Raw genomic sequence first — 115,343 nt, 5'->3', positions numbered from 1 at the left:
AGTTGAAGGAGAGGTCAGCCCCAAAAGTATCAGGCTTTTCTTTAGCAAAGCGCCTTATTCCCTTAGTAAAGGACAGCTACAGATTATCAAAGAAGCTGACAAACTCTTTTTTGTACAAATAACATTCTATGAAGAAAATAAAAGAGAGACTTTTAAGGAGGAAATAGAGAGTTATAAGGAAGTATTTCCGTTTTGGACAGTCTTTCCTCATAGTTTCTATGGAGCTCCTCGCTGGAATCAAGGCTACCAAGAGCATTATAGAGACACTTTTTTAGAATATTGGGACTCCTTATCCCCCGAAGCACAACAGGAATATATGGATAAATACCATTGCCCTGAGGAATGGCGAATTTGGCACAAAGAAAGAGAGATAAATTTTAAACCATAAATAAAATGAGGCAGAAATTTACACTTATCACTTTAGGTGTCCGCGACTTTAAGAAAACTCTTGCCTTTTATGAGAACTTAGGCTGGCAGAAGTCAGACAAAAGTATGGAGGAGTATGCTCTTTTCCCTTTGGGAGGAATTGTATTAGGATTATATCCTTTACAAGAACTCTCCGAAGATACTACACTACCTTATCAGTCAAGTGCATTTGCAGGAATAACAATTAGTTATAATGCCAAATCGGAAGGGGAAGTAGATGCTGTTTTATCCAAGGTCAGTGAGTTAGGAGCTACTATTGTCAAGCCAGCTCAAAAAGTATTTTGGGGTGGATATAGCGGCTATTTCAAGGACTTGGACGGCTACCTTTTTGAAGTTGCTTATAATCCTTTTTGGGAGTTTGACGAGAATGACAATTTAAAATTATAATTCAAAATGACAGAAACGGAACAAACCCTACGCCAGCGTTTCACGGCTTTCTTACAAGCGATGTACAACTGGGAAACAGAAGCCAACAGAGTGGATGAAGAAGAAGTGGAGAAAAAGAAAACCCTCTCTTGGGAAGACTTTTGCAAAAAGCAAACCGAGCTTCGTATCCCTATTTATAAGGAATACATCACCGAACGCGAACGCAAAAACGGTGGTGCTGAATACACCAGTCACTTGTTTCCTCCTAACTACGACCCTTCTAAAGAAAGCATTACCGAAGTGCAAATCACGGGTAAAAAAGCCTCTATCTTTACCAATAGGCTCTATGCAGGAATGAATTACAAGCGCGAGTACAAATACAAACTCGTAGAAGATCGCTGGCTATTAGATACTATCAAAGAACAGTATTTGCCTGAGAACAGAGACCCTGAAAAATGGAAAAGTGTGATTATATAAGTATTTATTTTATTATCAAGAACTTATAAAAAGTCACCAACTTGGTGACTTTTTAGAGATGCCGCTAGGCATCGCCTCTTATGTTACTACACTTTGCCAAAGTTTTAATTGCTCGTCGTGCTACGACCTTTGGCAAAGTTGATTTCTCTAAAATAATTGATTTACTCGCAATCTATTTTTGTTTGACTATAATATTCAAAATGACAAGAATTAAATTAACTTTTATCGTTTATGGCGATATGTTTGATATAGATGAGTTTTCCAAAATCATAAATATATCCCCTACCGAATTTGCTTACAAAGGTGATAAACTAAAATTTAGGATAAGTACAGATACTTTTTGGAAATATTCATTTAAAGATATTATATCTCTTTTTGTAGAAGATAGTTTAAAGCCTCTTAAAAAAATTGTAACCCCAAGAATTGAGGAGATATCTTCATTTATACAGAAAAACAATTTAAAATCTATAATGCGTTTTAAAGTTGAAACAAATAAAGAACCTGCTCCAGCAATAGCTTTTGAAAACAATACTATCAATTTGCTAAGCAAACTAAATAGCTCTATTGATTTAGATTTGTATATCTATGATTGATATAAGTCACCAATTAACAAAATGAACACATCAAGTTATAACACCAAGTTTGGCACTCTTGCTTTCTCTCAAAAAGTGGGAGACGAGTATTTTTGGGAGGCTTCATTCCAGTGGAAAAGTGATTTCTACAAAGAAACTTTACAGCTGCCTTTTTCTGTGTTTAGCAATAGTGAAACCATCACACCTGATACTATTGCTTTTATTGAACAGATTCTTACCAGTGCAGATAAGTTGGTTGCGAAAGCACTTTCTTATTTTCAAGAACAACTGCTGATATGCTCAGAAGGCTTTCATCTTTTGGAAGAAGAAAAACAATTGCTCAGTGTTCCCTTGCAGGAAGTCCCTTTTGAAAGTCCGCAATTCCTGTTCTATGACAACAAAGAGTGGATATTGCATTTCGCCGAAGGTGGTTTCAGCTTTTGCGAACCTTATGGAGTTTCTTTTCATTTTAAAGACGAAGAACCTATCCTAATAGAAAACTTAGAAGACGCTGAAGAAATATAATTAACTTAGATTATTTAATAAATAAAAAAGTATGAACAGAATTACAGAAACAGAACAAAAACATTCCTTTGAACTTCCTGCTTTTTACAAGGAAATCCTCAACAGTTTTGATTTATATTGCCTTTATCAGTACAAAGGTAAAGATTTGGATATTAAAAATCGTAACCTCCTTTTTGAAAAGCTGAGCAGAGACTATCAAGCGTGGCAATTACTACAATATCTTGATGAACCTAATACTGAAAATACTTTTGTTTTTGGTAGTCTAGGTGATGACTCCAGACTATACTTCAACCTCTCCAATGGGTCAGTTTGGGACTATTGGCTTGACGATAAATCTACTCACAAAATAGCTAATAGCTTTGATGAATTACTTTCAGAAGCTACTTTGGAAGAAAAAGAATAAACCTAACTTGCTAATTATACTATGAAATATTTTAAAACCGAATGCAAGAACCTTTTCCTATCACCCAAACGACTGTTTTACGTTTTGGTGTTCCCTTTGGTTATCTTTGGGTTCTTTGCAGCTATTTTCTACAAAGGCGTGCCTCGCGACCTGCCTATGGCGTATATCAATTACGACCAAAGTCAGCTGTCCGAGAACCTTTTGCGTATGCTCGATGCTACCCCAAACATCGACCTGAAAACCCAACTCACCGATGAACAGGAAGCCCAACGACTTATCCAGCAACAGCAGATAATGGGCTTTATCGTTATCCCTGCCGATTTTCAGCAGAAACTATTCAAAGGCGAAAATCAATCGGTGATTTGTTATACCAATAATCAGTTTATGCTGGGGGCAAGTCTTATCCAAAAGGATTTTCAAACTACTGTAGGAATGTTCTCTGCGGGACTGGTAATGAAGAAGAAAATGCAAAAAGGACAACAAACCGAGAAGGTACGCGCTGAGGCTCAAACCGTAAAAGTAGATGACCACGGTTTGTACAATCCTTATTCTAATTATGCCTATTACCTGCTTACAGCACTCTTGCCGATGATGCTCCAAATGATTGTGATGATGGTAACGGTATATGTATTAGGAATAGAATTCCGTTATCGTCGGGGGAAACAATGGCTCAAAAAGGCTGGTGGCAGTCCGCTAAAAGCCTTGATAGGCAAACTTCTGCCTTATACTTTAGTGCTCTTCTTTGTCGCGTGGTGGATGAACTATCTCCTCTTCGGGCTTATAGGCGCTCCCCTCCACATCCCGATGTTCAATGTAGTGCTGATTACCTTTGCTTTAGTGATTGTATATCAGATTATAGGCATTATGTTTGTTTCTCTCTTGCCTAATTTCAGGTCGGCACTCACTGTAGGTAGTGGTTTTACAGCGATTGCCTTCTCGTTTGCGGCTTATACTTTCCCTATGGAAGGTCTGCCTCGCAGCATACAGTATTTAGCGCAAATCTTCCCTTATGCTCATTTTATGAAATACTATGTAAATCGCGCTATCAAAGGGATACCTGTGGAAATGACGTGGCAACCCCTTTTAGCCTTATTGCTCTTTGGCTTATTGCTGATAGTTGCCTACCCTATATTTGTAAAGAAAATAAAATCAGGAGGATATGAAACAATTTAGAAGTTATATATATCAAAGTTCAGCCGACTTCACCCGTGCAATGCTCTGGGAAGCCAAATATATATTCCGCGACAAAGCGGTGTTCTTTTCGTTTGTGATAGTAGCAGTGGTAGTCTCTTTCTTGTACACCTACCTATATTCCGAAGAAACGCTACAAAAACTCCCTATTGGAGTGGTTGATGAGGATAATACAGCGCAAAGTCGTCAGCTATTGCGTATGATAGATGCCAATAGCGGTGTGGCTATCTACAGCAGTTATCTCAACCTCAGCGAAGCAGAAAAGGCTTTTCAGCGTGAGCAAATACGCGGTATCGTAACCATCCCTAATGGTTTTGCACGCGATCTACAACGCGGAGAACAACCCTCTATATCCGTCTATGCGGATGCTTCGTATATGCTCTATTACAAGCAAGTGCTCACTGCAGCTAAACTCTCAGCGGTCTACCTCAATGCAGGCGTTGAGATGAAACGCTCGTCGGCACAAGGCAAGCTCCCTACCCAAGCACGTGAGGAAGCTATGCCTGTAAGTGCTAAAGTAGTGAGTTTATACAACCCTTCATCGGGCTATGCCACTTTCTTAATTCCCATAGTTCTGGTGATTATTTTCCAAACCACCATTCTCACAGCAGTAGGCATTTTAGGAGGTACAATGCGCGAGGGTAACAAACTACGCAAAATATACCCCAATTCACATAGCTTCTGGGGAGCACTACCCATTGTAATGGGGAAAGCTACTACCTATTTAGGCTTTTCAATGGTGATATTGCTCATTATCTTAGGCATTATAATGCCATTGTTTGGCATTCCAGTGCGCAGTTCAATGCTCAGCACCTTGGTATTTATGATACCCTTTATCCTTTCGATAGTGTTTATGGGGCTTTGCTTGCTCAACTTTCTACGCCGCCGTGAAGATGCGATTATGCTCATTATGTACACCTCGTTGCCTTCGGTAATGCTCACCGGCTTTTCGTGGCCCTCAATAGCAATGCCACAGTGGCTAAATATCTTCTCGTATATCGTGCCTACTACCTTAGGGGCAAAAGGATTTATTTCCATTACCCAAATGGGGGCTCATCTCACTACCATTATGCCTTATTGGCTGGGAATGTGGGGACTCTGTTTAGTGTATTTAGTATTAGCTACTTTCACCTTAAAAAGAGTTTTGAATAAGTAAGAGATAAAAAAAGCTGCCTGAGCACAATGTTCAGACAGCTTTTTTTAATATTTTCTGTTTATTATTTCCAAAAGGAGAAAGCCATTAGTGATATAAAAATAATACATAATATATTCAGTACAAAACCAGCCTTCACCATATCCTTCTGAAGCACTTTTCCGGTACCATAAGCAATGGCATTAGGCGGAGTTGCAACGGGCAACATAAAGGCACAAGATGCTCCTAAACCTATGATGAGTGAAAGCCCTAACGGATCAAGTCCCATATTTTCGGCTACCGAAATGAAGATAGGCACTAAAAGTGCTGCACTAGCGGTATTGCTAGTAAACTCGGTGAGGAAGATGATAAAAGTAGCGACCACAACTCCAATGACAAAGTAACTACTATCAGAAATGAGGAATTGCACCGAATCTACCAATGCCTTGCTCGCTCCCGATTGAGTGAGGATTACACTTAATGAAAGTCCGCCACCGAAGAGCATTAGCACGCCCCAATCGGTGTTTTCTTGTATTTGTTTCCATTCGGCAACGCCAAACAAACACACAAACACGGCAGCAATCATTGCTACCACAGCATCAAAATCTTTTATTTTTTCGATATGCAAGAAAGAAGTAATCACCTCATTGATTATGTCGCCAAATATCCAGCAAAGGGCTGTAATTAAAAAGATGAGAATAGTGAGATACTGTTTAGTGTTCAGTTTTTCAGTCATTGTTTCACTCTCTATCTTGATATTCAGTTTAGGGCGAAATACCACATACATAGCTCCAATCATCAGAGGGAACAAACCTAAAACTGTAGGCATTCCATAGCGCAACCATTGGGCGAAAGTGATGTTCAATTGAGAAGCTACAATCGCATTAGGAGGGCTACCCACCAAAGTACCCATACCCCCTATACTCGCACTATAAGCCACCCCTAATATCACAAAGGCATAAGTGCCTTTATTGCTCTCATAGTCGATATTTTTGAGCAAGCCAATAGCCAAAGGGATAATCATCGCTGCTGTAGCTGTATTGCTGATACCCATAGAGAGCACAGCTGTAACTAAAAACAGCAAGAATACCGCTAATAGGAAATTACCTCTCGCCAAAGAAATCACCTTATGGGCAATATATTGGTCGAGTTTTTGGACACTTAAGGCTGTAGCAATGGCAAAACCACCAAAAAACAAGAAGATTGTGGGGTTTGCAAAAGCCTGTAGTGCACTTTTGGTACTCTCTAAGCCTAAAAGTATTGCCAATACAGGCACTAACAGTGCTGTAACAGTGATATGTAAGGCTTCAGTAAGCCATAAAATGGCTACAAAAGCAAGTAGTGCCAAGCCTTTTTTAGTAGGTTCTTCATAAGGAAGAAACCAATAAAGCAAGACTCCTATCACCAATGCGATGGCTATAACAACAGAACTTTTGATGTTTTTGGTTAGCATATCAATTAGGTTTTAATTATTTAAAGCGGTATTACGATTTTAGTTTTATCGCATATTCCTCTTCCGAGACAATCACAATTCCCTTTTGTAACAAGAGATTGTTTGGCAAACTTATCTGTTCACCTTCTTCGGTTTTCAAAAGGGTATAAAAAGACTTGATATCTATTATTTTAGCCTCAATAGGATAATCTTTATCTAAAATCTTGATAGTATCACCTATTCTAAAAGGAGAAGAGAAAAACACAATAATACCTGCTGTAATATTGCTGAGTATAGACCATTGAGCAAAGAAAGCTACCCCTATTACCGTAAGAATTGAAGTAACGAACAAGAAGAGTTGTTCGGTTTTTATTCCCCAAATAGAGACAATAGTAAGGATAGCCAATGCATAGATAAAATAATCTATATACTTTTTAACCAAACGTGTACGGCTCACGCCTAAACCTGCTCTTTTGCCAAACTTTTCGATAATAGAGTTCACCAAATAGCGCAAGGCAGTGAAAACCACCAATGCAATGGCGGTAGCGATGATTTGGTATATGTAATTTTGTATATAGGTCATTTCTATTTCGCTATATTCACAGCACGAGTTTCACGGATTACCGTTACTTTCACTTGACCTGGGTAGGTCATATCGGTTTGGATTTTTTGTGATAAGTTGAATGATAGTTCTGCGGCTTTATCGTCGGTTACTTTTTCGCTTTCTACGATTACGCGCAACTCACGACCTGCTTGAATAGCATAGGCTTTTTTCACACCTTGGAAAGTGAAGGCTGCATCTTCGAGGTCTTTGAGGCGTTGGATGTACGAATCGAGTACTTGGCGACGTGCTCCAGGACGTGCTCCACTAATCGCATCGCATACTTGTACGATAGGTGAAAGGAGAGAAGTCATTTCAATTTCATCGTGGTGCGCCCCAATAGCGTTGCACACTTCGGGTTTTTCACCATATTTCTCTGCCCATTCCATACCGAGGAGCGCGTGAGGGGTTTCGGTTTCCACTTGTGGCACTTTACCGATATCGTGCAAGAGTCCGGCGCGTTTAGCGAGTTTAGGATTTAAGCCTAATTCGGCTGCCATTACCCCGCAGAGTTTGGCTACCTCACGTGAGTGTTGCAAGAGGTTTTGACCATAAGAAGAACGGTATTTCATACGACCTACACATTTCACCAATTCGGGGTGTAATCCGTGGATACCGAGGTCGATTACGGTGCGTTTGCCTATTTCAACGATTTCTTCTTCTATTTGTTTGGTAGTTTTTTCAACCACTTCCTCAATACGTGCAGGGTGGATACGCCCATCGGTTACGAGTTTGTGCAATGACAAACGAGCAATTTCGCGGCGTACTGAATCGAAGCAAGAGAGGATAATTGCTTCGGGGGTATCATCTACAATGATTTCGACCCCAGTAGCGGCTTCAAGGGCACGGATGTTGCGACCTTCACGACCGATGATGCGACCTTTCACTTCATCGGATTCGAGGTTGAATACTGATACACAGTTGTCTACTGCTTCCTCAGTGCCTATACGCTGAATGGTGTTGATAATGATTTTGCGCGCTTCTTGATGAGCGGTGAGTTTCGCTTCCTCAATGGTATTTTGGATATAAGCCATTGCATCGGCTTGCGCCTCACTGCGAAGAGAGTCGGTGAGTTGTTTTTTAGCTTCCTCGGCGGAGAGTCCAGAGATAACTTCGAGTTGTTGCACTTGGCTTTTGTGCAAACGTTCGATTTCTTCTTGTTTTTTGTCGAGAGTTTGGAGGCGGAAATCAGCTTCTTCAGTTTTCTTTTCCAATTCGTCTTTAAGGCGTTTGTTTTGAGCTAACTCATTGGATACTTGAGACTCTTTATCACGAATACGTTTTTCAGCCTCTGCCATTTTTTTATCTTTGGCAGCGATTGTTTTTTCGTGTTCGGCTTTTAGTTCGAGGAACTTTTCTTTAGCTTGGAAGATTTTGTCTTTTTTAATGTTTTCGCCTTCAACTTTAGCATTTTTTAGAAGAACGTCGGCTTCATTCTGAGCGTTGAGAATAATTTTAGAGGCGTTCTTCTTTTCCAGCACTTTGGCGATAGCAAACCCTATGGCAAGGGCGATAATAAAAACTGCAATACTTATAATAACTGTACTATCCATCTTGTTGATTTAAAAAAATAAAATATTAATATAAAAAAATGCCTATATTGATTAATGTGTTTCACGTAAAACTCTGAAAAACAGGTTTAGGGATACTCAGTAGGTCAAGTATCCGGCAACTGAAGACCGGCGCGCTTTAGCTACTGTAACTCACCCTTTTGTGAAATGTTAATGTTGAGTTTACCGAAAGGACAATCAATATAGGCAGTAAGTTTTCTATGTAAATGAACGTGCTTTTACCCTATTTGGTTTAGGGTATTATATACCTTTTCTAAGGTATTTTTGAGGGTTTCATCTTCTTGTGTTTCATTGAGGCGGGTTTGTTCTATTTGCCTTGCCAAAGTGATAGCGCACATAGCTAACCCATCTTGTTTATCGCGCAATTGATAAACGGTTTCAAACTCTTGAATCATATCGTTTATTCTTTTAGCGGCTTTTCTAAATCCCTCTTCTTGAGCGGGGGCAATGGTAAGGGGGTATAGCCTATCGGCTACTGAAAGTTTGATTTTCAATTCGTCCTGTTCCATTGCTATTGTTTTGTGAGCTGAACAATACACGCGTCGATTTCACGGATGAGTGCATTGATTTTCAGTTTAGTTTCTCTCTTGTGTTCTTTACTGCCTAATATACGGTTAGCGATGGCGAGTGTTTCGTTTTTTTCTTTTAGTGTAGTGATGGTGCTTTGAAGTGCTGTTTTTTCACTACGAAGTTCCTCAATGGTTTGCTTTAGCTTGTCATTTTCTTCCCTAAGATTTTGAAATTGGGCTTGTAGGGCAATAGCTTTTTCATCTAATAAGGCTACCAATTGTTTTAAATCACTCATCAAATAGCGAACTTTGTATATTTGGGGCAAAAATACAATATGTTTTTATAAAAAGCAATTTTTTAGTAAATAAATATTTTTTGAATAGATAAGAGATAAGAGGTAAGAGGTAATACAATAAAGGCTGTCCTAAAAATAGAACAGCCTTTTATTTTTGATTTTCAAGAAATTACCAACCTGGGTTTTGTTGCCAATTGGCTCTACCTTGTTCATATCGGATGTTTTCGGGGTCGATTGGCCAAGTGAGTTTATAGGCACTAGCTGCTGGAACATTCATTTGATAATATTGGTTAGCTGGGTCAGTTTTAATAGTGTTGATATTTTGAGGAGTACCGCGTACAATATCTAATCCCCAACGTTTGATATCAATCATACGGAATCCTTCGAAGGCGAGTTCTCGGTTTCGTTCGTTTTGGATTTCAGTCCAAAGGTCGGTATAGGTAACGCTACCTATACCTCGTGCAGTGCGCAATCTATCTAAGTAGATTTTAGCATTGGTTTGATCGCCTTTTTTATAAGCGGCTTCGGCGGCTATAAGGTACATTTCGGCGATTCGGAATACTTTTGGTTTGTGCATATAGGTAGGTGATGCATAGGGTGATGATTTAAGCTGCGCATTATCGGGATATTTATATACCAAATAGATATTATCATATTTGTTTTGACCATTATTGACAAACAATTTTTTGATATACACATTTTTTCTAAAGTCGGCGTTATCAAATAGGTCGACGAAAGTTTGTGTAGGGATAACGCTTGGGGTATAGGCGCTAACTCTTCGTGTTCTCCAGTTTAATTCGGCGGCTATGTAATATCTACCGTTATCGGTTGAAGGGAGTTCGATAGAGGAGGCGTTTACTCCTGATGAATACGCTGCATAGAGTTGTGTAATGCTTTCGTCTTCTTTATCAATTTCCCAGATGTCTTTCAATTCGTTTTCAGTGGTGCTCAAGGCATAGCGTGAGGTGATGATGCTTGTAGCAGTAGTGTAAGCAGCTGCCCAATCGCCTTTATAGAGTAGTACACGAGCTTTAAGGGCTGCGACTGCATCTTTAGAGAAGGTGGTCATTCCTGCTCTTCCTGTTACATCGTTCAATCGTTCTTCGGCGCGTGCTATATCGGCTAAAATGAAATTATAAGTTTCTTTCACAGAGCTGCGTTGGGGCATATTATTGATTGTTTCTCCGGTTAGCAGAGGTAATCCGTAAGGAGAACTTTCATCATAAGCTGGGCAGTAGTGAGTTACCAAATAGGTGTAATAATAAGCACGCCCTAAGTACAATTCGCCGAGATTATGTTTTATTTGTTTTGAATCATTGTTGTAATTATCCTGAGGGATGGGTATTGATGGGATTTGTTCAAGGGCTATATTTATATTTTGAATAGCGCTAAAATAACTTTGCCATATAGAGGCGGTAGTAGCGTTAGTAGATACGAACTCCGACCAGTTTTGCAGGTTGATAAATAGGTCGGACACGCCTTCTCTTTGTGCCATATTGAGGAAATCTACTTGTATATCGCTGCTGTACATAGCTTTTCCGTACACATTATCACGTAGGGTGTTATACATACCATTCACCCAATACTGAGCGTCCTGCACTGTTAGGGCAGAATTTTTCTCACTGAGTTCTTTAAAGGGCTCTTGATCCAGATTGAAACAACTGTTTAGAAAAAGAGGGACTACAGCCAAAGTGAGTATTTTATATATTTTTTTCATTTGCTTATATTTTTAAAAATTAAGTTCGATTCCTAAGGTAAATTGGCGAGAAGGAGGGTTACCACCTAATGCGATTGCGTTAGCAAATTCAGGGTCAGCTCCTGTATATTTGGTAAGTGTAAAGATATTGCGAGCCATTGCATAGAGGCGTACTCCTTGGAAGAATTTCACTTGGTCTATGACTTCTTTAGGTAATCGATAGCTAAGAGAGATGCTTTTCATACGCATAAATGAGGCGTCTTCTAAGAGTCGAGAATCTAAACTACGCACGAAATATTCGGAGTCAATTTTAGGATAATCGGTTATATCGCCAGGTTGTTTCCAATAGTTTAGTATTTTTCTACTGATATTATAAATGCCGAAATTACCTGGGTTTTCGGTATAACTAATGTCGTTATTCATCATATATCTACCCAATGAGAATGAGAATGCCATATCCAATGAGAAGGTTTTATAGGTGATATTCCAACCGAAACCTCCATTGATAGGAGCCTGCATTTTTTTACCTGTAGTTTGTACGAGTTTGCTTGAATCATAGGCTGTGGTTACATTGTTGTCATCGGTTACTTGCTCCATACGGTCGGTACCTGGCACATAGTATTCGAGTACTCCAGTGTTAGGATTTATGCCTTTGCGTATAGCGGCTGCCCATTCAAGTGGTCGTCCTAATTTATAGGCTACTCCTGTGTAAGAGCTTACGTCGGATATTTTATTACCAAATAGGGAGGTTACTTCTTGTTTATTGTAGTTTACATTGAAATAAGGACGGATGCTCAGGTCTTCATTTTTACTTCTATACACTACTGATGAGAAAGTAAAGTCAATTCCGCGGTTACGCATACCTCCTGCATTGTCAAAGAATTGATTTTGACCTGTAGTAGTATTTAAGGCACGGCTAGAGAGCATATCGTACGTTTCGCGGTCATAATATTCTATATTGAATGAGGTGCCTCTATCGATTACGATATTGAGTCCAACGGTAGTTTTTCGTTGTTCTTCCCAGTGTAAATTAGGGTTTCCTAATTTTTTCATTTGATAGGCGGTTCCTCCTTCGTATATTTCATCGGCGTTGATGGTAGTTATGTGGTTATAACCGCTTGCCCCTGCGTTACCTGAGAGTCCTGTACTAAAGCGCAAATTGAGGTCGGTGAGCCATTTCACTTCTTTTAAGAAGTTTTCTTGTTTGAGTTTCCACATTGCTCCTACTGCCCAGAAATTACCATAGTGGTTGTTTTTACCGAAGGCTGAGGAACCATCACGGCGCATAGATAGATCCAAGAAGTATCGGTTATTGAAAGAGTATTCCAATCGTCCGAAGAAAGAGTTGAATGTACTGATGGATTTATCATCATCTATGTAGGGAGTTTTTTTACCGTGAGCGAGCATTGTAAGACCTTCGGAGGGTTGTCCGCTGGTTCTTACAGTAAGTTGGGTAATTTTATTTTCAATAGATTCTTGTCCTAATAAGGTGTTAAAACTATGTTTTTTACCTAACAAGAAGCGATATTCTATAGTATTTGTGATACTTTTTCTAAGGCTTCGAGTAGTTGAGAGTCCTGAATAGGGATTAGTTTCGGATAGGAATCTATAGTCTATAAATGAGGGGAGTTCTTTTTGTTCTAATTCACTATAGGAATATTGTACTCCGCCTTGTGTTTTGAATATCAAATTTTTGATAGGTTCAATAGTGAGGTATCCTGTAGGGAGGAAATCGTCACCAAAAGAGTTATTAGGGTGTGTATCAGCATAGTACTGAGGGTGATAGAACCCATCGGAACGCCTTGTAATTCCTTTGATATAGTTTTTTCTTGTACCATCGGGGTTGGTAGGTGTATATAGAGGTAGGGCAGTAACACGAGGGCTTCCTAATGAGTTACCTCCTTCGCGTTCGTTATGACCTACTGCAAATGAGAGTCCTGTTTTGAGCCATTTGGTAATGCGTGTATCAATACTACCATTTAGGGTATAACGTTTGTAATCGATAGGAGGAGCTGTTGATCCTTCTTGTTTGAAATATCCTAAAGAGAGGTAATAAGACGTGTTTTCAGTACCTCCTGAAACTGACACATCTGTACGAGTGAGTGGTACAAAATCGCGGAAGAATATTTTATCCCAGCGAGTGTTATAAGGATTGTCTGTTAATATTTTATTAGCGGCGGCTTCAGCTATAGCTCTTGTATTGCCTGTCATTCCTGCTGCATTGATAACGCTTCTTGGATCTCTTTCAATCCAAAAGTCCATATATTCGCGTGGAGTCATCATATCATCAAAGAATTTACGGCTAGCATTGGTAAGTGCTGAGAAACCGAGTTGGTGGCTGATAGTTACGTTTGTACGCTCATTATTACGTCCTTTTTTGGTGGTGATGAGTATCACTCCATTGGCAGCACGTGCTCCATAGATAGAAGTAGAAGCTGCGTCTTTAAGCACTGTAATACTCTCGATATCATTAGGGTTGAAGTCACTCATCACACTACTACTTACAGCTACTCCATCCATTATATATAGAGGAGTTTGATTTTGATGACCTCCTAAGGCTCCTTGGAAGTTGTTATATCCGTGGATAAGGATATCACTATTGCTACCAGGACGACCTGAATTGCTGGTTACTACTACCCCTGCCAAGCGCCCTTGTAAGGCATCGGATACACTGGCTACAGGTGCTGCACTCACATCCTTGCCTTGCACTTGTGCTACTTGTGCGACAGTACGGCTGGCGAGTTTAGGAGCACCATAACCGGTAACCACCATCTCTTCTAGCTCTTGCACATCGTCTTTAAGAACAATATCCACTCGCTTAGTGCTTGCAGTGATTTTCTTTTCAACAGTTTTCATTCCCAAAAATGAATATTGCAGTACATCACCTACTTTGGTTTGAATCTCGTACTTTCCATCCATATTGGTAGCAGCACCGCGCTGGGTGCCTTTAATCAATACTAATACGCCTAATAAAGGCTCGCCTTTTTCATCTTTTACAGTACCTATAACTTCTATATTCTGCGCGACCATCGCAAAGGAAGCTGTTAAGAAGAAAATCCACGTATAAAATAAATTTAGCTTCATCTTTCTGTTTTTAAACGTTTTTAGGGCGCAAAGATAATAACAATTCGCATATTTGCAAATAAATAACGATAGGATTTTATTGCTTTTTTCATTTTTGCAAAAAGTTGTAAGCATTGGTAACAAGGTTGTAACGGAATAGCAATAGTAAAAAGAGGGATAATAGCTATCTACTAATTTGGTAATTTGCTAATTACGCCGTACCTTTGCCGCCTGAAACTTAAAAACAAAACACTATGGACTTTCTGCAATTAGCACAGAATCGTTATACTACAAAACATTACAGCAATAAACGCATCAGCGATAGTGATATCGCTAAACTCAAAGAGATATTACGTCTCGCTCCTTCATCTATCAATTCTCAACCTTGGCAATTTGTTTTTATAAGCGATGAAGCTACTAAGGAAGCTTTCGCCAAAGCGTCGTTCATCAATGAGGAACGCGTGAAGCAAGCCAGCCATTTAGTGGTGTTTATGGCAAATAGTGCCTTACCTTCATTTGAGAAAAAACTCGCTAAAGCTGCTACCGAAACAGGACTCAACTTCTATCACAAAGTGCAGAAACCTAAAGGTGATGTAGGGCTCTATGCGTGGATGAACAACCAAGTGTATATCTCTTTAGGATTTTTCCTGAGCGCTTGTGCTTCTATGGGTATTGATAGCACCCCTATGGAAGGTATTATCAACACTGAGTACGACAAACTTTTAAATGAACCTCAATACACTACGCTTTTTGCTGTGGCAATAGGCTACCGCGACCCCGAGGACAGCAATCAGTTGCACTTGCACCCTAAATCGCGCTTGCCTTTAGAAGACGTAGTAAAGGATTTTAAATTATGATGCAAAAACGCGACATACGCGCTCTTACTAAGGAAGAACTCCGCACTTTTTTTGAGAGTAATGGCGACAAGGCTTTTCGCGGCAACCAAGTGTACGAATGGTTGTGGCAGAAAGGCGTGCATACTTTCGAGGCAATGACCTCACTGCCAAAAGCTACACGCGAGATGCTCGCTGAACACTTCAGTATCAACCACATCAAAGTAGATGTGATGCAACGCAGTAACGATGGTACCATCAAAAACGCTGTGCGCCTGCACGATGGTTTGCTGGTAGAATCGGTGTTAATTCCTACCGATACCCGCACGACAGCCTGCGTATCGAGTCAGGTGGGGTGTAGTCTCAACTGTTCGTTTTGTGCGACAGCGCGCTTAAAACGTATGCGCAATCTCCTGCCCGATGAGATATTCGACCAAGTGAAGGTAATCGATGAGCAGAGTCGCGCTTTCTTTGGTCGTCCGCTTTCTAACATAGTGTTTATGGGAATGGGCGAACCGCTGATGAACTACAACAATGTACTGAAGGCTATCGACAAGATTACTTCACCTGAAGGCTTAGGAATGTCGCCTAAACGCATTACATTATCCACTTCGGGTATACCCAAATTGATAAAAAAGATGGCTGATGATGAGGTAAAATTCAAATTGGCAGTATCTTTGCATTCAGCCATTGGTAGTGTGCGCACGGGTATTATGCCTTTCAATGAACAATTCCCGTTAGAAGAACTACGTGACGCTTTGGCATATTGGTATCAAAAAACTAAAAACCGCATCACCTACGAGTATGTGGTGTGGAAGGGTATCAACGACCAGAAAAAGGATGTAGAGGCGCTGATAAAATTCTGTAAGTTTGCTCCTTCTAAAGTGAATCTCATTGAGTACAACCCCATAGACGACGGTGATTTTCAACAAGCCGACCCTAAAGCACTTGAACTTTACCAAACGATGCTTGAAGCAGCAGGCATCACTGTTACCGTTCGCCACTCACGCGGTAAAGATATCGATGCTGCCTGCGGACAATTAGCGAATAAGAAAGTGAAGAGTGAAAAATGAAAAGTGAAGAGTGGTATAACATTTGTGTTGCATCACTTATTGTCATAAGAATCTATCACATATCCAGCTACGCCAACTCACTAACTTTACCTGTTACCTAAAACCTGAACATGGAAGTATTTTTAATAAAAGCGGCTCAATTAATTCTGAGTCTTTCAATTTTAGTAGTCCTACACGAATTAGGACATTTTATCCCTGCTAAACTCTTCAAAACAAGAGTAGAAAAGTTTTTCCTTTTCTTTGATGTGAAGTTTTCCCTCTTCAAAAAGAAGATAGGTGAAACTGTATACGGCATAGGGTGGCTACCACTAGGCGGCTACGTGAAAATTGCTGGTATGATTGATGAGAGTATGGACAAAGAGCAAATGGCACAACCTCCACAGCCGTGGGAGTTCCGCTCTAAACCTGCGTGGCAACGCCTTATCATTATGATAGGCGGGGTAACCGTGAATTTGCTCTTAGGATTCTTTATTTACTCAATGATTCTCTTCGCTTGGGGGCAAGATTACCTCAAACCCGAAGGTGTGAAAGATGGTTTTGCCGTTACTCGCACTATGCGTGCTTATGGTTTCCAAAATGGTGACATTGTAACTGCTATTGATGGCAAGCCTTTGGAGAACGTGTTGGAAGCTAGCAAACACATTTTGTTGCGCGACCCCAAACAGATTACAGTACAAGGCATTGACGGCAATACACGCACCCTTTCTCTCCCTGAAAATATAGGTAAAACCCTTTATTTACGCGGTGAAACTACTCCTTTTAGCATCAAAACAAAAGCTATTATCGATACTGTTATCCCAGAATCACCAGCAGCTAAAGCAGGCTTGCAAAAAGGCGACAAATTAGTAAATATTGGCGGAGAACCTATCTACTACTTTTCGGACGTACCTCCTGCCCTTACAATGGCTCCTGTGGGAACTCCCGTGAGTGTGATGATAGAACGTGACGGAGTAGCCAAAGAACTAAAAATAGTTCTCGGTGAAGAGAAAAAAATGGGAGTTTCGGCAGGACAACGAGAAGGCGAAGTACAGCTTTCACATAAAAACTACTCTTTAGGAGCTGCCTTAAGTCACGGAACTGCTTATGGTTACAATGTGTTGCGCGACTATGTTTCGCAATTTAAATTTGTATTCACTAAAAAAGGAGCAAGTGAAGTAGGAGGTTTTGGCTCTATAGGCAAACTTTTCCAAGATAATTGGAACTGGCTTTCTTTCTGGCAAATCACTGCCTTCCTTTCTATTGCTTTAGCCTTTATGAATATCTTGCCTATACCTGCTTTAGACGGCGGACACGTGGTATTCCTCCTCTATGAAATGGTAACAGGCAGAGCGCCTAATCAAAAAGTATTAGAATACGCTCAAATGGTAGGATTTGTAATCCTCATTGCTATCTTGCTATATGCCAATGGTAGCGACTTGTATAGAGCAATATTTAACAAGTAAATGAAACACATCTACTTCATCATATTATTCTTGAGTTTGGGGGCTCTGCAAGCGCAGAGCCTTGAAAAGGTGCGCGCTGCCTATATTACGGCTTCCGATAGTAAAGAGAACGCCGCAGCTTTTGCTGAGCTGATAGCCAATGCTCCTACCACCGATGTGGTGCTAAGTGCCTATAAAGGGGCAAGCAAAATGATATTAGCAAAATTTGGAGGGGGTAGAGTAGCCTTGCTCAAAGAGGGCAAACCGCTGTTAGAAAACGCCCTCAAACAGCAACCTCAAAATGCTGAACTCCACCTCATCCGCCTCAGTGTACAAGAACACTTGCCTAAAGTAGTACCCTATCGCAACAACATCACTGCCGATAAGGATTTTATACTCGCACACTACGCTCAACAATCTCCTGAACTACAAAAACATATAGCAGGATTTGTAAAGAAGTCGAAAGTGTTTAACGATGAAGAGAAAAAGAAGTTAAATTTGCAATAAACTCATAAAAATATGGAACTTACTATAAATATCAATGCACAACCATCTAAAATAGATGCTTTTCTAAATTTTATAAAATCTCTTGATTTTATAGAAGTTACTAATATTAAAAAGAGTGAAGAAACTTTAAATCCACAACAGAAAAAGTTTAAGAAAAAACTTTTTAATGCTTTGAATGAGCTAAATGAAGCAAGAGAGGGTAAAGTAAAATTAGGTAATTTAGACGATTTACTCAATGAAATATAGGTTTGGATATATACCTTCTTTTGCAAAGGAATTAAAGGCTTTATGTAAAAAACACAAAAGTTTAAAGAAGGATTTTGAGGCATTAAAAGAAGAAATTGAAACAAATCCTAATATAGGAGTATCATTAGGTGAAGGATTGAGAAAAATACGACTAAACATAAGCAGTAAAAACAAAGGAAAAAGTGGTGGAGCAAGAGTAATTACTCACGAAATATTAGTAGAAATAGACTGTCAAGAAACTATGTCGGTGGCGTTCATTTCTATTTATGACAAATCAGAATATGATACAGTTGATTTGAATATTGTTAAAAAATTAGTTGAAGAATATCGTGGAGAAGAATAAAATTTGCGTTTTAATTCCTACTTATAACAATGCTAAAACCCTCGCTCGCGTGATTGATGGGGTGTTGCGCTATACCTCTCATATTATCATAGTGAATGATGGCGCAACCGATGCTACTCCCGATATACTCGCTCGTTACCCCCAACTCACTATTATTCATCTTCCTAAGAACAAAGGCAAAGGCAATGCCCTGCGCATAGGCTTTAACAAAGCCCGTGATTTAGGCTACGACTACGCCCTTACCATTGACTCCGACGGACAACATTACCCCGAAGATATCCCCGTATTTATAGCCGCTATAGAAGCTGAAAATGAACCTACTCTGCTAGTAGGTAGCCGCAATATGTCCCAAGATGGCGTACCTAAGAAAAGTAGCTTCGGACATAAATTTTCTAACTTCTGGTTTCACCTCGAAACGGGGGTGAATCTCCCCGACACACAATCGGGATATAGGTTATATCCTTTGCATCACATTCCTAAGAAATATTATACCGAAAAGTTTGAATTTGAGATAGAAATATTAGTGCGCAGCAGTTGGAATGGGGTACAACTAAAAAATGTACCTATACAAGTGTTGTACGACCCCGAAGAACGCGTTTCTCATTTTCGACCTTTCCGCGACTTTATGCGTATCAGCTTGCTCAACAGCGTGTTGGTACTCATCGCGCTTTTCTACATCAAGCCGCGTAATTTCTTTAGAGATGCCAAAAAAAAGAGCCTTAAACGCTTTATCAAAGAAGATATATTAGAAAGCAACAGCAGCGACAGCGTGAAAGCTGGTTCAGTAGCATTAGGTGTATTCTTTGGCATTGCGCCTTTTTGGGGTTTTCAAACCATACTTACTATCACTTTGGCAGTATTCTTCAATTTGAATAAAACTCTGGCTTTTATCTGCTCTAACGTGAGTATCCCCCCGATGATACCTGTGCTTATTTTTTCTTCTCTTAAAATAGGTACTTTTTTTGTGGGAGGCACAATTCTGCCGCAAGGCGACCTCACAGCAATGGAATATATCCAAAACAATTTGTTACAATATTTAGTAGGGAGTTTTACTTTGGCAATTAGCGCCTCATTGTTGTTAGGGTTGCTCACTTATGGATTGTTGAAATTGAGAAAAAGATAATTTTTTACAAAAGGCAACTGATGCTTATTCCTCATTTATCCCTTATCCTTTACATTTTTAGACCCTACAGAACCTTACTTATACTTTCTTTGCCCAGCCAATGCACGTTGGGAGCTTGTACTGAGAATAAAAGAACTCAAAAAGAAAGTGACAAAATAATTCAAAATAAAATAAATGATAGCAAAAGAATATATCCCTATTTATATTGTATTAATAGTTCTTACACTTTTTTATATAAAGGATAAAAGAAAGAAGAAAAATGATGACAACCCAATGAATATAGCAAGGGTCTTTGATTCATTTATACTAATAATAATACTTTTGGTATTAATTATATTATCTATTTTTAATTAATAGGCAATATTCCAGATGGGTAATGTTCCAAATAGGTGCAAAAAATACAGCGAAAATTAATTTTATGATGAATATACAAAGAGAAAATGGAATTGATGAAGTGAATTGTGCTTTCAGAATGCTGAATATGGGGCTTGACCAATTTATTGAGATACAACATTCAATGGTGAGTTTAGATTTAGACTTTGAGGTGAATGAGGAGCATAGAAACATTATTATAGATATGAATCACAAAGAAGATGTCAATACAATTATTCAGCTTTGTAAAAAATTCAATATTAAAAAAGGAAATATATATTGTTCTATCATATCATCTTATGACAATGGAGGTTTTAGACTGCCTTCATATATTATCTATTTGATAAAAGAAATGCAGGAAATAGAATTGGATTTTTCATTTGTGGTATGTTGATAATGAATTAAATATGCTAAACGTGTTTAAACACAAAATTACTAATTTTCGGGAACTTTTATTTTATTTAAAAAGTTTAAAACAACTTCATAAACTTTGCATATTGGAATATGTATAGAATGAGTTTATTGACGTTAATAGAATATTTGTAGTTTATTTATTAAGTTCGATTCTCACATAATTCGTAATTTATTTATGGTCAACATGACCTAATTTCATAGAAAATAAGTATTTATAAAAAAACTAAAAAAGAGATTTATGAGCATTAGATTGTATAAGAATATTTTATTGTTCTTATTTTTATGGGTTAATACATCGGCTTGCATTTCTGCTGATACAACAAAAACTGTGGAGAGTAAGACAATAGGAAATGGAGTGATAATCACTGAGGCAAAAGGATGGTTAGAGACTGTTTACGCTAAATGGAAACCTATAGCTGGAGCTGATGGTTATAATGTTTATGTGAAAGGTGGGCAACATGCTGATTATAGCAAGGTTGATGCCGAGTTGATACGCTTATATAATGGCTATGTACGAGTTGATATTCCAGGATTAAAAGCTGGTACTTATTCTCTGAAAATCGTAGCTGTAAAAGTTGGGAAAGAAACCGAATCAGGTGAGGTAACAGGGCTGAAAGTCTTGAATTATCTACGTGAGGGCTTTGCTCATAAGAATTATTCGGGTGTAGGTGCTTATAATGATGATGGTACATTGAAGTCTGGTGCGGTTGTTATTTATGTAAATAAAGACAATGCTAAAACAGTCAGTGCTCGTTTAGGTAAGGCTACGTTCACAGGTCTTCAGGCTATTCTCAACGCTTATCAGAAAGGTAATATCACCACACCATTGTCTGTTAGAATCTTAGGTTTGCTTAGAAATAGTGATACTGATGCTTTTGGAAGCAGTACAGAAGGTATACAGATTAAGGGAAAGCAGGCAGATAGTGAGATGAATATTACCATTGAAGGAATTGGTGAGGATGCTAGTATCTATGGTTTTGGCTTTTTAGTAAGGAATGCTAAGAGTGTTGAATTTCGCAATTTAGGTATCATGCGAGCTATGGACGATGGTGTGTCACTTGACACAAATAATTCTAATATATGGGTTCATCACATGGATTTATTCTACGGAAAGGCGAGCGGTGGAGATCATATTAAGGGAGATGGTTCTATTGATGTGAAGACTGATTCAAAGTTTGTCACAATAGACAACTGTCATTTCTGGGACACAGGAAAGACAAGTATGTGTGGTATGAATAAAGAAACAGGTCCTAATTATATCACTTATCACCACAACTGGTTTGATCATAGTGACTCTCGTCATGCACGTGTTCGTACGATTAGCGTTCATTTATGGAATAACTACTATGATGGTTGTGCAAAATATGGAATTGGTGCAACGATGGGTTGCAGTGTTTTCTCAGAAAATAACTATTTTCGTGCTACAAAGAATCCTATCTTGATATCAAAGCAGGGAAGTGATGAAAAAGGTGCTGGCAAATTCTCTGGTGAGCCTGGAGGTATGGTGAAAGAGTATGGGAGTTTATTTACAGAGAAGGGATCAGAGAATGCTTATACTCCAATTAGCTATGCAGATAATAATAGCAGCTTTGATTTTTATCATGCTATTTCACGTAATGAAAAAGTACCAGCCTCTGTTAAAACGCTTTATGGTGGAAATACCTATAACAACTTTGATACAAATACTGCACTAATGTATTCGTATAACCCAGATGCAACCTCTCTTGTTCCTTCTCAAGTCACGGGATTCTATGGAGCAGGACGTTTGAATCATGGCTCTTTGCAGTTTAAATTTAACAATGCTATCGAAGATACGAATTCTACTCCTATACCAGCATTGGAAGCACTTATTGATGCTTATTCGGGTAAGTAGTTTGGTAAAGAGCTATATGTTTGTAGCTTGAAAAGTATACTTTGATAAGAGGTTGTAAGGGTATGTTTTACATTTATTTTTCGTCAACCTTGTAGTCTTGGGTGTATATAATAAACGTATTTAAACGTTTTTTTTAGAAACTTGGAGATAAACCCTAATAGGAGCATTCGATTTCAAGTTACATCAAGAAAATAAACATCTGGTTGCACTCCTTTATTAAAGCTAAATCTTTTTTTCTACACTTAAAAAGCTAATAATCCAATGAATTATTGTATCTTTGCCCAAAGTTCCTGAATTTTGGTGTTCTTTTTTTTCCAAATGAACAAAAAAAAGCATCTCAACGCAATAAAATGTAATAATCACTATAACAGGTTGTTACAAAATCACTGAGATACTTTGGAAAGCCTTTCCAGCAAAGGATTTTCAGAGTTGGACAAAGTTAGGTCTCTAAATCATTACCTATTACCATTTTGACTGAATTAATTGTAATAGACTATATTTCAGTGTTTTGCGTTTGTTTTCATATTGTGAGATAACTCCGTTTATTCTAATTTTGTAACCAAATAAACAGAGTGATGAAACAGAACAGAAAATCAACGTTTAAGGTGCTCTTTTACCTCAAAAAGAACGCACCCAAGAAGAATGGCAAGGTCGCTATTATGTGCAGAATTACCATTGATGGCAAACAAGCACAGTTTAGCACTAAGCAGGAAGTACTCCCTGATAAATGGGACTTAAAGTTCGGACGTGTCTCTGGTAAAGCTGATGAGGCACTAAAGATAAACCTCAAATTAGATGAGGTTCGTACCCGTTTGCAATCGCTTTATGATGAACTGATAAAGCACGATAATTTTGTAACTGCTGACAAACTCAAAAATACCTTTTTGGGCTTTGATGTAACGGAAGAAACGCTACTCTCTTTCTACAAAAAGTTTTTGAAAGACTTTACCAAGATGTATGAAAAAGGCACTCGAGCACTCAGCACACTTAAATCATATCGCCTTGTTTATAACCATCTTAGAAACTTCATCTCCTACAAATACAAGCGTAAGGATATCACTTTTAGAGAGCTTACAGAGGAGTTTATCAATGATTTTGATTATTACCTGAGAATAAATATCGGCATAGTCTTGACGTATATTTTGCCGCTTAAAAAGATGACTTCAATGGCAGTGGATCAAGAGTTGATATACAAAGACCCTTTTAGGAATTTCCACATTACAATGCAGGAGACTGATAGAGGCTATTTAGTCAGGGAAGAAATTGAGAAGCTCATCGCTTACGAGCCTAAGAATAAGCGTATTGAACTCACTCGTGATATGTTTGTTTTTAGTTGCTTTACAGGTTTTGCTTTCGTAGATGTACAACAGCTTAAAAAGACCCATATACAAACCTTTTTTGATGGGAATATGTGGATTATCAAACGCAGACAAAAGACTAATACTGCCTCTAATGTGCGTTTGTTAGAAGTCGCTCAAAATATTATCAAAAAGTATGAGGGACTGACTAAAGATGATTATTTATTTCCAAGAATCTGCAATGCTACCTGTAATACCCATTTGAAAACCATTATGGCTGATTGTGGGAGTGTAAAGCATAAACCTATATCTTTTCACTGGGCAAGACATACCTTTGGGACACTTTTTGTAACAGAAGGTATCCCATTGGAGAGTGTTAGCAAGATGATGGGACACAAAGATTTGCGTACTACCCAGATTTATGCCAAGATAACGAACAATAAAATCAGTAAGGATGTAGATCTAATCGTCCAGAAATTCGACCAATTCGCACAGATGACACAGCAAGTATAAATATTTATAGAACTTAATAGCTATTTTAAGCCATAGAGAGCATTTCTCTGTGGCTTTTTATTTTCTATGATATTAATTATAACAGTCTTATTTTTAGAAATAACCGCTTATAGAATTGCGCTCGCGAGAGCAAAGTTACCTACGTGTTTTGATTCGGCACAAGGTCAAGCCTTCGGTTGTACTAAAAAAATCTCCACCATTACTTCGCGCGGTCGCTGCGCTTCGCTTGTTTAGGTAGTATTTTTTCAGTCCAAACCTTGTGCCGCTAAAACCCTACGGTCGGCTTGCTCTCGTAAACGTCAAGTTCCATAAGCGGCTTTTTTTGCCAAAAAAAATATGCGGAGAGAGGGCATAGATAAGTACGTACCAACTAACGTATGTTCGTACGCACTTACGTACGTTAGTACGTTCATATGCTCGTTCGTAAGTACATACGTTCACACGCACGTATGTTAGTTCGTATGTACGTATATTAGTACGATTGTACATACATACATTCGCACACACTTACATACGTTGGTACGTACGAGCGTTCTAACGTTACAACGTTGTAACGTTAGAACAGATTAATATCTATAAATCAATAAGTTAATAAAACAAAAGACACTCAAAACACAATGTTTTGCAGCATAAAGCAAAAATCTTGTTTTTAGGGTAAAAATACCCTTCAAAATATGTAGATGAGTGCGCTGTGGCGCAGTTTGTAGGCTAACCTAAATATAGCCCGAAGGGCTATGTTTTACGATCACCCGATGGTAACAAGTTGTGTTTTGAGCAGCTTAAAACCTTTTCAGCTGCTCAAAACTACTTGTGTGCAAGGGAGCGCAGAATGTAGCACTCCGAAGTCGTAGGAAAAGGCTCTTAACGTTTATATTGTATCCCAATTCTTAAAGAAGAACTTAGTGGATTGGGAACTTTTGAAGTATTAAAAAGATAAGAAAAATCTAATTGAATGCTATTAAGGCTAAAGCCCGTGCCTATAGTTAGGTATTTGCGATAACCTTTAAGTTCACTTTCTGTGAAATAACCTGTGCGTAGGAAGAAAGTATTTTCAAAATTATACGATACTCCAAAGGATAGAGAAACCTCTTGGAGTTCCTCTGTAATACCACCTTGTGCATCTGTAAAAGAGCTAAATATGCCCTCTAAGAAAGTCTTATGCTGCTCACTTCTGTCCTTTTGAGGGGAGGGTACTAAGAGTTTATTCGCTTCAATGAGCAGTGATAAAGCATTGCTTTGATCAATATGTAAATGATAGCCACCTCCTATTCTTAGGTTAGTAGGAATGAAGAACTCTTGTCCGAGTTTATCGTATTTTACCTTTTGTCCTAAATTAGAGAGTTGAAACCCTAAAGTATAACTCCCGATATAATCACTGATAAGATGTTCTTTTGAGGTGTAATAACCACAGATGTCAAAGGCAATCCCATTGGCAACACTACGGTCATCGGTCGGGAGCTGTAAGGCAGAGCGTATGTAGCGGGCCGTAACCCCCATAGCAAAGTGCTCACTGAGCAGTAGGTTATAAGAAAGGTCAAAAGCAAACTCTGTGGGGCGGTAATTGCCCAAACTCAAGGTTTGATTGCCATAGTTCTGATTGAGCTCTACTTTTCCTACACTAAAATAAGTAAATGAGCAACCCAAAGCACTACGCCTATATTTTTTGTAATAAGTTATATTACCTAAGAAAATATCTTTGGCAATTGAGCTCAGATAAGGCGTGTAAGTAGCAGCTATGGCAGATGTGTTTTCTGCAAATAGATACTTAGATGAGTTCCACTTCTGAGAAAAAGCATCAGCTGAAGAAGCAACGCCTATATCCCCTATCCCAGAGGCGATAGGGTCGGTGGAAATAAGCAAAAAAGGAAAGGCAGTAGTAATAGCAGGACTCTCTTGAGAGAACCCTGCAGTGATATAGAGAATACATAGGGGTATAAAAATATACTTAATCATACCTTACCATTTTTTGTATATTTGTATTCCTTCAGATGTTTTTTTGTTTCCTGGTAGGGTATATCGCATTAAGATTTTATAATCCCCTTTTCTTATAGATTTAAAATCAGATCTTAGAAAATGATTTGCTCCATTCAGTTGTGATATTCCTCTATCTGACGCTAAGCTGACTATTTGATTTTCTATGTCTTTATAATCATTCATATAAGCAAAAGATATATCATATATGTATGGGAAAAACTCTAATACAAATGGTGTTATTGTATTATTTCGTACACTTGTAAGATAATAATTATCAATAGATATAGCTTTTTTAGGCACAAGCCCATATTCTTGCACATCGCGGTTTTTGATGGTAAATCTACCATCAATAGGCAACTGTGAGTAGAGTATTGGGTTTATATCTTCCCGGAAATAAGCATCGTCTAAGGTAGCTTCTACACTGATAAGGGCTTGATTTCCTGTGTAAGCGGTCTCTACTAAATCCATCTCTTCAAAAGGCTCACCTTTTTTAATCATATTTTTAAGAGATTTTACTCTTGGAGATATATTTTCAAATTGGTGATCATCTACCTTGACAGCTGCAATTTTCTCAGAAAAAGTTCTATGTTTGCTACTTGCAAAAGCATAGATCAGACGATTGATTTCTCCTTCTTTAGATAGCTCTTCAGCTTTGTTTTGAGCAATCTCATAATCATTGCCTTCTTGAGTTTCTTTAATATTGATGTTCTCTGGCTCTTGTTCTTTTTGTTGTGGCTCTTTCTTACCTTTCTGATAGCTTATAATACTCATTTGATAGGCTTGTGAGGTTTTAATCTCTGGCATTGTATAGCTAATTTCATTAGTGGTAGAATCGTAGACAAATGAGGTTTTTTGTGCTTTGTTGCTATCGCTCTGGGTAATGTGCACCTCTGTCTCCCAATTAGGAATATCAAATAGATAATCCTGACCGCGTTTGAGCTTGATATAGCCTTTATCATATTCCTCTTTGAAGAAATATTTTTGGTCTACCACAGGGTAAGCATACTCAATGTTCTGCAAAGGAATATGGTTAGGGGCATCGCCTGTGGTGAAGGTTCTTACTTCTATTTCCTTTACTATTTGTCCATTCTCCATTATAGGGCGGAAGATGCCATTTTCTTGTTTTTGAAAACTCACTTCTACCTTTGCTTTGTAAGATTTATTAGGAGGGAGTATGTCAGTAGACACAAAATTGGCACGGTCTTTAGCACGAGACCACTCTATACCCCCAGCAACTGCTTGTCCTTTATCATCGACTACCTCAAACTTTTCTAAGATGATTTTGTAGGTTGTCTTACCATTGTCATCAGGTATCACAATAGGCTCATTGACTTTCATTGAGAAGGTAGCTTGTGGAGTAGTAAATACATCTACCTTTTCGGAGTTGTTCTTAGGGCTTACATCAGTGATAATTTTCATTCCATCCATCACAGAGCTATTAGCAAATTCACATTGTTCTCCAAGAGTTACCTTAAAGTTAAAACGCCCTTTGATAAGTCCCCCCAAGATGTTCATATTCCCAGCTACATACCCACGCATCCAAAAAGGATTAGGAAGTTTTGCTTGCATCAACACTGCTGCTGAGCCTTGAATAATTGGCACTTTCATACGAACAAAAAGCAACTTGATGCGTACTCCTAACTCCCCTTGCAAGTAAGCATAAGACTGACCATTGGCATACCAACCATTGATACCAACTTGCTTACCTGTATTTTTACAAGCAGCTTCTCCATAATCCTTGAGCATTAGGTCAAATCCAACCCCTGCTTTAAAATTGGCATAGAAAATAAGGAATGCTAAATCACCTGTATCTATACTTAGGTTGGATCCGAATGCTATACCACCTGCATTAGCAAGGGTATTCTCATCACGCATATAGTTGAGTTCATTTATATCTCTACCAAGTATTTGTGCTACTTCTACAGGAGGTGGAGGTGAGCCTGGTAGTTGTGTGCCAGCCATAAAGTAAGAACCTGTTTTTAGTGAAATGCTCCCTACTCCTAATTTTATACCTGCTCTGTCATCAGGTGTCCCAATATAGAGATACCAATCTTTAGGGTCTTTGTGGAACACTGCCCAAGCAGCACGACCATTTTCCCCCAATCCAGCTATAAAACCACCATTGATATAAGTGTCCAAAGTACCGTGAGTACTGTTGTTTTCAATATCAAACTGAATTGCTGCTTTGAATTGTATCACAGCACTATTGTCATTTGAAGAAGGAACAGCCGTCTCTGCCATTGGTAAGAAACGCCTTTGGAAACTACTTTGGTTATCGGGGTTGGTCTCTAAACGCAAGAAAGCAGCTTTGCTCTCTAATGATTTATTGACTTTTGACACTAGATTAGAGACTTGGTCTAAGCCTGGTATCTCGGCTAACACATTTCCCTTGCCATAGATAGAAGCGTAATCCAAGCCCCCTCGCTGGTTAAAACGCATTTCAAAAGCAGCTTCTCCATTGAATACTTTATCAGAACCTATAGCAAAGCTCACTAAGGCTTTTAACCCTAAACCAGCTTTGGGGTCAGGCTCATAGGTAAGTCCTGTAGGAGAGAACTCAGAGGGAGAAGCAAAGTCGGCACGCCTCATTTTATAGTAAGCACCCCCACCAAAACCATTGATAAGATAGCCTGTGGAGAGTTTGGCACTCGCATCAAAATACCAATACCTAAACTCTTTTCTTCCAAAAATAGCTTTAGCTTTCACATCAAAACCTCCATTAACAGAAACTTGTAAATCCGCATTAAATCCATTGCCATAAACAGGATGATTCTCTAAAAGGTCTAACTGTCCCCTCATAGTAAACCCACTGAATTTGGTGTCTATTTTGATTGCTGATACATCCAAGCCTTTGAACTGCCATTGGGTGCGAGCACTTTCAGAAGAGAGTTCTCCCAAAATACCTACCTTAGCCTCAGCAGCAAACTCACTTTTGTCCATTAGGTTTAGGGCTAAGTCAAAGTAGAGATTTGCTTGCTTATCATTGGCTTTCACCTCAAAACGTTTGATGCTTACAGGGAAATTGCCAAAGGAGATGTCGCCTTTGTAGCTCATATTTCCTACTTGTATCATTGGAGATACAGTCTGCAAGGTTAGGTTCTCGAAGGTAATACCCTTAAAGTCTAGGGTTTTCTTAGCGAGTGTATTCGTTGTAGCGTCGTTGTGGCTTCTATTGGCGGCAAAGTCAATGCGTCCGTGTAGGTTGGCTTTCGGTAGGAAATGCCCTTCGGCTACGCGGAGTTCTACACTACTATTCTCAAAAAGTTGGGCTTTGGCTTTCCATATATCAAAGGCAATGGTGTCCTTGGTCTGCACTACGAGCTTATAGTCGCCTTCGGAAATCAGCCCTTCATAGTTTAGCCCTAACTTCTTACCGTTGTTTTCCTTTTGCATCTTGGTTACAGGCAGCACGATCTCACCTCTGAGTTGTGCTTTTACAAAGCGATTGGTTTCTATCTGCACCGATAGATAGTCTAAGGAGTACGCCCAGGCGTTTTCCTTGTCGGTAATTCCTTCATTGAGGGTAAATACATTTTCAGCGAAGAAGTCGCCTGAAAGCCCGTACTTATCGATGATCAAGCCTGATGCGCCTACCCGTACACGCTCGTTTTTAGCGGCTTTTTCTGAGGTTTTAAACTCCACAGGTAGTCCTATCTCAAACTTATCAACATAGATGCCTTTCCATAGGTCTTCTGAGGGGAGTAGTAGTCCTTTCTTTTGGTAGGAATTGGGGAACTTTACAGCATCATCGTTTTTGAGGTCACTCAGGTCAAGGACGGCGTCTTTTACCAAGAATTGGAAGTTGCCTTCGTAGTTCTGTCCGTTTTGCTTTTTTGCCAGCACAAAAGGCTCTAAGGAGACTTTTACCACTATGTCATTCCACGAGGCAGCTTCTATATTAAAAAGCCCACGTACGCGGTTGGGGGCACTCATCTGTCGCCCATTGGAAAGGGTTACCATAGTGCTTTCTTTTGCCTCATTGACTGTAGCATTTTCAAGGGGCAGAATAAGGTTACGAGAGAACTCTACAGCCCCTGAGAGTTTTAGTTTTTTGAAGCCATCGCAGTCTATCTCGACGTAAGTGAGGTCTTCAGTTTTTCCTGTGGACATATCAAAGCCGCCGTAAAGGCTGAGTTGCCAAGTGTCCTTATTGATGGGAATAGAGACATCCCCCAGCAGTGCGAGCTTTGCCTCTCCGATAATACCGCCTTGCTTGGAGAGTTTTATATTAGTTGCTCCGAAGAATAGTGATATGGGGCGACCATCATCTCCTTTTTGGGGTATATCCACCTTTGCAAATACTTCTACCTCAGTATATCCTTCGTGGAAAACAGCCTTGCTGATACCAATGGCATACGTAGCATTGTCGCCATCTCTGCGGGTTTTGATACCCACAGGTAGTGATGCCAGCTCCTTCATTGAGATGCGATTTGCCCAAAGTTCTTCCTTCTCAATGGTTTGCATAGTGCTAACGCCCTTTGCTTTTAGGGTGTCTATAGCCTTTGTGGGCTGGGAAAAGGCTACTACAGAGAGTAGAAAGAAGTATGTAAAAAGGTGGGTTTTCATAGGATTTTATATTGAATTATTTTTGCAAATATATGAATTATTCTTTTTCAAAGATGTGTAAACTATTATCTAAATAATGCAGATATATTCTATTTTGACATATTTTAAATTATTTAATTGAGGTGTCAAAGTATTTTCATATATTTGCACTCTGAAAATTAATGTATTATGGAATTATTCAAAGGACAAAGCCTCTTAGAGTTTACTGAACGCTTTAAAACAGACTTAGTAATAATGGAAAGAATTTCCCTACATTACACAAAGTAATACACCAAGTAAAATCTTGGATAAGAGGTATATATTCTTGGGTTTCAGAGTTTAATATAGACCGCTATTTAACTGAGTATAGTTTTAGAATCAATCGCTCACAGAGCAAAGAGACTATCTTTAACAGTTTAATAAAAAGAATGCTTGAAAGAGAACCTATTTTCCAACCTCTGTTAATATGCCATTAACTTGACACCTCAAAAATCTTATTCCTCTTTTTCATAAATATACAAACTTCCCCCACTATCTGATACAAACATCTTGTTCTCGTAAAATTCTATTTTTTCAACCATATAAGTGCCTAATAGGTCAATCCACATACGTTTTCCTGTTTGTGCGTCAAGGGCACTAATGGCATAGTACCCACCTTCTAAGCGCACACCGTGAAAGACATACCCCTCGTGAAATTTAGGAGAGTCCATAATAGCATTATACTCTTTACCTTGATATACAGCATTTTCAATACGAATAAACTTCAATAGTTTTCCTTTTTCAATATCTACCTCCATATAGTGGTAACCATAACAGCCATAAGCCTTGTCGCCTACAATAGATAACTCCATTAATCCTGCAGGAAGTTGTAGAGAATAAATAATATCACCTGTTTGTAGGTCTATCCGCAAAATAAACATCTGTGTTAGCACAATCACAGAATCTTTATAATGATAAACTTCTCTTATTTTTCCTTCTTCCTCTGTACCATCCCATTCAGTATACTGTGTCAATTTTGATAGGTCTTTTTGCCAAAGAAGAGTGAAATCTGTTTTTGAGTAATTGTAAATAAATGTTTCTTTTTTTGTAAGTATGTAGTCCTCTGTATTTAATTTTATAAAACCTTTTATTTCATTTTTACATTTTCCAACCTCTTTTCCTATTACTAAATCATATATACAGTTGTTATCTATTTCTGATAAATTATAATATAAATTATCATATATGTTTGGAGTATCAGAGGTAATATCAGATAATAAAACATCCAATATTATTGATTTGTTATCATCTAATTTTTGTATTCTTGTAAAATCTTCATCATAGGATGAATAGCATAGATTATCTCCAACAAGGCAAGATCGGTTTATCCAATTTTGTTTTGAAGTAAAAATGACTTCTTTTAGATGATTTTCAACTTTAATTTTGCCTTCAAGTGATTTTTGGACATATTTAACATATTTTTCATTTATATAAAAACTACTAATGCCTTTCTTTATTTCAATCTTTTTATACATAACTATTCTACTATTTCAAATATTTGGTTTGAGGTGTCAAAGTATTTTCATATATTTGCACTCTGAAAATTAATGTATTATGGAATTATTCAAAGGACAAAGCCTCTTAGAGTTTACTGAACGCTTTAAAACAGACTTAGTAATAATGGAAAGAATTTCCCTACATTACACAAAGTAATACACCAAGTAAAATCTTGGATAAGAGGTATATATTCTTGGGTTTCAGAGTTTAATATAGACCGCTATTTAGCTGAGTATAGTTTTAGAATCAATCGCTCACAGAGCAAAGAGACTATCTTTAACAGTTTAATAAAAAGAATGCTTGAAAGAGAACCTATTTTCCAACCTCTGTTAATATGCCATTAACTTGACACCTCAAAAATCTTATTCCTCTTTTTCATAAATATACAAACTTCCCCCACTATCTGATACAAACATCTTGTTCTCGTAAAATTCTATTTTTTCAACCATATAAGTGCCTAATAGGTCAATCCACATACGTTTTCCTGTTTGTGCGTCAAGGGCACTAATGGCATAGTACCCACCTTCTAAGCGCACACCGTGAAAGACATACCCCTCGTGAAATTTAGGAGAGTCCATAATAGCATTATACTCTTTACCTTGATATACAGCATTTTCAATACGCACAAAATTCAATAGTTTTCCTTTTTCAATATCTACCTCCATATAGTGGTAACCATAACAGCCATAAGCCTTGTCGCCTACAATAGATAACTCCATTAATCCTGCAGGAAGTTGTAGAGAATAAATAATATCACCTGTTTGTAGGTCTATCCGCAAAATAAACATCTGTGTTAGCACAATCACAGAATCTTGATATTCATATACTTCTCTTATTTTTCCTTTTTCCTCTGTACCATCCCATTCAGTATACTGTGTCTGTTCCGATAGGTCTTTTTGCCAAAGAAGAGTGAAATCTGTTTTTGAGTATACATATATATATATATATTATTGTTTGTAATAATGTAGTTATCTGTGCCTAGTTTAGGATAACCAATAATAGTTTTTTTAATTATTTTGACAATGTTTCCAGAAAGCAAATCGTATATATATACGTGATTATTATCACAATAATAATTTTTATTTTTCTTATAATAATTATCAACTAGATCATATAAGATTTCATCTATTTGATTTTTATTTTTTGATTTTAAATTAACCAAAAAGGTAGAATCTTCATCTCTTGAAATATAAATTAAATTGTCTCCATAGATACTATAATAATTTACTTTTTTTTCTTCTGAAATGAAGATAATCTCAGACTCATCCTCAATACTACAAACATATAATCTATATTCTTCTGATTTCAAAGTATAGCATAGGTACTTTGAAGTTAAATATAATCCTATTTTATCTTTATCAGTATTAATTTTTTTATACATAAATTATTCTACTATTTCAAATATTTGGTTTGAGGTGTCAAGGTATTTTCATATATTTGCACTCTGAAAATTAATGTATTATGGAATTATTCAAAGGACAAAGCCTCTTAGAGTTTACTGAACGCTTTAAAACAGACTTAGTAATAATGGAAAGAATTTTCCTACATTACACAAAGTAATACACCAAGTAAAATCTTGGATAAGAGGTATATATTCTTGGGTTTCAGAGTTTAATATAGACCGCTATTTAGCTGAGTATAGTTTTAGAATCAATCGCTCACAGAGCAAAGAGACTATCTTTAACAGTTTAATAAAAAGAATGCTTGAAAGAGAACCTATTTTCCAACCTCTGTTAATATGCCATTAACTTGACACCTCAAAATATTTAAATAATAAAAATCTTATTCCTCTTTTTCATAAATATGTAGGTAACCTCCTGTATCTGACACAAACATTTTATCCTCATAAAACTGAATTTCATCAGCTTTTTCATAAGTATCTACTTTGTGTATCCATTCATAATCTCCTGTTTCTGGATTAATAGCAATGATAAAGCTATCTCCAGCATCGTACACCAAGTACCATAAAAAACCATTGTGGTATACTACCCTATGCCCAGCAGGCCAGTAGCTCCTATCTCCATACTCAAAATCAGGTAAACGATCGTGAATCCATCCATAGCCACTCTCTTCTCCTGTATCTAAATTTATCTTATACAAAGAAAGGCTGGTACACACATAACCTATATTGCCAACAATCTCCATTGTGCGAGCATAACTATCTGTTTTCCAAATTAAAGAACCATCAACTTGTTTTAAGCAAACAGTGCCAAACGTAGTTACTACAATAAAAGTGTCTTTATAGGCATATATTTCTTGTATTTGTAATTGATTATTTTCACTGTCTTCCTCATTATTGAAAAAATCTCGCATCTCTTTTTGCCAAAGAAGAGTGAAATCTTTATATAAAAATAGAAAATCCTCTGTTGAGCAGATTAAATCATTTGATTCTGTAAATAACCTAATTGTCCCGCTTGTATCTTTTATTTTTCTAACAATTTGATAATTATCCAAACGGATTATATGTAACTCTAAACTAAAGTCCGTGATAAATTTCCTTATAATTATATACTTACTATTGGCTATATAATAATAAGTATTACTACAATTATAAAAAGAAGGTACTTTTGATAGCGTATCAACATTAACCCCTTTTAAATGCTCATCAACAACAAGATCATTTATAGCATATAATCCACCTCCATAGTTATCGCCCAACTTTGCAATCAGATGAAATGTATGTATATCGTAAACATACAAAGGACTACAATCATCCTCTAAAATAAATAGCTTATCTTTGTATATCTCAAAATAATGAGCTTTTATTCTCTTTCTTTTTGTGAACATAACTATTCAACTATTTCAAATATTTTATTGAAAACTTTATCATCTTCTAATTTCTTTAGAAGAAATTCAATTCTATTTCCTTTATTGATAAATTTTGCTTCATTTTTAAAGAGTTTTTTTACTTGATCTAACGAAATGTTTCCTAACTCCTCAATTGCTTTTCCATCAGCTTTCTTTAATGCTTGTAAAACCCCATTTTTCAAAGTTGTCATATCAGCTATATTAGCAGTTTTTCTGAAAATCCACTGTATATCGCCAAGATTATTCATTTTTTGTAGGTCTTTTAAGAATTGATTTTTGATAGTCTCAGGGTAGAATTTTCCCCAGTTTTTTAATTCCAAGTTCTTAATAAACCTCTGTCCTTTTTCAAAAAACTCTACTTGAATATCGTAAATACGCGTTAAATTATTTGATAAGTTACTAACCTCAAACTTCAACACTTTACCTTGGTCTAAAAGTTTTTCAGCATATTCTAACTGAAACTTACCTCCTGCAAACTTTTTACCATAAGTAGCCATATCTTCTACTACTTTGTCAAAACCAGGTACTTCTGCTAACTTCTCTAACTTTTTGGCATCAAATCCTTTAAGAAAGTTTTCAACATATTCAAGGGTTTTAGCATTGTACTTATTGCTACTTTTTAGACTTGATATGACAAAATAAATCTACACATCTTCTTTTTCATAAATATGTAGGTAACCTCCTGTATCTAACACAAACATTTTATCCTCATAAAACTGAATTTCATCAGCTTTTTCATAAGTATCTACTTTGTGTATCCATTCATAATCTCCTGTTTCTGGATTAATAGCAATGATAAAGCTATCTCCAGCATCGTACACCAAGTACCATAAAAAACCATTGTGGTATACTACCCTATGCCCAGCAGGCCAGTAGCTCCTATCTCCATACTCAAAATCAGGTAAACGATCGTGAATCCATCCATAGCCACTCTCTTCTCCTGTATCTAAATTTATCTTATACAAAGAAAGGCTGGTACACACATAACCTATATTGCCAACAATCTCCATTGTGCGAGCATAACTATCTGTTTTCCAAAACAGTGAACCATCAACTTGTTTTAAGCAAACAGTGCCAAACGTAGTTACTACAATAAAAGTGTTTTTATAGGCATATATTTCTTGTATTTGTAATTGATTATTTTCACTGTCTTCCTCATTATTGAAAAAATCTCGCATCTCTTTTTGCCAAAGAAGAGTGAAATCAGTTTTTATATATATGTATATATATGTTTGTAGGTATTTACCTGTAACGATATGATTATCTGTATTTAATTTGACAAATCCTTTTATTTCATTTTTACATTTTCCAACCTCTTTTCCTATTACTAAATCATATATACAGTTGTTATCTATTTCTGATAAATTGTAATATAAATAATAATATGTTTTACTTTCTATCTTAGTACACCAGTGCGGCTCATACCTACAATTTTGCAACTACTATTCTTTTTGAATGTACTAATCTTCAAGCCATTCATTTTTACCTTCTTTTTTTAATTTTATTACTTTAAAATAACCATCTTTTTGAAGTTGCCATTCTGTTTTGATAGTCATACCAAACCTTTTTTCAGTCCACTTAATAATATGATTTTTTTGTATTCTCGATTGTATAAAATAAGTATCTACTTTGTAATTGTAAACAAAATCTTCCCAAGTTTTTTCACAATCTCTCAAAGGATCTATCTCAAATACACTTACAAATGATTTGATATTCCCTTCCTTACTAAAAACAAAAACATCAATATATATCACATCTATCTGACATACCTTTGTTACAAAAGTATCATATTCTTCGGATAATTTTATATAGCCTAAAGGATATACCTTTGTTTCAAAATTTTCTTTATGCCTATAACTTCCAGCATTAGAAGGTGTTGTATCTAAGATGCCATAGGTGTTAACCCTATCTATAAGCTCACCATCAAGAGTGTAAAACTTTGCATATTCTTGAATCTTATTTCTTTCTTGGTCTGAAAAAATAATTTGGTTGTACAGCGTTTTAGGTAAAGTATCCTCTCTACTACCATAAAATTCTTTAGTAAAATCTGCTGGAAGTTTTATTTCTTTTTTAAAATAAGACTTGAAAGTTAGATACCTTTTGAGTCTTGCTTCCTCAGGGTTCTCTACCTGAGTAACTTCAGATGGCTCTGTTTGTTCTTCAACACTCTTTTGAGATGTCCTCTGTTCTTGGCAGCTTGATAAGCCTATAAAAGCAAGTATTACTAATATCTTTTTCATTGTTAATAATAATATGTTTTACTTTCTATCTTAGTACACCAGTGCGGCTCACACCTACAATTTTGCAACTACTATTCTTTTTGAATGTACTAATCTTCAAGCCATTCATTTTTACCTTCTTTTTTTAATTTGATTTCTTTGAGATAACCATCTTTTTGGAGCTGTAATTCTGTTTTAATAGTCATACCAAATCTTTTTTCAGTTCTCTTAATAATATAATTTTTTTGTATTCTTGATTGTATAAAGTAAGTATCTACTTTGTAATTGTAAACAAAATCTTCCCAAGTTTTTTCACAATCTCTAGAAGGTTCTATTTCAAATACACTTACAAATGACTTGATATTCCCTTCCTTACTAAAAACAAAAATATCAATGTATATTATATCTATCTCACATACCTTTGTTACAAAAGTATCATATTCTTCAGATAATTTTATATATCCAAGAGGATATAGCTTTCCATCGAACTTTTCTTTATGTGTATTACACCCTGCATCAATAAAAGTTGTATCTAAAATACCATAGGTGTCAACCCTATCTATAAGCTCACCATCAGGAGTGTAAAATTTTGCATATTCTTGAATATTATTTCTTTCTTGGTCAGAGAAAATAATTTGATTGTACAATGTTCTTGGCAAGGTATCCTCTCTATTTCCAAAAAATTCTTTGGTAAAATCAATAGGAGGTTTTAGTTCTTTTTTAAAATAAGATTTGAAAGTTAGATACCTTTTGAGTCTTGCTTCCTCAGGGTTCTCTACCTGAGTAACTTCAGATGGCTCTGTTTGTTCTTCAACACTCTTTTGAGATGTCCTCTGTTCTTGGCAGCTTGATAAACCTATAAAAGCAAGTATTACTAATATCTTTTTCATTGTTAATAATATGTTTTACTTTCTATCTTAGTACACCAGTGCGGCTCACACCTACAATTTTGCAACTACTATTCTTTTTGAATGTACTAATCTTCAAGCCATTCATTTTTACCTTCTTTTTTTAATTTTATTACTTTAAAATAACCATCTTTTTGAAGTTGCCATTCTGTTTTGATAGTCATACCAAATCTTTTTTCAGTCCTCTTAATGATATGATTTTTTTGTATTTGTGATTGAAAAAAAAAGGTATCTACCTTATAATTGTAAACAAACTCTTCCCAAGTTTTTTCACAGCTCCTAAAAGGTTCCATTTCAAATATGCTTACAAACGATTTGATATGACCTTCTTTGTCAAATACAAAAATATCGATGTATATCAGATCTATATGACTTGTTTTCATTACAAAAGTATCATATTCTTCTGCTAATTCTATATATCCAAGAGGATATAGCTTAGGCTGAAATATTTCTTTATGTCTATGGCACCCTGCATTAGAAGGAATAGTATCTAAAATGCCATAGGTATCAGACCAATCTATCAACTCACCATCTGGCGCATAGAACTTTGCATATTCTCGAACGTTATTTTTTTCTTGGTCATAAAAAATAATTTGGTTATATAGATACTTGGGTAAGGTATCCTCCTTATTTGCTAAAACCTCTTTGGTGAAATCAGCAGGGAGCTTTATCTCTTTTTTAAAATATGATTTGAAAGTTAGATACCTTTTAAACCTTGCATTAGTTGAATCTTCTTCCGAAGTGGGTTTAGTTCCCTCTGTTTGTTTTTCAATCTTTTTTTGAGAGGTTGTCTGTCCTTGACAGCTTGATAAGCTTATAAAAGCAAGTATTACTAATATCTTTTTCATTGTTAATAATAAGATGTTTTAACTTTCTATCCTGTACACCACTGCGGCTCACACCTACGATTTTGCAACTACTATTCTTTTTGAATGTACTAATCTTCAAGCCATTCATTTTTACCTTCTTTTTTTAATTTGATTTCTTTGAGATAACCATCTTTTTGGAGCTGTAATTCTGTTTTGATAGTCATACCAAATCTTTTTTCAGTTCTCTTAATAATATAATTTTTTTGTATTCGCGATTGTATAAAATAAGTATCTACTTTGTAATTGTAAACAAAATCTTCCCAAGTTTTTTCACAATCTCTAGAAGGTTCTATTTCAAATACACTTACAAATGACTTGATATTCCCTTCCTTACTAAAAACAAAAATATCAATGTATATTATATCTATCTCACATACCTTTGTTACAAAAGTATCATATTCTTCGGATAATTTTATATACCCAAGAGGATATAGTTTTGTTTGAAATTTTTCTTTATGTGTATTACACCCTCCATTAAAAAAAGTTGTATCTAAAATACCATAGGTATTAACCCTATCTATAAGCTCACCATCAGGAGTATAAAACTTTGCGTACTCTTGAATATTATTTTTTTCTTGGTCAAAGAAAATAATTTGATTGTACAATGTTCTGGGCAAAGTATCCTCTCTATTTCCAAAAATTTCTTTGGTAAAATCAACAGGAGGTTTTAGTTCTTTTTTAAAATAAGACTTGAAAGTTAGATACCTTTTGAGTCTTGCTTCCTCAGGGTTCTCTACCCGAGTAACTTCAGAGTACTCTATTTGTTTTTCAATCTTTTTTTGAGAGGTTGTCTGTCCTTGACAGCTCCATAAACTTATAAAAGTAAGTGCTATTAATAATGTTTTTTTCATCTTTAAATTATTTTTTAGTTTTAGAATATATTTCATAACCTTTTAAAATTATTTCATTTTCCTCTAAATCTTCCCATTTCCAAAGATTATTATCTCCTTTGTTATCATTACTCTTTTTATCATTCCGATAATCGTCTTTACCTTTTTTATATTTAGCAGTAGCTCCTCCTTTAGAGAAGTCAACAACTTTACCATAAGGATCATCAACAATAAGCCCTTTATCTGTAATAGCTTGTAGCCTTACAATATGTCCAAAGGCTGAAAGAATCACAGCATCACCTTTTGCTAAGTGAGGTTTTAAAAGATTTGTTATTTCTTCTTTTTGAAATACTTTATTATGTCCTTTATATTCATAAATAGCTATATTAAATAGATTTAAAATCTTTTCTCTTGTTAAGCCTAATCCTCTATGACCAAGTTTTTTAGTTTCTTTAATACATTCTAAATAATCTTCCATCTGTTCATATTGGTTACATTCTTCAGGACAATCTTTGCAAGGTTTAGTAATCCCTAAGTAATACAAACCCATTGCTTGAGAAGTTAAATTACACATTATATCCCCTGCAGGAGCTCCTTCTTTCAACCAAGGATTATTAGCTGCATCTTGTTTTGTTGCTAAAGATTCATTATTTCTTTGACTATAGTAAGGTACTTTTTCTTGTAGTTTTAGATATAATTCAGATTTTTGCAAACTATCTGTTACCTTTTCTATTTGTTCTCGCGAAGAACTTATCTCTTCAGGTGTAAATTCTTCTTTTTTATCAAGAAACTCTTTCGCTATGTCATAATTTGTAGGGATAAACTCATCTGCTAATTTTCCTAACAACCAGTCTCTAACTTGCACATAGTTTCGCTTAGTTTTGGGATATACTTTTTGATATAATTTAAACAATTCCTTAAAAAGACGTTGATTATTATTTTCATTCCCATAAAATAAGTTTTTGTCGTCTAATTTTTCTATTAATCTTTTTATCAAATCATTATCTTTTTTTAGGGCAGGTAAGAAAATCTTTGCGTCTTTTTCACTCGTTGTTTGTAATAGGTCAAGAATTAAGTCTTCTTCATTTTCTTTAGAACTAAAATCAAGTACTTTTTTAATGATAGAAAGCCTATTCATAGGAGTTATCTTATCTCCCATACATAAAACCATTTCTTTTAAATTAGAGATTTCTACTTTTGAGAAATCATTTTTATCTTTTATTTTACTCCACAAAGTTTCAAAGCGTTTTTCATAAGTTTTTTTCACTGACTGAACATCATTAGGTTTTATTTTTGTTAGGAGGTCTTCTATAGTTTTCTTACTTTCTGATTTGATTGTTAATCCAACAAAGTTAACATAATATATTGTAATATCTTTAGTTATTCTTGTAGCGTCTTTGGAGAAAGTGTGTTCTTTTTTGGTATATGCTTTATAGGAAACAAGATTAATTTTCTCTTTATGATCAATAATTATTGTATAGTCATTTTCTCTAAAAGTTCCTGACTTATGAAAATGGTACATAGGAATTTCTTTTTCATCATTTAATCCTGCACATATCATTCTATTAATAATTTTTTCTATATACTCTTTATCACTATACTCTCCCTCACTTTGTCCTTGAAAAGCGTATAACTTCACTTTAGGGTCGTTGATAGCCTTCCACTCTGGGTAAGAGAAAGCAACCCCAGAGGAATAATCCATTAAGAGGGCTGTTTTTCCTTTGTCGGCTGTGTGTTTGAATGGATGTGAGAGGGCAAAGATGCCGTGCCCAAGTTCGTGGGCTATGGTATGGACAATGCTGTTAGTGTTCTGAGAATCAGTAGGGGTGATAAACCCAAACTGCCCATTGATACGCATATACCCCTCTTGGAAAGAAGTACTTAGCACATCGGTTACGAATACATAATACTGCTGGTTATCGATGTTGTTTGCCTTTTTGTAGTCTGCAATGATGGCGTTTTGCTCAGGGCTATAGGTAGAAAGGTCGCCAAAGGCATTTTCAGAAGGCAGCTTGCCCTCTTTTAGGTGGCTACTGATGTCGAATACACTTCCTTTGGCAATGTCCAAATCCACCGCAATAGGCGTGTAAATCTCCTTAATACGACTGATAAGCTCCTCAGAGAGTTTTACGCTGACAGAGGTAGGCACCAGCGTTACCTTTACAGTTCTCGGGGTGATATGCACCAAGTTAAACACCCCTGCTACCTTGTACTTTTTACCTTGCTTAATAGTTGCCTGTACCTGTTCAACGGCAAAACTCTGTAAGCCTTTAAGCTGCAAGATATAGTTATTGCCATCGCGTTTAGCCTCTATTTTAGTGCCATTGTTGGTTTTAAAGAACAGACTATCAATGTTTACCTCCTTTCCTTGGGCACTTACCTTAGCGATAAAAGGCTCCGTAGCTCCGAAAGCTACAGCCTTATAAGGCACAGGCTTACCCTCTATTTTCTCATAAGGTTTTTCGGCTTTGGTAGGCTTATCAAAAGCGTATTTGGAGTTAGGCGCATTTTCAAAAGTTACCTTTATCCCTTTGGCAGTAATGGAAGTAGCCTCCCCACTCTTATTGACCCCATCGGTATTTTCTTTGGTAGGTTTGCCACCTTGAGCTAAAATCTGTGGTTCGGAGATTTCTCCCTTTTGATTTATATAATGTACCTTGCCTGTGCTATCGGTAATTACGGTGTCTTTCCCACCAGGAAATACCTCACGGCGCCCATCTTTACCAACAGCTATCAACTCTCCTTTTTCATTGGTCTCTACACGCTCAATCTCAAAAGATACGGTAAGGGTTTTCTGGCTTCTTTTGCCTTCCCCTGTGAGATTCTCAGCAAAATTGACATCCCCCCACTTCTTATCATAATCAGCTTCCACCACGCCGCCGATAAGCTGATGGCTGCTGTTAATTTGCACGTTGTTAAAGCTCACCGCCAGTTTAGCATTGGCAAGGAAAGGCACTTCCACATAGCCCTTGCCTGTAAAGACGCCATTGTCTCCCGACACCTCTAACACCTTTACCGTGAAGTCATTAGCAGTAAAGGTCTCATTCACCACAAGACTTGCCAAAGGCTTGCGGTCGGTGATTTTGATTTCAGGAGCTGCCCCGCAGTTGATGCCATTATCGGCTGCCGTAGGGGATTTCTTTACCTCAAAACGCATAATCGCACCGTAAGTATAGCTGGGCTTAACCCCATATTTAGGCAGTTCACACGAGGCTCCTACACGTGCCTCATAAGTCTCACCCCCCTCTAAGTCAGTGAGATAAGCCTCTGTACCTTTAGTATTAGTGTCAAACCACTCAGCACCCACTACATTGGCTTTGCGATACTGAATGTGGTACTGCCTATGAGCACTATCCCCTTGCCACTGCAACCTTATGCGAGCAGGACTTTCCTCAGTGACGACAAGCCCCCAAGGTGCCTTACAATCAGAGGCATACACAAAACTATGCACCTCGCTATAACCATCGTTCTTGAAAACGCTATTCTGCACCAATCCCGCCGTAGATACCGCTCGCACACGCCAACCATAGCGATGCCCAGGGATAAGGTTGGGCTTCGACAAATCGTAGAGCAGAGTGGTCATCCTCAAATCACTCTCTTTGAGCACTTTCCTGCTCACCTCAAAGGCAAAACGAGGGTCGAGCGAAGGGTCGAGTAGCTCGCACAGTTCAAACTCATAAGTTACATTGGTTGCATTCAGGTGGCGAGGCGTCCAGCTAAAGATGATATTTGGGAAGTTACCCACCGCCACTCGCTCGTTGTCGGTAGGGAGATTGAGCTGCGGAGGGTCGTTGAGCATCAGGTAGATAGTAGCACATTGGCTGCCTGAGAGCCATTTTCCGCTCTGCACATCGCGCACCCTCCAACAGAAGGAATACACCCCATCGGGTAGTGGCTGGGCATACTGCTGCATGCTTAAACCTTGCAGATTTTCAGGCTTAAAATAAGGAGCTAAATCACTCTGCGAGAGGCTTGTAATCTCCCCCCCGCTGATGCGCAACGTCCGCACATTAAGGATGGGTAAACTCTGTGCTTTTAGCCCATTACCTTTAATCTCTAAGTGTAGCTGTACAGACCTGTTTTGTATGTTAAGGTCAGTAGTGATGAGTTGTAACTGCATTCTACCTCCTAACGGATTGGCATAATCAGCGAGCTTACTGCTATAAGGTGCATTTACCGTAGGCACTACCTGTACAGGATAGAGTTGTGCCCTGACAGTGAGTGCTATCAGTGTAAATAAGAGTAATATGTAATATTGTATGAGCTTCATAGCGATTAGAAATTGTAGCTATAATTGAAATTTAGGGTGAGATCTCTATTGTTCCCTTGGCTTGTATCGCGCCACATTTGCACGGCATAGAGGGAAAAATTGTGTTTTTCAAGTAAGGTATAACCAGCATTACATTTGATACCCCATACACGATTGTTTTTGTTATTATCTTCGGTTTGGTTGTATAAACCACCAAGGCTACTGCTGAGTTTATCTTCAAAAAACTTTTTAGCGATAGCCACTGAGCTACCATAAATATTACTATGAAGAGCACCAGCGTCATTACGGGTATAGTTCACAGAAGTGTTCAGTGTTATAGCAATCGGAAAGGCAATACTATGGCTGAGGTTAACATTTTGTACTGTGTTCGCCTGTCCTTTACGAATAATGCCCCCTTGCTCATTTGCCTGCCCTGCAATAGAATAATTTAGGTTGATATTCTGATTGTTTTCCTTGCCAAAGATGTAGTTGGCATTGAGGTTACCCATCTGTGAGAGCTGTCGGTAACTTAGCGTATCGGCGGGGTTCATATTGGGGTGGTTGATGTAATCAAATTGATTGAGGCGGCGATTGGTAGTAGTGGAAAAATTAGAGTAAGAGCCGCTAAATGTAAGCTGTTCAGAAGCTTTAAAGGTAGCATTAACATTCCCTACCAAGCGTACAGAGGTTTGGTTTTTCTGCTCTTTGAGGTTATCGCGTTGGTAACCTATTTGAGAAGCCACCGTAAGGCGATCGCCAAAGAAAGGGCGTGCAAAGGTAAAGCCGATGTTCTCTAAATCGTTGTTGAAGTACATAGCCCCAAGGGTTTGATAAGTAGGGTCTACATTCTCGTAGACAATGCCCAAGGCTGTTTTGCCAATCTGGTAATTGAGTCGTACATTCAGGGCTTTATTGAGGCTTTGCGAGGCTGTGGCGGCGATGCTGTCGCTTACCTGTGCAGGGATGTGGTCTTTGAGCCAAGAGAAGGCATATTCTATCTCCCAAGAGAGGTTGGTGATGAGCTGTGCCTCGAATTTGATACTGGTAACGATATTGGATTTTGGAAGTAGGGTAGTAGGATTTTTCAGTGAAGAAGCTTCGTCTTTGGCATAGAATCCAATGGTCTCTATCTTGTATTTTTCCTGTTCAAAGCGTATTTTTCCGCCCCCTCCCCAGCGGCGATACACAGGGATTTGTCCTGTGGTGGAATCAGCTTCTACGGCTTTGAGTAATCGACCACCCATCGCGTAGAATTTAAAAAGCCCTGGGGGCGTAAGCTCTATCCCACCCCCGCGGAAAGGATGCCCACCCAAGGTATAGGGCGAATAGGAAAGGGAATGATCGCCGATGTAGAGTTTTACCCATTTGTATTTAGGTGCAATTGATAGGCGGTTAAAGTCAAAAGGCACTTTATACGTAAAAGCATCGCCCTGATTGGTAATGGAGTAGCTCAGGGGCATTGAGAAGGTCATAAAGCTGAAATTCAGCGTGCCTGTAAGCATATAAGTGAAGGGGTTAGGGTTCTGTTCTGAACTTGTGTGAAAATACATAGTATCAGCATTGACCCCCCCAGAGACACGGAATTTGCGGTCTTTGGCGATATTCTCTAAATCCAACTCCTGTGCATAGGCATTTAAGATAGAAAATAAGAGTATGATGTAATATATCCACTGCTTCATTGCTTTTTTTGTACTTTAATATCACACAGAATATAGGATTTCTCAGTGCCCTCATCTACGAATTGTTTTATCTTAATAGCTCCTTTGCGGTTGTCAGCGGTTTTGAATAAGACAATACGCGGCAGTGAGCTGTTAAAGGGCTGTGCCCCTATTGGAGAGTGGGTAATACTTAATGATTGCAGTGGTATGTCGTTTTGCATTGTGTCAAAATCGGTTTCAGAGAACAGCTCTTGGGTGTTTATAAACACTGTGTTTTTAGCTCCAGTAATAGGGTTAAAAGCATAGGAAACACTTTCAGTAGGGGAGATAAATTTATTATAAGAAAACGTATTGCTTTGCCCAAAGAAGACAATGTCAATGAATGGAGCTACCGCAGCGGTTACCTCTGAGGAGAGAAAACCTCGGCGCAATAAGGTGCTGTAAAAAGCTGGGATATGTTGTGTGTTATGACTGTAGTTAATACCTAATTTGATGTCTTTTAGGTGATAAATACCTGTATTAGGGTAAATAGTGATTGTCTTCTCAAGCTTTTTACTCATTTTGCCATTAGAAGCAGTCAGGCTTATTTTAAAAGTACCTGCATTGTTAAAGGTAACTGTAGGGGTTGTCGCAGTTGAAGTTTCAGGAGAGCCTCCTTCAAAAATCCACTGGTAAGCAATGGCACTTTGGGTGGTATTACTCAAGGTGATTTTTACAGATGCTTGGTAATCGTAATCCTCGTGAGCTACCTCCCAGCTAAAAGAAGGTGCTACATAAGGAAGCACTTCAATGGTATCTGTTTTAGTCAAGGTTTCAAAACCATTATATACCGTAAGGGTAACTGTATGAATTCCAGGTTCTGTAAATGTAATTTTAGGAGGTATCTTTCCCTCAAAAGAAGAGGGGGTTCCACCATTAAAAGTCCATTGATAGGTTAGGCCCTCACCAGTGGTATTGTTTGAAAATTCAGCTGTTACAGGCGGATAATGGCTATCAATCACTGTCTTGCTAAAACTGATACCAATGGCATCTTTGATTTGTATTTGCTGCTCAGTGGTAGTTTGTTCTCCTAACTGGTTGGTGGCAGTGAGCTTTATGGTGTAAGCACCGTGTTTACTGTAAAAAATTTCAGGAGGAGTACGCAACTTAGAGGTTGCAGGTTGTCCCCCTTCAAATTCCCATAAAAAATGTTCGCCGCCTTCTGTTTTGTTAGTAAATTGAAGATACACAGGTACAGACTCATCATTATTCTTAAAAGTATAAGAGAATTGAGGTGTTAAAGGTGGTATTTCACTCTCTTTATAACACGATAAGCAAACTATCCATAATAATAAGATTACTATGGATATTAGATGAAGTCTTTTTAAGTATGTTATCATAGAAATTTTGCTTAGTTGATGATTAACTTTTTGCTCATTCGTTGGTAAGTGGTTTCCACTACAATGATATAAGTACCTCCTGCTAATTTCTCTTGGAAGTTTATAGTATGTTCTTTTGATTTCTGGCTACTCTGCTGCTTGATTAGTTGCCCCGCCATATTGTAAAGGCGTAATTTTACAGTGCTTTCTTTCTCTAACTTTACTCGTACAGTGAAGTTACCATCATTAGGATTAGGAGTAATGACAAACTCACGAACAAAACTCTGGTTAGGATTGTGTTCTCTACTTTGTCCATCACCCTCTTCTACAATGATTTTTTTGTAGAAGTTGGCAAAGCAGTCTTTCTGGGTCTGTCTGATACCAAGGTTATACTCACCTACCTTAGGGAAGACAACGGTGATATAGTCGTCATTTTGAGCTTTTATTTCCACTCCCTCTGGAACGAGCCACTGGGTGGTCTCACCTTTGGGTTTGCTGACATTAACCAATACTACTTCTTCTCCAACGTATGCTTGTGTAGATAGGAAAAATTCAGAGGCAATATCCATATCAGCCATTGTAACGGTGATTTCATCAGTAGCGGTACAACCTTTGGAGGTAGTTACTTCTACGCGATAGCTACCACCCTCAGTGATAAGAAGCTCTGGAGTATTGCTTATTAAAGTATTATTGTGATACCAGCGGTATTGAGCAGCATTGTCATCAATTTTAATGTTTAAAGAGAGTCTTTGCCCCTTGCAAAGGGTTCGGTTGCCTCCTAAGTTGATGGTAAATGCTTCTGGGTTTGTGACGTTAAAACTCTTTTGGTAGTTACAGCCCTGTGCATCGGTAACGGTAAGCTCATAAGTACCGTGTGTAAGTCCACTAATATTTGGAGTAGTCGCTCCTGTATTCCAATGGTAAGTGTAAGGCGGTGTTCCTCCTGTGATGGTAGTTTCTATGGTAGCATTGCTGCCATTGTGGCAAATAAGCGGAGTGATGGTCTCTGTGATAGAGGCTTTATTAGGCTGCGCTATATTTATACTCCCTTGCACTTGGCAGCGTTTGGCATCGGTAACTATTACCAAATAGGCAGTAGCTTGTAGGTTCTCTATGGTTTGTAGGTTTGAACCTTTAGCTCCGTTAGACCAATCATAAAAGTAAGGAGGAGTACCACCCGAAGGGCGTGCTATTGCCTTGCCATCATTACCTTTGCAAGTGGCATCTTGTTTATCAATAGTCAATGTGAGACGTTCAGGCTGACGAAGATAGTAGGTTACATCTTGTTTTTCTTTAAGCATGTTGTTCTCATACCTACCTATCACAATACCATTAGCATCTTCAATATTTACAGCATACTCTCCTTCAGAAAGCTTTTTGATAGTAGAGGTATTGACATCAGTATAAACCCTCCAAACGTCATTGTGATCTTTCTTTTTCCAAGTATATTTGTAGGGTAACCCTATTTTAAAAGGTACACCTCCTGTAGCCTTTACATAAAGAATGCCATCCTGAGCTTCATCGCGGATATTGTCTACATTACTGTCAGTTTCGTTGCCAAATTGGTTTGTAGAGTTACAAGAGATAGGTTGAACGAGCTGGATTTCGGCCTTAAGAGGATCAGGTTGTCCCAAGGAGATAGTTGTATTAGTGATAGTACAGTTGTGTTTATCAGTAACTAATAGATGGTAAGTACCTGCAGAAATGTTCTCTAAAACAGCATAATCTCTGCCATTTTCTAATGTGGAATAAGCATTTTTAATTATTTGATTTTGTGCATTTTTCCAGATAGTTTTATATTTCCAGAGTATAATTCTATTTAAAGGAGTTCCTCCCGCTAACTCTACTACAATCTTACCATTTTTAGCACTATGATAGGTGGGTTGTTGTGTTTTTCGTGTGTCTAAAACGGCTTGAGGTTGTGGAGGATTAGAAAGGGTAATGGTCAGGACTTCACTATCTTCTGAGTATAGTTTACCATTGCATTCGTTGACATCTTTAACTCTAATTTTATATTCTCCAGCAGTTAGGTTCTTTAAACTATGGTGATCATCTTCATTAAAAGGAACCCAAGAATCATTGTTTACTTTTATTTGTTTATTTCCTGTGCCTCCTGAGGCTCCTATGATGATATAACCATCATTTCCTTTGTAGCAACTAGGGTCAATTCTAGCCCAATCTATAAAGTTCAATTGATCAGGATCTTGTACATTAAGTACAAAAGGGTGATCCCTAAAAGCATAAGAAGAATAGACGTCTCCCTCTCCAGATATTGTAATTGAGTGTATACCCTTTCTTAAGCCTTTGAAAATATACACATTATTAGCATCTAATTTGAATTCCTTTTCATCCTTATTAGGGATAGACTTTGTTCTTCCATCAGGATATTTAATAGTAACTTCAAGTTTTTCCCCTGATTTTAATCCCCTGTTGAATTGTAAAGGGTAGTCAATAGAACCCCCTGGACATTTTGTACTGATAGTTCCTTGCGAAATTACATCAGGAGTAGAAGCTAATATTTTGAATCTTATAGGATTCGAGCGATAAGTACCTCCACAAGCAGATTTTGCCCTAAACCATATATAATTTCCAATGACAGTTTTAGGTAAAAAATCACTTAGTTTTATACTGGGAAAAGCCGTGCTTTTAAAAGTGTTAGGTAGATTTTTCTCTGTCCAATCTCTTTCTGATGGAATGTTCTCCATTATAGCATATTCATACCGATATGTATCTTCTGGGAAATGAGTAGAACTTTTTTCTAACTTAATACTACACTGAGTATCATAACCAATAGTATTTTCTTGAAAACTATCAAATTTTATTATTGGATAAGTTTCGTAGTTAATAACAACAGTATTTTTTATGGTTCCTTTAGAACTCTCCCTTCTAATAATATCATTTTTACAAATATTTCTGATAGGTTCAGAGTGTTTTATTCCTGTAGAATAACCATTACAAGAAAAGAAATCAGCCCATGCTTCCTGATGAGTAAATGAATAAAAATAAATAGAACCTATAGGACTACTATATTTCTTTTCTATATTTTTTTCAGAAAAATTATACCCTCCATTTTCCCTTATAAGATGTTCCTCTCCATTCTTAAGAATCACCTTTAATTCCATTTTGTTATTATCTCCACATAGAATATATTCTCTTTCTACATCAAATTTGAAGTAATTAATTTTTAATACATATTCTTGAGCATTTAAATGAATAATAAAAAGCAGACTCATAATGAGTATTAGGTTCTGATACTTTTTCATATATTTTAAGAATTACTAAATCTACCCATATTTATTGTTTTACTCTATCATAAAAATAGATAGTTTTATATCCATTTATATTTTCTAATTTAAATCTATTTTCATTTATTATAGTTATTTTGACCTTTTTTCTGCTCTATCTTCAATAAGAATTTTTACATAGAAAAAAACCTCATCAAATCTCCAATTGAAATTAATTGATATCTCATCTTCTTTCTGATTTCTATTGCATTTTTCGCCTTTGTAAAATTTAATTAGACCACTATTGTTTTTCATAAACTCCCAAATTCTACAATTACAATTTTGTTACCATTTTTGTCTAATATAGCTTTTGCAACAGTCCACTTCCCAATCAATTTCTTCTCCATCTCGTTTTGTTGTGGCGTAGGGTCATTTTTATCCTTACTACCACAGGCAGCTACCATAAATGCGCTTAAAAACATTGTCATTACTGACATTAAAATCATCTTTTTCATCTCTATAAATTATTTGTAAGTTATTAATGTCGCAAAGGTATGAAATATTCTTGAAATAATTACTATTTTCACAACAAATATTGTATATAAATTTCTTTTACAGTTGTATGTATCTGAAAATCAAATATTAATAATTGTGTAATGTGGGTAATTTTAGTATTTAACACTTACTTTTTCGCTTTTTACAGGGAATTGTCCACTAATAGAAGGCATCAAAATATACTCATAGTCATTATTAGGGGCTATGTCTTTATCAATTACAGAGGTAGTTGCGCCACTGAGAACTTTCCATAAAGAGGGTTTTGCACCTTTTTTGTTCTTATAGATGTGCAGCTCGGTTATCTTATGTGAAGGTTCATATTTCCATACCAAAGTAATGTGTTTATCACTCCTATCAGCAAGAGCTTCTGCGCTTCTGAGGGCTTTTATAGTGGTAGATTTCACTACTGTAAGTGTGAGCATTGAAAATTCTGTTGTTGACTTTAGCCCAGATAGGTCTTCAGCTTGGATAAGATATTGATAGGTTTGCCCATTTTCAGCTGTCTCATCAGTAAATTCAGTGGTCGGTTTGGTAAAAGTTTTAAGGATTTTCCAAGTCCCATCTTTATCTTTGCGCAGTAGTAGATGTTGCTTAACATCTTCATTAGAGCTGTTTACCCAAAAGAGTTTTACCCCTTTATCAGTCATTTCGTAGTTCTTAAAAATAGGGGCAGTAGGTGGATTTTTGTCTGGTTTTACAATCTCTAATATATCCGAGATATCAGAGCGGTTATAGCGGCGGTCTTCTGCCAATACGCGGTAATACACCTTGGGATTTGATATAGAAAAGCTCACTGTATCACGTGCTTCATTCGTAAGTATTAAATCGTTAAAAACATCTGTAAACTCCTCATTTTTAGTGTTGGCACGCAGTAGGCGATAACCTGCTAAGTCGGCCTCAGTATTGGCTTTCCATTTGAGAACTACATACCCCAAACTATCTATCTTGCCCTCTAATCCTGTAGGTTTTTTAGGAGGAATAGTGTCAGAGGGCTGAACGAGTACACTTTGAGATAGATGTGACTTCCCTTGTTTATCTACAGCTGATATTTTAAAGTAATTTGATGGTTTTAGGTTCTTATAAGTCAACTTTCTTGTGTTTATAGCTATTTTAAGCACCACTGTGCGGTAGCTTTTGTCGTTTTCACTATGTAAAAGTTCAAAATGAGTGCAATTTTTCTCTTCTTCTTTGGGATATTCCCATTCAATACTCACCTTATCACCTTTTAAGAAGTGATAATCCAATATTTTTGGAGTTGCTTGTGCTACAGGTATTCCTTTTACAGTAATAGCTTTGCTGGGAGGTCCTTTCTCTCCAAAAGCATCAATACCATAAATGCGAAAGTAATAAGTTTGCTCATTGTTCTCTAAAGGAGCTGTAAAGAACTGCTGCTTACTGTTGTGCTGTGCATCAGAATTAAGATCTACAATTGGGGTTTCAGTAACAGAAGAGAAGGTCTTTCCATCAGTAGAGCATTCAATATTATAGGAAGTGTAAGTATTTTTAAGCCATTCTATTCCCCAGCTAAAAAGTACTTTTTTATCAGCTGGAAGTGCATAAAAATCGGTAATAGTAGACAATGGTTCTCTATCACTTAAGCCAATCATTGTTGCTGCTGATGCAACCTCTGGCATATCAATGGCTTCTACTTGGTAGATATAGCTCTCATCTGGCTTAACCTCAGTATCTTCATAGCCCCATCCTGCCATTTTAGCTCCCGAAAAAGACATATCAGCAGCAAAAAGTGCAAAAGTATGTCGCTGTGAGAGTTCCTCTGCTATATTCATTATGCGAGAGAGTTCATTGCTCTTGTTTTCTTCTACTTCAAACGATTCCCCATAAAGAGATTGTGCAATGATGACAGCATAGCTATCTTTCTGAACAACCTCCATCCACTGTTCTAAAGGTAATGGTTTTAGTATTGCAATACTTTGCTTGGGAGCATCTTCAATTAGTACACCATTTTTCTTGATGAGTATTTTGTTTAGTCTAAAACCTTTGCTATTTGTTTTTTGCCATTCAATAGGAGTAGTAACCGCCCATCGCAATAGAATCTTGTTATCTTTTACACGAGCTTTTATCATTATAGAGGGTGCTACCTCTTGTCCGTAGGAGGCTATGGTAAGAAAAAACAAACATATTTTGAAGAAACTAAGATTTATTCTTGACATTGTGATATAACAATTTGTTGGCAAAAATAAGAAAAAATGATTGATAAGATATGAAAAAAATGACAAAATATTTCAGTTGAAATTGCAAGCTGTTGAAAATCAGTTTGTTTCAAGTTTTTTTATCAATAGATATGGATAATTACTATCACACTTTTCATAAGGCTAAATGAGAGATAAAGACATTACTTTTATTGATAAGCTCAAAGAAAAATACAACAAGTATGTAAGAGAATTGTTCAAGTAGTAAGACTTTTTGGATAGGCAAATCCGCGCTATTTTGTGGACGCCTCTGCACTCACACGGAGATTTCTATAAACCTCCGTGATGTGAGTGCGGTAGCGACCGCAAAATTAGTTTTTTTTTGCCAATTGAAAAAATATTTGTACCTTCGCACCGTGAGTTAATCACAGAAATAAACGCAAAGAGGTGAATTAAGTTCCGTAGCTAATTCGTTACCTATCAAGTTTTTACAAAATAAAATTAATTGTAAGTGAGGATGTTAGGAAAATACTTTATTCTTTTTTCTCAAACACAAATTACTAATTTTCGGGAACTTTTATTTTATTGAACAGCTTCTTCATAAAAAACAGAATGTATGATTTATTACAAAATATCTATTTTCATCATTTTATCTCTTGCTTTAAAATGTACAATGGGGAAAGGCGATAATACCCCAAAGAATAGTATAAGTAATTCAACTCTTATTGAAGGGGTAAATACTTCAGAATCATTCATAAAGAACATTGAGTTAAAACAATACAAATACAAAGGCACCTATATTGAAGATTTAAAATTAGATACTTTTCAAAAAAAGGATTTTCGCTTGGAGTTTTTCAATTTTTTAAAAGAACAAGATTTTGAAAAAGAAGAATATGCTCAAGTTTTTTTCATAAAACTATTGTTAGTTCGCATTGAACAGAAAGATGAAGCTATTTTATATGATATTTTGAATCATATTTTTAAAGATGATTCATTAGGTCATTATTTAGAAGATTATAATGTATATTTATACCAACTTTTCTTATATAAACCTCATTTTTTCATTAAAAATGCCTATAAATATGGCGATTCTTCAATAATTAATTACATCAATCATTCTTTGCCAAACGCTTTGCTCACAGACGAAAAAACTATCAAAAGCGATATGGGTGAAATCCTAAAAGAGAATGACAACCAGCTTTTGATAAGTGAACAACAAGTCGACCTTTTTTCATTAGCAGCATTAAAGGATAAAATCAAGAAACAGAGTGTCATAGAAGTTTTTTATACCCCTTCGTTTAAAACAGGATGGAAAGAAAAAACGGCTGTTTATTACAATATTTACAATTGTATTAACGAAGAAATTTTAACATCCTTAACCGTAGAAGAAAGAAAATATTTTGAAGAAAATTTTTATCCAATGTTTCAGGATTATATTGTAAAAAACAAATAAAAAGAAGTCTGTCCTACCGCGGATAAAATGTTAAATATCCTTTTTTTCTTGCTTTGTAAAAAACTAATTACTAACTTTGTAGCGAAATTTTAAACCTAATCTGTTATGAAGTTATTCTTTCCTCTTATACTAAGTACCCTTACTGCTTTAGCAGGAATAATCATCAAAATAGATTATAGAGAGTATAGTGCTATTGGTAACATTTTGCTAATTTTAAGCACTATATGTTTCTACTACTTTGTTTATCTTCTTGTTAAGAAAATTAAATAGTTTTAGTAATAGTACCCAAACTAAATTTTGTAGCGAAATTTTAAAACCTTCATAATATGAAAAAATCCATACATTATATATTGCTCACTATAGCCATTATATCATTTATTCCTATTTATATGAATGTTTTTGCTGAATACCAACTCAATAAATGGTTAATAGCATTGTCATACACAGTGTTAGTTGGTAATATTTTTGTTATTGGCTATTTTGTCGGCAATAGAGAAAAGCGTTAACTCACTTCAATCTCAATTTTTAATCTTAATACCTTATTTATTATGAAACCTTTTTTAAGAAAGGATGTAAAAAGCGTCTTATTTGTGTTAGCAACCATCGGATTTTTTGTAGAAATAGCCTTTCTATGTTTTGCAAATTTAAATGGTAGAGATGTATTAAGCAATAGCCTTACAGCATTGGTATGTTTGCTTTCAGCTATTTCTATAGGTTTTGTTTTACAAAAAGAAAGACAACAAGAATAACATTTGTACATCACAAACTTTTTTACCCCTATGAATCCCCAAAAACCAATTCTCATTATCACAATGCTGTTGCTCGCTTTGGGCAATACCATTTATGCTGTTATAGAATACCTTTACAATCAAGGAAAAATTGCTCCCATTTTATCAGGAGTCTTATTCGTTATTCTTTTCTCAAAATTGTATTTCGATACTAAAAGGAAAGAAAATAATACCCAAAGCTAAATTTTGTTGTATTTTTTAATTTTTACAATGACTCTAAAAACAAAAGATAAGTAGCTTTCTCATCTCATTTGTGTTGTATAGCTATCTCATTCTGAAAAAAATATCGAGTTTTTCTTGCTTCGTAAAAAAAGAATTTCTATCTTTGTTGCGAATTATTAATACCTTTATAATATGAAACCAAAAAATATAAACATAACTAAAACAGTATTTATAGCTGTCCTAATGTGGTTTTTTTTCTATAATGCTTTCTATGCTTTGGGGCAATTTATAGGAAACCTCACTAAGTAATTTATAAATCACTTGGATTATGGATAAGTTTACACAAAAACTTTACAATGCCCATCTCTTTATATTAAAAAACAAATGGTTAAGCCTTGCCGCCGTTTGTTTATCAGCTTTCTTTATCTATAAATTTGGAAAAGCTACAGGAGAATTTATCTACTACCTAACACACTAACATATAATTATAAACCATTTCTGTAACAAATTTTAAAACTATACTCTATGGAAAAATCAGTATTAAAGCGAAGTTTTCATATAACTATGGGGCTCTTTGTTGCTTATTTACTTATTAGCGTTATTGAGTACCCACAAGATTTTGTAAATGGCTTTTTAGGTAAATAAAAAACAACCTCTTAAATTATTATTTTATGTGGATACTTGCAATATTTTCTGCTGTATGTTTAATCTATTCTTTACGCAATAAAAACAAAGAAAAAAAATTAGTATTTTCTGTTGTTTTCACAATAATTATGCTCTTTGTAATAGGCTACCAATTGGGAAAAGACAGAGTTAAAATAGACAATGCCAGCACTGAAATGACTCTAAAACAATAAAGTTTTACAGTTTAAATCATTACACTTTGTTAAAATCCCTAACACGACAAGCGTTAAGGGCTTTGACAAGGTATGTAGTGTAATTTTGAGACTTCATATTTCAATTCTATTCCTATTCTTTTTTAACTTCCACTCTTGCATTCTAATAATCTGCGCACTTGCCTCTTTTTTAATAGATTCCTTTGTCCTTTAAAATATTATTTATAATTTTGCGGGAAATTTGTACTAATGAAAGAAACTACCGAAATTACCCTCAATAAATCACAACTCCCTTCTTGGCTGGCAACATTCAGCGCTACCCAAAAACCTCAGCATATTATCATTACACTACCCGAAGAGGAACACTGGCTCAAAAAAGACCTCAAACCGCTTGCTTCGTTTGCAAAACAGTACAGCCAGCAACAAGCAAAATCGGTGGTGGTGGTGCAACGCGCTTTGGCTCTCGAAGATTTTGAACTCAGCCTGCACATCGCCCCTACCCTACAAGAAGCCTACGACCTTATTGAACTTGACGAAATAGAACGCGACTTATGGAAGTAACTATCTTAGGTTGCCACAGTGCGACCCCTCGCTCTAATGCCCGCCCCTCGGCTCAACTGCTCGAAATGCGCGGTCATCTGTTCCTCATCGATTGTGGAGAGGCTACCCAAATCGCTCTCCGCAATGCCAATGCTAAATTCTCCCGTATCAAGCACATCTTCATATCTCACCTCCACGGCGACCATTTCTATGGACTTTTTGGACTTATTTCTACTTTCCAACTCCTTGGTCGTGAAGCCGAAATGCATATCTACGGACCTAAAGGCATCAAAGAAGCGGTGCTACTCGTGCTCAAACTCGGTGGGGCTTACACGCCTTTCCCTTTGTATTTTCACGAACTATCTTCTAAAAATTCTGAACTCTTATACGAAGATGACAAAGTGCTAGTGCGCACTATTCCGTTGCAACACCGCGTCTATACCAATGGTTTCCTATTTCAAGAAAAAGAAGGTGAACGCCGCCTGAATATGGATGCTATCGCCCAATACCCCGAGATTGAAGTATGTGATTATCAGAATATCAAAAACGGAAAAGACATCATTTTAGAAAATGGTAAAACTATTGCTAATACTGAACTCACTTTCGAGCCTCATCGTCCGCAAAGTTATGCCTATTGCAGCGACACCGTTTATTTAGAAGATTTGGCAACCGAAATACGAGGAACAAGAGTGATTTATCACGAATCTACTTTCTTGAAAATCAATGAAGAACTCGCTGCTAAAACAATGCACGCTACTGCCTACCAAGCAGGGCTTGTCGCCAAAAATGCTCAGTCCGAAGCGCTTATTTTAGGGCACTACTCTTCTCGCTACCCCGATGTAAATATGTTTAAACAAGAAGCCCAAGAGGTTTTTAAGAATGTTTTTTTAGCTGAAGACGGAAAAAAGTTTGTCTTTGAGAATTAGTATTGGCACTGTTTTTGAGGAAATTGCCAACTGAAAAACTAATAATCAACAACAGCAAATGAAAACCTTTTTTTTTAGCCTTTTGGCAAGTGTCTTCACTTTAGGATGCGCTAACGGAACCGCTACTAACCAACAAGTTTCAACTAACAACAAGAACCTCAACAACGAGATGAAAGAACAAAATTACTCCAATAAGAATACTACCGATATTTATTTTGCAGGAGGCTGCTTTTGGGGCACTGAACACTTTTTCAAGCAAATACGCGGAGTACTCGCTACCGAAGTAGGTTATGCCAATGGCAACCTCTCGCAAGCGCCCAGCTACCGCCAAGTGTGCGTGGGCGATACAGGTTTTGCCGAAACGGTGAAAGTTACCTACGATCCTCAACTCATCAACCTGAACCAACTACTCGACCTCTATTTCAAAATCATCGACCCTACGTCCCTCAACAAACAGGGCAACGACCACGGCACTCAGTACCGCACGGGTATCTACTACATAAATGAAGCCGAAAAACCTCTTATCGAGAAAGCTATTGCCATAGTGGCAAAACAATACTCCCAACCCATAGTGGTAGAGGTACTTCCGCTAAAAAATTTCTACAAAGCCGAAGAATATCACCAAGATTATTTAGACAAAAATCCGCAAGGATATTGCCATATTTCACCCGCTTTGTTTGAGTTGGCTCGCCAAGCAAATCCCGCTCCTGCCGAGAAGACTTTCAAAAAAGCTTCTAAAGCCGACCTACGCAAGCAGCTCACCCCCGAACAATACGCTGTAACCCAAGAAAGCGCCACCGAGCGTCCGTTTGCTAATGCTTATTACGATGAGTTCCGCGAAGGTATTTACGTGGATATCACCACTGGTGAACCGCTTTTTGTCTCTACCGATAAGTTTGAATCAGGATGTGGATGGCCAAGTTTCTCTAAACCTATTGACAACAAGCTCATCGCTGAAAAAACGGATACTTCTCACAATATGACCCGTACCGAAGTGCGCAGCAAATTAGGCGATGCTCACTTAGGGCACGTGTTCAACGACGGACCTAAAGATAAAGGCGGCTTGCGTTACTGCATCAATAGTGCATCGTTGCGCTTTATCCCTAAAGAAGATATGAAAAAAGAAGGTTATAGCCAATATCTTCCTTTATTAGACACTAAAAATACCCAAAATACTAAAACTACTAAGAAAAATAAGAAGAAATAAACACTGATGAAGAAATTTTTATCATTTATAGGACTCCTTTTTTGCGCCATAGCCTGCAAAAACACTTCGGCTCCTGCAACAGGACAGATTATCGCTCAGCAAGAGATTACAAACCAAATCTACTTTGCTGCCAAACCTATTGTATCGGCTCACCGCGGTGGCGGCGGGGAAGGTCTCAAAGGATACCCCGAAAACTGTTTGGAAAGCATTCAGTATCTTTCTTCTAAGGGAGTGCACAGTTTTGAAATTGATATTTTTGAAAGTGCCGATGGCGATTTGCTTTTGATGCACGACAACAATTTGGGTCGTACTGCAACGGGCAAAGGTGAAGTTTCGGCTATGCCTACCGCCGATTTGCTCAAAGAAAATCTAAAAGATGAATTTGGCAATGTAACTCAGTTTAAAATCCCTTATCTAAAAGATGTATTAGCGTGGTGTAAAGCCAATCACGGATACCTAATGCTCGATTTCAAAAAAGGAATTTCTTACCAAAAAGTAGTAGATTTAGTACGTGCTGAAGGTATGGAAGCCCAAGTGGTGCTCATCAGCTATAACACCGAGCAAGCCAAAGCGCTCTACAAAGTGGCTCCAGAGATGTTGCTCTCGGTAAGTGTGCGTAACAACGATGAATTAGAACGCATATTGCAAACGGGTATCCCCAAAGAAAAATTGGTAGCTTTCACGGGTATCAAAGTAGCTCCCGATGCGCTCTACCAACGTTTGAACGAACTGAAAATCCCTGCTATTTTGGGTACTTTAGGAAACTTAGACAAACGTGCGGCAGCTAAAGGTGACCATCTTTACAAAGAATGGGCGCAAAAAGGTATTCAAATTTTCTCTACCGATAGACCTCTTTCCCTTTCATTTTAAACTTCGGGCAAGTACTGCCAATAACGCTTAGGCATATTCCTGAGCTGGTACTTGCTGTTCTTGCGTTCGGCTATGTTGATGTGCTGGAAATAAGTTTTCCAAAGCATTTCATAGCCGTCGGACAGGGAGGTGGATAGCTTCCCAAATTGTTTATCGACAGGAGTAAAGGGAAAGACTTCTTTTAAATTGTAAGCAAAACCATAAGCGCGTTGCGGGTCATAGAGTACCCACTGCTGGTCAGAAAATCTATTTTTGAAGTGAGGAACTACCAAAGCCAGCACATCGTACTCAGGAACTATTTTGGCAAAATATAAATCGCCTACCTTCTCAAAACGCACAAACTCTTTCATACGGTGTACTTCTCTGCCTACACTTTTGGCAGCCTTTTGTATGGCAGCAATAGCTGTGTTTCCATAGTTTTCAAGCACTTGTTCTTCAGGATATTGTATCATCAACCGGATAGCGGCTAACAGATTGTTTTCCATTCCCTCTTCTTCCGATAGGAAAGCCCTCAACACCACTGCTTTTCCTTCTTTTCCCCAACATTGTTCTATTTTGTTCAGCACGCGTTCAGCTTTAGCTGCATCGGTGTATACAGTTATTGCTTCCTCAAACAGCGAGGGAGCAAATAGGTGTTGGGCAACGATAGCAACTTCCTCATAACGGTATTCAAAAACTACAAAAACCGCTGTGAGGAAGCCTTCAAAAGTACTATCGTATACTAAAATCTTCAAAATTAAGGCGCTACTTTTAGTAAATTAGTCCTATATTCAGCTATTTGGTGATAATTATTGCTAATTGCCCATTCAAAAATCTCTTTTCGTTGGGTTTCAGTTATAGCTTTATATATTTTTTCACACTCAGCTTCAGGAAGTAATAAAATATACTTAATGATGCGTGTATTGAAAGCAAAACGCTCGCTTTTCATCAGTTCAATAAGATCAGTAGGAGTTTCGATAGCAAAATAATTGAAGTGATTTTCAATTTTAGGGTCTATATCCTTATTGGTAAGTTCAGCATAGTACAAGAAAAAGAAATCGCCTTGTACGTTGTATTGTTTAAGAATGCGGTTCACGGTGTGCTCGTGGCTACCGGTGATTTTGATATCGTCTATCAGCAAGCAGCATTTCCCTTCAATAAAAGTGCGATCAATGTAATAAGTATCATTGGCAATGAGGTTTACGCGTTGTTCGTAGCTCATATTGCCATAATCCTGCACGTAGGTTTGATTGCGGTGTATTTTGGCAGTTACGCAAGATTTGCGGTCGTGCTGAAAAAGAAAGTAGTTCAGTTCTTTCTTAAAATAATGACACAGATAGTCGGATGCAGTAGGGATTGCGTAATACGGACTTGGCAAAAGCACAATTTCATCTTGTGCTAAAATAAAATCACTGTGTTGGGCGATAAACCCTGCAAAGAGTTCTTTGCCAAATTGTTCGGCAACAGCTGTGTCGCCAAATTTAAATCTACTGTAGGCGGCTTCGCTAAAAGTACAAGCCTCAGCGCTCTCTATAGAGTGCAGACTAAAACGTTTATTCATTTAATTTAAATAAGAGTTAAGAGATAAGAAAGGCGCACAAACCTGCATTGGTAGCACCTTGTATATCGGCGATAAGGTTGTCGCCTATGTGTATCCATTGAGTTTTTTCAACGGGGCGCAAGGCGTTAGTAAGTTCATAAGCCTTTTGGAAAATCGCGGGGTTAGGTTTGGCAATTCCCTCTTCATCAGAATAGAGTTCAAACGAAAAATAGGACGCTAATCCGTAGTACGCCAATACCTTATGCAAGGTCTTCCCCTTAATGAAAGCCGTATTACTCAACAGACTTATAGTTTTGCCTTGCGATTGAATTTTGGCGAAAAGCTCATCTATTTTAGGGTCTAACAACTGAGGCATATAATGCAAAAAAAGTGTTTCCTGTTCTGCAAAACACGCTTCCCAATCAATCTTTTCATCTATGGGAACATTCAACAGCGTGAGTACTCTCTCAAAAAGCACTTGCTGAGGGATGTGCAGCCCCGTGCGTTCACTTTCGGCATTAGCTTGCAAATCTACCGTACGTATGGCTTTGTGCACCTCTTCTAAAGGTGCTGTAATGCTAAAATAGCGGCGCAACCATCGGTCTCGTTCTTCTTTGAAAGCAGGGTGAGAGCGGATGATTGTGAGCCACATATCAAATGAAAAGTGCTGGTATTTCTGTAGGTCGATAGTAGTCATTATTGGGGGAGTTCGGGCATTCGTTCGTGGTAAGCTGGTGAAGAAAGTGTTTTGAGAAAAGCTACCAAGGCTTCTTTTTCCTTTCTACTGAGGTTCAAAGGCTGCAATAGGCGGTCGGTAGTAGGGAAAAGTGTATCTTTCTTTTGGTTTTCGCGAGGTTCAGGGCGTGGCATTCCTATGTTGTACATCTCCACAATCCCCTCAAGGTCGGGCATAAAGCCATTGTGCATATAAGGGGCAGTGCGTGCCACCTCTCTAAGCGATGGCGTTCTAAAACTCCCCACATCTTCTTTCTTTTTAGAGTGTTTGTATTTGCCTAAATCCTCGTACATACGTCCGTAATAGGAAAGCCCTACATTGTGAAACTGGTTATCGGAGAACAGAGGGGTATTGTGACAATTGATGCAGCGTGCTTTGGTGCGGAAAAGGTGTAAGCCTACAACTTCCTCATCGGTGAAGCGTTTTTTATCCCCACTGATAAAGCGGTCGAATTTGCTCTTGCCACTCACAATAGTGCGTTCATAAGTAGCGATAGCTTGGGTAATACGCTCAATAGTTATCTTATCGTCGCCAAAAGCTTTCACAAAGTAAGATTTGTAGCCTTTAATTTTGCGAATGCGTTTTACGGATAAATCTTGGGTAGAGTGCATTTCCACGGGGTCGGTCATAGGACCTAAAGCTTGAGCTTCTAAAGTAGCAGCCCTACCGTCCCAGAAAAAAGAAGTGTAATAGCCCGTGTTGAGAATAGTCATTGCGTTGCGTACCCCTGCACGGCGATTATGTCCAAACGACACACTGCGACCATCACCCCAACCCAATTGCGAATCGTGACAAGAGGCGCAGGATATTTGTGCTGAACGCGACAAATGGGGGTCAAAAAAAAGCAGTTTGCCCAATGTTTTTTTATCTTCGGAGAAAGGATTATCAGCGGGAAAAGGCATTGGAGGTAAAGAGCCTATATCTTGAAAACCAGCTACAAGAGTACTGTCTAAGGTAGGAGCTTCCCATTTTGTAGGGTCGCCAGAACTATACATCGTTCGCAGTTGAGCGATATATTCGGGGTCTGTGAAGATATCATCTTTATGGCGCAGTGTAAAAGCCAAAAGACCTAAAATACCAAGTATGATAAGAGGGAATTTCTTCATAGAGAAATGTTATTTCAAAAAACTATCTCTCCAATACGGAATGCGATAACCAAAATCGGTTTTAAGTTTCGTTTTGTCTAATACTGAATAGGAAGGACGCGTTACTTTGCTAGGAAACTCCGCTGAAGTACAAGGTAATACCTCACAAGCATTGCCTGAGGCAGCTACAATAGCTACCGCAAAATCATACCACGAGCATACTCCTTCATTAGAAAAATGATACACTTCTCGTTTACCTCGATACCAAGCATTTTCTATAGCTTGCACTATAAAATTGGCTAAATCGGCAGCATTAGTAGGTGTTCCCACTTGGTCGGCTACTACTTTTAATTGAGGGCGTTCACTGCTAAGTCGCTGGATTGTTTTTACAAAGTTATTGCCAAAACGAAGAGAGTAAAGCCAAGAAGTACGGATGATAAGATGTTCAATACCACTATTTTGAATAGCTTGTTCACCTGCTAATTTGGTACGACCATACACGCCAAGAGGTTGAGTAGCATCGGTTTCACGATAGGGCGTGTTTTTAGTACCTCCAAATACATAATCGGTAGAAATATGGATAAGGGGTAACTGAAATTCCTTGCATACGCTCGCCAGATGCGCAACAGCGGTGTGATTGATAGCTTGGGCTGTAGCACAATCGTCTTCGGCTTTGTCCACATTCGTATAAGCAGCGCAATTCACGATAAGGTCAATAGCGTGTTGTTGAACAAAAGCACGAATAGCTTGGGCATCTGTAATGTCCAAGCTGTCGGCATCGCTAAAATAATAATTGCTTATACGGTGTGTGTTGTTTTGTATTTCGGAGCCTAACTGACCGTTAGCTCCTGTTACTAACACATTCATTAGTAACTAAAGCTAAACGCATTACTACTTACTTGTGAAGTTGCAGCGTATTTGTTGTACATTCTATTCACGTCACCTCTGTATTTATCAGGTACGTTGTTGCCGTAGCTATTGTACAACTCTACAAATCTTTCTTTTAAATCAGGAGTAACTTCAGTATTGAAGTTTTCCATATACAAAATTTGTTCGATTAGTTTTACAAATTCTTCCATAGTTTTATAACTTTTTATTAAAATGATTTTTCTACTGTTTTGCGAGGGCAAAGGTATGAAGAAAATGCAAAACAGCAATGAAATAGTTATCAATTAAAATCAACAGGTTATTAACAGAGTTATCAACAGGTTGAAAGTTAGGAAATAGGAGTCAGTGAATAGAGTTAGAGAGGAAAGAATATGGCATTTTTAAACGGATTGGGAAATTTTCACTATAATGAATTGAATGGAGAGCTCATTTTGCCATTAATTTACTGATTGACAAATTGGGAAATTGACAAATTATATCTATCTTTGCCCCCTGAAACATTTATAAAAAAACACTAAATAAAAATGGGAATTTTTGATAAACGCGAGAACTACAAACCTTTTGAATATCCAGAGGTTATGGAGTTTGTAAACGCTATGCACAAATCGTTCTGGGTGCATTCTGAAGTAGAATTTACAGCCGATATTCAGGATTTTAAATCTAATTTATCGACCGTAGAACAAGAAGCCGTAAAGCGTGCCTTATTAGGTATTGCACAGGTAGAAGTATCGGTAAAAACCTTTTGGGGAGACCTCTACGACCTTTTCCCAAAACCTGAATTTAACGGACTTGGCGCTACCTTTGCCGAGTGTGAGTTCCGCCACAGCGAAGCCTACGCACGCTTATTGGAGGTATTGGGTTACAACAACGAGTTTGAAAACCTTCTTGAAGTGCCTATCTTCAAAGAGCGCAACAACATACTAAAAGAATACCTCGCTAAAAACCGCGAGAATGCTATGGAGCGCATCCTTTTCTTCACCCTTATTATAGAGAATGCCTCTTTGTTCAGTCAGTTTGCTACTATTTTGTCGTTCACACGTTTCAAAGGTTATTTGAAAAATGTAGCCAACATCATCGCTTGGACTTCTATTGATGAGCAATTGCACGCCAATGCTGGTATTTATATCCTCAAAAAAATATTTGAAGAACGCCCCGAAATGAAAACCATTGCCGAGCACGAAGCTACTAATTTTATCCGCAACTACATTCTTTTGGAAGACAAGATGCTCGACTGGATTTTTGAACAAGGCGAGTTAGAATTCTTCAGCAAAAAAGACCTCGCTAACTATATGCGTTACCGTCTTGACGACTCGCTTACCCAACTCGGTTTAGACAAGCCTTTCAACATCAGTGGTGATGAGGCTAAACCTATGATGTGGTTTGAAGAAGAGGTATTTAGCAACGAACTCGACGATTTCTTTGCCAAACGTCCTACTGCCTATACCAAACACGACAAGAGCATCACCGAAAACGATTTGTTTTAAGGATTTAGGTATTAGGGGATAGGTGTCAGATATCAGAAGATATTGAAAAATCAATTTCTCTCATTCAAGAAATTGGAAAAATCATCAACTCTTTGCAAAAACATCTAATCCTTAAACTCTAAACCCTATTCCCTAAATCCTACCCCCTAATATCTATGATAAAACGCTGTATACAATTAGCTTATAATGGACTTGGCACTACATATCCTAATCCTTTGGTAGGTTGTGTGATAGTGCACGATGGCAAAATCATCGGTGAGGGTTGGCACCAAAAAGCAGGTGAACCTCACGCCGAGGTGCGTGCTATTGCCTCGGTGAAAGACAAATCACTACTGGCAGAGAGTACGCTCTATGTGAGTTTGGAGCCTTGCAATCATTATGGCAAAACACCTCCTTGTGCCGATTTGATTATCACACACCGCATTCCCCGTGTGGTCATTGGCACTACCGACCCCTTTGCTAAAGTGGCTGGTCGTGGTATTGAAAAACTGCGCGATGCAGGCTGTGAAGTAACAGTGGGGGTGATGGAAAAAGAATGTAGGGAACTCAACAAACGATTTTTTACTTTTCACGAGAAAAAACGCCCTTATATCTTCCTCAAATGGGCAGAAACCGCGGACGGTTTTATCGCTCCTGCTCATAAAGATACGCTTGCCCCTGTGTGGATTACCGATGTTTATACACGCCAAGAAGTACACAAAATGCGCAGTGAAGAACAGGCTATATTAGTAGGCGTGGGCACTGTATTAGCCGACAATCCTTCACTCGACACCCGCGATTGGTATGGCAAAAATCCGCTACGGGTAATTATCGACCCTCACTTGCGCTCTCCTAAAGAGTTTAAAGTGTGGAACGACTTGCAACCAACGCTTTTCATAACTAACAAGGAAAAAGTAAGTGATAAAAACTATGGGGTACAAACAGAAATAATAGGCATCGACTTCACCCACAATGTACCTCAACAAATCTGTGACCTGCTCTACCAGCGCAACATCCAAAGTCTTATCGTAGAAGGAGGCGCATACACCCTGCAACAATTTATCAATGCAGGTTTATACGACGAAATGCGTATTTACAAAAGTGAAGTGAGTTTTGGCAAAGGTGTGAAAGCCCCACAAATCAGCTAATTTACAAATTAATAAAATATACAATGGAAAACAACAGACAAAAGAAAATAGCAGGCATTATTCAAGAAGAATTAGCCAAAGTGTTGCAGCAATCCATACGTGATGCTGGGCAACAAAATTTACTCGTTTCGGTAACTAAAGTAAATGTAACTGTAGATTTATCGGTAGCTAAAGTATACCTCAGCGTATTCCCAGAGGCAAAGGCTGCCGAGGTGCTCAAAGGGGTAACTTCTAACGCCCCCCTTATCAAACACGAACTCTCACAAATCACCAAACACCAATTCCGCCGTATGCCAGAGTTATTCTTCTATATAGATGACTCATTGCAATACATCGAGGGCATTGAACAATCACTCAAAGAAGAAGAAAACCCTATTGAAAACCGTGATTTGCTCTACAAGAGAAAAATGACATAATCCTTGGGGGAAGCTATGAGGGAGAAATTGCAACAACTCATTGAAAAGTTTGTAGGGAAAGAAGCTTTTTCTTCACAAACTACCCTTAATAAAGAGCTGCATATTGAGGGTGATGATGCTGAGGATTTGTTGGTCGCGTTCAGTGAGGCTTTTGAGGTAGACATCAGCGACTTCCCTTTTGATGATTATTTTTATAGTGAATCAAAGGTTCCATACCTTTGGTTTATAAAGTTTTTGGGCTTAGGAAAGGAAAAGAAGCCTTTTTACATATATCAGTTAGAAGCAGCTATCAAAACCAAGAGATTACTATGAATAAAATATGCTTTTAGAACGATTATTACAAGAACAAATATCTCATATCTACCACCGCACTCAAATAGATTTTTGCTATACAATCAAGATGAGTACAAAGCAGTAATGGAATATTTCAGAGTAGTATAGACACTTTTCTAAATGAGTTAATTTAGCTATTTGCCAATTAGCAAATTATTGCTACCTTTGCCCCAATTATTACTCATACCCTAGCTGTGAGCCCTTGCTGGCTTTACTTGTTACCTGTTACCTAAAAAATGTCTCCCATTCTCTACATAGCAAGGCGCTATATGTTCGCCAAAAGTTCACAGAACGTTATCAACATTATCAATAGGGTTACTGCCTTTGTAGTGGTGCTGGGTGGCGCTGCCCTATTTATCGTGCTCGCAGGATTTGCCGGACTTAAAGAATTTACCCTCTCCTTCTCCTCTACCTTCGACCCCGACCTGAAAATTTTCCCAAAAACGGGCAAATACCTATCGATTACCAAACAAGACACTCTAAACTTACGCCAACTCTCCTCTGTTGCTCACTTCACTAAAGTATTAGAAGAACAGGTATTCCTCACTCATAACCAAAAGAACCACATTGCCTATATCAAAGGGGTAGACACTGAGTATCCATTGGTAAATGCAGTGGATAGCATCCTCGTATTAGGCAATTGGGATCTCACTCCCCCCAGTGTAATTGTAGGAGGTACTATTTTCAACAACTTAGGCTTGAATCTCGCCGATGGCTCTTCTCCCTTACAAATTGTTGTCCCCAAAGCTGGTAAAGGCAGTATCCTGAATGACCCTATGCCTTACCGACAAGCCTTTTCGGTTGTGCAAGGTATCTACCAACTTACTGAAGATTTAGATAAGAAATACGTATTTTCATCCTTAGAAGAGGCGCAATTTTTGTTGGGTGCAAACAAAAATCAAGTATCGGCTATAGAAGTGAAATTAGCGCCTAATGCGAACGAAAAAGAAGTAATCAAGCAACTTCCCCAACTTTTTCACGAGCCTATAGTGGTAAAAAACCGCGTACAGCTAAACGATGCGCTTTACCGTATGCTCAACACCGAAAACATAGCGGTATATCTCATCTTTATTTTGGTGCTCATTATTGCACTTTTCAATCTTGTAGGGGCAATTATTATGATGATTTTGGATAAAAAGGAAGATTTGCAAACGCTCTATGCACTGGGTATGAACGAACAGCAAATGCGACAAATATTTTTTTGGCAAGGGACTATGGCATCAGTATTAGGAGCTATTTTAGGGATTGTATTAGGCGCAACGATTGTACTATTGCAACAACATTTTGAGTTTGTGAAGATAAGTCCTACCCTCCCCTACCCCGTTGCTATTACAGCACTAAATACGGTAATTGTTTTCGCTACGATAGTAGTATTAGGCATTTTAGCCTCATTAGTAGCCTCATCACGCGTGCGTGTGAAATAAAATATTATTCGGATTGCTCTATGCAATAGTAGGAGTTGGTTACATAACAGCCATATTACGCAACTTAGGGTTTTCTTATATCTCTATTGAAGAACAAAACTAAAATAATATTTGCAATGAAGAATAAACTACAAAAAGTATTATCAATATTAGTTGTAATTCTTTTCCCTTTTGTGTTACTTAAATTACCAAATGAAGCTTTTTCAAATAACGTATTAAGTCCTATTTTCTTTTTCCTATTGTCAATCCATCTCATTATAATTCTCTACGATAGTTTTAAAAAGAAAAATAAGTAATCTTTTACAACTATAAAGAAAAAGAGCGTTAGCTTGCTTTAATTATAGACTTTATCAAAGTCTTTCTATTTTAGCGACATAAAAGTTTTTTCGCTAACTCTTCTACAAATTTGTCAATTTCCTAATTATTTGTATTTTTGCCGTAAATATTTAAAACAATCAAGGTTATGAACAGCAGAAAAATCGTTCTTATCGTAATGATGTGTCTTTCATTGTGCTTTTCTGGCTATTGCTTAATGGAATATCTCAACAACAAAATGCATTTCTTAACCATTATCTCAGGTTTGTTATTTTTTGTAACATTCTTAACATCTTACCTCAGAATTGACAAATTGACAAATCAGCAAATTGACAGTTTATGATTAAAAAATGGATTGGCTCTTTCGCCTTGTGGGTGACGGGCTGGAAAATAGAACTACAAGGCGATAAAGAAAACCTTAATCGCTGTGTTTTGGTAGTAGCTCCGCATACTACCAACTGGGAATTCGTTCTCGGGATTTTAGCTTATTGGAAGCTCGAAAAACCTATCAAACTCATTATCAAAGATGCCCACACCAAAGCGTGGTACGGCTGGATCGTACGCAAATTGGGGGGCATAGGTATTGACCGCTCTCAGCACAACCACCTCATCGAGTTTATCACTCAGCGCTTTAAAGAAGATAGTTTCAGCTTAGTGGTAACCCCCGAAGGTACGCGCTCTCGCGTAAACAAATGGCGTATGGGCTTCTACCATATCGCTCTTTCTGCCCAAGTGCCTGTGGTTTTGGGGGCTGGCGATTTTAAGAAAAAAACAATCTACATAGGCAAAACCATCTCCCTCACCGACCTGCAAACGCGCTCTCAAGAGAGTATTATGCAGGAAATTTATGATTTTTACAAGGATATCAATCCAAAATACCCCGAACAGTGGAACCCCCTATCCCCCATTTCCTGACACCTGACACCTAAAACCTGACACCTAACAATGGACTTTGAGCGCATTAAAGAAAAATTAGCGATCCTCGCCGATGCTGCCAAATACGATGTTTCTTGCTCCAGTAGCGGAAGCTCGCGCAAGGCAGTGAAAGGTGAATTGGGCAACGCAGCCAACTTCGGCATCTGCCACTCGTTTACCGAGGACGGCAGGTGTATTTCTCTGCTCAAAATACTCCTTACCAACCATTGTATCTACGATTGTGTGTACTGTGTATCGCGACGTAGCAACGACATACAGCGCGCTGCTTTTAGCGTGCAAGAAGTGGTAGACCTTACTATCAACTTTTACCGCCGAAATTATATAGAGGGTTTGTTCCTCAGCTCGGGAGTGTTCAAAGACCCCGATACTACAATGGAACGATTGGTGCGCGTAGCTAAAAAGTTGCGCTTAGAAGAGCGTTTCAACGGCTATATCCACCTAAAAACGATTCCAGGGGCGAGTGAAGCCCTCGTTCACGAGGCAGGACTCTATGCCGACCGTCTTTCTATCAACCTCGAAATCCCCACCAAAGAAGGACTCAAGTTGCTTGCACCCGAAAAAGATCACCAGCAGATGATCACCCCTATGCAGCAGCTGAAAAATGAATTGGCTATCCACTCGGTAGAAAAGAAAAAATTCAAGCATACACCAAAATTTGCCCCTGCCGGACAAACTACCCAAATGATTATAGGCGCTACTAATGAAACTGACCAGAAGATTATAAAAGTCGCCAGTTATATGTATGATAAGTTAGAGATGAAGCGGGTGTACTATTCGGGATATGTACCGGTATTGCAAGACAGCCGATTGCCATCTATTCACTCTCAGGTGCCTATAGTGCGTGAAAATCGTCTCTATCAAGCCGATTGGCTAATGCGTTACTATGGCTTTGCTCCCGATGAGATTTTAGACACACGTCAGCCCTTCCTCGACTTAGAAATAGACCCCAAACTCGCTTGGGCATTGCGCCATCCACACCTCTTTCCGGTAGATGTAAACACCGCACCTCGTGAGATGCTTTTGCGCATTCCAGGGGTAGGCGTTCGGTCGGTACAGAAGATACTCGCAGCGCGTACCTTCCAAAAACTCACCTATTACAGTCTCAAACAGATAGGAGTAACCCTTAGCCGAGCCAAATACTTCATCACTTGCAGTGGGGCAACCCCATTAGCAGGCACTATGGAGCCCACAAAACTCCGCCATTTGCTCATCGCCAACAGCCATAACAAGCACAAAGAACTCTTCACTGGACAGTTATCGCTGTTTTAATATACAAAAAGCAAGCCTTTCAGCTTGCCTTTTCTTTAATTTATCTAACTTTTGTAACCATTGTGCTACAGCTATCCTTTGAATATAGACAGCGCCTTAGGTATCATTGTATTGTGAAGAAAATTATAAGACTCTTGGGCATTAAAAATTAATTTTTCTACAACCAACTTACTTTCAAAGTCTCCTGGTATTTTCCAACCAAGCATCACTTCTTTGTCAGTAGATAAATGCTCTATAGCATCAATCCACATTTTTATATTGTAACCTGCTTCAATTTCTAAATTATACATTATGATATGATACCCCGTATAATTGTATTTTCCCAGCTCATCTCTATCACTACTTAAGTCGTACATTTTAGTAAGAGCTATCAATTTATCCCAAATAGTTCTATCTATGGTGCCCAACAAATAGTGATCACTATCATAGTTTTCTTTTTTAAAATTAGAAGCTCCTAAAAGCGAGGCTATTTCATCCTCACACTGTTTGTGATAAAATATAAACATTTTCAATGCTTCGCTAAGGCTGCGAACTTCATCCGAAGTTATTGATTTAGAAGAAGATGATAATTCCGCCAAAACCTGATAGTTTAAGATATATTTAAAAACCAGTTCTCCAACGCCTTTTTTTGAAGAGAGCAGATCTTGAATTTCTGAGTTTTTAGGGGTGATAGCCGAGACTTTTCCCTTCATATCTATCGAAAAGTTACCACAATAATTTCTGGTTAAATGCGGTAAAAAAGCATTAAAAAAAACGTATTCATCATTATAGGTGTAATGATTGTTAAATTCATTTTTGTAGACAACATATTTATCTTTTCTTATTTCCATAACCATTTAGTTATTTTAAAAGTGCAAATATAGTTATTTTATTTGAAATACACAAGAAATTAATTGGAAAATTAATATTCATCTCTCATTATTCGTTCTATAATAGTTCAAAATAAGAAGTATAAGTTCAAAATAAGAAATAATAAGTGTTGTGTATCTTTTTTATCCGTGGTATTTTTGCCCCGTTTAATTCATAAAGTTTCAAATAATGAAAAGATTATCAACAATTTTCACGGTGCTTTCACTTATAGCACTTACGATTATCGGTTGCTCCAAAGACGATGGAGGGAGCGACAACAACGGCAATAACAGTGGCAATGGCACTGGGAGCGGTAATGGCAACAGCAATAGTGGTCAGACTGTAGCAGCTATTACGCCCGACTTTCTCAACGGAACGTGGTCTCACGTAGAATTTGAGTATGACGGAGTGAAGTTCTCTAACAATGCTAGCCACCAAACTGAATGGAATTGTGTTAAAAAAGGGTCTTTTGTTTTTACCAAAAATCAAGTTACTCTTATCACCAATCAGTATGACGATGAGGACAATACTTGTACTGAAAATCGAGGCACCTTTAATTATACAGTAGAAAATGGCAAGGTTTATCTTGTAGTTCAAGGGAAGAAAGAACTTTTAGATATTACTAAAGCTGGGGATAACATCGTAGTTTCAGTAAAAGATGAAGATGGTAAAACTACTAAACGCACCCTTACTAAAACCTCTTCTAATAGTACAGCACCAGCTGCGAAAAAAGCTACTGCAAAAATCACTGTATCAGGAGTTACTAATGGAATAAAAGTAATCGTAGCTAATAGTACTTTTAAATCAAGCCACGTAGCTGTAAAAGAGGCTACTGTAAGCAATGGTAGTGCTACTATTGATGTATCAGAATATATAGGTAGAAAGCTGTATTTCATTGTAGAAAAAGACAATGAATATCTTTCTACTGAAGTAGAAAAAACAATTGCAGAAGGCGATAATACCATTGCTCTTACTGCTACTGCAAAGGATTATACTGTAAAGATAAAAGTAGTCAACAACGGTGCTGCTGTAAGTGGTAAAAAGGTGTATGCTGCTGATTCTTATACTTTTCAAGCTCTCAGTTATGGACTTAAAACAGGTAATGGCAATGAAAATCTTTTAACTTCTACTAAAAATGCTACTACCAATGCACAAGGTATAGCTACTTTCAGCGACTTCCGTCCTACATACAACAATCAAAAATATACATTTTTTGTAGTTACTTCTTCTTCACCTTACTACAAAGAAGTAGAACTCGCTATTGATGGTACTGCTAAAGAAAGTACTATTACTCTTGCTGGAAGCCAAGCACAAACAAGAAAAGTAAATGTTGAATTCTTTGTAAGAGATAGTAATGAATACCTAAACAATGTAAAAATAACTATTGAAGGGCAAACAAAAAGCACTAACACAATAGGTAGTGTTAAAGGTTATGTAGTTTTTGAACTTGAACAAAACAAAAGTTTTAGCTATACTGCTACTACCCCTTGTGGTCATACTAAAACAGGTAGTTTTACTACTAATGCTTATAGCAATATGGTTCAAGTAACCCTCAATACTACTGAAAACTGTAATAATCAAGCAAAAGGAACACTTATCATTAAAAACAATTCTAAAAATCCATATACTGTAAAAGTAGGAAGTAGTACTTTTGTAATGGAAGGAAAAACAACAAGAACTTTTGAGGTAGCATTAGAAACTTATACCGTAAGCTGGAGACAAAACAGTGGTTATGCTTTTTATCCTACTGAAGGCTCTTACGATGCTGAATTTAGTAGAAACAACAGAGAAATTACAGTTTCTTTCCCCTAATCAATTTTGTAACCAATTAATTTTCATAAACCAATGAAGAAATTTTTAATTCTTGGTACAGCACTGCTAATATTAAATGCTTGTCGTACCACTAAAACAGATGTAGGGCAGTTTCGTGAAACCCCTACCGAAGATTATGTGTATGCCAAAGGTAAACAAGTATGGCTTTTTTGGGGATTACTTCCTGTAGGACGGACTAAAGTAAATACACCCTCTTCAGGTAACTGTCAAGTAGTTACTCGTACTAACCTTGCTGATTTCTTGATTAGTGGAATTACAGCTGGTATTGTAACCACTGAAACTATCAAAATCAAAGCAAAACGTGAGAATGCTCCTCAACAAGCTCAACCTCAGAATGCAGGTAATACGACTATTGAAATACACAATCACAGTAATAACCAATAATCCACAAACCAATGAAGAAATTTTTAATGTACACAACAGTATTGTTGTTTACAGCAATCACCACATTTGCGTGTAGTAAAGACAAGGATGAAGACAAAGCAACTTCTGCTACTATTCAATTAGTAGACCTCTTAGGTAAACCCGTAAAAGGAGTGAGAGTATACGCTTACGATCAAGATACTTGGAATATGATGGGCGATGAAACATTTCACGCTACCTTCCAAGTAGTTTCTGATGATACAGGTAACGCTACTTTTACCAATCTTGATAAAGGAACGCAATTCACAAGTGTTAATAATGAGACCAATACTTTTACTTTTTCAGCGCACTATACACTTAACAATAGTAGTAAAACTAAAAGAGTTTCTATTACTTTGAAAAAAGGAGATAACAAAACTGAAAAGTTGGTACTCAACTAAAACGATAAAAAGCTGCCTTAGGGCAGCTTTTTTTATTATTTATTAAGCATCTCTTTGAGCATTACTATTTGCTCTTTCAGGGAAGCTATAGTTTCTTCGTATTGAGCTATTAATTTTTCGGGAATTTGATTCAAATGATATTCGCCTATACCTGTTTCGTTATGATTGATGTTGAACACTTTTTTATCGTCGAAGCCTAAAACTTTCATCGGGTCTACTTGCAGAATAGCACATATTTCGTTGAGGCGCGTAATGGTAAGTTGCGTCTCTCCTGATTCAATTTTTGAATAAGCGCGTGTAGAAATTCCTAACTGAGCAGCGACAAAGTCTTGAGAAACTCTTTTTACTTCTCGTGCTTGCTTTATCTTTACTTCTGGTTGTTCAATCATCTTAATACCATTTTAATAATCAGCAGGCAAAAGTATAAATAATTTTCCTATTAAACAAAACAATATATAAACTATTGAGTTACTTTATTGTCAAAAATCAATACGTTTTAAAGTATTCTTCCCAAGTAAAGGTTTGATTAAATCTCTCTTGATTGGGTATAATAAAAGATATTTGCATTCCTTCCTTTGTAAAATAGACTTTTATTTCAACATCAACTTCTCCAATAGGTTTTTTAAGCGTTCTAATGTTATATTTTTTTATATCAATTTTCATTTCTTGTAAAAGTAAAGAAGTTATTAATTCCTCTGTATTAGTAACAATTCTTATAAAATGATCTCGATGCATTAAGTTCTTTTCTACCTCTGCTTTTATTTTTATCTGTAGAGAATTTTTGTTTGTTACATCACTATATAGTGTATAGTCTTCTATGATATAGTCATTATCTACAACCTTTACGTAAGGTTCTTTCATTTCTTCAAGACTATTTTGCGAATAGATACTCATACTCACTAAGAAACAAAACAGAAAAATTAATTTTTTAATTATCATAAATTTATATATTAGATTGTTAATACTTTGCAAAAGTATAAATAATTTTCCTATTAAACAAAAAAAAGCTACTAAGCAAGATGCTCAGCAGCTTTTTATTATCAAAATTAATTTCTAAAACACGTCTTTGACGTGCTTCATACTGTTGGCAATACTATCTTTGGCATCTGCAAAGTCTCCTTGTCCTATTTTTTTGATGATGTTGGTCGCAAAACCTTTCATCTGTTCAAAAGTGATGTGAGGGGGCATTGCTAAAGTATCGCGATTGGTGTAGATATTCACCAAAGTAGGTCCGTCGTGCTCGAAAGCTGCTTTTACAGTGGCTTCAAGATCTTCGGTTTTGCGTACTTCATAGCCTTTGATGTTCATCAACTCGGCGAGTTTATCAAAAGGTGGGTTTACCATATTGGTTTGCCAATCGAGATAGCCAGATACTTCCATTTCGAGTTTTACCATTGCGAGTGAACGGTTGTTGAACACAAATATCTTCACAGGGTATTGGTATTGCATTAGGGTAGCCAAGTCGCCCAAGAGCATTGATAGACCGCCGTCACCACACATTGCTACCACTTGTCTGCCATTGGAAGAAGCTGCTGCGCCAATTGCCATTGGGAGGGCGTTTGCCATAGAACCGTGGTTGAAAGAGCCAGTGAGGTAACGTTTGCCCGTACCTTTGATAAAGCGCGCTGCCCACACTACATTCATACCTGTATCTACGGTGAAAATAGCATCGTTGGCGGCATATTTATCCAAAAGTTTAGCCGCATATTCAGGGTCTATTTGGTTCTCTTCAGTTTTCTTTTTGGTGTAATCATCTAATGATTTTTCGAGTTCCAAATACTCTTTGTGAATCTCTTTGAGGAAACTATCATCGGTGCGAGGGGTGAGTTTAGGCAATAAGGCGGTAATGGTATCTTTCACATCGCCTGCAAAGCCGTAATCTACTTTGGCACGACGCCCGATAATCTCGGGACGTTCATCTATTTGGATAATAGTGCTTTTCTTAGGCAAGAACTCCGCATAAGGGAAGTCGGTGCCGAGCATTACAAGCACATCGGCTTTGGCGCAAGCATCATAACCTGAACGGTGTCCGAGCAAGCCATTCATTCCCGCTATATAAGGGCTATCGGTGCGATCGAAGAATATTTTGCCACGGAAAGAAGCCACGATAGGCGCTTTAAGGGTTTCGGCAAGCTGTTCTACTTCTTTCACCGCATACTGACAGCCGTGACCGCAGTAGAGGGCTATTTTCTTGTTTTTGTTGTCATTGAGTACTGCTGCCAATTTGTCAAGCTCACTATCGGAAGGGCGCACTACGGGTTTTGCTAAGAAGGTTTGTGTAGCAGTAGGTACCTCTTCAAGGTCGGCGCCTGCCACATCACCAGGGAGTCCTAATACAGCCACGCCTTTCTCGTTGATAGCCGTTTGTATGGCGCGTTGCATCATTGTGGTAAATTGCTTGGCGGTATTGGCTACATACACATATTTACTGCAATCTTGGAAGAGCAAGAAGGGGTTGGTTTCTTGGAACCAATTGGTACCAAATTTATGGGTAGCGCAGGTGCTGGCAATGGCAATTACGGGGTTCCCTGAGCGGTTAGCATCGTAGAGTCCGTTGATAAGGTGCACGTGTCCAGGTCCTGAACTTCCCATACAACAGCCTATGCCGTTTAGTTCGGCGTCCATAGAGGCAGCATAAGCCGCTGATTCCTCGTGGCGGACGTGTATCCACTCAAGGCGACCATCGCGACGGATGGCGTCGTTCACAGGGTTGAGGCTATCACCAGTAATAGCATAGACTCTTTTTACGCCTGCTTGTACTAACATTTCGACCAATTGGTCGGATACATTTTTGCTCATATATGTTTTTTTATTAATGACGGGCTTTGGTATGCAAAAATAATACCAATGTATCGTTTTTGAACAGAAATTAAAGGTTAGGATTGTGATGCAAGCAATCGCTGTACCGAACTGTTGTTCTTCTTCCTGTCGTCATATCTTTTCCTATTTTTTAGTGTAAACCTATTTCAGGATATGACACTCTTCACTTTTCACTTTTATCTTTTAACTGGTTCAGCGCGCTTCCTGCTTTAAACCAACCTATTTGCTGAGCATTGTAGGTATGGTTGCAGGTAATCACATCCTTACTACCATCTTTATGTACAAATTCCAAATGTAAAGGAGTGCCAGGCGCAAAGGCGGTGAGATCGAGGAAGTTGATTACATCGTCTTCTTGAATCTTGTCGTAATCGGATTCGTGGGCAAAGGTGAGGGCGAGCATTCCTTGCTTTTTAAGGTTGGTTTCGTGAATGCGCGCAAATGATTTTACCAATACGGCTCGTACGCCCAAATGACGGGGTTCCATAGCAGCGTGCTCGCGTGAAGATCCCTCGCCATAGTTGTGGTCGCCTACTACAATAGAAGGGATTCCTGCTGCTTTATAAGCGCGTTGCACTTTGGGCACTTCGTCGTATTGGCCGGTAAGTTGGTTTTTCACGAAGTTAGTTTTACCGTTGAAAGCATTTACCGCCCCTATGAGCATATTGTTGGAAATATTGTCTAAATGTCCGCGGAAACGCAACCAAGCCCCTGCCATCGAAATATGGTCGGTGGTGCATTTGCCTTGCGCTTTGATGAGGAGTTTAGCCCCAGTGATATTCTCGCCGTCCCAAGGAGCGAAAGGCGTGAGCAGTTGGAGGCGGTTGGAGGTAGGCGATACCACCACCTCGATGTTGCTACCATCTTCGGCGGGAGCCTGATAGCCAGGATCATCAACGGCAAAACCTTTAGAAGGCAACTCTTCGCCATAAGGAGGAGTGAGTTTTACGGCTTCACCTTGGTCGTTAAGCAAGGTATCGGTGATAGGGTTGAAGTCTAACCTACCGGCAATTGCCAAAGCCGCTACCATTTCGGGAGAAGTTACAAAGGCGTGGGTATTAGGGTTACCGTCGGCACGTTTGGAAAAGTTACGGTTGAAGGAATGTACAATCGTATTTTTCTCTTGTTTTTCGGCACCTTCTCTGTCCCACTGACCAATGCAGGGACCACAAGCATTGGTGAATACACGAGTACCCAACTGCTCGAAGATGTCTATAATTCCGTCGCGCTCGGTAGTATAGTGTATTTGTTCAGAGCCAGGGTTGATACCAAAAGAGGCTTTAGGGGTAATTCTCTTTTCTAAGGCTTGTTTTACCACCGAAACCGCGCGGGTGAGATCTTCGTAGGAGGAGTTAGTACACGAACCTATGAGCCCCCATTGCACCTCCAAGGGCCAATCGTTGGCGCGGGCTACCTCCTTCATTTTGGATACAGGAGTACCTCTATCGGGGGTGAAAGGACCGTTGATATAAGGCTCTAAGGCAGAGAGGTCTATCTCAATGAGTTGGTCGAAATACTTTTCGGGGTCGGCATAGACTTCGGGGTCGGCGGTGAGGTAAGGCGCAATGGCATCGGCAGCGAGGGCAACTTCTTCGCGCCCAGTAGCAAGCAGATAGCGACGCATCGCCTCATCATAGCCAAAAGTAGAGGTAGTAGCCCCTATTTCGGCACCCATATTACAAATAGTACCTTTACCGGTACAGGAAAGCGACTTAGCACCCTCGCCAAAGTATTCCACAATTGCACCAGTACCACCTTTTACGGTGAGGATATCAGCGACTTTTAGAATCACATCTTTTGGGGCTGTCCAACCACTGAGTTTACCTGTGAGTTTTACCCCAATGAGTTTAGGGAATTTCAGTTCCCACGGCATTCCCGCCATCACATCTACGGCATCAGCCCCGCCTACACCAATAGCGAGCATTCCTAATCCGCCAGCGTTTACCGTATGCGAATCGGTGCCTATCATCATTCCACCTGGGAAGGCGTAGTTTTCTAAGACTATTTGGTGAATAATCCCTGCACCGGGTTTCCAGAAGCCAATGCCATATTTGTTGGATACCGAAGAGAGGAAATCGAATACTTCTTTAGACTGTTCAGTAGCGACTTTCAGGTCGGTTGCGGCGCCTATTTTGGCTTGGATGAGGTGGTCGCAGTGCACGGTGGTAGGGACAGCCACTTTGCTTTTGCCCGCTTGCATAAACTGCAAGAGCGCCATTTGGGCGGTAGCATCTTGACAAGCGATGCGGTCGGGGGCGAAATCTACATAGTCTTTACCGCGCTCAAAGGCACGAGAGGGGTTGCCATCCCATAGGTGTGTATATAATATTTTTTCAGCAAGGGTAAGGGGTCTTCCTACCACTTGGCGGGCTTTGTCTACGCGCTCAGGAAATTGGGCGTAGACCTTCTTTATCATTTCAATATCAAAAACCATAATTCAATTAACAATTAAGAATTAATAATTAACAATAGGGTTTTACTTCCTTGCATTACTGCCGCTACTTTGGTGAGATTAGGGTGGTAATAACCTCCTAATTCTACGGGTGTACCTTGTATTTGGGTTAGCTCTTCCACGATCGTCGTTTCGTTGTCTTTTAGGGCTTTGGCGACAGGAGCAAACTCTTCGGCAAGAGCGCTATCTTGAGTTTGTGCCGCTAAGGCTTCAGCCCAGTAGAGTGCCAAATAAAAGTGGCTTCCGCGATTGTCGAGCGTGCCTACTTTGGCTTGTGGCGATTTGTCGTTGTTCAACAGTTTACTTGTCGCCTCATCGAGCGTTTGGGCTAACACTAAGGCTTTGGGGTTCTCGTGCTTTTGTGCAAAATGCTCCAGCGAAGCCCCTAAGGCGAGAAATTCCCCTAAGGAATCCCAGCGCAAGTGGTTTTCGGCAAAGAGTTGTTCGGCTAATTTAGGTGCCGAGCCCCCTGCACCCGTTTCAAAGAGTCCGCCGCCATTCATCAAAGGGACGATAGAGAGCACTTTGGCACTGGTGCCTAATTCTAAGATAGGAAACAAGTCGGTGAGGTAATCGCGCAACACATTGCCCGTTACCGAAATGGTATCTTTGCCCTTGCGAGAGCGCTCTAAGGTGAAGAGCATAGCCGTTTCGGGCGACATAATGCGGATATCAACCCCTTTAGTGTCGAGTGTTGCCAAATAGTGTTTTACTTTTTTGATGAGTTGCGCATCGTGAGCACGATGCTCGTCCAACCAAAAGACCGCAGGTGTTTTGCTGAGGCGTGCGCGTGTTACCGCTAATTTCACCCAATCTTGTATGGCAGCATCTTTTGCGGTACACATACGCCAGATATCGCCTTTTTCTACTTTATGTGATAAGTACACTTTACCGTCAGCACCTACCACCTGTACACGTCCGCTATGAGGAATTTCGAAAGTCTTGTCGTGCGAGCCATATTCTTCAGCCTTTTGCGCCATTAAGCCCACATTGGCAACGCTTCCCATCGTAGCAGGATTGAAAGCCCCGTGTTTCTTACAGAAGTCAATCACCACTTGGTAGATACGCGCATAAGTACTATCGGGCAGTACCGCCAAAGTATCTTGAGCCACGCCTTGAGCATTCCACATTTTGCCCCCATTGCGAATCATTGCCGGCATAGAAGCATCTACAATCACATCGTTAGGGAAATGCAAGTTGGTAATCCCCTTATCAGAATTTACCATCGCCAAAGCCGCAGCTTGCGCAAGCGCCCCTTCGATATCGTGCTTTAAAGGCTCCTGTTCTTCAGCAGACAATTGCTCTATTTTCGCCAGAATATCCGAAAGACCGTTGCGCGCATTCACCCCTAAGGCTTTCAGTTCGCGCGGGTGTTTTTGGAACAAATTAGCAAAGTACGTTTCAACCGCATAGCCAAAGAGAATGGGGTCGGAAACCTTCATCATCGTAGCTTTCAGATGCAAAGAGAGGAGTACCCCCTTGTCTTTCGCTTCGGCAAAGGCTTTTTTATAGAATTTGCAAAGGGCTTCTTTGCTCATAAAAGTAGCATCTATCACTTCGCCCGCTTGCAAAGGAAGTTCCGCTTTGAGCAGTTGCACCTCGTGTTTAGGGCTTACCAACTCTATGCGCACCACATCTGCTTTTTTGAGGGTTACCGATTGCTCGTTGTGATAGAAATCGCCCGCTTGCATCGTAGCGACTTCCGTGAGACTCTCAGCACTCCACGCGCCCATTGAATGCGGGTGCGTTTGCGCGTACTGTTTCACCGATTTGGGTGCGCGCCTATCGGAATTACCCTCGCGCAACACAGGGTTCACTGCACTGCCTTTCACCTTATCATACCGCTGTTTGATAGCTGTTTCGGCTTCATCAGTAGGATTTTCAGGGTAATCGGGGAGCGCATAGCCTTGCGATTGTAGTTCGGCAATAGCCGCTTTCAGTTGGGGTACCGAAGCACTGATGTTAGGCAACTTGATGATATTAGCTTCTGGACGCGTTGCCAACACCCCCAGTTCGCTGAGGGCATCGGGCACGCGTTGTTCTGCTGTGAGAAAATCGGGGAAAGTGGCTAAAATACGCCCTGCCAATGAGATGTCTTTGGCTTCAAAGTTGATGCCCGAAGAGGCGCAAAAGCGTTTGATAATGGGTAATAGTGAATGCGTTGCTAAATAAGGCGACTCATCGGTAATGGTATAGATAATGTTTTTCATTTTTATCTTTTATTCAATTCAACAAAAGGTCTTTCGGTGGCACCTACGTATATTTGTCGTGGACGACCGATAGGCTCTCCTCCTTGGCGCATTTCCTTCCATTGGGCAATCCAACCAGGGAGACGACCGATAGCAAAAAGCACGGTGAACATCTCTAAGTGCATACCCAAGGCTTTGTAGATGATACCCGAATAGAAATCGACATTGGGGTAGAGGTTGCGCGATTTGAAGTAGTCATCTTCCAAAGCTACTTTTTCGAGATGTTTGGCAATGCCAAAAATAGGGTCGTCGATGCCTAAGGCATTGAGCACATCATCGGCAGCCACTTTGATGATTTTAGCCCGTGGGTCGAAGTTTTTGTACACACGGTGACCAAAGCCCATCAGGCGGAAAGGGTCGTTTTTGTCCTTTGCTTTGTTGATGAACTTATCTACCCCACCCCCATCGGCGTGAATTTCTTCGAGCATCTCAATCACCGCTTGGTTTGCCCCGCCGTGGAGGCGACCCCAAAGGGCAGAAACCCCTGAAGATATACTGGCAAACAGACCCGCCTCTGAAGAGCCTACCAAGCGCACGGTAGAAGTAGAACAGTTCTGTTCGTGGTCGCCGTGGAGGATGAGCAACTTGTTGAGGGCACTCACAATGGTAGGGTTGATTTTGTATTCCTCAGTAGGAATTTCAAAGAAGAGTCGCAAAATATTCTCGATATAACCTTTCTTATTGTCGTAGTAATTCAGCGGTAAACCTTCGCGTTTGCGGTACACCCAAGTAGCGATAATGGTTACTTTGGCAATAGCTTTGCAGACTGCTTGATAGACGTGTTTGGGGCAATGTACATTCACCGGTACAGGATTGAAAGCGGTGAGCGCACTGGTAGCCGATGCTAGCACTCCCATAGGGTGAGCCGAGCGCGGGAAACCGTCCATAATGTGACGCATATCCTCGTGTACAAGGGTATACTTGTGAATTGTTTTTTTGAAATCGTCGTACTCTTCGGCAGTGGGAAGTTCGCCAAAGATAAGAAGATAGGCTACTTCGAGGAATTCGGCTTTGGCAGCCAATTCTTCAATATTATAGCCACGATAGCGCAAAATACCTTTTTCACCGTCGAGGAAAGTAATAGCGCTTTTGCAAGAACCAGTGTTCTTGTAACCTGAATCTAAGGTTACCAATCCAGTCAGGGCTCGCAATTTTTCAATATTGATTGCTTTTTCATTTTCAGTCCCTACTACAATAGGAAATTCATACTCTTTTCCTTCAAAAATCAATTTTGCTGTGTTTTCCATAGTACAATTTGTTTTTAGTGTTTTTTTAATGCTTTTTAAATATTAAAAAAGAATAAAATTTTATAGCTTTATTTTCGATTTTATTATCTTTTGCGTGGTAAAGATAAGAAAAAACAACTGAAAGCAACCTAATGAAATTTGTAATTTAACAAAACTTTAACGTATTTTTATTGAAAATCAGCGATTTATGAGAAGTGAAGAGATTTTGAGCAGTTAAAGTGTTAAAATTTTGAAGATATAAAAAAAAGTAAGGGGGCAAATTATTAATTTGATAATTTGGATAGGTAAAAATTGAGGATTTCGCAAAAAAGAAGGTAGATTAGCTGAATATGTGAATACTAAATTAAAAATGAAAATTCAATTGTATAAACCCTATTTTAGCCAAGCGACTTTCAAACCATTCAGCTTGTGCTTCAGGATCAAAACTCCGACGGTCGCGACGGATATTATATTTTACAAAAAAACCAGGTTCGGTAGCTACTGAAAAATTTTTACTAAAGCGAAAAAGTATACCTAGAAAAGGATTTATAGCGATATTAGTGTAATGTTGTTTTCGTTCGCCATAGTGCAGATAACGCCCCCAAAGGTCAATACCATAGTAAAATTGCCATTTGTTGTAGTTTTTTAGCAATCTATCAATCCCTATTTTTAGGGCTATTTCATAACTGCTATCTTTAGAGCTTTCTGCACGATAATCACCTCCTATACGATAAGCAACAGTTGGTGTTTTCTGGTAGCGATATTCTAACAAAAAAGCATTGCTATCACTTGGAAAAGCAGCATTTACAAATTTAGAAAGCCCTATACCTATTTGATGTTTACAAGTAGTAGGAGAGGTTGTAAGGCTATCAGTAGAAGTAAAAAGAGCATTGCTCTCTTGAGCGAGAGCAATGCTGCTAATTATTATAAATATGAAAAATAAATTCTTTTTCATCAGTTTTATTCGTTAAAAAAGCGTTTAAAAATGTTTTTTACTTTTTCTTGGAAGTCAGAAACATATTCTTCTGCTTTCACTTTTGAACCATCTGAATAAATGAAGTAAATTATATCGTCATCACCTTCAACTGCATATTTCACATCGGCAATCTTTCCTCCATTTACTTTAAAGAGTTCTGCCTTAACATAAGTGTTTACTTCTTCTGTAGTGAGATCTCCAATTTTTTTACCTGCTTTATGAATAGCTTTTACATCTACCTTAGCCACCAATTGCAAATCATTTTGGATAGCTATTAAGTTAATATTATCAAATGCTTCTTCTACTGAAGTAAAACTATTATAGTTGCTTGAAGTTAGTTTTGCATTAGCTCTAAGCACTGTTGTACAACCTTTTGGTGAACTGAGAGAAAAATCAAAAAGAAATTCTTCAGCAGTACGTTTTGTAAGTTTCACAGTAGTAGTGAATGGTTCAGTGTAAATAGTAAGATCAATATGGTTAGGGAAAAGAAAATTGGTATTTTCTTCAAAAGTAACATTATTAAGTTTCATTTCAGCTACTTTTTTATTGTCTACCGTGATGATAATATGTCCTTTTACAGGAAATCTTTCACTATCACTTTCTACAGTGATAACTTTATCTTGATAGTTCTCTAGTACTGCACGACCATTGAGGTTAGTACCATTAGCAGTAGCAGGGAAAATCCAAGTGATATTACTGCTAGAACCAGTCTTACTCCACTCTTTAGTAACAACATTCCAAGTGTAAATACCTTTCAACTCTTGGAAATTAAAACCTCCATTTTTTTGAGTATCATATTGGTCATAGAATTTTTCACCTAAATATTCAGCCCAAGTATTATCTCCCGATTTTTTATTCACTTGGAACAAAAAATCAGCAAAACTGCCATCATTAGCTTTTTTAAAGCAGTCATAAACACTTTCCATAGTGTTTTTTACTATGGTTTTACCATCTTCAGGACTATAAACGGGTTCATTATCGTCCTTACTACCACACCCTACAAGGGCAACTGTTGCCAAAAGGCTTAATAAAAATTTCTTCATATTACTGAATTACTATAGTTTAACGGCACAAAAGTATAGGTTTTAGAGAAATAAAATTGTTAAAGAATTGTTAATCTTTCAACTCCGCTAATCTTTTTATTCCCATTTCATAACCGTATTCAAAAGCGTGATCGAGCATTTTGGTTTCCAGCACCCCTATATTGCTGAGGTTGTGCAACAATAGCAAATCGCATTTCTTGAATTTACGACTGTAGTTGCCGTCCATCGTGATGTTGTAGATGCGTTGCATAAATTGAAAGGAGTTGCTGAGCTCTTTCTCGGTAATCGTTTCCAACGGATTTACAAAGCTGCCAATGATTTTATCACATTGTTTTTTAATAGGTTCTATCGGGAAGTTATCTAAAAGTCCGCCGTCGCAATAGAGGCTTTCACCTATTCTCACGGGTGAAAAATAGGGTGGCAAAGCAGCTGAGGCTATTAGCGGTTGAATGAGTTCGCCTTTACTAAAATACTGTAGTTTGCCATTTAGCAAATTAGTAGCTGTAACGATTAAGGGCAGCTGGAGTTCTTCAAAAGTGTGGTACTGAAGTTCTTTTTTGAAGAATTTAGCGTATTTAGCACTATCTACCAAGCCTACTTTCTTAAAGGTAATCATCGACCATTTGAACAAGGGAGTTTCCTTAAAAAAGCGCATCATATCATCGGGTTTCACCCCACAAGCATAGAGCGCCCCAATGAGAGCTCCTCCACTGGTGCCTGAAATGATTGATGGTCGCAAGCCTTTTTCTTCTAAGGCTTTGAGCAATCCAGCGTGTGCCAAAGCACGTACCCCGCCTCCTGAAAATACTAAACCTAACTCCATAAGTTCCTCACCCCCTCCGTTCTCCCCCTCCCCAAAAGGGAGGGAGGAGGAAATCCGTAAAAGGGAATTTATTCTTTATATTGTGTTACCTTTATAATTTTACTTCCTCTCACTTTTTAGCTTGCCTCTCCTCGGGAGAGGATTATCTAATTAAAATAAACGCCAACATCGCACTTATATAAGCAATGCCCGTCATAAACAAAAACTGTAGGGCTGTCCATTTCCAGCTATTGGTTTCTTTGCGTACCACGGCAACCGTGCTAAGGCATTGCATCGCAAAAGCGTAGTAGAGCAATAGTGAAATTCCTGTGCCAAGAGTATATACGGGGGTGCCATCGGGGTGTACTTCCGAGCGCATTTTTGCTAAAATCGTGCGTTCTCCTTCTTCTCCCTCGGTATCGAGGTCTTTTCCTAAACTATAAACCGTTGATAATGTGCTGACAAAAACCTCACGAGCCGCAAATGAAGCGACTACTCCTATGCTTATCTTCCAATCGTAACCCAGCGGACGAAATACGGGTTCTATCCCCTTGCCTATATAGCCTAAAAACGAATATTCTAAACTTTCGGATTGGATGTAATTCGCTTTTTGTTCTTCTGTCCATTGGTGGGTTTGTGCTAGTTGTTCGGCGGTAGCCTCAATGCTGTTGTACTTTTCGCCCATTCCGTGAGAGCCTAAGAACCACAACAATACCGAAATTGCCAAAATAAACTTACCTGCCCCCATCACAAAACCTTTGGTTTTCTCGTATACTGTAAGACATACATTGCGCAGTAGCGGAATTTTATAGTCGGGGATTTCGGCTATAAAAAAACTGCTGTTCTTTTGTATTTTCAGCACTTTATCTAAGATAAAAGCCGAAAGTAATGCCACTACAAGCCCTAATAAGTACATTGCGAAAAATGTCCACGCTTTGTAGCTAACCCACAGAAAATCACCTTCGGGAATTACCAAATTGATAATGATAAGATACACGGGCAAACGCGCCGAGCAGGTCATAAACGGAGTAACGAGTATGGTGATAAGGCGTTCTTTCCAACTCTCGATATTGCGGGCAATCATTACAGCAGGCACGGCACAAGCAGCCCCCGAAATCAAGGGTACTACACTCTTGCCACTAAGTCCAAAACGTCGCATCGCATTGTCCATCAAAAAAACAACCCTACTCATATAGCCGCTTTCTTCTAAAATGGCTATCAGGGTGAAAAGTACGGCTATTTGTGGGATAAACACAGTGATGCCTGTTATTCCGGGGAGCACACCATCGATGAGTAAATTAGTAAGTGCGCCTGCAGGCAATTTGGTCGCCAGCCATTCTCCTAAAATACCAAACCCGTCCTCTATCCAGTCCATTGGGTAACTCGACCAAGTGAAAACTGCTTGGAAAATGAGCAATAGTATAGCGGCAAATACCACATAACCAAAGAATGGATGTATGAGAAAACGGTCGAGGCGGGCGCGTAGGGTTTGTGCCTTGTGCTGATCTACCGTATAAGTTTCTTTGAGAGTTTCGTTGATAAACTGATAGCGGATAATAGTCTCTTTCTGCTGTTTGCGGCGTTGTTCACTTTCCGAAGTACCAAAGGGTATAGCCTCCAAGCGCGACATATCCACACAAGGGGCAACCCATAATTCTTTGAAGTCTACAATAGCTTGTTTCAATGCTAAAAGCCCTTCACCTTTGCGAGTGCTGGTTAGGATAACTCGGGTGTGTAACAAGCGTTCTAATTGGGGGATATCTATGCTAATGCCTTTGCGCTGCATCTGGTCAGCCATATTGATAACCAGAATAGTAGGCAGCTGGAGGTCTTTCACTTGGGTGAAGAGCAGCAAGTTTTGCTTGAGGTTGCTCACCTCGCTCACCACCACCACCACATCGGGGAAGTATGTTCCTTGGCGGTTGATAAGAGTATCCACAGCCACTTGTTCGTCTTCTGAACTTGGGTTGAGGCTATAAGTACCTGGCAAGTCGATAATTTCAGCTTGCTGGTTATCAGGGAGTTTGCAATGCCCTATTTTCTTTTCTACAGTAATACCAGGGTAGTTGCCCACTTGCTGGTTTAAGCCTGTAAGCGCATTGAAAAGAGATGTTTTTCCTGTATTAGGATTGCCCACAAGGGCGATTTTAAGATGTGCCAATTTACTAAATCTGTTAATTAAATTGCTTGTGCGACTTATGCCTAATTTGCTAATTGAATTGTTTTTGCCATATCTTTTCTAATAGAAAGATAAGCATCGTTCATACGAATGTAAATAGGATCGCCAAAAGTCGCCTTTTGGAGTACCTCCACTTCACTACCTACAAAACAGCCTAATTCAATGAGTTTAAGAGGAATTTTACAGCAGTCAAACTCCTGAATGACACCTTTTTCGCCTTTTTTAAGGTCGGCAATAGTATGAGGGTGAGATGGCACTTTTTCCATAGTGGTTGTTATTTAGAATTGTTTTAGACGGCAAAAGTAAGAATAATTTATTAATTGACAAATTAGCGAATTGGCAAATTTGCTAATTCGTTAATTATTCATATCTTTGCAACTCTAAACTCTCAAGTAACAAACGTGGAAAATATACAAGCAATAAAACAGCGTTTTGGCATCATTGGCAACGATTTAAAGCTCAATCGTGCGCTCGAAAAAGCTATACAAGTCGCCCCTACCGATATTTCGGTGCTCATCACCGGTGAAAGTGGGGTGGGAAAAGAGGCTATCCCTCGTATCATTCACTCACTCTCAATGCGCAAACACGGCAAATATATCGCTGTGAACTGTGGGGCTATCCCCGAAGGCACTATTGATTCTGAACTTTTTGGTCACGAAAAAGGCGCTTTCACAGGGGCTACAGCTACCCGTAGCGGTTATTTTGAAGAAGCCGATGGCGGTACTATTTTCTTAGACGAAGTGGGCGAACTGCCTCTCACTACTCAAGTGCGCCTCTTGCGGGTGCTGGAAAATGGCGAGTTCATCAAAGTAGGGTCTTCAGTAGTACAGAAAACCAATGTGCGCATTGTGGCTGCTACCAATGTACAAATGCAAGAAGCTATCAAAAAAGGACGTTTCCGCGAAGACCTCTATTACCGACTCAGCACGGTGGAAATACACCTTCCTCCTTTGCGCGAACGCAAAGACGATATACATCTGCTCTTCCGCAAGTTCGCTTCTGATTTTGCCGAAAAATACAAAATGCCTGCCGTAAGACTCAGTGAAGATGCTGTACATCTGCTCACAAACTACCGTTGGAGCGGTAATATACGTCAGTTGCGCAATGTAGCCGAACAAATTTCAGTGCTGGAACAACGCCGCGACATCACCGCAAGTCTTTTGCGCTCTTACTTGCCCGACGAAGGTACAAATTTGCCTTCAATAGTCCCTGCACAAAACCGCTCAGATAGTGATTTTAGCAACGAACGCGAGCTGCTCTACAAGGTGCTTTTCGATATGAAAAACGACCTCAACGACCTGAAAAAACTCACTCTCGAGCTACTACAACACGGCAATTCCCCCCAAGTACAACAAGAGAACGAAGGTCTCATCCATCGCATTTATGGCAACGACACTCGCAAAAACGACCCTACACCTCCTTCTTTTGCTTTTTTACCTGTAACGCCTGCCGAAAAAGAAATCCTTCCTCACGAAGTAGTGTACGACTACGAGGAAGCTGCTGAAGAAGAGCGTTTTTCACTCCAAGAACAAGAGCGTGAGATGATACGCAAATCATTAGAACACAACGATGGCAAACGCAAAGAAACAGCTAAGGCTTTAGGAATTTCCGAACGCACTCTGTACAGAAAACTAAAGCAATATAATATGATTTAGGGGTCAGGTCTCAGGTTTCAGGAGTTAGCACTATCTCCCTGCCCCCATCCTACTCGTCTGCCCCGTCCGACTTGTCTGACATTTTTTTTACTTATGAAAAGAATTATTATCATATTTATTTTAATAGCTTTTATTAGTTGTAGAGATAAGAAGAACGCTAATAACGTTGCTACTGAACCTACACCTACAGATACAGAAGTTGCTATAGCAACTCTAAAAGCTTTTTATTCATCTGTTTATAATGGTTCGTTAGATAACCAAGAAGTACTTTTTAAGCAATATGTTTCCAAGCAATTGTTAGAAAAGATTGACGAACTATCTGCTGATATGACATTAGATTACGACCCTTTTATAAAGGGGCAAGATTTTTTTGCTGATGTTCTCAATAGTACATTAAAAATAACACCTTTAGAAAACAAAAATGAATACAGATGTTGTTTTTTACTATTTGGAGACACTAATGAAAAAGAAACTTGTATAGACCTTTTATTAGAAAAAGATAAGGACGGGCATTTTGTAATTTCTAAAATATTAAATGATGATATTTTAGCAGGGAAAAGAGATGTAATGCCTAGTGACATTCAAGAAACAACTATAGACTATAAAGGGCTGGTTCAACTTTTAAAATTAGAATGTAATGTCTCCAACAAAGAAGAATTTTATAAGTTGAATTGCCAAAATATAAGGGTTGCAAATGAAACAGAAGAAGGAAAAAATAGTGTATCTGAAATAATTACAGTAACTGTTGGTAAGAATTCTAGAAAAATCATCAGAAAAACCTCTGATGTACTTACTTCAAGTCCTTTTGTTTATTTTGATGAGGAAAACAAAACGTATATCTTGCTTTTCCCTTTGGTGGGTGAGTATAATTTTGTTTGGGAACTATATTGTTATAAGGATAACAAAATCTTTTCTTTAGGGCAGAGAATAACCTATTGGAAAGCAGAGTATGAAGAGTCTAAAACTACTTATGGTGATTTTGTGAAAATATATAGATCCGAAGGGAAATATATTGTCGCTATGACTAAAAAATATATTTCGGCAGAGCATAGTGAATACAATGATTATCCTGATTATTTAGAAGGAACTCTCGTTAAAGATAAAAATATGTATTATTTTGAGTTTCCTTCTACGGAACTTCCTTATTACAAGAAATATAGGAATGGTGATAAAAAAGGAGATTACGAAGAGTTTTTGAAAAACGATTTTACCACTCCTGAGGACATCGTCATAACAGAAGAGGGGGATCATTCAAAATGATAGTGGGGAGATGATTCAATTTAAAAATATTTCTGAGGTCATCAATCGCATACAAAAATCTAAACTCTTTACGCTGAAAAAAATGTATCAACACGACCTCAATCAAGATGGTTATAAAGATATCATCCTCGCTTTTGAAAACAACAACGCTCCAGAAACTGATGACCCTAAAACTTTAGTAACTCCTGTTATTTTGTTAATTCATCAAGGAGGTGATAAGTACAAATTCTTTCACAATGAAAAAATCTATCCAAGTATGGAGTTTATTTTTTTCAAAAGAATTGCTTTTAAAGACAATTTTTTCACTATTGAATTAAATACTGAAGTACCTGGGAATTATACCGCTGAAAAGTATATCACTTTTAAATATAGTAAAAATAAGATTGTTCTACACCGATTTGGACATATCACCTATTGGTGGGATGAGAGAAAGCCTTCTAATGTTCAAGCAACACAAAAAGACTTTGGAGAAATCCTTTTTGAAGATTATGATCCTGAAAAAATAAACAAAATAATATATGAATAGGTTTTAAAATTAATTGTTAATCGTTAATTGTTAATTGATGAAAATAGGTATTATAGGTCTCGGTTATGTGGGTTTGCCTTTAGCTTGCCTCTTTGCTAAAAAATATCCTACCGTGGGTTACGACCCTTATAAGGTGCGTGTAGAAAGCCTCAACGCTGGGGTAGATACTACCGGCGAAATCAGTAGTGAAACGCTTAAAGAGCGTTTGGCTACTCACCTCATTTGTACTACAAACCCTGTGGATGCCGCCGATTGCAATGTGTATATCGTGGCTGTCCCTACCCCTATCGACCTCTATCAGCAACCCGACCTTACCGCACTCCGCAAAGCAAGTGCAACAGTAGGGGCATTGCTCAAAAAAGGTGATATTGTGATTTACGAATCAACGGTTTACCCAGGAGTAACCGAAGAAGTATGCGTACCTGTCTTAGAAAAGGTATCAAACCTCGTGTTCAACCGCGATTTCTTCGTAGGTTACTCACCCGAACGCATCAACCCTGGCGACAAACAGCACACGGTGGAGAACATCTGCAAAATAACTTCAGGTTCTACCCCTGAGATAGCAGCAAAGGTCGATGCGCTTTACAATTCAGTACTCACTGGGGGTACTTATCTCGCCTCCTCTATCAAAGTAGCCGAAGCTGCCAAAGTGATAGAAAACGCTCAGCGCGATGTGAATATTGCTTTTATGAACGAAATCGCCAAAATATTCAATATTCTCGATATCGATACCAATGCCGTGATAGATGCCGCCAGCAGCAAGTGGAACTTTTTGCCTTTCCGCCCTGGATTGGTAGGCGGACATTGTATAGGGGTAGACCCTTACTACCTCATACAAAAAGCCAAGCTCCACGGCGTTTCACCCCGCCTAATGATGGAAGCCCGCAAAACTAACGATTCTATGGGGGGATATATCGCTTACCAGATTATCAACCGCTTGTGTTTGCAAGGCGCTCCAGTGAAAGATAGCAAAATCTTGCTTTTGGGCTTCACCTTTAAAGAAAACTGCCCCGACACTCGCAATACTAAGGTTATAGATATCTATCGCACGCTCGAAAATTTCACTGCTCACATAGTGATATATGACCCTTGGGCTGACGCTCACCGCGCTGAAGAAGAGTACGGCATCAAAGTAGAAACCAATAGAGAAAACCTTCCTAAAAACAATGATGTGGTAGTGCTTTGCGTAGCACACAACGAGTTTTTACAGATGAATATAGCCGATTTCCTAAACGAAAAAGGGATCATTTACGATGTAAAAGGCAAATTGCCTATTGCTGAGAATATTTTTAGATTGTAACAAATGAAAAATATCCTTTACATTGCACTTTTCTTATTGCCCTCAATGCTTCTCGCTCAAGATTTCTTTGACGAAAGATGGTTTTTCCAAGCAAGTGCTCATCTAAACATCCCCAGAAAAGAAAAAGCTACTTATTCGTATGGGGTTCATTTTATAGACCATTTGGGTAGAGATGCTTCTTATGGAAAAGAATACAAGTTTAGAGAAAAAGTGATCTATTCCACTGATTTTTCAACTAATTATCTATTCACCCATTCTTTGGCTGTAGGAGCTATTGTGGGGATTCACCATTTCAGAGCTCCCGTAACCACAGCTTTAAAAGCAGGAATTGTTGTTAGAGGAATGCTCCCTCAGGCTTCTTATGCTGATATCTACGGACAACTATCAGGTTTTATCCCGCTGAGCAAACAAGTAAAGGCTTCTTTTGGCGAAGCTAAAATAGGGTTGAGTATCCCTATTGCTGTAGAAGATGCATTCACTGTAAGTGTATTGATAGATGCCTCATATACAAGTTTTGAGGTGGGCAAACCCATTCTTGCCGATGAAATCCCCGATACAGTAGAATACCGCACTTTAGGCATAGGTTTTGGCATCCGATTCTAAAATAAAAAAGCGCGTTACTATCACAGCAACGCGCCTTAGAATATATAATATAATAGCGATTTCTAAATTATTTCACTACCTCTTTCCAAAAACCGTGCCAAAACAATTTTCTAATTCGCTAATTTGCTAATTCGCTAATTAGTTTGTATCTTTGCCGCCTGAAAGTGAAGAACTATGGCAGCAGTACTTAAATTACTAGATGTTTTACCTTGTGATTACAAGCTCATCGCAGTACATTCAGCTTTAGACGACTATCGCTTGGCTTATTTTCTGAACAAAATTCTGCAATTGCAATTGGCTAAAGAAAACCAAAAAGCAAGTTTGTTAGACACTGTTTCGGGTAAATATTTTTCGTATTACTATTGGGAAAACCCCTTGTTAGGAACAGTTTGGCACTGCATAGGCAACAAACTGCTAATAGAGAAAGAAATGCAATCCCTTTCGCTTTTTGAAAGTACAACCTCTCTTATCTACTTAATAGACAAATACAAAAAAGTAGACTACTTTCTAAAAATTGACACCGAAAGGCGTATGAATTTAGCATCGTTGCTCTCTAAAATATCCGAAATACCCACCACTACTGCTTATACTATTGATACCGATACACTAAATAATAAATATAAACAGATTTTTCAAGAATGTTAAATACAAAAAAAACGAAAATTGTAGCTACCTTAGGTCCCGCTACCGAAAGTCCTGAGGTGATAAAAGATATGATGGCTGCGGGTGTGAACGTCTTCCGTATCAACTTCTCACACGCCGATTACGACGATGTGCGCAACCGCATCAAGATGATTCGCCAAATCAACGAAGAGCACGGTTTCCATACTGCTATTCTCGCCGACCTCCAAGGTCCTAAATTGCGCGTAGGGGTAATGGAAGACGATGCTGTGGTATACCCTGGCGACCGCATAACTTTCGTTACAGGCGAACCTTTTGTAGGTACTAAAGAACGCGCCTATATGAACTACAAAGCGTTCCCTCAAGATGTAAACCCAGGCGAGCGCATTTTGTTAGACGACGGGAAACTCATCTTTGAAGTGGAATCTACTAACCGTGAAGACGAGGTTGTAGCTGTAGTTGTACAAGGGGGTCCTCTCAAATCTAAAAAAGGAGTAAACTTACCTAATACAAAAGTATCACTCCCCGCTCTTACCGAAAAAGATGTACGCGATGCTCTTTTCGCTATTTCTCAAGAAGTTGATTGGATCGCTCTTTCTTTCGTGCGCCACCCCGAAGATATCCAAGACCTAAAAGAACTTATCAAAGAAAATGCAGGTTACGAAATTCCTATCATTGCCAAGATTGAAAAACCTGAAGCTTTGGTAAATATCGATAAGATTATGGCTGCTTGTAATGGTATTATGGTTGCCCGTGGTGACCTTGGGGTAGAAATCCCAGCTGAAGAAGTGCCTCTTATCCAAAAAGAATTAGTGCGCAAAGCTAAATCTCACCACATCCCTGTAATCATCGCTACCCAAATGATGGAAAGTATGATTTCAAGCCTTACCCCTACCCGCGCCGAGGTGAACGACGTAGGAAACTCAGTAATGGACGGTGCCGATGCGGTGATGCTCTCTGGTGAAACTTCAGTAGGTAAATATCCTGTACAAGTAATCCAGCAGATGACCCGTATCATCAAAAGTGTAGAGGACTCTAACCTTATCCAAGTGCCTCTCATCACACCGTTTATACGTTCGTTGCGTTATGTAACCAATACGATCTGTTTCCACGCAGCGAAAATGGCTAACGACACCAATGCCAAGGTAATTACCTCCCTTACAAACAGTGGGTATGCAGCCTTCCGTATTTCGTCATACCGCCCTAATTCACACATTCTCATTTTCACCTCTAACAAGCGCATCCTCACCCAGTTGAACCTCTTGTGGGGGGTAACCACCTTCTACTACGATCGCTTTGTTTCTACCGATGAATTAATTGAGGACATCAACCATATCGCCAACGAAAAAGGCTATGTGGATATGGGCGATATAATGATAAGTCTCGTATCAATGCCAATGCAAGGCAAAGGAATGGTAAACACCCTTCGTGTATCCGAAATCGACTCTTGCGCCGTAAATTTCGAGAATAAAAAGAAAAAATAATAACAAATCACAAATAACAAGTAAAAAGTTGTTTAACAATATTGTTAAGCAACTTTTTTATATTTTTATCCTTAAATTCCATAGAAAAACATTTTGTTTTATAAAAAACCGTTTTTACAAATCCTCCTCTCTAAGTAGAACAAACGTCTTTGAGCTAATACCTCTCTTCATAATTCGTAATTCGTAATTATTTCGTAATTCGTAACTCGTAATTCGTAATTATTTATTATCTTTGTCGCCTAAAATTTTTTATTTACAATGAAAAAACTCTCCTTACTCTTAATCACACTGTTGCCAATGGCAGCCTCCGCTCAATATACCGAGATTATCAACTCTAATCTCCCTGGTAATTCTCAAAGTGCCTATGCTGTAGGGGCTCGCGTATTGCAGTTCGAAGGGGGCTTGTGGTACGAACGCAGCAACCATAAAAAAACCGGCACTTCTATGAACTTTACAGGAGTGAATTATGCCGTGCGCTATGGCTTCTTTAAAGAACAATTAGAAGTAATGCTCAATGGTACCCTTGCCTACGACTATACTCTCGAGCATAACAGTTCTTCCTCTCATTTTGGCTTTGTAAACAACACTATTGGAGCAAAATACCAGTTGTTCAAACCCGCTTTTTTAGACGAAAAACCTAATATATACAGCTGGAAAGCTAACAACTCCTTCCGTTGGCGCAACCTCACCCCCTCTATCGCCCTCTATGCGGGTATGAATTTCCTGCCTAACAAGCGTTATTATTATGAGGAAGTACCCCAACTATCCCCCAAAGTAGCTGCTATTTTCCAAGCTGAGCCTATCCCTCGCGTGGTAGTAGTAGCCAACCTCATCGCCGATAGATTCTTAAAAAAAGAAAGTACTGAATACAGTTATATCCTCACTGTTACTCACAATTTAGACAATGGTTGGTTCAGTATTTTTGCCGAACAACAAGGCGTCTATAACGAACAGTACCGCGACCAAATCACCCGCCTTGGGGTAGCCTTTTTAGCCTCTGATAAATTGCAACTCAATGCCGATGTAGGCTTTGGCTGGAAAGACACACCTCAGCGTTATATGGGCTTGATAGGCGCTTCTTACCGCATCGACAATCACAACAGCTATATCAAAAAAGTACTCAAAGAAAAAGTAGAACCTACTAAAATAGACCATAAGAAAAAAGCTAAAAGAAACAGACGTAATGCTATCGATTAAAGAACTTTCCTCTAAAAAAGAACTTACCGAATTTGTAAAGTTCCCTCTATCACTATACCCTAACCACCCTTATTGGGTACCGCCTCTCATCAACGATGAAGTGGCATCTTTTGATAAAACCAAAAACCCTGTGTTTGAAAATGCCGAAGCCTTCTTCTACGGCGCTTACAACGAAAAAGGTAAAATGGTAGGACGTGTGGCTGCTATCGTAAACCAACACGACCTCAAACAAGGTACAAAAAAAGTGCGTTTCGGCTGGCTGGATATGATTGACGATATCGAGGTTACCAAAACACTCCTCAACAAAGTAGCCGAGAAAGCTCGCGAATACCAGTTAGAATATATCGAAGGTCCTATGGGCTTTTCGAGTATGGACAAGGTGGGCTTACTTACTGAGGGCTACGACCATATCTCCAATATGATGACGTGGTACCACTATCCGTACTACAAACAACATTTAGAGCAATTAGGTTTTACTAAAGAAAAAGGCTTTATTGATATGTCTTTCCAATTAAAAAATGCGAAGCCCGAATTCTTCAAAAAAACAGCCGAAGCCATTAAAAAACGTTATGGCGTAAAACTTATTGATACCCCCACTACCAAAGAAGTGCTCAAACACGTCGACGCGATGTTTGACCTCTACAATGAAACCTACTCTAAGTTAGCTTCTTACGTACCTATAAGCAACCGTCAGCGCGATTATTTCAAACAGAAATACATCCCGTTTATCAATCCTGAGTATATCCGCTTTATTGAAGATAAGGACGGCAAACTGATATGTTTTGCTATCGTAATGCCTTCTTTTTCCAAAGCCTTACAGAAAGCCAAAGGCAAATTGTTCCCTTGGGGTTGGTGGCACTTATTGCAAGCCAAAAAACACCACGATACTGTAGAGTTCTACCTCATTGGGGTTGCCCCCGAATACCAAAGCAAAGGTATTCCCGCACTCTTGTTTGATTATTACTACGATGTATTCTCTAAAAACAAGGTGACTCACTGTATTATCACCCCCGAACTCGAAGAAAACATCGCTATCCAACAACTTTGGAAAAATTTTGACCCCATTATATTTGCACGCCGAGCAACTTTTAAAAAAGAAGTTTAACCCCCTAACAACTAATACCGATGAAGAAACTTTTATTTCTTACCGCCCTCTTAACCATTGCTTGCCAACCTCCTCACAAAGAGGTAAAATTCACTGAAAATGATATCTGTATCATTCCACAACCAAAAAAACTTGCGCTACTCAACAAAGATAACTTTTGGTTTAACAAACAGACGGCAATCGTGAGCGACATCGCTTTTGTTGAGGCTGCTGAACTCTTTGCCGAACAATTCAAAAAAGCTTCTGGCTTTGAACTCTCTATGCAAGCAAGTGGTGTAACAACTAACTACATCGCACTCGTTGTCGATAAATCTCTGCCAAAAGAAGGTTATACCCTTGTAGTAGAACCTGAGAGAATTTCTATCACTGCAGCTGACTATAACGGGGCACTCTATGCCCTCGAAACCCTGCGTCAGCTACTACCCAAAGAGTTTGAAAGCCCTACCCCCGTACAAACCGATTGGGTGGTACCTGCCATTGTTATCACTGATGCTCCCCAATACCCTTGGCGCGGATTGATGCTCGACGTCTCTCGTCATTTCTTCTCTAAAGAATATATACTGAAAACCCTCGACCGTATGGCGATGCTCAAACTCAACACTTTTCATTTCCATTTGGTAGACAATGAGGGTTGGCGTATCGAAATTAAAAAATACCCTAAACTTACCGAAGTAGGTGCTTGGCGCGTAGATCAAGAGGATAAACTATGGGATGAGCGCACCTCTAACCCTGCCGATGCCTTTGACAATCCCGTATCAGCTCCTAAAAAATATGGCGGTTTCTATACCCAAGAGGATATCAAAGAGATTGTAGCCTACGCCGCTGCTCGTGGTATTACGGTAATCCCCGAAATAGAAATGCCCGCCCACGTGATGAGTGCTATAGCCGCTTATCCCGAACTCTCTTGTCATAAACGCCCCATAGGTGTACCTTCTGGCGCCGTATGGCCTAACATCGACATCTATTGTGCAGGACAAGAGGAATCTTTCACTTTCTTAGAAGATGTACTTACCGAAGTAATGGCGCTATTCCCTAGCAAATACATTCACATAGGTGGCGACGAAGCCGATCACACCGAATGGGAAAAATGCCCTAAATGCCAACAACGTATAAAAGACAACCACTTAAAAGATGTTCACGAATTGCAAAGCTATTTCATCAAACGAATAGACAAATTTTTAGTCTCTAAAGGACGTGTTCTTGTAGGTTGGGATGAAATAATGGACGGTGGTTTGGCTAACGATGCGGTAGTGATGAATTGGCGCGGTATCGACATAGGCAGAAAAGCCCTCGAACAAGGCAACCCTGTAGTGCTCACCAGTGATTGTTATATCAACAGATATCAAGGTCTCCCTGAGTATGAGCCTCTCGCTAATGGCGGTTATGTAACACTTAAAAAACTCTACCACTACAATCTTGAAAAAGAAAACCTCACTCCAGAACTACAAAAAAAAGTTTTAGGTACCCAAGCTAACTTATGGGCTGAATTTATAGCTACCCCCGAACATTCGGAATATATGCTCTTCCCTCGCTTGTTAGCTTTTTCGGAAATCAGTTGGACACCCGATAACTTAAAAAATTGGGACAACTTCGTGAAGCGTACCGAAACCTTTATGGATCGTTTAGATGTGATGAAAATAAAATACGCACGTTCTATGTATCAGGTGTTGCCTGCCGTTGAAAACCAAAACGGTAAGGTTTTCTTAAAATTAGAGTGTGAAGTCCCTAACGCCGATATTCGCTATGCTTTAGGCGATACCCCTATAGAAAAAGCCGAAAAATACACCCAACCTATTCCTTTCAATGAAAGTACTACCTTCAAAGCTAGTGTTTTCAGTGGAAAAGCGACCAATACCATTACCACTGGTGAGGTAACATTCCACAAAGCGATAGCTAAAAAAATGAGTTATAGTCCGCTCTATCATAAGAAGTATCAGGGACAAGGCGAGATGACTCTCACCAATGTGGTTCGCGGTAGCAAAAACTTCCTAGACGGACAATGGCTCGGTTGGTTAGGCGACGATGTAACCCTCACCCTTGATTTAGAACAAGCCACCGAGGTAAGTGAAGTACGTATAGGCGCAATGGACTACCAAGCATCTGGTATTTACTTCCCTATAAAATTTGCAGTAGCCCTTTCAACCGATGGCAAAAACTACCGCGAAGTAGCAACCCACAACGAGCCTTGTGTAGTGAGAGGCAAACCCTCTTTAAAAGATTTTGTACTGAAGTTCAATTCTCAAGAAGCACGCTATATCAAGATTACCCTCAAAAATGTCAAAACCCCTCCTAAAGGCGGTGATGCGTGGCTTTTTATAGATGAAGTTTTGGTATTTTAGAAAAATAATGTACCTTTGTTGCGTTTTAAAACCACAAATTGTAAATTATTAATTGTAAATTGTTAATCGATACATAATGGATTCAGTAAAAAATTATATCAACGAAAACAAAGACCGCTTTATTGCGGAACTGATAGAACTGCTCAAAATGCCTTCTATTAGTGCCGATGCTGCCTATTCTCAGGATGTGCTCAACACCGCCGATGCCGTAAAAAATGCCTTAGAAAAGGCTGGTTGCGACAAGGTAGAAATATGTGAAACCCCTGGCTACCCTATCGTCTATGGCGAAAAAACTATCGACCCTGCGCTACCTACCGTATTGGTATATGGGCACTACGATGTACAACCCGCCGACCCTATCGAGCTTTGGGAATCCGACCCCTTTGAGCCTGTGATTAAAAAAACCGATATTCACCCTGATGGCGCTATCTTCGCTCGTGGAGCTTGCGACGACAAAGGGCAAATGTTTATGCACGTGAAAGCCCTTGAATATATGGTGAAAAACAACGTATTGCCTTGCAATGTGAAGTTTATGATTGAGGGCGAAGAAGAAGTAGGTTCCGAAAGTTTGAGTTGGTTTGTAAAACGCAACCACGAAAAACTCAAAAACGATATCATCCTCATTTCCGATACCGGTATGCTGGCTAATGATACTCCTTCTATCACTACGGGCTTACGCGGACTTAGCTATGTGGAAGTGGAAGTTACCAGTGCCAATCGTGATTTGCACTCTGGCTTATACGGTGGTGCGGTAGCGAACCCTATCAATGTGCTTACTAAGATGATTGCTTCTTTGCACGGCGAGAACAACCGCGTGACCATTCCACATTTCTACGACAAAGTTGAAGAACTCTCACAAGCCGAACGCGATGAAATGGCTAAAGCTCCTTTCTCACTCGAAGCCTACAAGAAAGCCTTAGATATCGATGAGGTATATGGCGAAAAAGGCTATACCACTACCGAGCGTGCCTCTATACGTCCTACCCTTGATGTAAATGGTATCTGGGGCGGCTATACAGGGCAAGGAGCTAAAACCGTGATTCCAAGTAAGGCTTATGCTAAAATATCAATGCGCTTGGTGCCTAACCAAGACAATCGCGAAATTACCGAACTCTTCACCAAACACTTTGAGAGCATCGCTCCTGCAGGAGTACGCGTGAAAGTAACCCCTCACCACGGCGGACAAGGTTATGTAACCCCTACCGATACACCTGCTTACCAAGCAGCGGTAAAAGCCTGCCAAGCAAGCTTCGGCAAGGAACCTATCCCAGTGCGTTCAGGCGGTAGTATCCCTATTGTAGCCCTTTTTGAAGAAGAGTTGGGTAGCAAATCAATTCTCTTAGGTTTTGGTTTAGATAGCGATGCCATCCACTCGCCTAACGAACACTATGGTATTTTCAACTTCCTAAAAGGTATTGAAACCATTCCGTGGTTCTATCACTACTTTGTAAATAACAAGTAATACCAAAATAAAAGGGGGCTGTATCGACTTTAACAAAGTCTATACAGCCCTCTTTCTCATTATCTAATGGCACGAACCACACTTCTCAATAACCATTGATAATAAACATATTAACTGCTAATGCGAAAAATATTTTAAAAAAATCTTCCTAAAAATTTGCAGGTTTCAAAAATAGTCGTACCTTTGCACCGCAATTAAGAAAAAACAAGTAGAATATTCCTCCTTAGCTCAGTTGGTTAGAGCATCTGACTGTTAATCAGAGGGTCACTGGTTCAAGTCCAGTAGGGGGAGCAAGAAAAAAGCAATACTTTTTAGTATTGCTTTTTTTGTATTCTTTCTTTACTTTAACGTGAGTTCAATATAACTTTGTGATTTCTTATTCTCTCTTCCTTAGTGTAGATTTTACTTTGTAGAGGAATTGTTCTCCTATATTTTAGGAGATAATAGCACCTCTCCTGTCTCTCCGTCTATTTTATAAACATCGTATTCATATTCAGAAGTGGTGGGTATAGCTATTTGATAACATCTGTGATTGTTAAAAAATCCCCTACTCATATTGATATGAATAGTAGCTAACAAGTCAATCCCATATTCTTTTTTCATCTTTTTTATCAAATCATTCAATGAAAAAGAAAATCCCTCATCAGCATCTATTTTCTTTTGCAATTTCCCGTTGCTATCAAAATATTCCCAAATACCTACTTCCATTCTATGAAATCTCTCACCTCTTGATACTTGTCTCTTTTGTTTCGCATCATAAGTATACAGATAAGTATATGGATTTGTCGCATTGCTTAACTCCACTTCAATAATTTTATCTCCCTTAGTGATTTTTACCTTGTTATTCTCCTTTTTTAAAAATTTAGTGTTGGGAATAGAAGAAAAAGAAGTATCCACTTCCCAATCCTTAAAAACCTTTTCATCAAAGCGCTTCATACCGCGCAAATCAAACTCTTGAGCCTTACAGCCCAAACTAAATAGTAATACTATGTATAGATAGAATGTTTTCATCTTCGTCTATTATTTCTTATCAATTAAAAAAGGATAAGATATTTCAAAATCTGGAATAATATCTTTATATCTTTTCAGTTCATTAAGTTCTATTTGCTCCACTGTATTAGCATCTATATAAAACCCCTTACCTTCTCTTTTAGTCTCTTCTTCACCTACAAAGAAAGGTTTCCCTTTATAAACAATTATACTCCAAAGCCTTTTTTTAAAATCAGGAGAATGAAGAAAATCTACCTCGATGTTCTCTCTATTTTTCCCATTTTTCAAACGAATATATTTCTTCTTTTCCAAGAAATTCAAGACATCTTGCGAAGAAAAGTTTCCAAATTTCAAATCTTCATCAACCGTATTTATTAGGTCTCCTTTTTCATCAAAATAATACCACTTACCAATCTTGATACTTTTTACATTCAATTCAAAAATACCAAAATAATGCCCTTTTTCTTTAATGTTGCCATTTTTGTAGAAAGCCTTGTAACCTACATAAAAATCTTTTTTAGGCAAAACAAACACTTCTTCAGTATCAGCGAGCACTTTTGTTCCATCATCAAAGGTAAACTCCTCTTCAAAGCCATTTTTATCCACACCTTTATACTTCTTATTTTGCCTTTCAAATTCCGAATAATCAAACGTTTCAAACGTAGCGTCTAATATACTAAAATCCCAATTTTTCTTTTGAGTTTTCCTCTCTAAAGAATTTAGATATTCATCAAAAGGAAATACTTGAGGATGCCCTTTTGAATAAAAGAAAGTCTCAAATAGTAGAGTTCCAGTTTTTCCATCTATCAATAAATATCTATATTTATCTACTGAGATTTCTTTAATTTTTAGTTCAACTTCATAGAATAAATTTCCATTATACTCTTTTCTTCTTACAGAGGCATCTTCTTTTCTATCCTCTAAATCTACTTTATATCCTTTAAGTATTTTTTGCACCAAGTCCTTAATAGTGAAAGTATATCCTTCGTCATAATCTTCTTCTTTGATAAGTTTTCCTACAGCGTCATATTCTTTCCCTATGTCTATTTTCGTCATATAAAACTGTTTTGTAAAAGAAAGTAAATTCTTTGTTTTAGAGTCATATAGAGCTATATAAGAATAAGGAGTAACCACACTACTCTCTTCTACTTGTATCCAATCTTTTTGAATCAGATTTTTGAAGAACAGTATTTTTACCCTTTTATCATCTTTTTTATAAAACTTCATTTCATTTGTTGAAGTATATTTAGGGTCTTTTTCCCAATCTTTAAAAACCTTTTCATCAAAGCGTTTCATACTGCGCAAATCAAACTCTTGAGCCTTACAGCCCAAACTAAGTAGCAATAATGTATATAGATAGAATGTTTTCATCTTGCATATATTTTTTAGATTACCAAAACTATTAGATAAAATTTATCGTGGAAGGGGAGGTTTAGAAGCTTATTTTTCCTTATCTTCTAATTGATATATATCATTAAAATCCTTTTCTGAAGATAACATTTTATCAAAAAGAATTTCACCATTATCAGCACTTATGGTTATATACCTAATTTCTTGTCCTCTTGTATTAGGCTTTGTAATACTAATAATATTATAAATAGGAACGCTTCTATTGTACCTATCTACATTTAAAAGCAAATTCATATCCAACAAATCAATATTAAATTTTTGATTTACTAGTGTTATAATATCTTTTACACTTAATTTATAGGGTTCATCATAATCTACCTCTTTGATAAGTTTGCCCGTTTTGCTCCAATTTTTCCAAATACCTATTTGGCAATCATAGAAGAAATAAGATTGTAAAATCAAACGTTTGGTGCGGATATCATACTTATATTTTTTCTTATAAGGATTTGCAATGTTACTAACTTCTACTTGAATAAAACTATCAGTTTTGATAATCCTAACCCTTTCATCTCCTTTTTTTAAGAATCTATCCCAATCATACATTTGAACATATTGTGTATCCACTTCCCAATCCTTAAAAACCTTTTCATCAAAGCGTTTCATATCGCGCAAATCAAACTCTTGAGCCTTACAACCCAAACTAAATAGTAATACTATGTATAGATAGAATGTTTTCATCTTACCTCTTATCTCTTACCTCTTCCTTGTAGCACCGCTGCTCCTAAAAATGCCAATAGTGAGGGCAACGACCATCCTAACGAATAGCTATCTAACGGAAGATACGCCTTGAGTGCATACACCTGCTCTAATGATGATACTCCCCAAGTTTTACAACTGTCGATAAACGATAACACAGCAGTAACAGCAATGCTCACGAGATAAGGAGTACGCGATTTTACAGTATTGCCAAAGAGCAACACATCCAAAATGATAGTAAATACAATAGGATATAAAAACAGTAATATATAAGCCGCATATTGTATAATGCTATCTACTTTGTTGATAGAAAGCACTATAGAAACAATAGTACAGAGCACTACCCCTACTTTATAAGGCAATCGTCCTTTAGTGAACTCTTCAAAAAAACTCCCTACCGATGAAGTGAGCGCAATAGCTGTTGTAAGGCAAGCAAAGCCTATCGCTAATGCAACCGCTGTTGTTCCCCATTTTCCTAACACTGCGTGTGAAATATGCAAAAGCAAATCGGTGCGAGAAACTTCATTATCAGTAAGATAGCCCGAAGTCGCTCCTAAATAGATGAGTCCGCCGTAGATAAGCAACAAGCATATTGTGGAGATACCGCCCGAGAGCAACGTGATATGCGAACGCTTTTCGGGTGAATGATAGCCTTTTTCACTGACTGCCGAAATGATAATCCCCGCAAAAATCACCGAGGCAAGCACATCCATCGTTTGGTAACCTTCAGTAAAACCAAAAACAAAACTATCTTTTGCGGTAAAATCCGATGGAAGTGTGTGATGCAAGGGGAAGAGAATACCTAAAACAATGAGCAATACCAACACTATTAGCAGAAAAGGCGTCAGGAACTTCCCGATAATATCCACAATCTTCGATTTAGAGATAGAAAGCACCAAAACCACCCCAAAAAACACCACTAAAAATGCAATTTTAGGTAAATCGGGTAACAAAGGGGCTATCCCTACCTCAAAAGTAGTGGAACCCGTACGCGGAATGGCAATTAGCGGACCTATACACAATATCACAAACAGCGTAAGCCATTTGATGAGTTCTGGGTGAATGCGATCCCCCAAATGAGTAAAGTTTGTCCCCGCTTTAGCCACCATTAGCACTCCTAAAAAAGGTGCAATAATAGCGGTGACAAAAAAGCCTAAAAGTGCCCACAACCAATCATTCCCTGCTTCCAATCCTATAAAAGGGGGTAATATCAAGTTGCCCGCTCCAAAGAACATCGCAAAAAGCGCAAAACCTACGGTCGTTACTGTACTCCATTTATGTTTGTTACCTAATTCCATCGCTTACATAGTTTTTAGTCCGCAAATAAAAACATTTTATCTCTAAAATCCAAATATTTTTGCTACTTTTGCCTCATCAATACCCTTTTTATTACAATGAGAACCCTTGTTATTGGCGATATTCACGGCGCTCCTCGTGCCCTTATTCAAGTTTTGCAACGCGCTGACATTCAGCACGACGATTTCCTTATATTCCTCGGCGACTACGCCGATGGCTGGAGCGAAACCCCCGAACTATTGGATTTTCTCATCGGCTATCGCCAAAAACAGCACTGCCTCTTTTTGCGCGGCAACCACGATGCCTTATGCTACGATTTCCTCTTAGGAAAACCTATGGATACCCTTTGGCGCTTACACGGTGGTAAAGCTACCGAAAAAGCCTACCACAACGTAACTCACGAACGCCGCAACGCTCACCTCAACTTCTTAGCCGAGCTTGAAAACTACTACTTAGACAGCAAAAACCGCCTCTTCCTACACGCCGGATTTACAAACCTGCGCGGTATCGCTCACGAACACTTTGAACAAATGTTCTATTGGGATAGAACCCTTTGGGAACTCGCACAAAGTTGCAACCTCTCCCCTACCGACCCACATTTCCCTAACCGATTAAAACTCTATACCGAAATATACATCGGGCATACCCCCACCACCCGATTAGGCACCGATAAACCACTTTTTTTCAACGGAGTAACGAATGTTGATACGGGGGCTGCCTTCAAAGGGCGCATTACTATAATGGATATCGATACTCGCGACTATTGGCAAAGCGACCCCGTATACACTCTCTACCCCAATGAACAAGGTCGCAATATGTAAGTCTTTCCGTGTGCCAATTTGCTAATTCGCTAATTTGCTAATTGACAAATTATTCGTACCTTTGCCCCCAATAATAAAGAAAAACGAAAACGAATGGAAATACCGCAAGAATTGTGGCGAAAAAATTATGAAGAATCTCAAATACTAACAAGTGATAACCTCGCCGCTGCCAAACGCAACGGAAAATGGGGTTTCGTAAACCAAAACGGTAAAGAAATATGTCCTTTTAAATACGATGCTACTTTCCCTTTCATCAATGGAACAGCTGCTGTGAAAATAGGCGACCTTTGGGGCGTACTCAACACTGCTGGCAAGGAAATTGTTCCCGTGTACTACGACCAAGTTTTTACTTTTTCTGAAGGACTTATCAAAGTGAAGAAAAATGGTAAATTTGGCTTTGTAAATACCAAAGGTGAGCTTGTAATCCCCCTAATTTATGAGGCTGCTAATCATTTTTCAGCTCGTATGGCAGCCGTAAAACTGAATGGTAAAGCTGGTTTTATCAACACCAAAGGCAAAGAAGTAATTCCTTTTGTTTATGACGATGCCGATTCCTTTAGCGAAGGACTTGCCCCTGTGAAAAACAACGAACTTTGGGGATTCATCAACAAGAAAAACGAACTCGTAATCCCTTATAAATACGAGGGAACTGAGGGCTTTTTCAATGGTGTAGCCAAAGTGATTCACAACAATTATTGGGGGGTTATCAACCCAAACAACGAGGTGATTATCCCTTTTGAATACGATGAAATTATCGGGTTTAACAACGGATTTACTCCCGTACTGAAAAACGATAAATGGGGATATGCCAATGCTCAAGGCGAACTTATTTGCGAACTAAAATACGACGAAGCAGCCGAATTTGACAACAATGGCGAGTTTGCCGCCGTGATGATTGCTGAGAAATGGGGCTTTATCAACGCCCAAGGCGAAGAAATCGTACCTCTGCAATACGATGAAGTAGATGATTTCTACAACCAAATGGCTGCCGTATGTAAAGACGAGCTTTGGGGCTTTGTAAATGCAAAAGGAGAAGAAGTTTTCTCTCCTCAGTTCGACGATGTCGAAAGTTTTCAAGAAAAAGGAATGACCCTCGGCTTTATAGGTGAAGAACCTTTTATACTCTTTGAAAATGGTAAAAAATCACCTCTTTCGCAATTTGCCGAGTTCGTAAACGATATAACAACTAAAAAATAATGATTGTAAAAATTAAAAACTTATCTAATAACGAGCTTCCTTCCTATCAAACCGAAGGAGCTGCAGGGGTAGACCTCCGCGCTAATCTCCCCGATAGCAATATCACCCTGCAACCCTTAGAGCGTACCCTTGTGCCTACTGGCTTATTTTTGGAAATCCCCGAAGGCTATGAAGCTCAAGTGCGCCCTCGTAGCGGGATGGCTATCAAGCACGGCATCACTGTGATCAACAGCCCTGGCACCATTGATTGCGACTACCGCGGCGAAGTGAAAGTACCCATCGTAAACCTCTCTAACGAACCCTTTACCATTACCCACGGCGACCGCATCGCCCAAATGGTATTTGCTGCATACGCAAAAGCCTCTTTCAAAACAGTTACCGAACTTTCCAATACCGAAAGAGGAACCGGAGGGTTTGGAAGCACTGGAGGAAATTAGCAATTTAGCAGCGTTGGAAATTAGCGAATTGAAATATGAGTTACAAACTATCATTTGCGGAACGGGCAAAGTTAGCTATGGAGATACTATCCAAGCAGCCACCCGTTACCTTAGAAGAAGCAAGAGCTCAAGTGGAATGGCTGAAGAAAAAAAGTCGGTCAAAAATAAAGAAACAGAGAATCTCTGTCAATGGATAGAGAAGCAGCAACTTTGGTTTAATAATATTGATATGAATTTGTTTCTTTCACAAGGTGCAGAGCAAAAAGTATATTTAAATAGTGAAAAAGAAGTACTAAAACTCAACGATGCCATTTACTACACCTCGTGGATAGATTATTTCAACAATTTATTGCTGAACAACTATTTTTTCCCTGATACTGCTTATGGATTAAAAGGTTTTTACAAAGATAACGACACCCTTTATGCAGTAGTAAGGCAAGAATATATAAAAGCTGATACCCTTACTTCATTAGAAGAAGTGAAAACTTTTATGAAACTGAATGGTTTCATAAATATCCGAAATAACGACTATCACAATCCCGAATTAGGTATCATATTAGAAGACCTTCACGACGAAAACGTCCTCACTCGTAACGGCTCACTTTTCTTTATAGATACCGTTTTCTATATAGAACCCTCATTTTGGCAAATCGAAAAAATCTACAAAATATTATGAAAAAAATCATCTTAATCCTTACAACCATTTTATTAGTGAGTTGTAAAACCAAACAAACCTTGGTAACCCCTGCAGGGAGAGTCAGCGTTGATAAACAATCCAAAGAAATTATCAACCAGCACCTAAAATCATTCCCCTCTTTCAATACCTTGAGCGGGAATTTGCTAGTAACCTATAACGACGGTAAAAACGAGCAAAGCCTGCCTTTTTCTTTCCGTATGGAAAAAGATAAAACAATATGGATTTCTGCTCCTTTAGGACTTGCCAAAGCACTCATTACTCCCGAAAAAGCTGAATATTACAACCGCATAGACAATTCGTACTTCAGCGGTGATTTTAGCTATATCAGTAAGTTATTAGGGGTAGAAGTAGGTTTCAGCGAATTGCAAAATCTTCTGTTAGGCAATGCACTTTACAACATCAACTTTAATAGCGAAGGTACTATCAAGCTCCTCAATGAGGACAACAATATGTACAACATCGAAGTAACTGGCGAGTCGCCTATAGGAGTGATTTACCGCTTCTTGCCCGATAACTACCGCGTAGGCGTTACCGAAGTGAATTATTTAGGTGGCAAGCAAAAAGCTACAGCTACTTACACTTATCAGCAAGTAGATAAACTCCTCTTGCCTCACACTATCAAAATAGTTGCCAGCGAAGGCGATAGTAATACCCAAATTTCTTTAGAATTCAAAGGATTGGATTTAGATAAAAAACTCTCATTCCCCTTTAAAATTCCATCAGGAATGAAAGAAATAACAATAAACAAGTAACAAATGTGTCACAAACTTTGCCAAAGGTGCGAGCCGCACAAGCAAGAAAATTTGGCAAAGTTGAAAATACGTTAAACTGTCCGTCGTGCTACGACCTATGAATATACTAAAAATCATACTGCTTTTGCTTTGCTTCCCGCTGCTCCTCACAGCACAAACCAAGCAAAAAGAATTAGAACAACGCAAAAAGGCACTGCTTGAACAAATCAAGGAGATGTCGGCATTGCGCCAAGAACAAAGTCAGCAACACAAAACCACCGTTCAGCAGATAGAAGTTGCTAACGAGAAGATATTAGCGCGCACCCGCCTGATACAAATCAATCAGCAGCAGGCAAATCTGCTTTCTAAAGAAATCGCCGATAACGAGGAGCAAATGCGCACCCTCAAAAAAGAATTAGAATACCACAAAGGCGAATACGCCAAAATTATCAAGCAGTCGTACAAAAGTAAATCCGCTCAAAACCGATTGCTCTTCTTGCTCTCATCCGAAAGTTTCTCACAAGCCTACAAACGTTTGGCTTATATGAAACAGTACGTGAACTACCGCAAAGAACAAGTTACCCTTATCCAAACAAAAACCAATAAGATTAAGAGCCTCAACGATACCCTCATAGCGCAACGGAATACTAAAAACCAAGTGCTTGAAGAACAACGCCAAGAGCAAGCTACCTTGCAGACTGAGAAAAAGGAATTAGAAACCCTCGCGGCTAATATCCGCACAGTAGAACGCAGTTACGAAGCTCAAATACGCGAAAAACAAAAACAAGCCAACGCCATCGACCGCGAAATACAACGCCTCATCCGTTTGGCGATTATCGAGGCTAACAAACGTGAAAAAGAGCGTTTGGCAGCCCTCAACCGAGGCAAAGGCAATGCCCCTAAAACACAAGGCGGAATGACCACTTCTACCCCTCCATCAGCTTCTGATGCCGAGGTGTCTTTTGTCCTCACCCCAGAGTCGCGCAGGGTCGCCGATAGCTTTGAAGCCAACAAAGGCAACTTGATATGGCCTGTAGTCAAAGGGTATAAATCACAAGGTTTCGGCGTGTACTACGACCCCGTATACCCTGAATTGCAACACTATAACAATGGGGTAACCATCGCCACCGAAAAAGGTGCTGAAGCCCGTTGTGTGTTTGAAGGTGAAGTATCGGCGATACAGTCTATCCCCGGTAGCAACAAAGTAGTGCAAGTGCGTCACGGGAATTATATTACTATTTATTACAACCTTACCGATGTATATGTGAAGAAAGGAGATAAGGTAAAAGCCAAAGAAGCATTAGGCAAAATCTTCACCGATAGCAATGGCAAAACCGAAATGAAGTTCTTTTTATACAAAAATACCACGAGATTAAATCCCGAATTTTGGATACATAAAATGTAAGGTAAAAGAATTTCTTATCAGTTAATAAGTTTTACTTAAAATACTCTATATTCCGCTCTACATAAAGCATAGGAACCCCATTTTCATAAGTAATCATCTTTATCCAATTGCCTTGTGCATCATCGGTATATTTGTACTCACAAAGATAATCGGTAGAAAAAGTTAAATGATAGGTGAGACGCCTATCTGAACCGAATTTGTTTAAAAATCCATTATTTTCACTCTCATTTATCAAAAGATATTCCTCTTTGAGCTGGTTGTTCTGGTCATAAGTATATTTAGAGTGCCATATAAAGTCGTCTATTTTCTGCGAAATGGCTTTAATAAGCTCTCCTTCTGCTCCATATTCATAAAGTCCTCGCCATATAAGTCGGTCAAATTGGTAAACTTCCTTATTTACAAGTCTTTTATTGTTATAAATGTATATTTCTTTAAACAAAGGGAGATCTTCAGTTCTTTTAAAATTCCTTTGAATAAGCTCTCCATCAACATTATAAGTATAAGTGTAGATTGTTTCATCTTTTGTTTTTAGGTCAAGTATTTCTTTCTCCAATTGCCCTTTAGCATTATAGACAAGCGTATCCTTTGTTTCTAAAACCTCATCTACAAACGTCGATTTATCAATAAGGCGATGCTTTTTGTCGTAAGTATATACTATTTTTTTAGGAAATATATCATCATAGCGCCATTTTTCAGTTATAAAACCATTTTTATCAAAAGTAATAGCCGAAGGGATAATGTTTACTAAAAACTGTATGAAGAAAGCTTTTACCCCCATTCGTTCCATTTCACTGTACTGTTTAATTTTTTTAACAGGGTAAATGCCTTGAGAGAGAGTAGACCCTTTGGCAAAATCATTGCCTTTTTCCTCTGCAAAATAAATAGAAGTTTTCACTGATTTTACCTTGCCTTTCAGCCCCATTTTACTCCAATCATTGCTAGCAGCTTCCCCTTGCGCATAAGCATACACACTCACAATTAACAGTAAAACACAGAAAAAAGATTTTATTTTCATCGCATTAGGTTTTAAAATTTAGAAGGTACTACCTAAAAACACTATAAGTAGCCAAAATAATACTAAGTCTTTCGGTATAAGTATCAGGATATTGTTTTATAATATCATCAGCATAGGGGTCAAGATATTTCTTGCCTAAATCTTCTTCTAACCAATAGATTTTCTTCTTTTTTAACCACGTTTCTTTGCTAATTTGGCAGAGTTCAGTAAAATTAGGCGCTTTCTGCAAATCGCGAAAAGCTTGTACAACTCTCATATAACGAGTAGCTAATATTTTAGCAGTATGAATACCTTTTGTTGCAATCTCACTGGGGTTGTGCATCTCATTGATAACAGCTTCTTTTAAGCAAACGGCACTGGGCAATAGATTGGTAAGTCTATTGATGTATTTGTCATAAAACCCTGAACCTAACTCAAAGTTTTCATCTAAAGGAATGCCAAAAGCTAAGGAGGTACGTTCCCAAACATCATCGTTATCACGTGGAGGCGATACAATAAGAAAACCATCTTGGCTATGTTGTTTGTACTGACCGACGTAAACATACATATAAACCAAGTGTTCGCTATCCAATTCCTTTACCCACGAACGAAGGTTATTGTAATTCATCGGTACAGCCAAAAAACCTTGCTCTTTTAAAAAACTGTTTAGGTTCTTAATATCATTAGCAAAACTCATAGAAATATTTCTTATTTGGTTATTTTACAAAGGGGGTTTAGGTACTACTGAAGAAAAAATATAAAGAAGGTATTGAAAAAGTTTTGTTTTATGTGGGCGTTTGCCAAACGCCTGTACATAAAATACTACAAAAGTAATTGATAATCAGAATATTTTATTTTCATTACATTAGCTTTTAAAGTTTATGTTTTGTAGTATTTAAATTCTAAGACAAAACATTTATCATATATATAAGCCAATAACCAATGATTCCAATAATATCTGTTACATAGTTTAAGATATATTTTTTATCTTTAAAAACCACATTTTCAAACCTTGTAGAATGTTTTGTTCTTTGTCTTTGTGTAGGTTCTTTATAACACTCTACCATAAGTTCTTCAAAAATATATTCTAACATAAATATTAACTCTTCTCTCTTATCTTCTGGTATATACACTACATCTTTTGCTTTCCAGATAGTCCAGTCAATATTGTGTTTTATCGAAAATCTTAAAAGATAGGGATATAGATATTCCCACACAGTAGGATGTAATTCAATTTTTTTATCATTGCATTTTAAAAACATAAGTACTATCTTATATCATTTCCTTTCTCTCTAATAAAAAAACTTTGCCAAAGGTGCGGCTCACACCTTTGGCAAAGTGTATCATTAGCTTATGATTTTGCAACTACTATTCTTGTTGTTACTTCGTCGAAGGCTATTTCTTCACCCTCCGTTAGACTCTCTACAAAAGTGATACTATCAGTAAGGGTTTCGTTCTTGATATAAGCCTCGTTGGCAGTAACTGCCTCTTGTAGGGCAGGGTGCGCTTGAAGGCGTATTTGTATGCGGTCGGTGATGTCGTAATCGTTGTCCTTGCGGATATTCTGAATGCGGTTCACCAACTCACGAGCGATACCCTCTTGACGCAGTTCAGGGGTGATGTGAATATCCAAGGCTACCAACAGACTGCCGGCGGTGGCTACCAACCAGCCTTCTATATCTTGGGTGCTGATTTCTACATCGTCCAAACTCAAAGTAACGGTTTTGTCGGGCAGTTGCAAGCTGTACGTTTGTGCTTTTTCAAACTGAGCTATTTCCGCTTGTCCAAATTCTTGTACCGCTGTGGCAATAGCTTTCATATCCTTGCCAAACTTAGGTCCTAAGGTCTTGAAGTTCGGTTTGATTTGTTTTACCAATATACCCGAAGCATCTTCCAAGAGTTCTATTTCCTTCACATTCACCTCGTGCTTGATGAGGTTTGCTACAGCTTCTATTTCAGCACGCTCAGTGGCGTTCGCTATCGGTATCATTATCTTTTGCAGCGGCTGACGCACCTTGATGCTTTCTTTCTTGCGCAACGATAGTACTAAGGACGAGATAGTCTGCGCTTTTTGCATCTTGCTTTCCAATGATTTATCGATATAGCTTTCGTCAGCTACTGGGAAATCGGTGAGGTGTACACTTTCTTTGTTTTCTTTACCGGTAACGCTCACCAAGTCTTTGTACAATCTATCGGCATAGAAAGGTGCTACAGGCGCCATCAGTTTAGCAATGGTTACTAAGCAAGTGTAAAGCGTTTGGTAAGCAGCTATCTTATCGGTTTCGTACTCTCCTTTCCAGAAACGACGACGTGATAAGCGCACATACCAGTTACTAAGGTTTTCTTGTACAAAATCGGAGATAGCACGGGTAGCACGGGTAGGCTCATAATCAGCGTAGAGCGTATCTACTTCTT

General features: G+C 38.5%; 105 protein-coding genes, 1 tRNA gene and 3 pseudogenes (2 of these 109 only partly in view). 58 read left to right on the top strand and 51 right to left on the bottom strand.

Annotation, left to right across the window (positions count from 1 at the left end; translation table 11 throughout):
• The 8 genes from DR017_RS11250 to DR017_RS11215 form a co-directional block, all read left to right on the top strand.
• Positions 1-388, top strand: partial view of a hypothetical protein gene (locus DR017_RS11250; protein WP_002681403.1) — the 3' portion only. 95 nt of this gene lie to the left of the window's left edge; 388 of the gene's 483 nt are visible here — the last part of the coding sequence; the start codon falls outside the window, past its left edge; it ends in the stop codon at positions 386-388.
• 5 nt (positions 389-393) lie between these two features.
• Positions 394-813 carry a VOC family protein gene (locus DR017_RS11245; protein ID WP_002681341.1) on the top strand — a complete coding sequence of 140 codons (420 nt, stop codon included), beginning with the start codon at positions 394-396 and terminating at the stop codon, positions 811-813.
• Between the two features lie 6 nt (positions 814-819).
• Positions 820-1,269: an NTF2 fold immunity protein gene (locus tag DR017_RS11240; RefSeq protein ID WP_002681382.1), complete on the top strand. Its 450-nt coding sequence runs from the start codon at positions 820-822 to the stop codon at positions 1,267-1,269.
• A gap of 80 nt (positions 1,270-1,349) precedes the next feature.
• On the top strand, positions 1,350-1,862 hold the full coding sequence (locus DR017_RS11235; protein ID WP_232501562.1) for a DUF4279 domain-containing protein: 513 nt from the start codon (positions 1,350-1,352) through the stop codon (positions 1,860-1,862).
• Between the two features lie 21 nt (positions 1,863-1,883).
• Complete coding sequence (locus tag DR017_RS11230; protein WP_002681394.1) at positions 1,884-2,366, top strand: hypothetical protein; 483 nt, start codon at positions 1,884-1,886, stop codon at positions 2,364-2,366.
• A 31-nt stretch (positions 2,367-2,397) separates the two neighbouring features.
• Entirely contained in the window at positions 2,398-2,769 is a 372-nt protein-coding gene (locus DR017_RS11225) for an SMI1/KNR4 family protein (RefSeq protein ID WP_002681331.1), read from the top strand.
• 21 nt (positions 2,770-2,790) lie between these two features.
• A complete protein-coding gene (locus tag DR017_RS11220) occupies positions 2,791-3,942 on the top strand; it encodes an ABC transporter permease (protein ID WP_002681356.1) in 1,152 nt (383 codons plus the stop codon).
• Positions 3,929-5,116 carry an ABC transporter permease gene (locus DR017_RS11215; protein ID WP_002681325.1) on the top strand — a complete coding sequence of 396 codons (1,188 nt, stop codon included), beginning with the start codon at positions 3,929-3,931 and terminating at the stop codon, positions 5,114-5,116. Before DR017_RS11220 ends, DR017_RS11215 begins: the two co-directional genes overlap by 14 nt.
• A gap of 61 nt (positions 5,117-5,177) precedes the next feature.
• Here DR017_RS11215 and DR017_RS11210 read toward each other — a convergent pair whose 3' ends face one another.
• The 7 genes from DR017_RS11210 to DR017_RS11175 all read right to left on the bottom strand — a co-directional run bounded on the left by DR017_RS11210 (position 5,178) and on the right by DR017_RS11175 (position 14,281).
• Complete coding sequence (locus tag DR017_RS11210; RefSeq protein WP_002681405.1) at positions 5,178-6,545, bottom strand: SLC13 family permease; 1,368 nt, start codon at positions 6,543-6,545, stop codon at positions 5,178-5,180.
• Between the two features lie 31 nt (positions 6,546-6,576).
• Complete coding sequence (locus DR017_RS11205) at positions 6,577-7,107, bottom strand: mechanosensitive ion channel domain-containing protein (RefSeq protein ID WP_002681339.1); 531 nt, start codon at positions 7,105-7,107, stop codon at positions 6,577-6,579.
• Positions 7,108-7,109: 2 nt separating this feature from the next.
• Positions 7,110-8,678: a ribonuclease Y gene (rny, locus tag DR017_RS11200; protein WP_002681350.1), complete on the bottom strand. Its 1,569-nt coding sequence runs from the start codon at positions 8,676-8,678 to the stop codon at positions 7,110-7,112.
• Positions 8,679-8,914: 236 nt separating this feature from the next.
• Positions 8,915-9,205: a cell division protein ZapA gene (locus DR017_RS11190; RefSeq protein ID WP_002681364.1), complete on the bottom strand. Its 291-nt coding sequence runs from the start codon at positions 9,203-9,205 to the stop codon at positions 8,915-8,917.
• A gap of 2 nt (positions 9,206-9,207) precedes the next feature.
• Entirely contained in the window at positions 9,208-9,501 is a 294-nt protein-coding gene (locus DR017_RS11185) for a hypothetical protein (protein WP_040361726.1), read from the bottom strand.
• 169 nt (positions 9,502-9,670) lie between these two features.
• The gene (locus tag DR017_RS11180; protein WP_002681392.1) at positions 9,671-11,218 is read right to left on the bottom strand and encodes a RagB/SusD family nutrient uptake outer membrane protein; all 1,548 of its coding nucleotides are present in this window, start codon (positions 11,216-11,218) and stop codon (positions 9,671-9,673) included.
• 12 nt (positions 11,219-11,230) lie between these two features.
• Positions 11,231-14,281: a SusC/RagA family TonB-linked outer membrane protein gene (locus DR017_RS11175; RefSeq protein ID WP_002681359.1), complete on the bottom strand. Its 3,051-nt coding sequence runs from the start codon at positions 14,279-14,281 to the stop codon at positions 11,231-11,233.
• 233 nt (positions 14,282-14,514) lie between these two features.
• On the opposite strand from DR017_RS11175, the gene DR017_RS11170 reads away from it, so the two are divergent.
• From DR017_RS11170 to DR017_RS11120, 10 genes are all read left to right on the top strand, one after another.
• Positions 14,515-15,117, top strand: a complete 603-nt coding sequence (locus tag DR017_RS11170) for a nitroreductase family protein (RefSeq protein WP_002681361.1) — start codon at positions 14,515-14,517, stop codon at positions 15,115-15,117.
• On the top strand, positions 15,114-16,166 hold the full coding sequence (rlmN, locus tag DR017_RS11165) for a dual-specificity RNA methyltransferase RlmN (RefSeq protein WP_002681390.1): 1,053 nt from the start codon (positions 15,114-15,116) through the stop codon (positions 16,164-16,166). The genes DR017_RS11170 and rlmN overlap by 4 nt, the downstream gene beginning before the upstream one ends.
• Before the next feature lie 110 nt (positions 16,167-16,276).
• The gene (gene rseP, locus DR017_RS11160; RefSeq protein ID WP_002681365.1) at positions 16,277-17,608 is read left to right on the top strand and encodes an RIP metalloprotease RseP; all 1,332 of its coding nucleotides are present in this window, start codon (positions 16,277-16,279) and stop codon (positions 17,606-17,608) included.
• Entirely contained in the window at positions 17,609-18,094 is a 486-nt protein-coding gene (locus DR017_RS11155) for a hypothetical protein (protein WP_002681343.1), read from the top strand.
• A 12-nt stretch (positions 18,095-18,106) separates the two neighbouring features.
• Complete coding sequence (locus DR017_RS11150; RefSeq protein WP_002681378.1) at positions 18,107-18,340, top strand: hypothetical protein; 234 nt, start codon at positions 18,107-18,109, stop codon at positions 18,338-18,340.
• Positions 18,330-18,683: a hypothetical protein gene (locus DR017_RS11145; RefSeq protein WP_002681374.1), complete on the top strand. Its 354-nt coding sequence runs from the start codon at positions 18,330-18,332 to the stop codon at positions 18,681-18,683. Before DR017_RS11150 ends, DR017_RS11145 begins: the two co-directional genes overlap by 11 nt.
• A complete protein-coding gene (locus DR017_RS11140) occupies positions 18,658-19,806 on the top strand; it encodes a DUF2062 domain-containing protein (protein ID WP_002681337.1) in 1,149 nt (382 codons plus the stop codon). The genes DR017_RS11145 and DR017_RS11140 overlap by 26 nt, the downstream gene beginning before the upstream one ends.
• A 418-nt stretch (positions 19,807-20,224) precedes the next feature.
• Positions 20,225-20,572 carry a hypothetical protein gene (locus tag DR017_RS11130; protein WP_232501563.1) on the top strand — a complete coding sequence of 116 codons (348 nt, stop codon included), beginning with the start codon at positions 20,225-20,227 and terminating at the stop codon, positions 20,570-20,572.
• 258 nt (positions 20,573-20,830) lie between these two features.
• Positions 20,831-22,465 carry a pectate lyase family protein gene (locus DR017_RS11125; RefSeq protein WP_002681396.1) on the top strand — a complete coding sequence of 545 codons (1,635 nt, stop codon included), beginning with the start codon at positions 20,831-20,833 and terminating at the stop codon, positions 22,463-22,465.
• Positions 22,466-23,040: 575 nt separating this feature from the next.
• Complete coding sequence (locus DR017_RS11120) at positions 23,041-24,276, top strand: site-specific integrase (protein ID WP_002681328.1); 1,236 nt, start codon at positions 23,041-23,043, stop codon at positions 24,274-24,276.
• 861 nt (positions 24,277-25,137) lie between these two features.
• Here the strand turns inward: DR017_RS11120 and porV are convergent.
• Positions 25,138-26,229, bottom strand: coding sequence for a type IX secretion system outer membrane channel protein PorV (gene porV, locus DR017_RS11115; RefSeq protein WP_002681363.1), 1,092 nt, complete (start codon positions 26,227-26,229; stop codon positions 25,138-25,140).
• A gap of 3 nt (positions 26,230-26,232) precedes the next feature.
• Positions 26,233-30,816, bottom strand: a complete 4,584-nt coding sequence (locus DR017_RS11110; RefSeq protein WP_232501564.1) for a hypothetical protein — start codon at positions 30,814-30,816, stop codon at positions 26,233-26,235.
• A gap of 227 nt (positions 30,817-31,043) precedes the next feature.
• Between DR017_RS11110 and DR017_RS11105 the strand changes: the two are divergent.
• Positions 31,044-31,271, top strand: a pseudogene (locus DR017_RS11105) (IS1595 family transposase); the annotation flags it as partial.
• An 18-nt stretch (positions 31,272-31,289) separates the two neighbouring features.
• Here the strand turns inward: DR017_RS11105 and DR017_RS11100 are convergent.
• The gene (locus tag DR017_RS11100; RefSeq protein ID WP_095909124.1) at positions 31,290-32,309 is read right to left on the bottom strand and encodes a hypothetical protein; all 1,020 of its coding nucleotides are present in this window, start codon (positions 32,307-32,309) and stop codon (positions 31,290-31,292) included.
• Between the two features lie 138 nt (positions 32,310-32,447).
• Between DR017_RS11100 and DR017_RS11095 the strand changes: the two are divergent.
• Positions 32,448-32,675 (top strand): annotated as a pseudogene (locus tag DR017_RS11095) (IS1595 family transposase); the annotation flags it as partial.
• 18 nt (positions 32,676-32,693) lie between these two features.
• Here the strand turns inward: DR017_RS11095 and DR017_RS11090 are convergent.
• Positions 32,694-33,119, bottom strand: coding sequence for a hypothetical protein (locus DR017_RS11090; RefSeq protein ID WP_095909123.1), 426 nt, complete (start codon positions 33,117-33,119; stop codon positions 32,694-32,696).
• 44 nt (positions 33,120-33,163) lie between these two features.
• A complete protein-coding gene (locus DR017_RS11085; RefSeq protein ID WP_146741539.1) occupies positions 33,164-33,640 on the bottom strand; it encodes a hypothetical protein in 477 nt (158 codons plus the stop codon).
• 211 nt (positions 33,641-33,851) lie between these two features.
• Between DR017_RS11085 and DR017_RS11080 the strand changes: the two are divergent.
• Positions 33,852-34,079, top strand: a pseudogene (locus tag DR017_RS11080) (IS1595 family transposase); the annotation flags it as partial.
• Between the two features lie 34 nt (positions 34,080-34,113).
• On the opposite strand, the gene DR017_RS11075 reads toward DR017_RS11080, so the two are convergent.
• From DR017_RS11075 to DR017_RS11015, 13 genes are all read right to left on the bottom strand, one after another.
• Positions 34,114-35,118 carry a PQQ-binding-like beta-propeller repeat protein gene (locus DR017_RS11075; RefSeq protein ID WP_095909122.1) on the bottom strand — a complete coding sequence of 335 codons (1,005 nt, stop codon included), beginning with the start codon at positions 35,116-35,118 and terminating at the stop codon, positions 34,114-34,116.
• Between the two features lie 2 nt (positions 35,119-35,120).
• Positions 35,121-35,636: a hypothetical protein gene (locus tag DR017_RS11070; protein ID WP_002682390.1), complete on the bottom strand. Its 516-nt coding sequence runs from the start codon at positions 35,634-35,636 to the stop codon at positions 35,121-35,123.
• 147 nt (positions 35,637-35,783) lie between these two features.
• Positions 35,784-36,317, bottom strand: a complete 534-nt coding sequence (locus tag DR017_RS11065) for a PQQ-binding-like beta-propeller repeat protein (protein ID WP_146741538.1) — start codon at positions 36,315-36,317, stop codon at positions 35,784-35,786.
• Between the two features lie 282 nt (positions 36,318-36,599).
• Positions 36,600-37,379 carry a hypothetical protein gene (locus tag DR017_RS11060; RefSeq protein WP_002678485.1) on the bottom strand — a complete coding sequence of 260 codons (780 nt, stop codon included), beginning with the start codon at positions 37,377-37,379 and terminating at the stop codon, positions 36,600-36,602.
• 89 nt (positions 37,380-37,468) lie between these two features.
• Positions 37,469-38,248, bottom strand: a complete 780-nt coding sequence (locus DR017_RS11055; protein WP_002678381.1) for a hypothetical protein — start codon at positions 38,246-38,248, stop codon at positions 37,469-37,471.
• 86 nt (positions 38,249-38,334) lie between these two features.
• On the bottom strand, positions 38,335-39,114 hold the full coding sequence (locus tag DR017_RS11050; protein WP_002678363.1) for a hypothetical protein: 780 nt from the start codon (positions 39,112-39,114) through the stop codon (positions 38,335-38,337).
• A gap of 89 nt (positions 39,115-39,203) precedes the next feature.
• Positions 39,204-39,986, bottom strand: a complete 783-nt coding sequence (locus DR017_RS11045) for a hypothetical protein (RefSeq protein WP_081450858.1) — start codon at positions 39,984-39,986, stop codon at positions 39,204-39,206.
• A 7-nt stretch (positions 39,987-39,993) separates the two neighbouring features.
• A complete protein-coding gene (locus tag DR017_RS11040) occupies positions 39,994-44,235 on the bottom strand; it encodes a fibronectin type III domain-containing protein (RefSeq protein ID WP_002678316.1) in 4,242 nt (1,413 codons plus the stop codon).
• 5 nt (positions 44,236-44,240) lie between these two features.
• Positions 44,241-45,893: a hypothetical protein gene (locus DR017_RS11035; protein ID WP_002678306.1), complete on the bottom strand. Its 1,653-nt coding sequence runs from the start codon at positions 45,891-45,893 to the stop codon at positions 44,241-44,243.
• Positions 45,890-47,251 carry a PKD domain-containing protein gene (locus DR017_RS11030; RefSeq protein ID WP_002678504.1) on the bottom strand — a complete coding sequence of 454 codons (1,362 nt, stop codon included), beginning with the start codon at positions 47,249-47,251 and terminating at the stop codon, positions 45,890-45,892. The genes DR017_RS11035 and DR017_RS11030 overlap by 4 nt, the downstream gene beginning before the upstream one ends.
• A gap of 11 nt (positions 47,252-47,262) precedes the next feature.
• Positions 47,263-50,493 (bottom strand): T9SS type A sorting domain-containing protein, encoded by a 3,231-nt coding sequence (locus tag DR017_RS11025; protein ID WP_002678633.1) that lies wholly within the window; start codon positions 50,491-50,493, stop codon positions 47,263-47,265.
• Positions 50,494-50,765: 272 nt separating this feature from the next.
• A complete protein-coding gene (locus DR017_RS11020) occupies positions 50,766-50,969 on the bottom strand; it encodes a hypothetical protein (protein WP_040360899.1) in 204 nt (67 codons plus the stop codon).
• A 153-nt stretch (positions 50,970-51,122) separates the two neighbouring features.
• Positions 51,123-53,180 carry a hypothetical protein gene (locus DR017_RS11015; RefSeq protein ID WP_002678626.1) on the bottom strand — a complete coding sequence of 686 codons (2,058 nt, stop codon included), beginning with the start codon at positions 53,178-53,180 and terminating at the stop codon, positions 51,123-51,125.
• Positions 53,181-53,775: 595 nt separating this feature from the next.
• Between DR017_RS11015 and DR017_RS11010 the strand changes: the two genes are divergently transcribed.
• The 9 genes from DR017_RS11010 (at position 53,776) to DR017_RS10965 (ending at position 59,941) form a co-directional block, all read left to right on the top strand.
• Positions 53,776-54,612, top strand: coding sequence for a hypothetical protein (locus tag DR017_RS11010; RefSeq protein WP_002678518.1), 837 nt, complete (start codon positions 53,776-53,778; stop codon positions 54,610-54,612).
• A 326-nt stretch (positions 54,613-54,938) separates the two neighbouring features.
• The gene (locus tag DR017_RS11005) at positions 54,939-55,118 is read left to right on the top strand and encodes a hypothetical protein (protein WP_002678314.1); all 180 of its coding nucleotides are present in this window, start codon (positions 54,939-54,941) and stop codon (positions 55,116-55,118) included.
• 42 nt (positions 55,119-55,160) lie between these two features.
• Positions 55,161-55,361 carry a hypothetical protein gene (locus DR017_RS14070; protein ID WP_095909120.1) on the top strand — a complete coding sequence of 67 codons (201 nt, stop codon included), beginning with the start codon at positions 55,161-55,163 and terminating at the stop codon, positions 55,359-55,361.
• A gap of 30 nt (positions 55,362-55,391) precedes the next feature.
• Positions 55,392-55,583: a hypothetical protein gene (locus DR017_RS10995; protein ID WP_100066525.1), complete on the top strand. Its 192-nt coding sequence runs from the start codon at positions 55,392-55,394 to the stop codon at positions 55,581-55,583.
• Positions 55,584-55,890: 307 nt separating this feature from the next.
• The gene (locus tag DR017_RS14120; protein WP_002678617.1) at positions 55,891-56,040 is read left to right on the top strand and encodes a hypothetical protein; all 150 of its coding nucleotides are present in this window, start codon (positions 55,891-55,893) and stop codon (positions 56,038-56,040) included.
• A gap of 607 nt (positions 56,041-56,647) precedes the next feature.
• Positions 56,648-56,959, top strand: a complete 312-nt coding sequence (locus tag DR017_RS10980; protein WP_002678453.1) for a hypothetical protein — start codon at positions 56,648-56,650, stop codon at positions 56,957-56,959.
• On the top strand, positions 56,950-57,864 hold the full coding sequence (locus DR017_RS10975; protein ID WP_002678386.1) for a ribonuclease Z: 915 nt from the start codon (positions 56,950-56,952) through the stop codon (positions 57,862-57,864). Before DR017_RS10980 ends, DR017_RS10975 begins: the two co-directional genes overlap by 10 nt.
• A gap of 169 nt (positions 57,865-58,033) precedes the next feature.
• Positions 58,034-59,071, top strand: coding sequence for a peptide-methionine (R)-S-oxide reductase MsrB (gene msrB, locus DR017_RS10970; RefSeq protein WP_370443777.1), 1,038 nt, complete (start codon positions 58,034-58,036; stop codon positions 59,069-59,071).
• Positions 59,072-59,077: 6 nt separating this feature from the next.
• Positions 59,078-59,941 carry a glycerophosphodiester phosphodiesterase family protein gene (locus DR017_RS10965; protein ID WP_002678457.1) on the top strand — a complete coding sequence of 288 codons (864 nt, stop codon included), beginning with the start codon at positions 59,078-59,080 and terminating at the stop codon, positions 59,939-59,941.
• Here DR017_RS10965 and DR017_RS10960 read toward each other — a convergent pair.
• From DR017_RS10960 to DR017_RS10935, 6 genes are read right to left on the bottom strand one after another with little or no spacing between them, the layout of a single operon-like run.
• A complete protein-coding gene (locus DR017_RS10960) occupies positions 59,938-60,675 on the bottom strand; it encodes a TIGR03915 family putative DNA repair protein (protein ID WP_002678621.1) in 738 nt (245 codons plus the stop codon). The two genes, DR017_RS10965 and DR017_RS10960, sit on opposite strands and share 4 nt — an antisense overlap.
• Before the next feature lie 2 nt (positions 60,676-60,677).
• A complete protein-coding gene (locus tag DR017_RS10955) occupies positions 60,678-61,481 on the bottom strand; it encodes a phosphoribosyltransferase family protein (RefSeq protein ID WP_002678382.1) in 804 nt (267 codons plus the stop codon).
• Between the two features lie 16 nt (positions 61,482-61,497).
• A complete protein-coding gene (locus tag DR017_RS10950; RefSeq protein ID WP_002678347.1) occupies positions 61,498-62,157 on the bottom strand; it encodes an HAD family hydrolase in 660 nt (219 codons plus the stop codon).
• Entirely contained in the window at positions 62,157-63,302 is a 1,146-nt protein-coding gene (locus DR017_RS10945) for a cytochrome-c peroxidase (RefSeq protein ID WP_002678447.1), read from the bottom strand. Before DR017_RS10945 ends, DR017_RS10950 begins: the two co-directional genes overlap by 1 nt.
• Positions 63,303-63,311: 9 nt before the next feature.
• Positions 63,312-64,148: a dTDP-4-dehydrorhamnose reductase gene (gene rfbD, locus DR017_RS10940; protein WP_002678578.1), complete on the bottom strand. Its 837-nt coding sequence runs from the start codon at positions 64,146-64,148 to the stop codon at positions 63,312-63,314.
• A complete protein-coding gene (locus DR017_RS10935; protein ID WP_002678545.1) occupies positions 64,148-64,360 on the bottom strand; it encodes a hypothetical protein in 213 nt (70 codons plus the stop codon). The genes rfbD and DR017_RS10935 overlap by 1 nt, the downstream gene beginning before the upstream one ends.
• A gap of 333 nt (positions 64,361-64,693) precedes the next feature.
• On the opposite strand from DR017_RS10935, the gene DR017_RS10930 reads away from it, so the two are divergent.
• From DR017_RS10930 to DR017_RS10890, 7 genes are all read left to right on the top strand, one after another.
• Positions 64,694-65,653 (top strand): ribonucleotide-diphosphate reductase subunit beta, encoded by a 960-nt coding sequence (locus DR017_RS10930; RefSeq protein WP_002678478.1) that lies wholly within the window; start codon positions 64,694-64,696, stop codon positions 65,651-65,653.
• A gap of 155 nt (positions 65,654-65,808) precedes the next feature.
• On the top strand, positions 65,809-66,780 hold the full coding sequence (ribD, locus tag DR017_RS10920) for a bifunctional diaminohydroxyphosphoribosylaminopyrimidine deaminase/5-amino-6-(5-phosphoribosylamino)uracil reductase RibD (RefSeq protein ID WP_002678368.1): 972 nt from the start codon (positions 65,809-65,811) through the stop codon (positions 66,778-66,780).
• Positions 66,781-66,803: 23 nt separating this feature from the next.
• Entirely contained in the window at positions 66,804-67,196 is a 393-nt protein-coding gene (rbfA, locus tag DR017_RS10915) for a 30S ribosome-binding factor RbfA (protein ID WP_002678496.1), read from the top strand.
• 15 nt (positions 67,197-67,211) lie between these two features.
• A complete protein-coding gene (locus DR017_RS10910; protein WP_040360944.1) occupies positions 67,212-67,508 on the top strand; it encodes a DUF1493 family protein in 297 nt (98 codons plus the stop codon).
• A gap of 290 nt (positions 67,509-67,798) precedes the next feature.
• Positions 67,799-68,953, top strand: a complete 1,155-nt coding sequence (locus DR017_RS10905) for an ABC transporter permease (RefSeq protein WP_081450859.1) — start codon at positions 67,799-67,801, stop codon at positions 68,951-68,953.
• Between the two features lie 657 nt (positions 68,954-69,610).
• Entirely contained in the window at positions 69,611-70,183 is a 573-nt protein-coding gene (locus tag DR017_RS10895) for a 1-acyl-sn-glycerol-3-phosphate acyltransferase (RefSeq protein WP_172458408.1), read from the top strand.
• A gap of 30 nt (positions 70,184-70,213) precedes the next feature.
• Positions 70,214-71,473, top strand: a complete 1,260-nt coding sequence (locus tag DR017_RS10890) for a putative DNA modification/repair radical SAM protein (RefSeq protein ID WP_002678389.1) — start codon at positions 70,214-70,216, stop codon at positions 71,471-71,473.
• A gap of 71 nt (positions 71,474-71,544) precedes the next feature.
• On the opposite strand, the gene DR017_RS10885 is transcribed toward DR017_RS10890, so the two are convergent.
• Positions 71,545-72,303, bottom strand: coding sequence for a DNA-binding protein (locus tag DR017_RS10885; protein WP_100066526.1), 759 nt, complete (start codon positions 72,301-72,303; stop codon positions 71,545-71,547).
• 208 nt (positions 72,304-72,511) lie between these two features.
• Here DR017_RS10885 and DR017_RS10880 point away from each other — a divergent pair, with 208 nt between their 5' ends.
• From DR017_RS10880 to DR017_RS10870, 3 genes are read left to right on the top strand one after another with little or no spacing between them, the layout of a single operon-like run.
• The gene (locus DR017_RS10880; protein ID WP_040360906.1) at positions 72,512-74,134 is read left to right on the top strand and encodes a lipocalin family protein; all 1,623 of its coding nucleotides are present in this window, start codon (positions 72,512-72,514) and stop codon (positions 74,132-74,134) included.
• A 33-nt stretch (positions 74,135-74,167) separates the two neighbouring features.
• The gene (locus tag DR017_RS10875) at positions 74,168-74,539 is read left to right on the top strand and encodes a hypothetical protein (protein ID WP_002678458.1); all 372 of its coding nucleotides are present in this window, start codon (positions 74,168-74,170) and stop codon (positions 74,537-74,539) included.
• An 11-nt stretch (positions 74,540-74,550) separates the two neighbouring features.
• Positions 74,551-74,958, top strand: a complete 408-nt coding sequence (locus tag DR017_RS10870) for a hypothetical protein (protein WP_002678400.1) — start codon at positions 74,551-74,553, stop codon at positions 74,956-74,958.
• A 35-nt stretch (positions 74,959-74,993) separates the two neighbouring features.
• Here the strand turns inward: DR017_RS10870 and DR017_RS10865 are convergent, their stop codons facing one another.
• The 11 genes from DR017_RS10865 to DR017_RS10815 all read right to left on the bottom strand — a co-directional run bounded on the left by DR017_RS10865 (position 74,994) and on the right by DR017_RS10815 (position 88,968).
• The gene (locus DR017_RS10865) at positions 74,994-75,347 is read right to left on the bottom strand and encodes a helix-turn-helix domain-containing protein (RefSeq protein ID WP_002678559.1); all 354 of its coding nucleotides are present in this window, start codon (positions 75,345-75,347) and stop codon (positions 74,994-74,996) included.
• 97 nt (positions 75,348-75,444) lie between these two features.
• On the bottom strand, positions 75,445-75,819 hold the full coding sequence (locus DR017_RS10860; protein WP_002678417.1) for a hypothetical protein: 375 nt from the start codon (positions 75,817-75,819) through the stop codon (positions 75,445-75,447).
• A gap of 192 nt (positions 75,820-76,011) precedes the next feature.
• Entirely contained in the window at positions 76,012-77,757 is a 1,746-nt protein-coding gene (locus DR017_RS10855) for a thiamine pyrophosphate-dependent enzyme (protein ID WP_002678607.1), read from the bottom strand.
• 184 nt (positions 77,758-77,941) lie between these two features.
• The gene (locus DR017_RS10850; RefSeq protein ID WP_002678557.1) at positions 77,942-80,209 is read right to left on the bottom strand and encodes an aconitate hydratase; all 2,268 of its coding nucleotides are present in this window, start codon (positions 80,207-80,209) and stop codon (positions 77,942-77,944) included.
• Between the two features lie 14 nt (positions 80,210-80,223).
• Entirely contained in the window at positions 80,224-82,437 is a 2,214-nt protein-coding gene (locus DR017_RS10845) for an NADP-dependent isocitrate dehydrogenase (protein WP_002678450.1), read from the bottom strand.
• Positions 82,438-82,439: 2 nt separating this feature from the next.
• Entirely contained in the window at positions 82,440-83,723 is a 1,284-nt protein-coding gene (locus DR017_RS10840) for a citrate synthase (RefSeq protein ID WP_002678615.1), read from the bottom strand.
• Between the two features lie 343 nt (positions 83,724-84,066).
• Positions 84,067-84,657, bottom strand: a complete 591-nt coding sequence (locus DR017_RS10835; protein ID WP_002678535.1) for a hypothetical protein — start codon at positions 84,655-84,657, stop codon at positions 84,067-84,069.
• Positions 84,658-84,662: 5 nt separating this feature from the next.
• The gene (locus tag DR017_RS10830) at positions 84,663-85,721 is read right to left on the bottom strand and encodes an LptM family lipoprotein (protein WP_002678506.1); all 1,059 of its coding nucleotides are present in this window, start codon (positions 85,719-85,721) and stop codon (positions 84,663-84,665) included.
• Positions 85,722-85,791: 70 nt separating this feature from the next.
• Complete coding sequence (locus tag DR017_RS10825) at positions 85,792-86,544, bottom strand: patatin-like phospholipase family protein (RefSeq protein ID WP_002678428.1); 753 nt, start codon at positions 86,542-86,544, stop codon at positions 85,792-85,794.
• A 142-nt stretch (positions 86,545-86,686) separates the two neighbouring features.
• Positions 86,687-88,684 (bottom strand): ferrous iron transport protein B, encoded by a 1,998-nt coding sequence (gene feoB / locus DR017_RS10820; RefSeq protein WP_002678465.1) that lies wholly within the window; start codon positions 88,682-88,684, stop codon positions 86,687-86,689.
• Positions 88,685-88,725: 41 nt separating this feature from the next.
• Positions 88,726-88,968, bottom strand: coding sequence for a FeoA family protein (locus DR017_RS10815; RefSeq protein ID WP_002678330.1), 243 nt, complete (start codon positions 88,966-88,968; stop codon positions 88,726-88,728).
• A gap of 135 nt (positions 88,969-89,103) precedes the next feature.
• Here DR017_RS10815 and DR017_RS10810 point away from each other — a divergent pair, with 135 nt between their 5' ends.
• The 12 genes from DR017_RS10810 to DR017_RS10755 all read left to right on the top strand — a co-directional run bounded on the left by DR017_RS10810 (position 89,104) and on the right by DR017_RS10755 (position 102,545).
• Positions 89,104-90,357 (top strand): sigma-54 interaction domain-containing protein, encoded by a 1,254-nt coding sequence (locus tag DR017_RS10810; protein WP_002678411.1) that lies wholly within the window; start codon positions 89,104-89,106, stop codon positions 90,355-90,357.
• Positions 90,358-90,450: 93 nt separating this feature from the next.
• Complete coding sequence (locus tag DR017_RS14405; RefSeq protein WP_002678541.1) at positions 90,451-91,617, top strand: YqhG/Tai3 family protein; 1,167 nt, start codon at positions 90,451-90,453, stop codon at positions 91,615-91,617.
• Between the two features lie 10 nt (positions 91,618-91,627).
• Complete coding sequence (locus DR017_RS10800) at positions 91,628-92,143, top strand: hypothetical protein (RefSeq protein WP_002678304.1); 516 nt, start codon at positions 91,628-91,630, stop codon at positions 92,141-92,143.
• 37 nt (positions 92,144-92,180) lie between these two features.
• Entirely contained in the window at positions 92,181-93,443 is a 1,263-nt protein-coding gene (locus DR017_RS10795) for a nucleotide sugar dehydrogenase (RefSeq protein ID WP_002678532.1), read from the top strand.
• Positions 93,444-93,446: 3 nt separating this feature from the next.
• Entirely contained in the window at positions 93,447-94,046 is a 600-nt protein-coding gene (locus DR017_RS10790; protein ID WP_002678591.1) for a hypothetical protein, read from the top strand.
• Positions 94,047-94,220: 174 nt separating this feature from the next.
• Positions 94,221-94,691: an IPExxxVDY family protein gene (locus DR017_RS10785; RefSeq protein WP_002678492.1), complete on the top strand. Its 471-nt coding sequence runs from the start codon at positions 94,221-94,223 to the stop codon at positions 94,689-94,691.
• Entirely contained in the window at positions 94,685-96,151 is a 1,467-nt protein-coding gene (gene pyk, locus DR017_RS10780; RefSeq protein ID WP_002678634.1) for a pyruvate kinase, read from the top strand. Before DR017_RS10785 ends, pyk begins: the two co-directional genes overlap by 7 nt.
• Positions 96,152-96,409: 258 nt before the next feature.
• The gene (locus DR017_RS10775) at positions 96,410-97,348 is read left to right on the top strand and encodes a transporter (RefSeq protein ID WP_002678343.1); all 939 of its coding nucleotides are present in this window, start codon (positions 96,410-96,412) and stop codon (positions 97,346-97,348) included.
• Complete coding sequence (locus DR017_RS10770; protein ID WP_002678426.1) at positions 97,335-98,453, top strand: hypothetical protein; 1,119 nt, start codon at positions 97,335-97,337, stop codon at positions 98,451-98,453. Before DR017_RS10775 ends, DR017_RS10770 begins: the two co-directional genes overlap by 14 nt.
• 20 nt (positions 98,454-98,473) lie before the next feature.
• Complete coding sequence (locus tag DR017_RS10765; RefSeq protein WP_002678606.1) at positions 98,474-100,792, top strand: glycoside hydrolase family 20 protein; 2,319 nt, start codon at positions 98,474-98,476, stop codon at positions 100,790-100,792.
• Between the two features lie 76 nt (positions 100,793-100,868).
• Positions 100,869-102,254: a dipeptidase gene (locus DR017_RS10760; protein ID WP_002678397.1), complete on the top strand. Its 1,386-nt coding sequence runs from the start codon at positions 100,869-100,871 to the stop codon at positions 102,252-102,254.
• Between the two features lie 217 nt (positions 102,255-102,471).
• Positions 102,472-102,545, top strand: a tRNA-Asn gene (locus tag DR017_RS10755).
• A 135-nt stretch (positions 102,546-102,680) separates the two neighbouring features.
• Here DR017_RS10755 and DR017_RS10750 read toward each other — a convergent pair.
• The 4 genes from DR017_RS10750 to brnQ form a co-directional block, all read right to left on the bottom strand.
• Entirely contained in the window at positions 102,681-103,265 is a 585-nt protein-coding gene (locus DR017_RS10750; RefSeq protein ID WP_002678549.1) for a hypothetical protein, read from the bottom strand.
• Between the two features lie 9 nt (positions 103,266-103,274).
• Positions 103,275-104,615 (bottom strand): hypothetical protein, encoded by a 1,341-nt coding sequence (locus DR017_RS10745; protein ID WP_002678422.1) that lies wholly within the window; start codon positions 104,613-104,615, stop codon positions 103,275-103,277.
• Between the two features lie 69 nt (positions 104,616-104,684).
• The gene (locus tag DR017_RS10740) at positions 104,685-105,332 is read right to left on the bottom strand and encodes a hypothetical protein (protein WP_002678631.1); all 648 of its coding nucleotides are present in this window, start codon (positions 105,330-105,332) and stop codon (positions 104,685-104,687) included.
• Between the two features lie 8 nt (positions 105,333-105,340).
• Positions 105,341-106,648 (bottom strand): branched-chain amino acid transport system II carrier protein, encoded by a 1,308-nt coding sequence (brnQ, locus tag DR017_RS10735; protein ID WP_002678498.1) that lies wholly within the window; start codon positions 106,646-106,648, stop codon positions 105,341-105,343.
• A gap of 96 nt (positions 106,649-106,744) precedes the next feature.
• Between brnQ and DR017_RS10730 the strand changes: the two genes are divergently transcribed.
• The 6 genes from DR017_RS10730 to DR017_RS10705 all read left to right on the top strand — a co-directional run bounded on the left by DR017_RS10730 (position 106,745) and on the right by DR017_RS10705 (position 111,934).
• Complete coding sequence (locus DR017_RS10730; RefSeq protein WP_002678462.1) at positions 106,745-107,467, top strand: metallophosphoesterase; 723 nt, start codon at positions 106,745-106,747, stop codon at positions 107,465-107,467.
• Positions 107,468-107,560: 93 nt separating this feature from the next.
• The gene (locus DR017_RS10725; RefSeq protein ID WP_002678572.1) at positions 107,561-108,664 is read left to right on the top strand and encodes a WG repeat-containing protein; all 1,104 of its coding nucleotides are present in this window, start codon (positions 107,561-107,563) and stop codon (positions 108,662-108,664) included.
• A complete protein-coding gene (dut, locus tag DR017_RS10720) occupies positions 108,664-109,101 on the top strand; it encodes a dUTP diphosphatase (RefSeq protein ID WP_002678312.1) in 438 nt (145 codons plus the stop codon). Before DR017_RS10725 ends, dut begins: the two co-directional genes overlap by 1 nt.
• The gene (locus tag DR017_RS10715) at positions 109,079-109,777 is read left to right on the top strand and encodes a putative polyvalent protein kinase domain-containing protein (protein ID WP_174888849.1); all 699 of its coding nucleotides are present in this window, start codon (positions 109,079-109,081) and stop codon (positions 109,775-109,777) included. The genes dut and DR017_RS10715 overlap by 23 nt, the downstream gene beginning before the upstream one ends.
• Positions 109,774-110,550, top strand: a complete 777-nt coding sequence (gene lolB1, locus DR017_RS10710; protein ID WP_002678537.1) for a lipoprotein insertase outer membrane protein LolB1 — start codon at positions 109,774-109,776, stop codon at positions 110,548-110,550. Before DR017_RS10715 ends, lolB1 begins: the two co-directional genes overlap by 4 nt.
• 97 nt (positions 110,551-110,647) lie before the next feature.
• A complete protein-coding gene (locus DR017_RS10705) occupies positions 110,648-111,934 on the top strand; it encodes a murein hydrolase activator EnvC family protein (protein WP_002678375.1) in 1,287 nt (428 codons plus the stop codon).
• Positions 111,935-111,965: 31 nt separating this feature from the next.
• Here DR017_RS10705 and DR017_RS10700 read toward each other — a convergent pair whose 3' ends face one another.
• From DR017_RS10700 to ileS, 4 genes are all read right to left on the bottom strand, one after another.
• Positions 111,966-112,949, bottom strand: a complete 984-nt coding sequence (locus DR017_RS10700; protein ID WP_002678318.1) for a hypothetical protein — start codon at positions 112,947-112,949, stop codon at positions 111,966-111,968.
• A 28-nt stretch (positions 112,950-112,977) separates the two neighbouring features.
• On the bottom strand, positions 112,978-113,625 hold the full coding sequence (locus DR017_RS10695) for a hypothetical protein (protein ID WP_002678434.1): 648 nt from the start codon (positions 113,623-113,625) through the stop codon (positions 112,978-112,980).
• A 205-nt stretch (positions 113,626-113,830) separates the two neighbouring features.
• Positions 113,831-114,190, bottom strand: coding sequence for a hypothetical protein (locus tag DR017_RS10690; RefSeq protein WP_040360914.1), 360 nt, complete (start codon positions 114,188-114,190; stop codon positions 113,831-113,833).
• 89 nt (positions 114,191-114,279) lie between these two features.
• Positions 114,280-115,343, bottom strand: the final stretch of a protein-coding gene (ileS, locus tag DR017_RS10685; protein WP_002678536.1) for an isoleucine--tRNA ligase. It continues 2,344 nt past the right edge of the window; only the last 1,064 of its 3,408 coding nucleotides appear in the window; its start codon lies off the right edge, out of view; it ends in the stop codon at positions 114,280-114,282.

This window comes from Capnocytophaga sputigena (genome assembly GCF_900446695.1).
Taxonomy (GTDB): Bacteria; Bacteroidota; Bacteroidia; order Flavobacteriales; family Flavobacteriaceae; genus Capnocytophaga; species Capnocytophaga sputigena.
Note: the sequence above shows the minus strand (reverse complement) of the source record. Positions and strands in the feature narration are given on the sequence as shown.

Excerpts from the sequence above, each read along its gene's own strand:
- DR017_RS11245 (WP_002681341.1), top strand. The coding sequence starts at position 394 with ATGAGGCAGAAATTTACACTTATCACTTTAGGTGTCCGCGACTTTAAG.
- DR017_RS11240 (WP_002681382.1), top strand. The coding sequence starts at position 820 with ATGACAGAAACGGAACAAACCCTACGCCAGCGTTTCACGGCTTTCTTA.
- DR017_RS11235 (WP_232501562.1), top strand. The coding sequence starts at position 1,350 with ATGTTACTACACTTTGCCAAAGTTTTAATTGCTCGTCGTGCTACGACC.
- DR017_RS11230 (WP_002681394.1), top strand. The coding sequence starts at position 1,884 with ATGAACACATCAAGTTATAACACCAAGTTTGGCACTCTTGCTTTCTCT.
- DR017_RS11225 (WP_002681331.1), top strand. The coding sequence starts at position 2,398 with ATGAACAGAATTACAGAAACAGAACAAAAACATTCCTTTGAACTTCCT.
- DR017_RS11220 (WP_002681356.1), top strand. The coding sequence starts at position 2,791 with ATGAAATATTTTAAAACCGAATGCAAGAACCTTTTCCTATCACCCAAA.
- DR017_RS11215 (WP_002681325.1), top strand. The coding sequence starts at position 3,929 with ATGAAACAATTTAGAAGTTATATATATCAAAGTTCAGCCGACTTCACC.
- DR017_RS11210 (WP_002681405.1), bottom strand. The coding sequence starts at position 6,545 with ATGCTAACCAAAAACATCAAAAGTTCTGTTGTTATAGCCATCGCATTG.
- DR017_RS11205 (WP_002681339.1), bottom strand. The coding sequence starts at position 7,107 with ATGACCTATATACAAAATTACATATACCAAATCATCGCTACCGCCATT.
- rny (WP_002681350.1), bottom strand. The coding sequence starts at position 8,678 with ATGGATAGTACAGTTATTATAAGTATTGCAGTTTTTATTATCGCCCTT.
- DR017_RS11190 (WP_002681364.1), bottom strand. The coding sequence starts at position 9,205 with ATGGAACAGGACGAATTGAAAATCAAACTTTCAGTAGCCGATAGGCTA.
- DR017_RS11185 (WP_040361726.1), bottom strand. The coding sequence starts at position 9,501 with ATGAGTGATTTAAAACAATTGGTAGCCTTATTAGATGAAAAAGCTATT.
- DR017_RS11180 (WP_002681392.1), bottom strand. The coding sequence starts at position 11,218 with ATGAAAAAAATATATAAAATACTCACTTTGGCTGTAGTCCCTCTTTTT.
- DR017_RS11175 (WP_002681359.1), bottom strand. The coding sequence starts at position 14,281 with ATGAAGCTAAATTTATTTTATACGTGGATTTTCTTCTTAACAGCTTCC.
- DR017_RS11170 (WP_002681361.1), top strand. The coding sequence starts at position 14,515 with ATGGACTTTCTGCAATTAGCACAGAATCGTTATACTACAAAACATTAC.
- rlmN (WP_002681390.1), top strand. The coding sequence starts at position 15,114 with ATGATGCAAAAACGCGACATACGCGCTCTTACTAAGGAAGAACTCCGC.
- rseP (WP_002681365.1), top strand. The coding sequence starts at position 16,277 with ATGGAAGTATTTTTAATAAAAGCGGCTCAATTAATTCTGAGTCTTTCA.
- DR017_RS11155 (WP_002681343.1), top strand. The coding sequence starts at position 17,609 with ATGAAACACATCTACTTCATCATATTATTCTTGAGTTTGGGGGCTCTG.
- DR017_RS11150 (WP_002681378.1), top strand. The coding sequence starts at position 18,107 with ATGGAACTTACTATAAATATCAATGCACAACCATCTAAAATAGATGCT.
- DR017_RS11145 (WP_002681374.1), top strand. The coding sequence starts at position 18,330 with ATGAAATATAGGTTTGGATATATACCTTCTTTTGCAAAGGAATTAAAG.
- DR017_RS11130 (WP_232501563.1), top strand. The coding sequence starts at position 20,225 with ATGATGAATATACAAAGAGAAAATGGAATTGATGAAGTGAATTGTGCT.
- DR017_RS11125 (WP_002681396.1), top strand. The coding sequence starts at position 20,831 with ATGAGCATTAGATTGTATAAGAATATTTTATTGTTCTTATTTTTATGG.
- DR017_RS11120 (WP_002681328.1), top strand. The coding sequence starts at position 23,041 with ATGAAACAGAACAGAAAATCAACGTTTAAGGTGCTCTTTTACCTCAAA.
- porV (WP_002681363.1), bottom strand. The coding sequence starts at position 26,229 with ATGATTAAGTATATTTTTATACCCCTATGTATTCTCTATATCACTGCA.
- DR017_RS11110 (WP_232501564.1), bottom strand. The coding sequence starts at position 30,816 with ATGAAAACCCACCTTTTTACATACTTCTTTCTACTCTCTGTAGTAGCC.
- DR017_RS11100 (WP_095909124.1), bottom strand. The coding sequence starts at position 32,309 with ATGTATAAAAAGATTGAAATAAAGAAAGGCATTAGTAGTTTTTATATA.
- DR017_RS11090 (WP_095909123.1), bottom strand. The coding sequence starts at position 33,119 with ATGTTTATTTTGCGGATAGACCTACAAACAGGTGATATTATTTATTCT.
- DR017_RS11075 (WP_095909122.1), bottom strand. The coding sequence starts at position 35,118 with ATGTTCACAAAAAGAAAGAGAATAAAAGCTCATTATTTTGAGATATAC.
- DR017_RS11070 (WP_002682390.1), bottom strand. The coding sequence starts at position 35,636 with ATGGCTACTTATGGTAAAAAGTTTGCAGGAGGTAAGTTTCAGTTAGAA.
- DR017_RS11065 (WP_146741538.1), bottom strand. The coding sequence starts at position 36,317 with ATGCGAGATTTTTTCAATAATGAGGAAGACAGTGAAAATAATCAATTA.
- DR017_RS11060 (WP_002678485.1), bottom strand. The coding sequence starts at position 37,379 with ATGAAAAAGATATTAGTAATACTTGCTTTTATAGGCTTATCAAGCTGC.
- DR017_RS11055 (WP_002678381.1), bottom strand. The coding sequence starts at position 38,248 with ATGAAAAAGATATTAGTAATACTTGCTTTTATAGGTTTATCAAGCTGC.
- DR017_RS11050 (WP_002678363.1), bottom strand. The coding sequence starts at position 39,114 with ATGAAAAAGATATTAGTAATACTTGCTTTTATAAGCTTATCAAGCTGT.
- DR017_RS11045 (WP_081450858.1), bottom strand. The coding sequence starts at position 39,986 with ATGAAAAAAACATTATTAATAGCACTTACTTTTATAAGTTTATGGAGC.
- DR017_RS11040 (WP_002678316.1), bottom strand. The coding sequence starts at position 44,235 with ATGAAGCTCATACAATATTACATATTACTCTTATTTACACTGATAGCA.
- DR017_RS11035 (WP_002678306.1), bottom strand. The coding sequence starts at position 45,893 with ATGAAGCAGTGGATATATTACATCATACTCTTATTTTCTATCTTAAAT.
- DR017_RS11030 (WP_002678504.1), bottom strand. The coding sequence starts at position 47,251 with ATGATAACATACTTAAAAAGACTTCATCTAATATCCATAGTAATCTTA.
- DR017_RS11025 (WP_002678633.1), bottom strand. The coding sequence starts at position 50,493 with ATGAAAAAGTATCAGAACCTAATACTCATTATGAGTCTGCTTTTTATT.
- DR017_RS11020 (WP_040360899.1), bottom strand. The coding sequence starts at position 50,969 with ATGAAAAAGATGATTTTAATGTCAGTAATGACAATGTTTTTAAGCGCA.
- DR017_RS11015 (WP_002678626.1), bottom strand. The coding sequence starts at position 53,180 with ATGTCAAGAATAAATCTTAGTTTCTTCAAAATATGTTTGTTTTTTCTT.
- DR017_RS11010 (WP_002678518.1), top strand. The coding sequence starts at position 53,776 with ATGATTTATTACAAAATATCTATTTTCATCATTTTATCTCTTGCTTTA.
- DR017_RS11005 (WP_002678314.1), top strand. The coding sequence starts at position 54,939 with ATGAAAAAATCCATACATTATATATTGCTCACTATAGCCATTATATCA.
- DR017_RS14070 (WP_095909120.1), top strand. The coding sequence starts at position 55,161 with ATGAAACCTTTTTTAAGAAAGGATGTAAAAAGCGTCTTATTTGTGTTA.
- DR017_RS10995 (WP_100066525.1), top strand. The coding sequence starts at position 55,392 with ATGAATCCCCAAAAACCAATTCTCATTATCACAATGCTGTTGCTCGCT.
- DR017_RS14120 (WP_002678617.1), top strand. The coding sequence starts at position 55,891 with ATGGATAAGTTTACACAAAAACTTTACAATGCCCATCTCTTTATATTA.
- DR017_RS10980 (WP_002678453.1), top strand. The coding sequence starts at position 56,648 with ATGAAAGAAACTACCGAAATTACCCTCAATAAATCACAACTCCCTTCT.
- DR017_RS10975 (WP_002678386.1), top strand. The coding sequence starts at position 56,950 with ATGGAAGTAACTATCTTAGGTTGCCACAGTGCGACCCCTCGCTCTAAT.
- msrB (WP_370443777.1), top strand. The coding sequence starts at position 58,034 with ATGAAAGAACAAAATTACTCCAATAAGAATACTACCGATATTTATTTT.
- DR017_RS10965 (WP_002678457.1), top strand. The coding sequence starts at position 59,078 with ATGAAGAAATTTTTATCATTTATAGGACTCCTTTTTTGCGCCATAGCC.
- DR017_RS10955 (WP_002678382.1), bottom strand. The coding sequence starts at position 61,481 with ATGAATAAACGTTTTAGTCTGCACTCTATAGAGAGCGCTGAGGCTTGT.
- DR017_RS10950 (WP_002678347.1), bottom strand. The coding sequence starts at position 62,157 with ATGACTACTATCGACCTACAGAAATACCAGCACTTTTCATTTGATATG.
- DR017_RS10945 (WP_002678447.1), bottom strand. The coding sequence starts at position 63,302 with ATGAAGAAATTCCCTCTTATCATACTTGGTATTTTAGGTCTTTTGGCT.
- rfbD (WP_002678578.1), bottom strand. The coding sequence starts at position 64,148 with ATGAATGTGTTAGTAACAGGAGCTAACGGTCAGTTAGGCTCCGAAATA.
- DR017_RS10935 (WP_002678545.1), bottom strand. The coding sequence starts at position 64,360 with ATGGAAGAATTTGTAAAACTAATCGAACAAATTTTGTATATGGAAAAC.
- DR017_RS10930 (WP_002678478.1), top strand. The coding sequence starts at position 64,694 with ATGGGAATTTTTGATAAACGCGAGAACTACAAACCTTTTGAATATCCA.
- ribD (WP_002678368.1), top strand. The coding sequence starts at position 65,809 with ATGATAAAACGCTGTATACAATTAGCTTATAATGGACTTGGCACTACA.
- rbfA (WP_002678496.1), top strand. The coding sequence starts at position 66,804 with ATGGAAAACAACAGACAAAAGAAAATAGCAGGCATTATTCAAGAAGAA.
- DR017_RS10910 (WP_040360944.1), top strand. The coding sequence starts at position 67,212 with ATGAGGGAGAAATTGCAACAACTCATTGAAAAGTTTGTAGGGAAAGAA.
- DR017_RS10905 (WP_081450859.1), top strand. The coding sequence starts at position 67,799 with ATGTTCGCCAAAAGTTCACAGAACGTTATCAACATTATCAATAGGGTT.
- DR017_RS10890 (WP_002678389.1), top strand. The coding sequence starts at position 70,214 with ATGGACTTTGAGCGCATTAAAGAAAAATTAGCGATCCTCGCCGATGCT.
- DR017_RS10885 (WP_100066526.1), bottom strand. The coding sequence starts at position 72,303 with ATGGAAATAAGAAAAGATAAATATGTTGTCTACAAAAATGAATTTAAC.
- DR017_RS10880 (WP_040360906.1), top strand. The coding sequence starts at position 72,512 with ATGAAAAGATTATCAACAATTTTCACGGTGCTTTCACTTATAGCACTT.
- DR017_RS10875 (WP_002678458.1), top strand. The coding sequence starts at position 74,168 with ATGAAGAAATTTTTAATTCTTGGTACAGCACTGCTAATATTAAATGCT.
- DR017_RS10870 (WP_002678400.1), top strand. The coding sequence starts at position 74,551 with ATGAAGAAATTTTTAATGTACACAACAGTATTGTTGTTTACAGCAATC.
- DR017_RS10865 (WP_002678559.1), bottom strand. The coding sequence starts at position 75,347 with ATGATTGAACAACCAGAAGTAAAGATAAAGCAAGCACGAGAAGTAAAA.
- DR017_RS10860 (WP_002678417.1), bottom strand. The coding sequence starts at position 75,819 with ATGAAAGAACCTTACGTAAAGGTTGTAGATAATGACTATATCATAGAA.
- DR017_RS10855 (WP_002678607.1), bottom strand. The coding sequence starts at position 77,757 with ATGAGCAAAAATGTATCCGACCAATTGGTCGAAATGTTAGTACAAGCA.
- DR017_RS10850 (WP_002678557.1), bottom strand. The coding sequence starts at position 80,209 with ATGGTTTTTGATATTGAAATGATAAAGAAGGTCTACGCCCAATTTCCT.
- DR017_RS10845 (WP_002678450.1), bottom strand. The coding sequence starts at position 82,437 with ATGAAAAACATTATCTATACCATTACCGATGAGTCGCCTTATTTAGCA.
- DR017_RS10840 (WP_002678615.1), bottom strand. The coding sequence starts at position 83,723 with ATGGAAAACACAGCAAAATTGATTTTTGAAGGAAAAGAGTATGAATTT.
- DR017_RS10835 (WP_002678535.1), bottom strand. The coding sequence starts at position 84,657 with ATGAAAAAGAATTTATTTTTCATATTTATAATAATTAGCAGCATTGCT.
- DR017_RS10830 (WP_002678506.1), bottom strand. The coding sequence starts at position 85,721 with ATGAAGAAATTTTTATTAAGCCTTTTGGCAACAGTTGCCCTTGTAGGG.
- DR017_RS10825 (WP_002678428.1), bottom strand. The coding sequence starts at position 86,544 with ATGGAGTTAGGTTTAGTATTTTCAGGAGGCGGGGTACGTGCTTTGGCA.
- DR017_RS10815 (WP_002678330.1), bottom strand. The coding sequence starts at position 88,968 with ATGGAAAAAGTGCCATCTCACCCTCATACTATTGCCGACCTTAAAAAA.
- DR017_RS14405 (WP_002678541.1), top strand. The coding sequence starts at position 90,451 with ATGAAAAGAATTATTATCATATTTATTTTAATAGCTTTTATTAGTTGT.
- DR017_RS10800 (WP_002678304.1), top strand. The coding sequence starts at position 91,628 with ATGATTCAATTTAAAAATATTTCTGAGGTCATCAATCGCATACAAAAA.
- DR017_RS10795 (WP_002678532.1), top strand. The coding sequence starts at position 92,181 with ATGAAAATAGGTATTATAGGTCTCGGTTATGTGGGTTTGCCTTTAGCT.
- DR017_RS10790 (WP_002678591.1), top strand. The coding sequence starts at position 93,447 with ATGAAAAATATCCTTTACATTGCACTTTTCTTATTGCCCTCAATGCTT.
- DR017_RS10785 (WP_002678492.1), top strand. The coding sequence starts at position 94,221 with ATGGCAGCAGTACTTAAATTACTAGATGTTTTACCTTGTGATTACAAG.
- pyk (WP_002678634.1), top strand. The coding sequence starts at position 94,685 with ATGTTAAATACAAAAAAAACGAAAATTGTAGCTACCTTAGGTCCCGCT.
- DR017_RS10775 (WP_002678343.1), top strand. The coding sequence starts at position 96,410 with ATGAAAAAACTCTCCTTACTCTTAATCACACTGTTGCCAATGGCAGCC.
- DR017_RS10770 (WP_002678426.1), top strand. The coding sequence starts at position 97,335 with ATGCTATCGATTAAAGAACTTTCCTCTAAAAAAGAACTTACCGAATTT.
- DR017_RS10765 (WP_002678606.1), top strand. The coding sequence starts at position 98,474 with ATGAAGAAACTTTTATTTCTTACCGCCCTCTTAACCATTGCTTGCCAA.
- DR017_RS10760 (WP_002678397.1), top strand. The coding sequence starts at position 100,869 with ATGGATTCAGTAAAAAATTATATCAACGAAAACAAAGACCGCTTTATT.
- DR017_RS10750 (WP_002678549.1), bottom strand. The coding sequence starts at position 103,265 with ATGAAAACATTCTATCTATACATAGTATTACTATTTAGTTTGGGCTGT.
- DR017_RS10745 (WP_002678422.1), bottom strand. The coding sequence starts at position 104,615 with ATGAAAACATTCTATCTATATACATTATTGCTACTTAGTTTGGGCTGT.
- DR017_RS10740 (WP_002678631.1), bottom strand. The coding sequence starts at position 105,332 with ATGAAAACATTCTATCTATACATAGTATTACTATTTAGTTTGGGTTGT.
- brnQ (WP_002678498.1), bottom strand. The coding sequence starts at position 106,648 with ATGGAATTAGGTAACAAACATAAATGGAGTACAGTAACGACCGTAGGT.
- DR017_RS10730 (WP_002678462.1), top strand. The coding sequence starts at position 106,745 with ATGAGAACCCTTGTTATTGGCGATATTCACGGCGCTCCTCGTGCCCTT.
- DR017_RS10725 (WP_002678572.1), top strand. The coding sequence starts at position 107,561 with ATGGAAATACCGCAAGAATTGTGGCGAAAAAATTATGAAGAATCTCAA.
- dut (WP_002678312.1), top strand. The coding sequence starts at position 108,664 with ATGATTGTAAAAATTAAAAACTTATCTAATAACGAGCTTCCTTCCTAT.
- lolB1 (WP_002678537.1), top strand. The coding sequence starts at position 109,774 with ATGAAAAAAATCATCTTAATCCTTACAACCATTTTATTAGTGAGTTGT.
- DR017_RS10705 (WP_002678375.1), top strand. The coding sequence starts at position 110,648 with ATGAATATACTAAAAATCATACTGCTTTTGCTTTGCTTCCCGCTGCTC.
- DR017_RS10700 (WP_002678318.1), bottom strand. The coding sequence starts at position 112,949 with ATGAAAATAAAATCTTTTTTCTGTGTTTTACTGTTAATTGTGAGTGTG.
- DR017_RS10695 (WP_002678434.1), bottom strand. The coding sequence starts at position 113,625 with ATGAGTTTTGCTAATGATATTAAGAACCTAAACAGTTTTTTAAAAGAG.
- DR017_RS10690 (WP_040360914.1), bottom strand. The coding sequence starts at position 114,190 with ATGTTTTTAAAATGCAATGATAAAAAAATTGAATTACATCCTACTGTG.